General features: G+C 50.8%; 118 protein-coding genes, 3 tRNA genes, 1 pseudogene, 1 CRISPR repeat array and 1 riboswitch (2 of these 124 only partly in view). Of the genes and pseudogenes, 80 read left to right on the top strand and 42 right to left on the bottom strand.

The genetic code is table 11. From position 1 onward, the window contains the following. On the top strand, window positions 1-493 hold the end of the coding sequence (gene galE / locus PXC00_RS09000) for a UDP-glucose 4-epimerase GalE (RefSeq protein WP_275846507.1). It extends 518 nt beyond the left edge of the window; 493 of the gene's 1011 nt are visible here — the last part of the coding sequence; its start codon lies beyond the left edge, outside the window; it ends in the stop codon at window positions 491-493. Between the two features lie 281 nt (window positions 494-774). On the opposite strand, the gene PXC00_RS08995 is transcribed toward galE, so the two are convergent. The 6 genes from PXC00_RS08995 to PXC00_RS08975 form a co-directional block, all read right to left on the bottom strand. After that, window positions 775-1584, bottom strand: a complete 810-nt coding sequence (locus PXC00_RS08995) for a purine-nucleoside phosphorylase (RefSeq protein WP_275846511.1) — start codon at window positions 1582-1584, stop codon at window positions 775-777. A 356-nt stretch (window positions 1585-1940) separates the two neighbouring features. Beyond that, window positions 1941-2504 (bottom strand): tyrosine-type recombinase/integrase, encoded by a 564-nt coding sequence (locus PXC00_RS08990; protein WP_275846513.1) that lies wholly within the window; start codon window positions 2502-2504, stop codon window positions 1941-1943. Between the two features lie 241 nt (window positions 2505-2745). After that, window positions 2746-2964, bottom strand: a complete 219-nt coding sequence (locus tag PXC00_RS08985; protein WP_275846516.1) for a hypothetical protein — start codon at window positions 2962-2964, stop codon at window positions 2746-2748. Between the two features lie 14 nt (window positions 2965-2978). Continuing rightward, window positions 2979-3065: a type II toxin-antitoxin system RelE family toxin gene (locus tag PXC00_RS14090; protein WP_328517248.1), complete on the bottom strand. Its 87-nt coding sequence runs from the start codon at window positions 3063-3065 to the stop codon at window positions 2979-2981. A gap of 264 nt (window positions 3066-3329) precedes the next feature. Then, on the bottom strand, window positions 3330-3731 hold the full coding sequence (locus tag PXC00_RS08980; protein WP_275846518.1) for a type II toxin-antitoxin system HicB family antitoxin: 402 nt from the start codon (window positions 3729-3731) through the stop codon (window positions 3330-3332). Window positions 3732-3767: 36 nt separating this feature from the next. Next, entirely contained in the window at window positions 3768-3971 is a 204-nt protein-coding gene (locus PXC00_RS08975) for a type II toxin-antitoxin system HicA family toxin (protein WP_275846523.1), read from the bottom strand. Between the two features lie 270 nt (window positions 3972-4241). On the opposite strand from PXC00_RS08975, the gene PXC00_RS08970 reads away from it, so the two are divergent. Continuing rightward, window positions 4242-5207: an IS5 family transposase gene (locus PXC00_RS08970; RefSeq protein ID WP_316935212.1), complete on the top strand. Its 966-nt coding sequence runs from the start codon at window positions 4242-4244 to the stop codon at window positions 5205-5207. A 76-nt stretch (window positions 5208-5283) separates the two neighbouring features. Next, window positions 5284-6057, top strand: coding sequence for a hypothetical protein (locus tag PXC00_RS08965; protein ID WP_316934923.1), 774 nt, complete (start codon window positions 5284-5286; stop codon window positions 6055-6057). Here the strand turns inward: PXC00_RS08965 and PXC00_RS08960 are convergent. The 4 genes from PXC00_RS08960 to PXC00_RS08945 all read right to left on the bottom strand — a co-directional run bounded on the left by PXC00_RS08960 (window position 6035) and on the right by PXC00_RS08945 (window position 6809). Beyond that, window positions 6035-6358: a hypothetical protein gene (locus PXC00_RS08960; protein ID WP_316934922.1), complete on the bottom strand. Its 324-nt coding sequence runs from the start codon at window positions 6356-6358 to the stop codon at window positions 6035-6037. The genes PXC00_RS08965 and PXC00_RS08960 overlap by 23 nt on opposite strands. 216 nt (window positions 6359-6574) lie before the next feature. Further along, a tRNA-Thr gene (locus PXC00_RS08955) sits at window positions 6575-6650 on the bottom strand. 3 nt (window positions 6651-6653) lie between these two features. Continuing rightward, window positions 6654-6730 (bottom strand) — tRNA-Asp (locus PXC00_RS08950). 3 nt (window positions 6731-6733) lie between these two features. Continuing rightward, window positions 6734-6809: transfer RNA gene (locus PXC00_RS08945), tRNA-Trp, on the bottom strand. Window positions 6810-7033: 224 nt separating this feature from the next. Here PXC00_RS08945 and rpsU point away from each other — a divergent pair. From rpsU to PXC00_RS08885, 12 genes are all read left to right on the top strand, one after another. Beyond that, a complete protein-coding gene (rpsU, locus tag PXC00_RS08940; RefSeq protein ID WP_212508124.1) occupies window positions 7034-7210 on the top strand; it encodes a 30S ribosomal protein S21 in 177 nt (58 codons plus the stop codon). A gap of 80 nt (window positions 7211-7290) precedes the next feature. Further along, window positions 7291-7806: a YqeG family HAD IIIA-type phosphatase gene (locus tag PXC00_RS08935; protein WP_275843845.1), complete on the top strand. Its 516-nt coding sequence runs from the start codon at window positions 7291-7293 to the stop codon at window positions 7804-7806. A gap of 8 nt (window positions 7807-7814) precedes the next feature. Beyond that, window positions 7815-8255, top strand: a complete 441-nt coding sequence (gene aroQ, locus PXC00_RS08930; RefSeq protein WP_275843846.1) for a type II 3-dehydroquinate dehydratase — start codon at window positions 7815-7817, stop codon at window positions 8253-8255. Window positions 8256-8353: 98 nt separating this feature from the next. Further along, the gene (gene efp / locus PXC00_RS08925) at window positions 8354-8911 is read left to right on the top strand and encodes an elongation factor P (protein ID WP_275843847.1); all 558 of its coding nucleotides are present in this window, start codon (window positions 8354-8356) and stop codon (window positions 8909-8911) included. An 89-nt stretch (window positions 8912-9000) separates the two neighbouring features. Further along, a complete protein-coding gene (locus PXC00_RS08920) occupies window positions 9001-9465 on the top strand; it encodes a CD1247 N-terminal domain-containing protein (protein ID WP_275843848.1) in 465 nt (154 codons plus the stop codon). A gap of 157 nt (window positions 9466-9622) precedes the next feature. Then, a complete protein-coding gene (locus PXC00_RS08915) occupies window positions 9623-10315 on the top strand; it encodes a Crp/Fnr family transcriptional regulator (RefSeq protein ID WP_275843849.1) in 693 nt (230 codons plus the stop codon). A 47-nt stretch (window positions 10316-10362) separates the two neighbouring features. Then, window positions 10363-11415: an ABC transporter substrate-binding protein gene (locus tag PXC00_RS08910; RefSeq protein ID WP_275843850.1), complete on the top strand. Its 1053-nt coding sequence runs from the start codon at window positions 10363-10365 to the stop codon at window positions 11413-11415. Next, window positions 11390-12208, top strand: a complete 819-nt coding sequence (locus PXC00_RS08905; RefSeq protein ID WP_316934921.1) for an ABC transporter permease — start codon at window positions 11390-11392, stop codon at window positions 12206-12208. Before PXC00_RS08910 ends, PXC00_RS08905 begins: the two co-directional genes overlap by 26 nt. Beyond that, on the top strand, window positions 12192-12806 hold the full coding sequence (locus PXC00_RS08900) for an ABC transporter ATP-binding protein (protein ID WP_316934920.1): 615 nt from the start codon (window positions 12192-12194) through the stop codon (window positions 12804-12806). Before PXC00_RS08905 ends, PXC00_RS08900 begins: the two co-directional genes overlap by 17 nt. A 146-nt stretch (window positions 12807-12952) precedes the next feature. Continuing rightward, on the top strand, window positions 12953-14881 hold the full coding sequence (locus PXC00_RS08895) for a nucleoside-diphosphate sugar epimerase/dehydratase (RefSeq protein WP_275843853.1): 1929 nt from the start codon (window positions 12953-12955) through the stop codon (window positions 14879-14881). Between the two features lie 98 nt (window positions 14882-14979). After that, window positions 14980-15744, top strand: a complete 765-nt coding sequence (locus PXC00_RS08890) for a polysaccharide deacetylase family protein (RefSeq protein WP_275843854.1) — start codon at window positions 14980-14982, stop codon at window positions 15742-15744. 114 nt (window positions 15745-15858) lie between these two features. Further along, window positions 15859-16062: an alpha/beta-type small acid-soluble spore protein gene (locus PXC00_RS08885; RefSeq protein ID WP_275843855.1), complete on the top strand. Its 204-nt coding sequence runs from the start codon at window positions 15859-15861 to the stop codon at window positions 16060-16062. 75 nt (window positions 16063-16137) lie between these two features. Here PXC00_RS08885 and PXC00_RS08880 read toward each other — a convergent pair whose 3' ends face one another. Then, on the bottom strand, window positions 16138-16536 hold the full coding sequence (locus PXC00_RS08880) for a BofC C-terminal domain-containing protein (RefSeq protein WP_275843856.1): 399 nt from the start codon (window positions 16534-16536) through the stop codon (window positions 16138-16140). Between the two features lie 134 nt (window positions 16537-16670). Here PXC00_RS08880 and PXC00_RS08875 point away from each other — a divergent pair, with 134 nt between their 5' ends. The 19 genes from PXC00_RS08875 to PXC00_RS08785 all read left to right on the top strand — a co-directional run bounded on the left by PXC00_RS08875 (window position 16671) and on the right by PXC00_RS08785 (window position 40006). Then, the gene (locus PXC00_RS08875; RefSeq protein WP_275843857.1) at window positions 16671-19043 is read left to right on the top strand and encodes a transglycosylase domain-containing protein; all 2373 of its coding nucleotides are present in this window, start codon (window positions 16671-16673) and stop codon (window positions 19041-19043) included. Window positions 19044-19268: 225 nt separating this feature from the next. Beyond that, window positions 19269-20513: a homoserine dehydrogenase gene (locus PXC00_RS08870; RefSeq protein WP_275843858.1), complete on the top strand. Its 1245-nt coding sequence runs from the start codon at window positions 19269-19271 to the stop codon at window positions 20511-20513. A gap of 42 nt (window positions 20514-20555) precedes the next feature. Further along, entirely contained in the window at window positions 20556-21452 is an 897-nt protein-coding gene (gene thrB, locus PXC00_RS08865; protein WP_275843859.1) for a homoserine kinase, read from the top strand. Between the two features lie 46 nt (window positions 21453-21498). Beyond that, on the top strand, window positions 21499-22710 hold the full coding sequence (locus PXC00_RS08860; protein WP_275843860.1) for an aspartate kinase: 1212 nt from the start codon (window positions 21499-21501) through the stop codon (window positions 22708-22710). A 194-nt stretch (window positions 22711-22904) separates the two neighbouring features. Then, on the top strand, window positions 22905-24317 hold the full coding sequence (gene miaB / locus PXC00_RS08855; RefSeq protein WP_275843861.1) for a tRNA (N6-isopentenyl adenosine(37)-C2)-methylthiotransferase MiaB: 1413 nt from the start codon (window positions 22905-22907) through the stop codon (window positions 24315-24317). 61 nt (window positions 24318-24378) lie between these two features. Next, window positions 24379-24780, top strand: a complete 402-nt coding sequence (locus PXC00_RS08850) for a YlbF family regulator (RefSeq protein WP_275843862.1) — start codon at window positions 24379-24381, stop codon at window positions 24778-24780. A gap of 33 nt (window positions 24781-24813) precedes the next feature. After that, complete coding sequence (gene mutS, locus PXC00_RS08845; RefSeq protein WP_275843863.1) at window positions 24814-27426, top strand: DNA mismatch repair protein MutS; 2613 nt, start codon at window positions 24814-24816, stop codon at window positions 27424-27426. Window positions 27427-27517: 91 nt separating this feature from the next. Further along, on the top strand, window positions 27518-28135 hold the full coding sequence (locus PXC00_RS08840) for an HD domain-containing protein (RefSeq protein WP_275843864.1): 618 nt from the start codon (window positions 27518-27520) through the stop codon (window positions 28133-28135). Window positions 28136-28162: 27 nt separating this feature from the next. Continuing rightward, window positions 28163-30088 (top strand): DNA mismatch repair endonuclease MutL, encoded by a 1926-nt coding sequence (mutL, locus tag PXC00_RS08835; RefSeq protein ID WP_275843865.1) that lies wholly within the window; start codon window positions 28163-28165, stop codon window positions 30086-30088. A 148-nt stretch (window positions 30089-30236) separates the two neighbouring features. Beyond that, the gene (gene miaA / locus PXC00_RS08830; RefSeq protein ID WP_275843866.1) at window positions 30237-31184 is read left to right on the top strand and encodes a tRNA (adenosine(37)-N6)-dimethylallyltransferase MiaA; all 948 of its coding nucleotides are present in this window, start codon (window positions 30237-30239) and stop codon (window positions 31182-31184) included. Then, window positions 31181-32461: an HlyD family efflux transporter periplasmic adaptor subunit gene (locus PXC00_RS08825; protein ID WP_275843867.1), complete on the top strand. Its 1281-nt coding sequence runs from the start codon at window positions 31181-31183 to the stop codon at window positions 32459-32461. Before miaA ends, PXC00_RS08825 begins: the two co-directional genes overlap by 4 nt. Next, window positions 32442-33200, top strand: coding sequence for a YggS family pyridoxal phosphate-dependent enzyme (locus tag PXC00_RS08820; protein WP_275843868.1), 759 nt, complete (start codon window positions 32442-32444; stop codon window positions 33198-33200). The genes PXC00_RS08825 and PXC00_RS08820 overlap by 20 nt, the downstream gene beginning before the upstream one ends. Window positions 33201-33215: 15 nt before the next feature. Further along, on the top strand, window positions 33216-33743 hold the full coding sequence (locus tag PXC00_RS08815) for a cell division protein SepF (RefSeq protein ID WP_275843869.1): 528 nt from the start codon (window positions 33216-33218) through the stop codon (window positions 33741-33743). A gap of 5 nt (window positions 33744-33748) precedes the next feature. Next, the gene (locus PXC00_RS08810; protein ID WP_316934919.1) at window positions 33749-34498 is read left to right on the top strand and encodes a YlmH/Sll1252 family protein; all 750 of its coding nucleotides are present in this window, start codon (window positions 33749-33751) and stop codon (window positions 34496-34498) included. Window positions 34499-34516: 18 nt separating this feature from the next. Next, window positions 34517-35314, top strand: a complete 798-nt coding sequence (locus PXC00_RS08805) for a DivIVA domain-containing protein (protein ID WP_275843870.1) — start codon at window positions 34517-34519, stop codon at window positions 35312-35314. Window positions 35315-35366: 52 nt separating this feature from the next. Next, window positions 35367-38159: an isoleucine--tRNA ligase gene (gene ileS, locus PXC00_RS08800; protein WP_275843871.1), complete on the top strand. Its 2793-nt coding sequence runs from the start codon at window positions 35367-35369 to the stop codon at window positions 38157-38159. A 56-nt stretch (window positions 38160-38215) separates the two neighbouring features. Continuing rightward, a complete protein-coding gene (lspA, locus tag PXC00_RS08795; RefSeq protein WP_275843872.1) occupies window positions 38216-38725 on the top strand; it encodes a signal peptidase II in 510 nt (169 codons plus the stop codon). Continuing rightward, entirely contained in the window at window positions 38718-39635 is a 918-nt protein-coding gene (locus tag PXC00_RS08790) for an RluA family pseudouridine synthase (RefSeq protein WP_275843873.1), read from the top strand. Before lspA ends, PXC00_RS08790 begins: the two co-directional genes overlap by 8 nt. Window positions 39636-39652: 17 nt before the next feature. After that, on the top strand, window positions 39653-40006 hold the full coding sequence (locus PXC00_RS08785) for a ComEA family DNA-binding protein (RefSeq protein WP_275843874.1): 354 nt from the start codon (window positions 39653-39655) through the stop codon (window positions 40004-40006). 84 nt (window positions 40007-40090) lie between these two features. On the opposite strand, the gene PXC00_RS08780 is transcribed toward PXC00_RS08785, so the two are convergent. The 4 genes from PXC00_RS08780 to PXC00_RS08765 all read right to left on the bottom strand — a co-directional run bounded on the left by PXC00_RS08780 (window position 40091) and on the right by PXC00_RS08765 (window position 45280). Then, on the bottom strand, window positions 40091-40336 hold the full coding sequence (locus PXC00_RS08780; RefSeq protein ID WP_275843875.1) for a hypothetical protein: 246 nt from the start codon (window positions 40334-40336) through the stop codon (window positions 40091-40093). A 14-nt stretch (window positions 40337-40350) separates the two neighbouring features. Next, window positions 40351-41427 carry a 6-phosphofructokinase gene (locus tag PXC00_RS08775; RefSeq protein ID WP_275843876.1) on the bottom strand — a complete coding sequence of 359 codons (1077 nt, stop codon included), beginning with the start codon at window positions 41425-41427 and terminating at the stop codon, window positions 40351-40353. Window positions 41428-41562: 135 nt separating this feature from the next. Next, complete coding sequence (locus tag PXC00_RS08770; protein WP_275843877.1) at window positions 41563-43698, bottom strand: RNA degradosome polyphosphate kinase; 2136 nt, start codon at window positions 43696-43698, stop codon at window positions 41563-41565. 34 nt (window positions 43699-43732) lie between these two features. Next, window positions 43733-45280, bottom strand: coding sequence for a Ppx/GppA phosphatase family protein (locus tag PXC00_RS08765; protein ID WP_275843878.1), 1548 nt, complete (start codon window positions 45278-45280; stop codon window positions 43733-43735). A gap of 406 nt (window positions 45281-45686) precedes the next feature. Here PXC00_RS08765 and cas3 point away from each other — a divergent pair, with 406 nt between their 5' ends. The 7 genes from cas3 to cas2 are packed head-to-tail and all read left to right on the top strand — an operon-like array spanning window position 45687 to window position 53390. Then, window positions 45687-47918, top strand: a complete 2232-nt coding sequence (gene cas3, locus PXC00_RS08760; protein WP_275843879.1) for a CRISPR-associated helicase Cas3' — start codon at window positions 45687-45689, stop codon at window positions 47916-47918. A 27-nt stretch (window positions 47919-47945) separates the two neighbouring features. After that, window positions 47946-48632, top strand: a complete 687-nt coding sequence (cas5c, locus tag PXC00_RS08755; protein ID WP_275843880.1) for a type I-C CRISPR-associated protein Cas5c — start codon at window positions 47946-47948, stop codon at window positions 48630-48632. Further along, window positions 48622-50391, top strand: coding sequence for a type I-C CRISPR-associated protein Cas8c/Csd1 (cas8c, locus tag PXC00_RS08750; RefSeq protein WP_275843881.1), 1770 nt, complete (start codon window positions 48622-48624; stop codon window positions 50389-50391). The genes cas5c and cas8c overlap by 11 nt, the downstream gene beginning before the upstream one ends. A 22-nt stretch (window positions 50392-50413) precedes the next feature. After that, window positions 50414-51406, top strand: a complete 993-nt coding sequence (gene cas7c, locus PXC00_RS08745) for a type I-C CRISPR-associated protein Cas7/Csd2 (RefSeq protein WP_275843882.1) — start codon at window positions 50414-50416, stop codon at window positions 51404-51406. Then, a complete protein-coding gene (gene cas4 / locus PXC00_RS08740) occupies window positions 51367-52077 on the top strand; it encodes a CRISPR-associated protein Cas4 (protein WP_316934918.1) in 711 nt (236 codons plus the stop codon). Before cas7c ends, cas4 begins: the two co-directional genes overlap by 40 nt. After that, the gene (gene cas1c / locus PXC00_RS08735) at window positions 52065-53093 is read left to right on the top strand and encodes a type I-C CRISPR-associated endonuclease Cas1c (protein ID WP_275843884.1); all 1029 of its coding nucleotides are present in this window, start codon (window positions 52065-52067) and stop codon (window positions 53091-53093) included. The genes cas4 and cas1c overlap by 13 nt, the downstream gene beginning before the upstream one ends. A gap of 6 nt (window positions 53094-53099) precedes the next feature. Beyond that, complete coding sequence (cas2, locus tag PXC00_RS08730) at window positions 53100-53390, top strand: CRISPR-associated endonuclease Cas2 (RefSeq protein WP_275843885.1); 291 nt, start codon at window positions 53100-53102, stop codon at window positions 53388-53390. Window positions 53391-53563: 173 nt separating this feature from the next. Then, a CRISPR array of direct repeats spans window positions 53564-56513; the repeat unit is 32 nt; unit sequence GTTGCCCTCCGTGCGAGGGCATGAATTGAAAC. A 227-nt stretch (window positions 56514-56740) separates the two neighbouring features. Here the strand turns inward: cas2 and PXC00_RS08725 are convergent. From PXC00_RS08725 to PXC00_RS08705, 5 genes and pseudogenes are all read right to left on the bottom strand, one after another. Further along, window positions 56741-57331 (bottom strand): annotated as a pseudogene (locus PXC00_RS08725) (IS3 family transposase); the annotation flags it as partial. A gap of 269 nt (window positions 57332-57600) precedes the next feature. Next, the gene (locus PXC00_RS08720) at window positions 57601-57804 is read right to left on the bottom strand and encodes a transposase (protein ID WP_275843886.1); all 204 of its coding nucleotides are present in this window, start codon (window positions 57802-57804) and stop codon (window positions 57601-57603) included. Window positions 57805-58075: 271 nt separating this feature from the next. Beyond that, window positions 58076-59809, bottom strand: a complete 1734-nt coding sequence (locus PXC00_RS08715; protein WP_275843887.1) for an ABC transporter ATP-binding protein — start codon at window positions 59807-59809, stop codon at window positions 58076-58078. 448 nt (window positions 59810-60257) lie between these two features. Beyond that, the gene (locus tag PXC00_RS08710; RefSeq protein WP_275843888.1) at window positions 60258-60833 is read right to left on the bottom strand and encodes a folate family ECF transporter S component; all 576 of its coding nucleotides are present in this window, start codon (window positions 60831-60833) and stop codon (window positions 60258-60260) included. A gap of 83 nt (window positions 60834-60916) precedes the next feature. Then, window positions 60917-61029, bottom strand: a riboswitch (THF riboswitch). Between the two features lie 72 nt (window positions 61030-61101). Beyond that, complete coding sequence (locus PXC00_RS08705; RefSeq protein ID WP_275843889.1) at window positions 61102-61926, bottom strand: tRNA 2-thiocytidine biosynthesis TtcA family protein; 825 nt, start codon at window positions 61924-61926, stop codon at window positions 61102-61104. 130 nt (window positions 61927-62056) lie between these two features. On the opposite strand from PXC00_RS08705, the gene PXC00_RS08700 reads away from it, so the two are divergent. Further along, a complete protein-coding gene (locus PXC00_RS08700; RefSeq protein WP_275843890.1) occupies window positions 62057-62893 on the top strand; it encodes a deoxyribonuclease IV in 837 nt (278 codons plus the stop codon). Between the two features lie 93 nt (window positions 62894-62986). Then, the gene (locus PXC00_RS08695; RefSeq protein ID WP_275843891.1) at window positions 62987-64069 is read left to right on the top strand and encodes a M24 family metallopeptidase; all 1083 of its coding nucleotides are present in this window, start codon (window positions 62987-62989) and stop codon (window positions 64067-64069) included. A 44-nt stretch (window positions 64070-64113) separates the two neighbouring features. Here the strand turns inward: PXC00_RS08695 and PXC00_RS08690 are convergent, their stop codons facing one another. Then, window positions 64114-64638 carry a spore maturation protein gene (locus PXC00_RS08690; protein WP_275843892.1) on the bottom strand — a complete coding sequence of 175 codons (525 nt, stop codon included), beginning with the start codon at window positions 64636-64638 and terminating at the stop codon, window positions 64114-64116. Next, window positions 64631-65215, bottom strand: coding sequence for a nucleoside recognition domain-containing protein (locus PXC00_RS08685; protein WP_316934917.1), 585 nt, complete (start codon window positions 65213-65215; stop codon window positions 64631-64633). The genes PXC00_RS08690 and PXC00_RS08685 overlap by 8 nt, the downstream gene beginning before the upstream one ends. Before the next feature lie 165 nt (window positions 65216-65380). Between PXC00_RS08685 and PXC00_RS08680 the strand changes: the two genes are divergently transcribed. Further along, entirely contained in the window at window positions 65381-65650 is a 270-nt protein-coding gene (locus PXC00_RS08680; protein ID WP_275843894.1) for an AbrB/MazE/SpoVT family DNA-binding domain-containing protein, read from the top strand. Between the two features lie 119 nt (window positions 65651-65769). Here PXC00_RS08680 and PXC00_RS08675 read toward each other — a convergent pair whose 3' ends face one another. From PXC00_RS08675 to PXC00_RS08660, 4 genes are read right to left on the bottom strand one after another with little or no spacing between them, the layout of a single operon-like run. After that, complete coding sequence (locus PXC00_RS08675) at window positions 65770-66813, bottom strand: protein-glutamate methylesterase/protein-glutamine glutaminase (RefSeq protein ID WP_275843895.1); 1044 nt, start codon at window positions 66811-66813, stop codon at window positions 65770-65772. Between the two features lie 6 nt (window positions 66814-66819). Then, window positions 66820-67659, bottom strand: a complete 840-nt coding sequence (locus tag PXC00_RS08670) for a CheR family methyltransferase (RefSeq protein ID WP_407654267.1) — start codon at window positions 67657-67659, stop codon at window positions 66820-66822. Between the two features lie 27 nt (window positions 67660-67686). Next, a complete protein-coding gene (locus PXC00_RS08665; protein WP_275843896.1) occupies window positions 67687-68163 on the bottom strand; it encodes a chemotaxis protein CheW in 477 nt (158 codons plus the stop codon). A 10-nt stretch (window positions 68164-68173) separates the two neighbouring features. Next, window positions 68174-70273 carry a chemotaxis protein CheA gene (locus tag PXC00_RS08660; protein WP_275843897.1) on the bottom strand — a complete coding sequence of 700 codons (2100 nt, stop codon included), beginning with the start codon at window positions 70271-70273 and terminating at the stop codon, window positions 68174-68176. A 306-nt stretch (window positions 70274-70579) separates the two neighbouring features. On the opposite strand from PXC00_RS08660, the gene PXC00_RS08655 reads away from it, so the two are divergent. The 4 genes from PXC00_RS08655 to PXC00_RS08640 are packed head-to-tail and all read left to right on the top strand — an operon-like array spanning window position 70580 to window position 74469. Continuing rightward, on the top strand, window positions 70580-71992 hold the full coding sequence (locus tag PXC00_RS08655) for an antitoxin (protein WP_275843898.1): 1413 nt from the start codon (window positions 70580-70582) through the stop codon (window positions 71990-71992). Further along, the gene (locus PXC00_RS08650; RefSeq protein WP_275843899.1) at window positions 71979-72329 is read left to right on the top strand and encodes an EscU/YscU/HrcU family type III secretion system export apparatus switch protein; all 351 of its coding nucleotides are present in this window, start codon (window positions 71979-71981) and stop codon (window positions 72327-72329) included. The genes PXC00_RS08655 and PXC00_RS08650 overlap by 14 nt, the downstream gene beginning before the upstream one ends. After that, the gene (locus tag PXC00_RS08645; RefSeq protein WP_275843900.1) at window positions 72326-73132 is read left to right on the top strand and encodes a M15 family metallopeptidase; all 807 of its coding nucleotides are present in this window, start codon (window positions 72326-72328) and stop codon (window positions 73130-73132) included. Before PXC00_RS08650 ends, PXC00_RS08645 begins: the two co-directional genes overlap by 4 nt. 59 nt (window positions 73133-73191) lie before the next feature. Next, window positions 73192-74469 carry an EAL and HDOD domain-containing protein gene (locus PXC00_RS08640; RefSeq protein ID WP_275843901.1) on the top strand — a complete coding sequence of 426 codons (1278 nt, stop codon included), beginning with the start codon at window positions 73192-73194 and terminating at the stop codon, window positions 74467-74469. Between the two features lie 89 nt (window positions 74470-74558). On the opposite strand, the gene PXC00_RS08635 is transcribed toward PXC00_RS08640, so the two are convergent. The 6 genes from PXC00_RS08635 to PXC00_RS08610 all read right to left on the bottom strand — a co-directional run bounded on the left by PXC00_RS08635 (window position 74559) and on the right by PXC00_RS08610 (window position 79400). Beyond that, entirely contained in the window at window positions 74559-75047 is a 489-nt protein-coding gene (locus PXC00_RS08635; protein WP_275843902.1) for a hypothetical protein, read from the bottom strand. A gap of 104 nt (window positions 75048-75151) precedes the next feature. Next, window positions 75152-75601 carry a flagellar basal body rod protein FlgC gene (flgC, locus tag PXC00_RS08630; RefSeq protein ID WP_275843903.1) on the bottom strand — a complete coding sequence of 150 codons (450 nt, stop codon included), beginning with the start codon at window positions 75599-75601 and terminating at the stop codon, window positions 75152-75154. Window positions 75602-75613: 12 nt separating this feature from the next. Further along, on the bottom strand, window positions 75614-75982 hold the full coding sequence (gene flgB / locus PXC00_RS08625) for a flagellar basal body rod protein FlgB (RefSeq protein WP_275843904.1): 369 nt from the start codon (window positions 75980-75982) through the stop codon (window positions 75614-75616). 30 nt (window positions 75983-76012) lie between these two features. Next, window positions 76013-76414 carry a flagellar export chaperone FliS gene (gene fliS, locus PXC00_RS08620; RefSeq protein ID WP_275843905.1) on the bottom strand — a complete coding sequence of 134 codons (402 nt, stop codon included), beginning with the start codon at window positions 76412-76414 and terminating at the stop codon, window positions 76013-76015. Between the two features lie 31 nt (window positions 76415-76445). Next, the gene (fliD, locus tag PXC00_RS08615) at window positions 76446-78788 is read right to left on the bottom strand and encodes a flagellar filament capping protein FliD (RefSeq protein ID WP_275843906.1); all 2343 of its coding nucleotides are present in this window, start codon (window positions 78786-78788) and stop codon (window positions 76446-76448) included. Window positions 78789-78929: 141 nt separating this feature from the next. Continuing rightward, window positions 78930-79400, bottom strand: coding sequence for a hypothetical protein (locus PXC00_RS08610; protein WP_275843907.1), 471 nt, complete (start codon window positions 79398-79400; stop codon window positions 78930-78932). A gap of 168 nt (window positions 79401-79568) precedes the next feature. On the opposite strand from PXC00_RS08610, the gene PXC00_RS08605 reads away from it, so the two are divergent. Then, complete coding sequence (locus tag PXC00_RS08605; protein ID WP_275843908.1) at window positions 79569-80294, top strand: hypothetical protein; 726 nt, start codon at window positions 79569-79571, stop codon at window positions 80292-80294. Here PXC00_RS08605 and PXC00_RS08600 read toward each other — a convergent pair. The 8 genes from PXC00_RS08600 to PXC00_RS08565 form a co-directional block, all read right to left on the bottom strand. Then, complete coding sequence (locus PXC00_RS08600; protein WP_275843909.1) at window positions 80285-80527, bottom strand: carbon storage regulator; 243 nt, start codon at window positions 80525-80527, stop codon at window positions 80285-80287. The genes PXC00_RS08605 and PXC00_RS08600 overlap by 10 nt on opposite strands. Further along, complete coding sequence (fliW, locus tag PXC00_RS08595) at window positions 80521-80961, bottom strand: flagellar assembly protein FliW (RefSeq protein WP_275843910.1); 441 nt, start codon at window positions 80959-80961, stop codon at window positions 80521-80523. Before fliW ends, PXC00_RS08600 begins: the two co-directional genes overlap by 7 nt. A 94-nt stretch (window positions 80962-81055) precedes the next feature. Continuing rightward, window positions 81056-81256, bottom strand: coding sequence for a hypothetical protein (locus PXC00_RS08590; RefSeq protein ID WP_275843911.1), 201 nt, complete (start codon window positions 81254-81256; stop codon window positions 81056-81058). Between the two features lie 68 nt (window positions 81257-81324). Then, a complete protein-coding gene (locus PXC00_RS08585; protein ID WP_275843912.1) occupies window positions 81325-81930 on the bottom strand; it encodes a DUF6470 family protein in 606 nt (201 codons plus the stop codon). Between the two features lie 60 nt (window positions 81931-81990). Then, on the bottom strand, window positions 81991-83040 hold the full coding sequence (flgL, locus tag PXC00_RS08580) for a flagellar hook-associated protein FlgL (RefSeq protein ID WP_275843913.1): 1050 nt from the start codon (window positions 83038-83040) through the stop codon (window positions 81991-81993). Between the two features lie 39 nt (window positions 83041-83079). Next, complete coding sequence (gene flgK, locus PXC00_RS08575) at window positions 83080-84651, bottom strand: flagellar hook-associated protein FlgK (RefSeq protein WP_275843914.1); 1572 nt, start codon at window positions 84649-84651, stop codon at window positions 83080-83082. A 29-nt stretch (window positions 84652-84680) separates the two neighbouring features. Further along, window positions 84681-85160: a flagellar export chaperone FlgN gene (gene flgN, locus PXC00_RS08570; RefSeq protein WP_275843915.1), complete on the bottom strand. Its 480-nt coding sequence runs from the start codon at window positions 85158-85160 to the stop codon at window positions 84681-84683. Then, window positions 85157-85486 (bottom strand): flagellar biosynthesis anti-sigma factor FlgM, encoded by a 330-nt coding sequence (locus tag PXC00_RS08565; RefSeq protein WP_275843916.1) that lies wholly within the window; start codon window positions 85484-85486, stop codon window positions 85157-85159. Before PXC00_RS08565 ends, flgN begins: the two co-directional genes overlap by 4 nt. Before the next feature lie 693 nt (window positions 85487-86179). Here PXC00_RS08565 and PXC00_RS08560 point away from each other — a divergent pair. From PXC00_RS08560 to PXC00_RS08415, 30 genes are all read left to right on the top strand, one after another. After that, entirely contained in the window at window positions 86180-86938 is a 759-nt protein-coding gene (locus tag PXC00_RS08560; RefSeq protein ID WP_275843917.1) for a ParA family protein, read from the top strand. Then, window positions 86939-87352, top strand: a complete 414-nt coding sequence (locus PXC00_RS08555) for a late competence development ComFB family protein (protein ID WP_275843918.1) — start codon at window positions 86939-86941, stop codon at window positions 87350-87352. A 236-nt stretch (window positions 87353-87588) separates the two neighbouring features. Further along, on the top strand, window positions 87589-87900 hold the full coding sequence (gene fliE / locus PXC00_RS08550) for a flagellar hook-basal body complex protein FliE (protein WP_275843919.1): 312 nt from the start codon (window positions 87589-87591) through the stop codon (window positions 87898-87900). A gap of 66 nt (window positions 87901-87966) precedes the next feature. Then, window positions 87967-89778 carry a flagellar basal-body MS-ring/collar protein FliF gene (fliF, locus tag PXC00_RS08545; RefSeq protein WP_275843920.1) on the top strand — a complete coding sequence of 604 codons (1812 nt, stop codon included), beginning with the start codon at window positions 87967-87969 and terminating at the stop codon, window positions 89776-89778. Beyond that, entirely contained in the window at window positions 89778-90158 is a 381-nt protein-coding gene (locus tag PXC00_RS08540; protein WP_316934915.1) for a hypothetical protein, read from the top strand. Before fliF ends, PXC00_RS08540 begins: the two co-directional genes overlap by 1 nt. Continuing rightward, complete coding sequence (gene fliI, locus PXC00_RS08535; protein WP_316934914.1) at window positions 90145-91422, top strand: flagellar protein export ATPase FliI; 1278 nt, start codon at window positions 90145-90147, stop codon at window positions 91420-91422. Before PXC00_RS08540 ends, fliI begins: the two co-directional genes overlap by 14 nt. 12 nt (window positions 91423-91434) lie before the next feature. Beyond that, window positions 91435-91890, top strand: a complete 456-nt coding sequence (locus PXC00_RS08530; protein ID WP_275843924.1) for a flagellar export protein FliJ — start codon at window positions 91435-91437, stop codon at window positions 91888-91890. A gap of 26 nt (window positions 91891-91916) precedes the next feature. After that, complete coding sequence (locus PXC00_RS08525; RefSeq protein WP_275843925.1) at window positions 91917-93185, top strand: flagellar hook-length control protein FliK; 1269 nt, start codon at window positions 91917-91919, stop codon at window positions 93183-93185. An 18-nt stretch (window positions 93186-93203) separates the two neighbouring features. Then, the gene (locus PXC00_RS08520) at window positions 93204-94007 is read left to right on the top strand and encodes a flagellar hook capping FlgD N-terminal domain-containing protein (RefSeq protein WP_275843926.1); all 804 of its coding nucleotides are present in this window, start codon (window positions 93204-93206) and stop codon (window positions 94005-94007) included. A gap of 30 nt (window positions 94008-94037) precedes the next feature. After that, window positions 94038-94451, top strand: coding sequence for a TIGR02530 family flagellar biosynthesis protein (locus tag PXC00_RS08515; RefSeq protein ID WP_275843927.1), 414 nt, complete (start codon window positions 94038-94040; stop codon window positions 94449-94451). Window positions 94452-94532: 81 nt separating this feature from the next. After that, window positions 94533-96539, top strand: a complete 2007-nt coding sequence (locus tag PXC00_RS08510) for a flagellar hook-basal body complex protein (protein ID WP_275843928.1) — start codon at window positions 94533-94535, stop codon at window positions 96537-96539. Between the two features lie 130 nt (window positions 96540-96669). Further along, window positions 96670-96870 (top strand): flagellar FlbD family protein, encoded by a 201-nt coding sequence (locus PXC00_RS08505; protein ID WP_275844064.1) that lies wholly within the window; start codon window positions 96670-96672, stop codon window positions 96868-96870. Window positions 96871-96897: 27 nt separating this feature from the next. Next, window positions 96898-97746: a motility protein A gene (locus PXC00_RS08500; RefSeq protein WP_275843929.1), complete on the top strand. Its 849-nt coding sequence runs from the start codon at window positions 96898-96900 to the stop codon at window positions 97744-97746. A 39-nt stretch (window positions 97747-97785) separates the two neighbouring features. Continuing rightward, the gene (locus tag PXC00_RS08495) at window positions 97786-98688 is read left to right on the top strand and encodes an OmpA/MotB family protein (RefSeq protein ID WP_275843930.1); all 903 of its coding nucleotides are present in this window, start codon (window positions 97786-97788) and stop codon (window positions 98686-98688) included. Window positions 98689-98729: 41 nt separating this feature from the next. Next, complete coding sequence (fliM, locus tag PXC00_RS08490) at window positions 98730-99725, top strand: flagellar motor switch protein FliM (protein ID WP_275843931.1); 996 nt, start codon at window positions 98730-98732, stop codon at window positions 99723-99725. Between the two features lie 15 nt (window positions 99726-99740). Beyond that, the gene (fliN, locus tag PXC00_RS08485; protein WP_316934913.1) at window positions 99741-101195 is read left to right on the top strand and encodes a flagellar motor switch protein FliN; all 1455 of its coding nucleotides are present in this window, start codon (window positions 99741-99743) and stop codon (window positions 101193-101195) included. 49 nt (window positions 101196-101244) lie between these two features. Beyond that, window positions 101245-101607: a response regulator gene (locus tag PXC00_RS08480; RefSeq protein WP_275843933.1), complete on the top strand. Its 363-nt coding sequence runs from the start codon at window positions 101245-101247 to the stop codon at window positions 101605-101607. Window positions 101608-101634: 27 nt separating this feature from the next. Further along, window positions 101635-102033 (top strand): flagellar biosynthetic protein FliO, encoded by a 399-nt coding sequence (fliO, locus tag PXC00_RS08475; protein ID WP_275843934.1) that lies wholly within the window; start codon window positions 101635-101637, stop codon window positions 102031-102033. Continuing rightward, on the top strand, window positions 102030-102860 hold the full coding sequence (gene fliP, locus PXC00_RS08470) for a flagellar type III secretion system pore protein FliP (protein ID WP_275843935.1): 831 nt from the start codon (window positions 102030-102032) through the stop codon (window positions 102858-102860). The genes fliO and fliP overlap by 4 nt, the downstream gene beginning before the upstream one ends. Window positions 102861-102890: 30 nt before the next feature. After that, window positions 102891-103154 (top strand): flagellar biosynthetic protein FliQ, encoded by a 264-nt coding sequence (locus PXC00_RS08465; protein WP_275843936.1) that lies wholly within the window; start codon window positions 102891-102893, stop codon window positions 103152-103154. 10 nt (window positions 103155-103164) lie between these two features. Beyond that, the gene (gene fliR / locus PXC00_RS08460) at window positions 103165-103950 is read left to right on the top strand and encodes a flagellar biosynthetic protein FliR (protein WP_275843937.1); all 786 of its coding nucleotides are present in this window, start codon (window positions 103165-103167) and stop codon (window positions 103948-103950) included. Window positions 103951-103977: 27 nt separating this feature from the next. Continuing rightward, window positions 103978-105054, top strand: a complete 1077-nt coding sequence (flhB, locus tag PXC00_RS08455) for a flagellar biosynthesis protein FlhB (protein ID WP_275843938.1) — start codon at window positions 103978-103980, stop codon at window positions 105052-105054. Continuing rightward, window positions 105051-107120, top strand: coding sequence for a flagellar biosynthesis protein FlhA (gene flhA / locus PXC00_RS08450; protein WP_275843939.1), 2070 nt, complete (start codon window positions 105051-105053; stop codon window positions 107118-107120). Before flhB ends, flhA begins: the two co-directional genes overlap by 4 nt. 20 nt (window positions 107121-107140) lie before the next feature. Continuing rightward, window positions 107141-107947, top strand: a complete 807-nt coding sequence (locus tag PXC00_RS08445; protein ID WP_275843940.1) for a sigma-70 family RNA polymerase sigma factor — start codon at window positions 107141-107143, stop codon at window positions 107945-107947. Then, entirely contained in the window at window positions 107941-108696 is a 756-nt protein-coding gene (locus tag PXC00_RS08440) for a flagellar hook-basal body protein (protein WP_275843941.1), read from the top strand. The genes PXC00_RS08445 and PXC00_RS08440 overlap by 7 nt, the downstream gene beginning before the upstream one ends. Before the next feature lie 11 nt (window positions 108697-108707). Continuing rightward, window positions 108708-109433, top strand: a complete 726-nt coding sequence (locus tag PXC00_RS08435; protein ID WP_275843942.1) for a flagellar hook-basal body protein — start codon at window positions 108708-108710, stop codon at window positions 109431-109433. A 45-nt stretch (window positions 109434-109478) separates the two neighbouring features. Then, on the top strand, window positions 109479-110102 hold the full coding sequence (locus PXC00_RS08430) for a chemotaxis protein CheC (RefSeq protein WP_275843943.1): 624 nt from the start codon (window positions 109479-109481) through the stop codon (window positions 110100-110102). After that, window positions 110099-110587: a chemotaxis protein CheD gene (locus PXC00_RS08425; protein ID WP_275843944.1), complete on the top strand. Its 489-nt coding sequence runs from the start codon at window positions 110099-110101 to the stop codon at window positions 110585-110587. The genes PXC00_RS08430 and PXC00_RS08425 overlap by 4 nt, the downstream gene beginning before the upstream one ends. A 58-nt stretch (window positions 110588-110645) precedes the next feature. Then, entirely contained in the window at window positions 110646-111398 is a 753-nt protein-coding gene (locus tag PXC00_RS08420) for a lytic transglycosylase domain-containing protein (protein WP_275843945.1), read from the top strand. A gap of 182 nt (window positions 111399-111580) precedes the next feature. Then, entirely contained in the window at window positions 111581-113848 is a 2268-nt protein-coding gene (locus PXC00_RS08415) for a phosphodiester glycosidase family protein (protein ID WP_316934912.1), read from the top strand. Window positions 113849-113895: 47 nt separating this feature from the next. On the opposite strand, the gene PXC00_RS08410 is transcribed toward PXC00_RS08415, so the two are convergent. Both PXC00_RS08410 and PXC00_RS08405 read right to left on the bottom strand, forming a co-directional pair. Continuing rightward, window positions 113896-114087 carry a hypothetical protein gene (locus PXC00_RS08410; protein WP_275843947.1) on the bottom strand — a complete coding sequence of 64 codons (192 nt, stop codon included), beginning with the start codon at window positions 114085-114087 and terminating at the stop codon, window positions 113896-113898. A 105-nt stretch (window positions 114088-114192) separates the two neighbouring features. After that, entirely contained in the window at window positions 114193-114810 is a 618-nt protein-coding gene (locus tag PXC00_RS08405; protein ID WP_275843948.1) for an RICIN domain-containing protein, read from the bottom strand. A gap of 246 nt (window positions 114811-115056) precedes the next feature. Here PXC00_RS08405 and PXC00_RS08400 point away from each other — a divergent pair, with 246 nt between their 5' ends. After that, window positions 115057-115343, top strand: partial view of a class I SAM-dependent rRNA methyltransferase gene (locus tag PXC00_RS08400; RefSeq protein WP_275843949.1) — the 5' portion only. The gene runs 931 nt beyond the window's last position; only the first 287 of its 1218 coding nucleotides appear in the window; its start codon is at window positions 115057-115059; its stop codon lies beyond the right edge, outside the window.

Raw genomic sequence — 115343 nt, 5'->3', positions numbered from 1 at the left:
TGCGCTGCTGCGCTACTTTAATCCAATCGGTGCGCATCCGTCCGGCTTGATTGGCGAAAACCCGAACGGGATTCCCAACAATCTCATGCCGTACGTTGCCCGTGTCGCAGCGGGAATCCTGCCGTGCCTGTCCGTTTACGGCGACGACTATGACACGCCGGACGGTACCGGCGTGCGGGATTATATCCATGTGTGCGACCTTGCCAGCGGTCACATCAGCGCGCTGGAAAAGCTGGACACTGCAGAGGGCTGTGTGGTGTACAATCTGGGTACCGGCCGTGGCAGCAGTGTGCTGGAGGTTGTGCACGCCTTTGAAAAAGCTTCCGGCAAAAAGGTCAATTACAAGGTTGCACCCCGCCGTGACGGGGATATTGCCACCTGCTATGCGGACGTTTCCAAGGCGAAAAACGAACTGCACTGGCAGGCACAGTACAATTTGGACGATATGTGCCGCGACTCTTGGAACTTTATTCAGCACACCAAACAGAACTAGTTGGTGAATCCTACAAAAAACATATTTAAAAATTGGAATTGAAATTTGCCCGAATATCCGTTATAATAGTTACTTGTAACAGGACACAGCCGCAATCGTGGTCGAATCCTGCTGCACATACGTCAACAAAAGCAGATCGATGCCCAGTTCGGGCCGTCTGCGTTCCACATACCTGCTATGAGAGGAATCTTTGTTGAGATTAGGGGCTGCTGAAAGGCGGCCTCTTTTTTTCACAAGAAAAGGCAGCGGATTTGTCCCGCTGCCTTTTCTGATGTCTGTTTTTAAAGTTTGGCAAGGATGGTGGAAACCAGACGCTGCAGGTCATGCCCGCGCGCGTCTGCGGTTTGAATGACCTCCTCACTGCTGAGCGGTTTGTCCAGCACGCCAGCACCCATGTTCGTGATGAGGGAGAAGCCCAGCACCTGCAGGCCGCAGTGCGCCGCGGCGATGGCTTCCGGTACGGTGGACATTCCCACTGCGTCTGCCCCCAATGTACGAAACATACGGATTTCCGCCGGCGTTTCATAGCTGGGGCCGGTGGTTGCAAGGTACACACCCTGCTGCAAAGAAATCCCGCATTCCTGCGCTGCCTGTAAAGCCAAGCTGCGCAGCGATGGTGTGTAAACGTGCGTCATATCCGGAAAGCGCGGGCCGATTTCCTCATCATTCGGGCCAATCAGTGGATTGGTTCCCAAAAAATTGATGTGGTCGGTCAGCAGCATCAGGTCGCCCGGTCGAAAGTCTGTGTTGACGCCGCCAGCCGCATTGGTTAAAATGACAGTTTGCGCGCCGAGCGCTTTCATGACGCGTACCGGCAGTACAATGTCTTCCATACGGTGTCCTTCATAGTAGTGGAGCCGCCCCTGCATACAGACAACCGGTATGGAGCCGATGGTGCCCAGCAGCAGCTTTCCAGCGTGACCCGGCGCAGTTGAGGGTGCAAAGCCCGGAATCTCCTGATAGGGAATGACGCAGGGGTTCTGCACGCTGGCGGCAAGCCCACCCAGACCGGAGCCGAGGACGATTCCGACTTTTGGCATCAGTTCAGTTTTTTCGCGGATAGCAGTTACGGCATCCTGTATTTTTTTCATGTGACATTTCCTCCCGTTATAAAGGACGGCGCAGCCTCTGGCTTTCGGCCGCCGTCCTGTTGTGTCATTAGTATATCGAATTCGGCAGGGATGTGCAAGTGACTTTGCAGTTCCAAAAAAGTGCACAAAAGTGTTACAAAACATTCATAAGTCATTCAATCATCCGACACAACCGATTTGTATACTGAAATTGTTCCAAAGGGTACAAGCCGAACCGTGGATCTGCCGACCGCGGTGTGCCCCGCAAGGACTTTCAGTTTGTTTTCATTAAAGATTTCTCCTCTCTCTTAACAGAAAAAGCGCCACTTCTTCGGAAGCCGCGCTTTTTCTGCGTTTACTGGACTTTTTAAGCTTTTTCAGAAGCTGTATTTTTGCCCTTTACTAACAAGGGGGAAATGATCCAATAGCTGATGTTGTTGTTCGTCTGACAGTGCCATTTCTTTTTGCACAGCGGCTTTGCTATGTTTCGTGATTTTAATACCTTCTGTCGGATCATCAATAATCAAATGATTCTGCCGAGCAGTGCGGAACATCTGCCGCATAGTTAACAATACTTTGTCTTGCCATGATTCGGACTTAGCCGCAACGGACAGCATCACCTTTTTGATGTGCACTGGTTTGACGTCCCGCAGCTCCATAGCACCCAGCAACTCCATAATGTTATTATTGTACACGCGGCGGTACATCTCATAAGTGCCTTGACGGAGTCCGAATTTGTAAACCTTGAGCCATTGCTTTGCCCATTCGCCAACCAACGTGTGGTTGCCAACGTCAAGACCGGATTTATCTTCATTCTTAACAGCATCTTCTTTTGCCTGTAATTCAGCGAGTGTTTTTGCATAGACTACTTTGCGCTTACCAGTGGACAGCAAAACAGATTTTTGATACATCCCGTCTTTACGCTTTTTTAGTTTTGCCATTGTGTCCTCCTAAAAAAACTGCCCTGCCAAAATGCAGGGCAGCCGTGAATCGTATTTAACCAAAAGGCTAATCGGTCAACTTGCAAAAATTTTCCATCATCTTTGTGAGTTGGCTCGCCTGACTGACGCCGGCTTGCTTGCAGGCTGCCGCGAAATTATCCACGATTTCCTGTTGAAGTTTGTAGGATTTTGAAATCAGTCCGTGTGCCGCGTTCCAGCGATCCTGTGGGCGAATTTTTTCTCAGTCGGCATTACCATGTAACAACCTTTCCACTTCTTCATTCGATGCAAGCTCGTGGCAGTCAGGATCTTGCTCGACGGCATCCAACATCATTTTGTCAAAGTCGTCTGGCTCCACTTCCGGAGCAGAACTCAGTACCAGCTTGTTCCAGAGAGCCAAAGCTTGTTCTTCCGGCATGACTGTAATTGCACCGATTAGGCGCTCTTTAATGTTACTCATAGCAAATCAACTCCTTATTTATAAATCTGGCCGCGATTGTCTATACGAATGATGAGCACTATCTGACCATTTGAATCAAATATGACCCGGAAGTCGCCCACTCTTAACCGGTATCCGTCACGGCCTTGCAACTTTTTGATATTGCCGTTTGGGAGATTATTAATGCAGCAACCAAGCGTTTCCGTGTTGGCGCATCCTGCCGACTGATGAATTTTAAAGGCTGCTTCATAAATTTAATCTGCATTGTTTGTATCTCCCGTCCATGATAATATTATATAATACGGTGTACCGTAAGTCGATATATTATCTACTTTAGTATAAAAAATTTCAGGCCGGTTAAGGTCGGGAAAACTGTCGTAGAAAAGTTATTTTTCTGCCTGAAGCATATCTTTCAACGCGGTTTGCAGTGTCTGCGAAAAGTTAATGTTGTTCTTTTCGGCCAGCGCATTCAGCCAGGCGGGGATGGTGAGTGTTTTTTTAACACTGGTTGTCTGTACCTGATTGCGCACCAGCGGCATATAAACGGAGATAAGCGCGGGAACTTGGTTTTTTTTCAGTGTGATTTTGTTGATTGGAGAGGGGGCAGGAATTGTTTCGCCGTCCTGTTCCATGCCGAACAAATGCAGTCCTAACGCTTCCTGCGCGTTATGCAGCGCTTCATCGTGTGTCTGTGCACAGGGCAGGCAGCCAGGCAGGTCGGGAAATTCGATCGATATGCCATCTTCTGCAAAAGTGAAAACAGCGATAAATGAATATGTGTCTTTCATACAAAACGACTCCTTTCATGGGTGGCAGAAAAGGAATCACGGAAGTGTGATTCCTGCCTGCGCTGCTATACTTCTAGCGGTTTTTATCGGTATATCTTTTCTAGGATGCGTGATTGTTACCAGACCGGGTTTTGTGGGGTGCTTGAACTGGTGGTGGTCACCTACACAGCGGACTTCATACCATCCGTCTGCCGTAATCAGCTTTATCAGTTCCCGAGAAGAATCGCTTTTCGTTTTCATCATCCCCTTTTGATACCACTATTATAGCACGTGTTTAGATACGTGTCAACACCGATTTCGAAGAAGCCTTCGCAAATGCATATAAAAAATCCCGACCGGTTAGGGTCGGGGAACAAGGAATTAACGAATGCATACATTGCAGGGGTCTGACTTGCCTGCTGCTTTGGCTTCTGCAATCGTGCCTGAGCAGATTTTTTTAGGGCAACACCGCACAGAAAAAAAGCTGCGGTAAGAAGCGAGATATGATAAAATAGGTATATGGATAAGCAGATGAGTATGTCAGCTCTGTGCGATGAACTGGCACAGGTGCGTACGAAGAAAAAAGAATTTCTCGAGCAGATTGAGCGCATCGTTCCATGGGGGAAATGGGTGGCCATGATCAAGCCGTGCTACTACAAAGGAGAGCACGGAAACAAGCCCTATGATTTGGAACTGATGCTGCGGCTGTATCTGCTGCAAAACCTATATAATCTATCCGACGAAGCAACGGTGGCTGAAACGATCGACAGTCGTGCCTTTTCGGATTTCTGCGGCGTGGAATCAAGCAATCAGGTGCCGGACGGGGATACGCTGGGAAGATTTCGTAATATTCTCATACAAAACGGTTTGCAGGAGCAGTTGTTTGCGCAGGTGGCAAATTTGCTGCAACAAAAGGGACTGCTTCTGAAAAAGGGTACCATTGTGGATTCCACCATCATAGCCGCTCCGTCCTCCACGAAAAATCAGGAGAAGCAGCGAGACCCGGATGCACATCAGGTGAAGAAGGGCAATGCGTGGCACTTTGGCTACAAGGCACATGTTGGGGTGGATAAGGATAGCGGGCTTGTTCACACGGTTGAGGTAACGGCCGCCAATGTCCATGATGTCGCCATGACCTCCAAACTGCTGACCGGAGAGGAAAGCGTTGTATACGGAGACAGCGGATATTTGGGAGCGGAAAAGCGCGAGGATGCCATTATAAAGAACAATGCTGGCAAGCGTATCCGTTACAAGTTCAATCGTCGCCCATCGCAAATCAAAAAGGGTTCCAACAGGTCGCAAGCCCAACTCAAGCGCAGAGAGCACGAAAAGTCATCGGTTCGTGCCAAAGTAGAACATGTTTTTGCCGTTGTGAAAGGTCTGTTACGGTACCGAAAGACGCGATACCGAGGTCTGCAAAAGCAGACCGCCAAACTGAATATGATGTTTGCGTTGGCGAATCTGATTCTGGCTGACAGGCCCGGCCTGGCAGTCTGATTGCGTTTGCCTTCGCAGATATAATTGGGAGAGTTCCTCGCTGTTTGCCGCCTTTGGCAGATGGCGTGGATTTTTTATGCCATTGTGCGGTGTTGCCTTAACAATCTTTAACACCCCATCAGGCAGTTTCGAACTGGCTTGTGTTGAGTTAGCGCTGTTTGGTAAAGAAAAAGAGTCTATACTTTTGATGAAATCCTTTGATAGCGTCACTGAAACGGTTAAGAGTTTTTGCTCCGTAGAAACTGCCGGCGCAAGCGAACCGGATGACGCAGAATCCGCCTTGTTTGAACAACTAACTAAGGAAACAAGCGCAAATACTGATGTAATTAAAATAACGCCTATGACGTACAACGAATGGGCGGAACAGCAGGGCATTAACCACAAAAATAGTGTTGCTGATTCTGGAAATGATGATATAATAAAAGCAGTAAGCGGCGGAAGAATAACCAACCCTTATGGAAAAGCTGCAACTGCTCACGCTGAACGCTATTATGGGCTTGTAAGGAATATGAAAAACGATGTTTCACGTATCGCCAAAAACACAGGATTTCCAGAAGAGGATATACAGCGAATTAAGAATTTCATTTTTCTTGAAAAGCACGACTTAGGGCATGGGAAACCGGAATACTTCGCTCCAGATTTTGCAATGGCTCAGTCTTGGCAAAGGCTGATTGATGGAAAAGCAAAACTACACGATTTAACGTTGTTGCGCCACGAAACGCTGGAAAACAAACTTATGGACAGCGGGATGTCGCAGAGTGAGGCACACATTCAGGCAAGTAAAAAATATAATTATACCAAGGGAAGTGATGATTACTATGGTGCGCTTAAAAAACATAACAATAAATAACCGCACAGCAGAAGCGGACTTTCTGCCGGAAGACAGTGATCAGCACGGACACATTGTTGTAGACCTTTCCACCGAGGAAATATTGAGCTGTGAAGAAGTTGAGGGATACGGAATGTCCTATCCGGGTCATGCCGCTGCCAAACTTGTTGAACTTGCAAAAGCGCACAGTCAGGAACAAGAATGTACAGTGATGTGGTACTAAGCCGCCCGGCAGTAGCCTGGCGGTATTTTTACGCATAAAATCAGAAGCAGGCAGCCATTTGGCTGCTTTTTTCATACTTAAAATCAGGAGGTAACCCATGACAAATGTATCTGCTGCTGGAACGGATACTTGATGAAGTGAAGAAAGAATAAAAAATATGTGCATACGTTGAAAAATAATCAAGGGTGGAAAGAAAAAAATGACCCTTTTTTGACCCTCTGTGACCCTCTGAACACCCCCAAAATACACATTTTGCGGAATGCTTCCGAACAAACAAAAAAGCTAGGAAATCCGCAGATTTCCTAGCTTTTTGATTGGAGCTGCTAATGCGATTCGAACGCATGACCTCATCCTTACCAAGGATGTGCTCTGCCAACTGAGCCATAGCAGCAAATGGCGACTCGGAACGGGATCGAACCGTCGACCTCTAGCGTGACAGGCTAGCGTTCTAACCAGCTGAACTACCGAGCCGTATGGCAGGGGCAGAAGGACTTGAACCCTCGGCACGTGGTTTTGGAGACCACTGCTCTACCAACTGAGCTATACCCCTATGGTGTGGATTGCGTTGTGGTCATCCCCAAGCGCGAGATTAATTCTATCACAGTGTTTTGCAAATGTCAATACTTTTTTGACGGATTTTACGGAATCCTGAAAAAACGTTTTTCTGGAAATACAGGGCTTGACAGAAGTTTTTTGAATCGGTATAATATTTATTGTGTAACAGATATTGATTACAGATAACCCCTGCCTTTTGGCGGATGGGAGGGAAAATACATGGCTGAGGTCCGAGTAAAAGACAATGAATCTTTGGACAGTGCTCTGCGCCGCTTTAAAAAGCAGTGCGCACGTTCCGGTGTCATTGCGGAGGTTCGCAAGAGGGAGGCTTACGAAAAGCCTTCTGTGCGGCGGAAGAAAAAATCCGAAGCAGCCCGTAAGCGCAAGTTTAAGTAATTAAACTTCACTTTGGTTTCTTAGGTACATGGAAAGCGGGCTTTGGGCCCGCTTTTTTATCGTAAGGAGAGGAGATTCCCTTGACGCTGAAAATGCCTTTCTGTTCCGTCGACAAGGTTACACAGATTACCCCTTCGCTGCTGCACAGCATGGGTGTCCGCGCAGTCCTGCTGGATGTGGACAATACGCTTTCGCCGCCGCAAAGCCAGGTGCCCTTTCCGGGCACAGTGGCGTGGGCGGAAAAAATGCAGCGCGAGGGCTTTCGACTTTTAATCCTTTCAAATAACTTTCGAAGCCGTGTGGAGCCTTTTGCCGCGCAGTATGGTCTGCCGTTTGTCAGCTTTGCCCTCAAACCGCTGCCGGGCGGGTATCTGCGCGCTATGCGGCAGTTGCAGGCACACCGCTCGGAAACCGTTGTTGTGGGGGATCAGGTTTACACCGATGTGATTGGCGCTAATTTGGTCGGACTGCGCTCCATTTTGGTGACGCCATGCATACTGGAAGAGTCCGCTTCGTTTCTGCGCCGCCGGCGCGGAGAAGAGGAAGTACGGCGCGCTCTCAAGGCGTCTGGCCGTCATCTTACACCGAAGGAGTGAGTTTACCGGTGACACAGAAAAAAATTTTGCTGCTTTTGGGGCCGAACCTCAATATGGTTGGCGTTCGGGAGCAGGGTGTGTACGGTACCGAAACCGCAGAAAGCATCCAGCAGGAAGTGCAGGCACTTGCACAGAAGCTGGGCTTTTCTCTGGATGTTTTTCAGTCGAATCATGAGGGAGAGCTGATTGACCGGATTCATGCCATGCGTGGTGTTTACGATGGCTGCATCCTCAATGCCGGCGCACTGACACACTACAGCTACGCGCTGCGGGATGCCATCAGCTGCGTGCACGGAATCCCGTTTATCGAAACGCACATGAGCAATATTTATGCACGCGAGGAGTTCCGCCACACCAGCGTGCTGGCACCGGTTTGCGCCGGACAGATTTCCGGCTTTGGAAAGACAAGCTATTTTCTGGCGCTGTATGCGCTGCAGTCGTTGCTTTAAACCCGATTTTTGTAAAATTGCTTGAATTTCTGACGAAAATAAGATACACTATTTCTATTATACTGCTATTGTTATTTATTGAATTGGAGGATACACGAATGATCTCTGCAGGTGATTTTCGCAATGGCGTGACCTTTGAAATGGACGGTCAGGTCGTTTCGATCATTGAATTTCAGCACGTAAAGCCGGGCAAGGGCGCCGCTTTTGTCCGCACCAAGATCCGCAATGTCATTACCGGGGCTGTTACGGAGCGTACCTTTAACCCGAACGACAAGTATCCGGTTGCGTACATTGAGCGCAAGGATATGCAGTACCTTTATAATGACGGCGATCTTTATTACTTCATGGATTCTGAAACTTTTGAGCAGATTCCGATTAACAAGGACGTGCTGGGTGACAGCTTTAAGTTTGTGAAAGAAAACATGGACTGCAAGGTGCTGTCTTACAAAGGTAACGTCTTTGGCGTGGAGCCGCCGAACTTTGTCGAACTGCAGATTACGGAAACGGATCCGGGCTTTAAGGGTGACACAGCCACCAACGCAACCAAACCCGCAAAGCTGGAAACCGGTGCGGAGATTAAAGTGCCGCTGTTCATTAACGAAGGCGAAGTCATTCGGATTGATACACGCACCGGTGAATATATGGAGCGTGCCTGATTCATACTGGCTTTAGGCAGTTTGGGCGGCAAATGCCTGAACCCGCTTTTTGCATAAAAAACAGATGATCCGTAAAAGGGAGGTTTATCATGACAGTCACCGAAAAAGTTTCGTACATCCGCGGATTGGCCGAAGGGCTGGAACTGGATGAAAACAGTAAAGAAGTGAAAGTCATTAACGCAATCATTGATTTACTGGAGGATCTTGCACAGTCCGTAACTGATGTGGAAGACGTTGTTTCTGATGTGGAGGGCCAGCTGGACGAGGTCGATGAAGACTTGGGTTCTTTGGAGCGGTTCGTTTACGACATTCCTGAAGACGAGGATGACGAAGACGGCTGCAGCTGCGGCTGTGAGGACGACGAGGATGGCGAATACTATGAAGTGACGTGCCCGAACTGTCACGAAACCATTTGCCTTTCTCAGGATATCGTGGAAGATGGGCAGATGGAATGCCCCAACTGCGGCGAAGTGTTGGAGTTTGACTTGGTCGATGAGGACGAGGAAGACGAAGCTTGCGGCTGCGGATGTAACCAGGATACCGAAAAAGAATAACATTGATTTTGCAGAAAGCCTGCGGGGAAACGAAATTCCTTCGCAGGCTTTTTTCTGCTGTGCGGAAAAAAGCGGCGGCGGCTTGACAGAGTCTGCACTTGGCTGTATAATTTTTCACAGCTAAAGTGTCTAATATGATACAGTTTCGGAGGGAATTATGCGGGAGCTGCAAAAGGAAGAACAGTTTTTCGAAAAGCTGCGGGACATTCCGCTGCTAGCGGGTGTCTGTGAGCAGACACTGACACTGGCCTTTCGAGATGACGGCTGCCACTATACCGTTTTTTCCGCAGGGGAGACTTTTACACCGGGGCGCAGGGTTGGCGTGGTGTGTTCCGGTGAGGTGCGGGCGTTCCGCCGGATTGCCGGTGGCGGGGAAGTGCTGCTGAACACTTTCTTTGCAGGCGATGTGTTTGGCTTGGCAAGTGCGTTTTTGCCGGAGGATACGCCGCTTTCTCTATTGCGTACAAAACGCACGGCAGAGGTGCTGTTTTTCGAGCGGCCGCTTTTACAAAAACTGTTTGCGGCGGATGCGAAAACGGCGGAAAATTATATTGCCGACCTTTCCGAACGCGTCGCGTTTTTGACACAGCGCATTAGCGTGGCGTCCGGAGGCACAGCCGGGCAGCGTTTGGCGGCGTGGCTGCTGAGCCGGCGCACGGATGAAGCGGGATGCTTGACCCTGCCGTGCAGTGTGGCGAATCTTTCCGGGCTGCTCGGCATCAGCCGGGCCTCCCTGTATCGTGTGCTGGCTGCTTTGCAGCAGTCCGGCATTTTGCGGCAGCAGGGGCGCACCATGCAGATTTTGAACCGTGGCAGGCTGGCTGCCTTGCAGGAAGCAGAGAGCATATAATCCGCACACAGCGGTTTATATAGGATTTTATGGAGGGAAGGTTTTTTATGATACCATTCAAAAAACAAATTTTCGCGCTGGCGCTTGCGGCAGCCATTGCGCTGTCTGCGGCGGCGTGCGCGGGCACAGGAGCTTCTTCTGCCGTTTCATCCGTGGCAAAGGGTACTTCGTCTGCTTCCGTTTCGTCCTCTGCGGTGGCTGCGGAAAAGACAACTATGAAAGTGGATACGCTGAAAGGCCCCACCGGTTTGGGAATGCTGAAAATGATGCAGGACACCGATGCTAAAACAGCGGCAAACGATTATCGCTTTACATTGGATTCAGATCCGACCGCGGCGGTTGCCAAGCTGACATCCGGCGAGGTGGATATGGCAGGACTGCCAACCAATTTGGCGGCGGCTCTGTACAAAAAAACCGGTGGGAAAATGCAGCTGCTCGAGATTAACACACTTGGTGTGCTGCACGTTGTGACCAACGGTGAAGCCGTCAAGTCTGTGAAAGATTTAAAGGGGAAAACGGTGTATTCCTCCGGCCAGGGTTCGGTTCCCGAATATACATTTAACTATATCCTGAAACAAAACGGGTTGACACCGGGCAAAGATGTGAAAGTTGTCTATGCATCCGAGCACGCCGAGGTGGTTACCAAACTGCTGTCCGGTGAGGCGAAAGTCGCGGTTCTGCCGGAGCCGTTTGTAACGCAGGCACTTGCCAAGTGCAAAACCGCAAAGTTAGCGCTGAATTTGACTGACGAATGGAACAAAGTTGTCAAGGACGGCAGCGTGCTGACCATGGGCTGCATCGTGGTGCGCAAAGAATTTGCCGACACACACAAGGAAGCTATCACGAAGTTTCTGCAGGAATACAAGGAAAGTTCAGACTACACGAACCAAAACCCCGCGCAGGCGGGCAAACTGGCGGAAAAATATCTGAGTATGCCGGCGGCTGTGGCGACCAAGGCAATTCCTAACTGCGGTATTACCTTTTTGGACGGTGCGGAGATGAAAGCCAAGGTGCAGCCGTTTTTAAAAATTATGTATCAGGAAAATCCGAAATCTGTAGGAGGAGCACTGCCGGATGATGGCCTTTACTACCAGAATTAAATCCGGCGTGAAACCGGCTGGAAAGCACTCCCGCGTTCTGCGGTGGGTGCTTTCTGCCGCTTTCTGGCTGCTGGTGTGGCAGGCTGCTGCCATGGCTGTGCATGAGGAAATCTTGCTGGTAACACCTTTAGCTGTTGCACGTAGGCTGGCACAGCTGGCGCGGACGGAGACGTTCTGGCTGACCGTAATCGGCAGTATGCTGCGCATTCTGCTTGGTTTCCTGCTGGCTATGGCTTTGGGAACGCTGCTTGCCGCCGCCACCAGCCGCAGCAGTATCTGCTACACGCTGTTTTATCCGGTAATCAGTATCATAAAGGCTACGCCAGTTGCGTCGTTCATCATTTTGGCTTTGGTGTGGTTCAGCTCCGCAAAAATTCCGATTTTTACATCGTTTTTAATTGCTATGCCGCTTTTTTGGCAGAATGTGTCAAACGGAATTGCCTCGACAGACCGCAGTCTGCTGGAAATGGCGTCGGTGTACCGGTTTGGCAGGCTGCGGAAGCTGACGGCGGTTTATGTGCCGTCGGTGCTGCCGTATTTCTCCGCAGCGTGCAGTACGGGAATTGGTATGGCGTGGAAAGCGGGCGTTGCGGCAGAGGTGTTGGCAAATACGAAGCTGTCTGTCGGCGGAAATCTGTACGATGCGAAGATTTATCTGGAAACACCGGATTTGTTTGCCTGGACTGCAGCCATTGTAATTCTCAGCGTTGCACTGGAAAAAGGATTGGGACGCTTGCTGCAGCGGCGTTCGGCTGCCGGAATGGGGGAGGCGGAACATGACAGCGGGATTTGAAGACGTATCGTTTTCCTATGACGGCGGAAAGCCGGTGCTGCTGCATTTTACACTGCGCCTGCCGGCGCGCGGCACCGTGTGCCTGCTGGGGCCCTCCGGCTGCGGAAAAACCACCTTGCTGCGGTTGCTGGCAGGCCTTGAAACACCGCAGGCGGGCAGGGTGGAGCGCCCGGAAAGGGTTGCGGTTGTGTTTCAAGAGGATCGTCTGCTGCCTTGGATGACAGCGCGGCGGAACGTCGCGGCAGTTCTGCGCGGCAGCCGAGATGAAACGCTGGAAGAGGCGGGTACGTGGCTGCGGAAGCTGGGTCTTGCCGGCAACGAGGACGTATTGCCGGGGAAATTGTCCGGTGGTATGCGGCAGCGGGTTTCGCTGGCGCGTGCGCTTGCGTTCCGACCGGAACTGCTGCTTTTGGACGAGCCATTTCACGCGCTGGACAGCGACTCCAAAGTTCTATGTGCGGATGTGCTGCGCCGGGAGGGAACGCAGCAGCTGACGGTTCTGGTCACCCACGACCGCGAAGAAGCAGAAACGCTGGCGGACAGCAGGGTGCTTCTGCAGGGTGCGCCACTGCGGGTGATGTCGGGCTTGGAGAGCTGATTTTTTCGGATGAATTTCAAAGTTTTCGGTTCCGTCTGCGCAGAACTTTTGCGGCAGACGGAATTTTTATATTTGATTTGATTTGCAAATGTGCTATAATACATGGGTTAGATTGCGATGATACCGTTGTATGGGAGTTTTGAAAAATGAAAAAAACCAACCGGATTTTTCGGAATATATCACTCAAAAGCCTGATTCCGCAGCTGATTGTGGATGTACTGAGCGTGTACCTTGGCTATTGGCTTGCGTTTGTTCTGCGCTTTGATACGATTAATTTCGATTATTATCAGCGGGAAACGTTTAATTTTTGGATTCCATGGCTGATTCTGATCCATCTTGCCTGCTTCTTTGTGGCACGATTTTACAACACGCGGTGGGAGTTCTGCAGTATCGATGAGATTTTTCAGATTTTCCTCGGCAGCACTTCTGCCGCGGCCATCTGCTTCCTGCTGGTGCACAACACCAGTAATTTCTTTGACATCAGCCGCTTCTGGCGCGGCGTGTATGTGATTGCCTATGTGCTGATTTTCGGGTTTGTCTGCCTGACACGCATCAGCGTGCGCTTCGCGTACCGCCTGCGGCGCTCGCACATCGGGCGGATGTCTGATGAGTTTAAGCGCGTTATGATTGTTGGTGCCGGTGAGATGGGCTCCATGCTGATTAAAGATATGAAAAATGCGCCGGAAAGCAAGGGTGTGCCGGTAGTAGCGATTGACGACGACCCCAAAAAGCGCGGCACACGCATTAACGGCGTTAAAATTGTCGGCGGGCGTAATGTGATTCCTCGCATTGCGGCGCGGTATAATATTGATGAGATTTTACTCGCAATGTCGGCGGTTTCTATGCCGGACAAGCAGGAGATCATGCACATCTGTGCTTCCACCGGCTGTGAGTTGAAGACCATTCCGGCACTTTACGAAATTGTCGAGGGCACACCGGCCAGTATGCAGGTGCACGATGTGGATATTACCGACCTGCTCGGCCGCGATGAGATTCACCTGAACACAGAGGAAATCAGCGGCTATCTGCAGGGCAAAACCATTATGGTGACCGGCGGCGGCGGTTCCATTGGCAGCGAGCTTTGCCGGCAGATTGCACACTTCAAGCCGAAAAAAATCGTTGTGTTTGATATCTATGAAAACAATGCGTATGACCTGCAGAACGAAATGAAAATTAAGTACGGTGACAGCCTGGACTTGGAGGTCATCATCGGTTCTGTGCGCGACCGTGCGCGTGTGGAGCACGTGATGCGCGCCTATCGGCCAGATGTTCTGTTTCACGCGGCTGCACATAAGCACGTGCCGCTTATGGAGCTGAGTCCCGGTGAAGCCGTCAAAAACAACGTCTTCGGCACGCTGAACGTTGCGCAGACCTGTGACAAGTGTCATGTAAAGCGCATGGTGCTGATTTCCACGGATAAGGCGGTCAATCCAACCAATATTATGGGTGCGACCAAACGTATCTGTGAATTGATTATTCAGTACATGAGCCGCCACAGCCAGAACACCGAGTACGCTGCCGTTCGTTTCGGCAATGTGCTTGGCAGCAGCGGCAGTGTGATTCCGCTGTTTAAGCGTCAGATTGCTGCGGGCGGTCCGGTCACGGTTACACATCCCGACATCATCCGTTACTTCATGACCATTCCGGAGGCGGCGCGGTTGGTGATTCAGGCGGGCGGCATGGCGCACGGCGGCGAGATCTTTGTGCTCGATATGGGTCAGCCGGTCAAGATTGTTGACCTTGCGCGCAACCTGATCCGCCTGTCCGGCTATGAGCCGGATGTAGATATCAAGATTGCATTTACCGGCCTGCGTCCGGGTGAAAAGCTGTACGAGGAACTGTTGCTGGATTCTGAGGGCAAGTGTGAGAAAACCAAGCATGATTTGATTTACATCGGGTCACCAATTGCATTCAACGAGCCGAGTTTCCTTTCGGATTTGGAGGAACTTCGCGGAGTTGCAGGGGCAGACAACAAAAAAATGGTGGACATTGTGCACCGGCTTGTGCCCACCTATTCCGGCCATGCAGACCGAACCGATCTGCTGGCTGTCGAGGCGGACAAAGAAGGCGTATAACCCAAAGGCAGCTGTGTGATTTTTTGCGCAGTTGCCTTTTTTCTGCCGGTGCTAAAAAACTGCCAAGCGGAATACAGTGAAGCGGGAGGGGATTTGCCGTGCATTGTTTTTGGATCTTGCGCAGGCGGGCATTTTGGGTCTGCACGCTGTTGGTGTGTCTGGGCTTTGGATTTGCCGCGCATACGTTTGCCTATGCGCAAAGTCCCCTGCGTGAGCCGTTGCAGGCGATTGTGCCATCCCGCAAAGCGGCGGCAATCACTTTTGACGCGGACATGGATGCCGATGATGTTCCGGCGCTGCTGCAGGCACTGCATGAAAAAAATGTGCACGCTACTTTTTTTGTGACTGGTGTCTGGGCGGAAAAATATCCGCAGGCGCTGCGGCAGATTGCACAGGCAGGGCACGAAATCGGCTGTCACGGGGATTTGCACCGTGATTTGACGGCACTGACGGCGGAACAGCAGCGGCAGGACCTTGCCGCAAACTGCGAAAAAATCCGCGCGGCGTGCGGGGCCGAAGCGGCGTGGCTGCGCCCACCGTACCGCCGCTGGAACAGTACGCTGCTGCAGTCGGCGCACGCGCAGGGGCTGCGTGTGGCAGATTGCTCTGCCGTAACGGATGACTGGAAAAACGCGGCGCCGCAGATTGTCTGCGCGCAGGCGCTTGACCGGCTGAAGTCCGGCGGCATTCTGCTGCTGCACTGCAGCGGGCTGAACACCGCGACGGCACTGCCGCGGATTCTGGCGGCACTGCAAAGCCGCGGCTTTGCCCTTGGCACAGTGTCGCAGCTTGCAGAAACTGCTTGCGTCTCTGGCAGAAAGCGATTGGTTTCTTTCACATTTTTGTGCAGAAAATTCGGATAGAATTGCCTGCCTCACTCCTTAAATTGACAGCTATAAATACCGAGTGCGCGCGCAAACTAGGAAAGCAAACGCAAGATATATCATTTTTCAACAGGGAAAAGGAGTGTATTGAAGATGGCAAGCAATTCTACAAGCAACAAGCTGGTTGTTCCGGAGGCTCGCGAGGCACTGGACAAGTTCAAAATGGAAGCAGCGTCTGAAGTCGGTGTGAACCTCAAGCAGGGTTACAACGGCGACCTGACCAGCCGCGAAGCCGGCAGTGTCGGCGGCCAGATGGTCAAAAAAATGATTAAGTCCTACGAAGAAAGCATGAAGTAAGCTTCTGCCTCCTTCAGGGCGCCGTGCCGCGGGGCATGGCGCCCTTCTTTTACATACAATGCAGTGCGTTTTAGCTCAGCTGATATAGTCCTCTACAATCTGCTGCAGTTCTTCCGCCGACTGCACGGAAATGCCGCTGCTCAAAAGCTGCTGGTCTGCCGTTGGCAGCGAGGCGGTCTGTACGTTCAGAATCCGAAAGGGCGCTTCTTCTCCAACACGAAAAATGCCGATTTCTCCGTGATAGGTTTTTACCAGGTAGGCAGCAGTTTTTTCGCCGGCTTCGTCTGATTGCAGAGCAGAGGAGCCCACCGGGCTGCTTTCTTGACTTGAAACCGTATTTGCGCTAGAATAAACAAATGCGCTGGACGGTGTCTGCTTGGTTTCCTGTACTTCGCTTGTGACCGAAAGGGATACAACCAGCAGCGCGGTGACCGCAACTGCGCATACTAGCATGACGATATTCAGCTTTTTCACAAGGCATCACCTCGGCTGCAGTATGTGCATATTTTGGCAAAATATACATCCCGCCAAAATACGCTTCAGTCGGACAGACTGCCGGGTGCTTTTGCATCATTTGGCGGCAGACCACGATTGTGGAGGATAACAGAATGAAGAAAACGAACAGAGACACCAGCTTTTTAAACGGCCAGATGCACGACCGCACGGCGTCTGCAACCGGTGCTTCGGTTTTTAAAGTGATTGGCAAAGTCCTGCTGACGGTGTTGACCATTTTCATGATTACTATGGTGATTGTGGGCATTTCGCTGCTTTCTTTTGTTTACAGCATGAAGGACGAGTCTGTGAAAATTGACCTTAAAGAGTACAAGCAGACTTACACCAGTTACCTGTATGTCAATGGCTCCGGCGATAATTCAGACCAGCCGGTACAGAAGCTCTCCCTGCACAGCGGGGAGCAGCGCACTTGGGTGGATTACAGCAAGATTCCGCAGGCGATGAAAGACGCGATGGTTTCCATTGAGGACAAGCGCTTTTGGGAGCACAATGGTGTTGATTGGAAGCGAACTGCCGGCGCGATGCTGAACCTTTTTGGCGGGGAGGACAGCTACGGAGGCTCCACCATTACGCAGCAGCTGATTAAAAATCTCACACAGGAAGACGAAGTCAGCTTAACGCGTAAGGTCAAGGAAATTTTCCGCGCCTTGAATTTGGAAAAAAAGTACAGCAAAGAGCAGATTCTGGAGGCATACCTCAACTGTGTGCCATTCGGCTCCGGCACGCAGGGGGTGCAGGCCGCCGCCAACCTTTATTTTGGAAAGAATATTCAGGATTGCGACATTGCGCAGTGCGCCGCAATTGCCGGTATTACGCAGAATCCTTCCAAGTATACGCCACTGGTGCACAAGGACAACAACCGTCAGCGTCAGCAGACGGTTTTGACAGCCATGCACGACCAGAAACGCATTACCGATGCGCAGTACGCACAGGCCATGAAAGAAAGTGAAAACATGACCTTCGTCGGGAAAAAAGGCTCGGACAGCAGCGACCAAGTCTGGGACTGGTACACAGAGGCGGTCATCCGCGATGTGCAGAAAGCGCTGATGAATCTGTACAGCTGCTCCAGCAGCGCGGCGAGCAATATGATTTACAGTTCCGGCTTGAAGATTTATTCCGCAGAGAATCAAGACCTGCAGTCCGTCGCGGAGGATTATATTTTAAATAGTGGCGTTTTGGACGATGACAAGCAGGTGCAGACAGGCTTTTGTGCGGTTGGTTATGACGGTCGTGTGCTGGCAACCGTTGGCAGCAGAAATAAGAAAACCGCCAACTTAATTAACTCTTACGCAACCATGCTGAAGTTTCAGTCCGGTTCTTCTGTCAAGCCCATTTCTACGTATGCGCCCGCGCTGGACAAAGGGCAGATTACGTACTCCTCGCTGGTGAAGGATGAAAAGGTGGAGAATTACTTCCCGGACGGCAGCGCCGGGCCGAATAACTACAGTTCTGATACGTTGTCTTCCGTTTGCCATGGCGAAGTGCCGGCACAGGAAGCACTTGCACATTCCTACAACTGTGCGGCCGCGCAGGTGTGCAAGGCGTTCGGCATTACCAACAGCTATAATTTCATGGTGCAGAAGCTTGGCTTTGGCAACAGTCTGACCAAGCAGGACAGCCAGCTGCTGGGCAGCATGGCGCTCGGCGGGCAGGAACAGGGTGTCACAGTGCTGAACATGGCTTCTGCCTATGAAATTTTCGGGAATGGCGGCAAGTATTATCAGCCGTATACCTTTTATAAGGTGCTGGATCACAACGGCAATGTGATCATTGATAATACCAAAAAGGCACCGGTGCAGGCTATCAGTTCGGTTTCTGCGTCCATCATGAATCGGATGCTGCGCACAGTTGTGACTGAGGGCACCGGTACCGCGGCAAACATTGACGGTTGGGACATCATTGGCAAAACCGGTACAACGGATAATGATGTCAACAGCTGGTTTGTCGGCGCCAATCCTTATGCCACCGGCGCGGTCTGGACCGGCTACGGAAAGAATAAAACACTTTCCAGCACACGCTATTCTAAGGCAATCTGGAAAGGAATTTTCGAACGCTATCTTGCTAAGCAGGAAAAGAAGGACTTTACGTTTGACGGCAATATGGTGAAAAAGGAGTACTGCGTACAGTCGGGTCTGTTGGCGGCTGATGGCGAAACAGATGTGAAGGACGGCTATTATGACCGCAATAACCTGCCGGAGGTGTGCGACGGCAACCACGGTTCCACGGATTCGGAAGCGGATGAAAATACGACTTCGGAAGGAACCGACAGCAGCACATCGGCAGAAAACGGAGCAACGGATAGCACACCGGACACTGCGGGGCAGGATGACACCGACAGCAGCCGACCCACCTCGGACTCTCCGAAAGCCTCCAGTGAGCACACAGAGGATTCCAAACCGGCGCAGGACAGCAAGCCTGCGGCTTCTCAAAAACCTATTTCAGCAACACCGGAAAGCGGCACCCGATAACGTGCCTCTGCGGCTGCTACGGATGCGTTCTGCATACCGCGGCAGCCGCTTTTGCAATTTTTCTTGTCGAAGAAAGGGAAAATGCCCGCAAAAGCATGAAAAACGGTTGAAACTTGCACAAAAACATGTTAAACTGATAAAGCGTCCATACAAATCAATTCGTTCATGCGCCGGGCTTTCGGCTCGGCTTGTTTGATAAAATGCGGTCGTAAGGGAGTGCTGAAGATGGTCGAAATCGCAGTCATGGGTTACGGTGTGGTTGGTACCGGAGTCATTGAGGTGCTCGCGAAGCATGCTGAGGGGCTGACGCTTCGCGCACACGAGGCCATTCACGTCAAGTATGTTCTTGTGCGCAGGGACTTTCCAAATCCGCCGATGATGGGAACCTTCACAAAGTCTTTCGACCAGATTCTGGAGGACCCGGAAGTTAAAATTGTGGTGGAGGTCATGGGCGGGCTCAACCCTGCGTATGATTATGTGCGCCGTTGCCTGCTGGCAGGCAAAAGCGTGGTCACTTCCAACAAGGAACTGGTTGCGGCAAAGGGTGCCGATCTGTTGCAGGTGGCGCGGGACAAAAATGTGAATTTTTTGTTTGAAGCAAGTGTGGGCGGCGGAATCCCTATTATCCGCCCGATGAGCCAGTGCCTGGCGGCCAATGATGTGGTCGGCGTGGCGGGCATTTTGAACGGAACCACCAATTACATTCTGACGAAAATGTTTCGGGATGGCACGGATTTTCAGTCGGCGCTTAAACAGGCGCAAGAACTGGGCTACGCGGAGCGCGACCCTTCTGCGGATGTAGAGGGTGCGGATGCCTGCCGAAAAATCTGCATTCTGGCTTCTTTGGCTTACGGGCGCCATGTGTATCCGGAACAGGTGCATACAGAAGGAATTACGCGGATTACGCTTGCGGATGTGGAGTATGCGGAAACTTGGGGCGGCGTGGTAAAGCTGATTGGTGAGGTTAAGCGCACACCGGATAATCGGGTTTCGTGCATTGTCTGTCCGATGTTTATCGGGCGCGAGAGCCAGCTTGCCAATGTGGATGATGTATTTAACGGCATCATGGTGCGCGGCGATGTGACCGGTGACGTGGTGTTTTACGGAAAAGGCGCGGGCAAAATGCCGACTGCCAGCGCGGTGGTTGCGGATGTGATTGACTGCGTGAAGCACCTGAAGGCGCGCAAGTACCTTTATTGGTCTGACGGGGATCCGGACTATGTGGAAGATTACCGGGAGGCATCTCGCATATTCTTCGTTCGTGCGCACGCAGCGGATGCGGATGCAGCGTTTGAAAAAGCTGCCGCAGCATTTCCGGGCGCGTCACGGCTGCACCGCAAGCAGGCGGAGCCGGGCGAATTTGCGTTTGTGACAGATCACCTGCAGGAAAAAGTCTGTGACGAAAAGCTGGCGCAGCTGCAGAAAGAGGGTCTGACTGTAGACAGCCGGATTCGAATCGGCGAGATGTGACACATCGAAAAATATGACAAAATCATTCGGGAGTAGTGGATTATGATACGGATACAGGTACCGGCCACCAGTGCGAATCTGGGGTCTGGTTTTGATTCGCTTGGGATTGCGCTGAATCTGTACAATCAGGTCTGGATGGAAGAAGCGGACGCGGTGGACATTTCCTGCAAGGATGATGTCCAGGTGCCGCTGGATGAGCACAATCTGATTTTCTGGGCGGCAAAACAGCTGTATGAGCAGTGCGGCAGAAAGCTGCCGGGCATGAAAATTGTTCAGCTTAATAACATTCCCATGGCGCGCGGGCTTGGCAGCAGCTCCGCCTGCATTGTTGCGGGAATTTTGGGAGCCAACCGGCTGCTGGGCAGCCCGTTGGACACCAAGGAACTGGTGACGCTGGCAACAAAAATCGAGGGGCATCCGGACAACGTTGCGCCGGCGTTGGAGGGCGGTCTGGTTGCCTCCGCAATTGAAGGCGGCAAGGTTTACAGCGTCAGTGTGCCAGTATCCGAGAAAATCCGCTTTGTTGTTTTTATACCTCCTTTTGAACTGAAGACAGAAAAGGCACGTTCGGTACTGCCGGACAGCTACAGCCGCGCCGATGCGGTTTACAATCTTTCGCGTTCCGCCTTGATGACCGCCTCTCTCTTTTCGGGAAATTTAGAAAATTTGAGGGTGGCTGTGCAGGATAAAATCCATCAACCGTATCGCTCCGGCTTAATTGAAAATTATGAGGATGTCTGCCGAATGAGCTATGAGCTCGGTACGTTGGGCACCTGCATCAGCGGCGCGGGGCCGACCATTATTTCTATGGTGCGCGCGGAAGAGTCGGAAAGCTTTGCAGAAACCGCAAAGTCTCACCTTGCGGAAAAAGGCATGGGGGAGTGGCAGGTGAAGTTGCTGACAACGGAATCCTGCGGTGCAAAGATTTTTATTGAGTAGTTTGGCACCGCTTGATTGATTTATAAGAAGATGGAGGATGGACTGTATGAGTCTTATTGTGCAGAAGTTCGGCGGCAGTTCTGTGGCGAATGCAGAGCGGGTCTTTCATGTTGCGGAAACGGTCACTAACACCTACAAGCAGGGAAACGATGTGGTCGTGGTCGTTTCCGCGCAGGGCGACACAACGGATGATTTGATTGCCAAAGCCAATGAAATCAATCCACGCGCCAGCAAGCGGGAAATGGATATGCTGCTCACTGCGGGCGAGCAGATTAGCGCGTCCCTGCTTGCTATGGCGATTGAAAAGCTTGGCTTTCCGGTTGTTTCTCTCTTGGGCTGGCAGGCGGGCTTTGTAACCAGCACCGCTTATGGCAGTGCGCGGATTCACCGTGTGGAGCCGGACCGTATCCGCAAGGAACTGGACAAAAAGCATATTGTTGTGGTGACCGGCTTTCAGGGCGTTAACCGGTATGACGATATGACTACGCTGGGGCGCGGCGGCAGCGACACCAGTGCGGTGGCCATTGCGGCGGTCATGCACGCGGATCTGTGCCAGATTTACACGGATGTGGAGGGCGTCTTCACAGCGGATCCGCGCAAGGTGAAAAATGCAAAGAAACTTGCCAGCATTTCTTATGATGAAATGCTGGAGCTTGCCACACTGGGCGCGCAGGTGCTTAATAACCGCTCGGTAGAAATGGCAAAAAAGTACGGCATTGAGCTGGAGGTGCTCTCCAGTATGACCAACAAACCTGGCACAATCGTGAGGGAGGCAAATAAAGTGGAAGAAATGCTCATCAGCGGTGTTGCGAAGGACAACGACGTGGCCCGCATTTCCATCATCGGTGTTCCGGATCGGCCGGGACTTGCATTTAAAATCTTCACAAAGCTTGCGGCAAAGAATATTAACGTCGATATTATTCTGCAGTCTGTCGGGCGCAACGGCACTAAGGACATTAGCTTCACAGTGAATCGCAGCAATTTGCAGGATACCATGGATCTGCTTGGGCCTTTTGTGGAAATGATCGGTGCCACAAGCGTGGTGTATGACGAACATGTGGCGAAGATTAGCATTGTCGGCGCAGGCATGGAGTCCCATCCGGGCGTGGCATCCACCATGTTTGAGTCGCTGTTTGATGCGAACATCAACATTCAGATGATTTCCACCAGTGAGATTAAGATTTCTGTGCTGATTGACGAGGATGATGCTGACAAGGCGGTTTCCGTTATCCACAGAAAGTTCTATGGAGAAAATTAAGCGGAAAATTCCGCTTTTCAAGGCTGCGGCGGGGGTTGTTTCCCGCGGCAGCTTTTTGCTGTTTTGAGGCAGGGTTTCTTCCTTGCCCTTTTCGACGGAATATGCTATACTTAATAGCTAACCGGGCAAGCGGCCGTTTTGCAGCAGAAATCCGGTTGGCTTTTGAATGACACAGGAAACGGAGAGATTGACTTTTGGCGGAACAGCTTGACACCTTTACAGCAGCCGAGCGGCAGCCGATTGCACAGCTGCGGGAGATTATGCAGGTGCGCAAACGTGGGGAAGAGCCGCTTGCGTTCGTGCATACGTACGGCTGTCAGCAGAATGTGGCGGACAGCGAAAAAATCAAAGGGATGTTGGCACAGATGGGCTTTTCCTTTACGGAAACGCCGGAAGATGCGGACTTCATCCTGTTTAACACCTGCGCAGTGCGGGAGCACGCGGAAGACCGCGTATTCGGCAATGTCGGTGCGCTGAAAAACATCAAGCGTCATCATCCAAGCGTCATCATCGCGCTGTGCGGCTGCATGATGGAGCAGGAACACGTTGCGCAGCGGATTCACGACAGCTATCCGTTTGTCAATCTGCTGTTCGGAACGCATCAAATCCGCAATTTCCCGCAGTTGCTGTTTACCTGCATCACAGACAGCCGCCGTGTTTTCGCGCGCGGAGGGGAGGAGCAGGACCGCAAAATCAGCGAGGATCTGCCCACCCGCCGCGACGGCAAGTTCAAGGCTTGGCTGACCGTGATGTACGGCTGCGACAATTTCTGCTCGTACTGCATTGTGCCGTATGTGCGCGGCCGCGAGCGCTCCCGCGCACCAGAGGCGGTTCTTGCGGAGTTTGAGGAACTGGTACAGCAGGGTTATAAGGATATCACCCTGCTGGGGCAGAATGTGAATTCCTACGGAAAGAAGCCGGATCGCGGTACGAATTTTGCACAGTTGCTGCGGCGCTTGGACGAGGTGCCGGGGGATTATCGGATTCGCTTTATGACCAGCCACCCGAAAGACTGCACCCATGAGCTTTTGGATGTGATGGCGGGCGGTAAGCATATTGCCCACCACCTGCACCTGCCGTTTCAGTCCGGCAATGACCGGATCCTGAAAGAGATGAACCGCCACTATGACCGTGCGGCGTATCTGGAACTCATTCACTACGCAAAGCATGTGATGCCAGATTTGAGCCTGACAAGCGACGTGATTGTCGGTTTTCCCGGTGAAACGTACGAGGAATTCCGTGACACCGTGTCGCTGATTGAAGAAGTCGGTTTCACAAGTCTTTTTACATTTATCTATTCTCCGCGGGAGGGCACCCGCGCCGCAAAGATGCCCGATCCGGTTCCGGCAGAGGAAAAATCCCGCTGGTTTCAGGAGCTGTGCGCGGCGCAGGAGCAGATTGCCGCGAAGCGGTGCGCCTGTGCGGTGGGCACGGTGCAGCGGGTACTGGTGGAAGAGCAAAATCCAAAAACCGGTCTGCTGACCGGCCGAACCGGCGGCAATATTATTGTTGACTTTTCGGGGGATGCGTCGCTTTGCGGGACCTTTCAGATGGTACAAATCACAGCTGCCAGGAATTGGATTTTGACTGGCGAGTTGTGCGGATAAATTTTTTTGTGTTCCATACTAGTTATTTATATAAAATTCCAATAGTTTAAGGAGAATTCACATGGACGTTATTGAAGCAACCAGAGAACTTGGCAAGACCCTGCAGGCAGACCCCCGTTTCAGCAGAATGCAGGAGATTGCTGCCCAGTGCGACAAGGACAAAGAGCTGCAGGACAAAATCGGCAACTTCAATTTACAGCGCATGAATCTGAACAATGAAATGCAGAAGACACCTCGCGACGAGGAAAAGGTAAACCAGCTCAATGAAACACTGCAGACGGTTTACAAGGATGTCATGGCAAACCCGAACATGGTTCTGTATACAGCGGCACAGCAGGAAATGGACGCTCTGCTCAAGCGCGTGTATGGCATTATTTCCAAGTGCGCAGACGGCGAGGACCCCACAACGGCGGATTATGACGCCTGCACCCACGACTGCACCACCTGCGGCGGCTGCCACTAAGCAAAAACGACTGCATGAGGAGGAATCCGGCACATGGCAAACCTTTCGCCCATGATGAAACAATACTTTGACATCAAAAAACAGTATCCCGACACCATTCTGTTTTTTCGTCTCGGTGATTTTTATGAGATGTTTTATGATGATGCAAAGCTTGCGTCCCGTGAGCTGGATCTGACTCTGACCGGCCGCGACTGCGGGCAGGAAGAGCGTGCGCCGATGTGCGGTGTTCCGTTTCACAGCTATGAAACGTACCTTGCCAAACTGGTGGCGAAAGGCTACAAAGTCGCCATCTGCGAGCAGATGGAAGACCCGGCTTTGGCAAAGGGGCTGGTCAAGCGCGATATCATTCGCGTAGTGACGCCCGGCACGGTTCTGGAAAGCAGTATGTTGGATGAATCCCGAAACAACTATATCTGTTCGGTCTGCGTCCGCGGGAACACCGCGGGCGTCTGTTTTGCGGACATCTCTACCGGCGAGCTGCACGCAACCGTGCTGCAAGACGACCTTTCCGAACAACTGAAAAATGAACTGTCGCGTTTTGCGCCCAGTGAAATTCTGGTGAACAGCGCTGTGCTGGACTTTCAGCAGCTGCCGGCGTTTATCCGCAACCGCCTTTCTGCCAGTCTGGAGCTGCTGGGCGACGAGGAATATGAGGAGTCAAAAACCGCCGCAGAGGTGTTGGAGCAGTTCGGCAAGCCCTCTCTGGAGGATTTGAACCTGGCGGACAAGCCGGCGCTGACCGCCGCGCTGGGCGCTTTGTTTGCTTATCTGCACCGGACACAGCGCACTGGCATTGAGCGCATCGCGGCAATCGAGCTTTACAGCGGTGCGCAGTACATGAAACTGGATTTGAATGCCCGACGCAATCTGGAACTGCTGGAAACGATGCGCAGCAAGGAAAAACGCGGCTCTCTGCTCTGGGTGCTGGACAAAACCCGCACCCCAATGGGCAAGCGGCTGATTCGCAGTTGGATGGAACAACCGCTGCTCAGTCCTGCCGCCATCAGCCGCCGCTTAAACGCGGTGGAGGAGTTGACAACCGACGCGGTTTTGCGGGATGCCATCGGGCAGGAATTGTCCGGTATTCACGATTTGGAGCGTGTAATGTCCCGCGTGGTGTACGGCAGCGCCAACGGGCGCGAACTGCGTGCGCTGGAAAGTACCGCACGTTGCCTGCCGCCTCTGCGCACAGCACTCAGTGGGGTGCATTCGCAGCTGCTGGGTTCCATTATAGAGCGTATCGATCCTTTGGAGGATCTGGCGGATTTGATTGACCGCGCGATTGTGGAGGAGCCGCCGTTTTCCCTGCGCGAGGGCGGTATCATCAAGGCTGGTTTCAGCGAAGAGCTGGATTTGCTCAAGGGGGATATGAGCAGCGGACGCGGCATTTTAGCGGAGATTGAAACCAAGGAACGCGAGAAAACCGGCATTCCCAAGCTGAAAGTCGGCTACAACCGTGTTTTCGGGTACTACATAGAGGTTTCCAATTCCTATAAAAATCAAGTGCCGCCGGCGTATATCCGCAAACAAACGCTGACCAACTGCGAGCGTTTTATCACACCGGAACTGAAGGATTTGGAGGGGCGTATTCTCGGTGCGCACGACAAAAGCGTGCAGTTGGAGCATTCGCTTTTTGAGCAGGTGCGCAAGCAGGTCGCCGGGCAGATGGAGCGTGTGCAGCGCACGGCAGTGGCGGTGGCACAGCTGGACGTGCTGCTTTCCTTTGCCAATGTAAGCGTGGATAACCAGTACACCCGGCCGATTGTGGATATGAGCGGCAAGCTGGAACTGCGTGAAAGCCGCCATCCGGTGGTGGAGGCGCTTTTAGACGCGCCGTTTGTGCCGAATGACGTGACACTGGATAAGGTGGAAAACCGCGTTGCTATTATTACCGGCCCGAACATGGCGGGTAAATCCACCTATATGCGGCAGGTCGCGCTGATTACCATCATGGCGCAGATCGGCTGTTTTGTACCGGCGGCTTACGCACATATTGGGATTACAGACGCGATTTTTACCCGCGTGGGCGCGTCAGATGACCTTGCCGCGGGGCAGTCCACCTTCATGGTGGAAATGGCAGAGGTAGCGGATATTTTGAAAAATGCCACTTCTGATAGTCTGGTGATTCTGGATGAAATCGGCCGCGGCACTTCCACCTATGACGGCATGAGCATTGCGCGTGCGGTGGTGGAGTTTGTGGCAAATCAAAAAACACTGGGTGCGAAAACGCTGTTTGCAACGCACTATCATGAACTGACCGTGCTGGAGGATTTGCTGGATGGCGTGAAAAATTATAACATCGCCTGCAAAAAGCACGGGGATGATATTACCTTTTTACGGCGGATTGTGCGCGGCGGCGCGGATGAAAGCTACGGCATTGAGGTGGCAAAGCTTGCCGGGGTACCGAACAAAGTAGTAAAGCGCGCGAAGCAGATTCTGGCGGAGCTTTCCCAGACTGTACCGGCTGTGTCGGCGGGCAAAGCGAAGCAGTCTTCGGTGGAGGAAGTGCCCCTGCAGATGGCCCTGACGCCCCCTGGCGAAGCGGAGGCACTGGAATGCCTGCGGCAGATGGATGTCAACACCCTGACACCGATTGAGTGCATGAATGAACTGTTCCGGCTTTCTAAAATGGTCAAAGGGGAATGAGCAGCATCCAAACGGAAATTCGTCCGATGACAACAGCAGATTACAAGGCAGCACTGCGGTGAAACTGCCGGAGGGATTGACGGAGGATTAGATGCAACTTGAGAAAGGAAACCTGCAGAAAATTTTAGAGCAGGAACTGGAAGGCAAGCCGGACAGCGCCGGACGCGGGGTTTGGACGGTGGATCACTGCAAGCGTACGGCAAACCTGGCGTTGCAGCTGCGCCAGGCAGTCGGTGCGCCGGAGGAACTGGATGACTTACTCTATCTTGCAGGGCTGTTCCACGACGTTTCGCACGACAGCGTTTCTCGTGACCTGCATGAAGAAGCCGGTGCTAAGCGGGTTTGTCAGCTGCTTGCCGGAAAAGTGGAAACGGCGCTTTTAAAGCAGGCATCCGCGATTATCCGCGTGCACGATGACCGCCGGCAGAACGATGGCCGCAGCACGGCGCTTCATCTGGTGCAGGATGCGGATATGCTGGATCACTTCGGAACCTTAGAAATTTGGGCCAATTTCGGGTATGCGGCTCTGCACGGCGAAAGTTTACAGAATTCTCTGGACTTTTATCAGAAAGCGTCCGAAAAAAGAGAGCATTATATGCAGTTGCTCCACTTTGACGCAGCCCGGCAGGAGCTTGCCCGCAAATTGGCGTTTGAAATGCAGTTTTATGCGTACGCCGCACGGGAAAGTGCTGGCGGGCTGACTGATTAAGCAGAAAAAGAAAGCGTGGTGGAAACAATGCCGAAAATCAATGTACTGGATAAACACGTTGCGGAACTGATTGCCGCAGGAGAGGTGGTGGAACGCCCTGCGTCCGTCATTAAAGAGCTGACAGAGAACACCATTGACGCCGGTGCAACGGCTGTAACGGTGGAAATCAAGCATGGCGGCATCACCTTTATGCGCGTGACGGACAATGGCTGCGGCATTGCGCGGGAGGATGTACCGCTGGCTTTTTTGCGCCACGCGACCAGCAAGGTGCGCAGCCAGGCGGATTTGGCACACATCGGCACGTTGGGCTTTCGCGGTGAGGCGCTGGCCTCAATTGCGGCAGTGTCGCACATAGAACTGCTGACCCGCACGGAAAAGGAACTGGCGGGCACGCGCTACCTCATTTCCGGTGGGGAGGAGGAAACCTGCGAGGATGCCGGCTGTGCGCAGGGCACGACCCTTGTCATGCGGGATTTATTTTACAACACGCCTGCGCGCATGAAGTTTTTGAAGAAAGACGTGACAGAGGGCAACGCCATTGCGGCGGTTGTGGATCATGCCGCCTTGTCGCATCCGGAGGTTTCTTTCCGCTTCCTGCGCGATGGGAAAGAAGTGCTGCACACCCCCGGCGACGGAAAACTGAAGAACGCGGTGTTTGCGGTTTTCGGCCGCGAATTTACGCAGGGGCTGATTCCGGTATCCTACGAACTAAATGGTGTCAAGGTTTGGGGCTTTATCAGCAAGCCAGTTGCTTCCCGCCCGAACCGTAGTATGCAGAATTTCTTTTTGAACGGGCGCTATGTGAAATCCAAAACCGCCATGGTGTCGATGGAGCAGGCGTTTAAGGGCAGTCTGATGGTGGGGCGCTTTCCGGCGTGTGTGCTGCACTTGCAGGTGGATTTTTCCGCAGTGGATGTGAATGTGCATCCCAGTAAAATGGAAATCCGCTTCATGAATGAAAAGCCGGTGTTTGAGGCGGTTTACCATGGTGTGAAGACCGCTCTGCAGCAGGAAGATGCGCCTAGCGCGCTGCATCTTGCGGCACCGGCCGCAAAGCCCGCGGTTCTGCGCACGCCGGCTGCAGCAGTGGAGCAGTTGCCCCTGCGCACAGCACCCTGTGTGCACGACAGTGCGGCTTTTTCTCATGCATCGTCGGTGCAGCAGGCAATGCCTGACGTAAGGGATATTCCTTTACACGCAAAAGATGCAGAAGAGAATGCACCGCCGAATTTCGCAAAAAATGGCTTAGGAAAAGAAAATTCCTTTACAGGAAAAACAACAGGGAAAACGGAAGAAATCGTGCCGCCGGCCATACCGGACACCCCGTTGCCGGTTGCGTCGGACGTGTCCGCGCCGCCGGAACCCTATGTGCAGCAAAATGCAGAGGATGTGCCGGTGAAGCTGGTCGGCGAGGCGTTTCATACGTATATTTTTGTGCAACAGGGGCAGGATGAGCTGCGCATTATTGATAAGCACGCCGCGCATGAGCGGATGTTATATGAAAAACTGAAAGCGCAGGCCGGAGAGCCGGAGCAGCAGATGCTGCTTGCGCCGGTGACGGTGACGCTTTCAAAAGAGGAATACACCGCCGTGCTACAGAATCTGGAGTTGCTTGCCAAGGCGGGCTTTGCGATGGAGGATTTCGGCGCGGGTACGGTTTTGGTGCGTAGTGTGCCGGTCATGCTGCAGGAGGATCTTTCTTCTGCGGTTGCGGAAATTGCGGGGCATCTGGCAGAAAACCGCACGGATGTCGGGACGGAAAAATTGGACTGGCTGTACCACAACATTGCCTGCCGCGCAGCAGTGAAGGCAGGGGATGAAAGTTCCCCACAGGAGCTGATACACCTGGTGGAGTGCTTGGAGCGGGAGGATGTGCGGTACTGCCCGCACGGCCGGCCGGTTTCCATTGTGCTGAAGCGAAAGGATTTAGAGCATCAATTTGGCAGACTATAATATATATTTGATAATTTTACCAATTTTATTTTCCAATGTTTGTGCGGGTTTTCATTGATTTTTGCCTTCTAATCGTTTAGAATAAGGTAGGGTTTACATAACTAAATGAACCACTGGCTGCGGAATGCAAAGGAGGTGTATCTGCCGCATGAAGAAAATTCCCGTTGTTGTGGTGGCGGGGCCGACCGCGTCCGGAAAAACACACTTGGCGGTTTCCTTGTGCAGGGCACTGGCAGGCGAGGTGATTTCCGCGGATTCCATGCAGATTTATCGGGGGATGCCGATTGCAACCGCGCAGCCCACACCTACGGAAATGCAGGGGGTGCCGCATCACCTGCTGAATTTTCAGCCGCTGGACAGGCCATTTAGCGTTGCGGACTATGTGCCGCTTGCGGCGCAGGCGATTGCGCAGATTCACGCACGCGGAAAGCTGCCGGTTCTGGCGGGCGGCACAGGGCTGTATATCCGCAGCCTGCTGCAGGGAATTGCCTTTGCCCCGCAAAATGCGAACCCGCAGGTTCGGGCGGAGTTAGAGGAAACGCTTCGCCGCGAAGGGGTGCAGCCGCTTTACAGGGAACTTCTGCGCGTTGATCCGCAGGCAGCGGCCGTTATTCATCCCCACAATGAGAAACGGGTGGTGCGTGCTTTGGAAATCTGCCGGACAACCGGGCAGACCATGGCGGAAAACGCGGCGGCTTCCCGGCAGGGGGAAAGCCCCTACAGCGCTTGTTTCCTCTGCCTTTCCTTCCGCGACCGGCAGAAGCTTTACGACCGCATCAACCGGCGTGTGGAGCGGATGCTGGCGGACGGATTGGATGCGGAGGCGCGGCAGGTGCTCGCGGAATGCGGCCCCACTGCCATGCAGGCAATCGGCTGCAAGGAACTGCTGCCGTACTTTCGCGGTGCGTGTTCGCTGCCACAGGCGGTGGAGTCCATCAAGCGCGAAACACGGCGCTATGCCAAGCGGCAGCTGACCTGGTTTCGCCGCGAAAGCGATGCGCGCTGGCTTTGGGTGGAGGATTACCCGGACACGGCGGCACTGGAAGGCGAAGCCCTGCAAATTGTCACTGCTTTTTTGAAAGGAACCTGTCTATGAACAGTCTGCGGCTGAAAAGGCTTGCTTCGGGAACAGCGGCCGCGCTGATTCTCGTGTTTGTCGGATACCAAATCTATCACGCACACTTTGTACGTCAGAAAACCGAAATTGCGCTGTACAAAACAGCGGAACAGTCCATCACGGCGACCGGCTATGCGATTCGCCAGGAAAGCTTGGTGACGAACCACAACGGCGGTGTACTGCAGTATGACGTTGCGGATGGCGGCAAGGTGGACAAGGGAGGCACCGTGGCGCACGCTTATAAAAGCGTGGAGGATGCAGGCATTCTGCAGAAAAAAGAACGCCTGACCGAAGAATTGACCGCTCTGCAGGAACTTGCGAGTCAGGGCTCCTACGTTGATGCCAATGCGGACAATCTGGATTCCCTGCTGGACGACCAGTTGCTGGACACGCTCAAGGATGCGCAGGACGGCGACGCGGACATTTCCACTTCCCGTTTAAAGCTGCTTTCCCTGCTGAATCAGAAACAGTTGGCTGCCGGTCAGGTTAAAAATTTTTCTGCGCGCATCAGCACGCTGCAAAAGCAAATTTCCGCGCTTTCCTCCAGTGGAAACGGGGAGGAACTCGGCGAGGTTCAGGCGGGCGCTTCCGGCTACTTTTCCAGCCATACGGACGGTTACGAATCCACCTTTTCCTATACCAATGTCAAAGAGCTTTTTCCGGCTGACCTGACAAAAACGATGAAACCCGCGGCAGTTTCACAAAATACAGTCGGCAGAATCTGCTCCCAGTTCAACTGGTACTTTGCCTGTGTGGTGGACGCGGGGGATGCCGCTAAGCTGGAGCCGGAAACGAGTGTAGAGCTGACGTTTCCCTCCGCAAGCTCTGCTTCGGTAACGGCAACGGTGGTGCGCATCAATCAGAAGACGAAAACTTCCAGCGCAGCGGTCATTTTCGAGTGCAATACCATGAACGGGGCGCTGATCAATCTGCGCCACGAGACAGCAAAGATCACCATTCATTCTTACCGCGGCATTCAAATCAGCCAGCAGGCGGTGCATTTTCGGCAGGTAAAGCAGAAGGTGAAGCAGAACGGTCAGGAAGTGGAACAAACCAAAACAGTAGAGGGCGTTTATGTTATGTACGGCATTGAGATGAAGTTTAAGCAGATTGTGCCGCTGTACAGTGACGGTACGTACATTTACTGTGACCCCGATCCGGATCCGAGCCTGCTTGTGACCAGCGAAAGCGTACAGCTTTATGATGAAGTCATTGTAGAAGGGAAGGGACTTTCTGATGGAAAAATCATTGAGTGAGCAAGCACTGCAGAGCCGCTTCCACGATTTAGAGGAAAACCTGAAAATTGTGGAAGAGCAGATTTCTGCTGCGGCAGAGCGCGCCGGCCGAAGGCGAGCGGACATCACGCTGCTTGCCGCAACCAAAACGGTTCCTGTGGAGGTGGTGAACCATGGCATTGAGGCGGGGATTCGCTGCATCGGGGAAAACCGCGTGCAGGAGCTGACGGAAAAATACGACCGCTATCGGAAAGATCTTGCCGATGTGCAGTTTATCGGGCATCTGCAGACGAACAAAGTCAAGTACCTGATTGGCAAGGTCAGTATGATTCAAAGTGTGGACAGTGAAAAACTGGCGCAGGAAATTTCTCGTTTGTCTGTACGCGCCGGGGTGGTAACCAATGTTCTACTGGAAGTGAACATCGGACGTGAAGCGAATAAATCTGGTGTTTTTCCGGAGCAATTGGAGGCGCTACTTGGCGCGGTTTCTCAAATGCCGAACGTCTGTGTGCAGGGACTCATGGCCATTCCGCCAGCGCAGGCGCAGCCCAAAGAAACTTTTGCGTATTTCAACAAAATGTATCATTATTTTGTTGACATAAGCACGAAAAAAATAGATAATGTTAATATGCAACTTCTTTCCATGGGAATGTCAGAAGACTATCCGCTGGCGATTGAAGCTGGGGCGAATATGGTTCGCATTGGCTCCGCTTTGTTTGGGGCCAGAGATTATACAAAAACAAAAAGCACAAGATTTTAGGAGGGCTTATTAAATATGGCAGGACTGATGCAGAAATTCAAGGATCTATGGAATCCTCCTGAGGAAGAGTACGGCGACTACGACTATGAGGAGGAACAGCGGCCGGAAGAACAGCCTGCACGTCCGTATGAGGAAGAACGCCGGCAGCCGTCTTCTTACCGGCATTCTGAGCCATCGGCATCCGCGCAGCGCGCAGGGGCACCTGCGGGTGGAAAAGTGGTCAAGCTGAATCCGGCCGCATCGCAATTGCAAGTGGTGATTTTCAAGGCAAAGTGTTTCAATAACAAGGAAATCTGCACCATTGCAGATGAACTGCTGCGCAGTAACACCGTGGTATTGAATCTGGAAGAGGCGCCGATTAAGGATTCACGCCGCATCATTGACTTCCTCAGCGGCATTGCGTATGCCAATGGCGGAAAAATCAAAGGTGTTGCCATGAAAACTTTTATTATTACGCCGTATAATGTTGACCTCATGGGGGATGACCCCGGAAAAGATAACACCGGCGAAACGGAATGTGAAGAGGAAGACGACGGAGCGTGATGCCGATGGACACAGAAGACACAGTGCTGCAGGCAAAAATCCGGGATGCGGTTCGGCTGGCGCAAAACGGCGGCGGTGCGCATTTTGTGGGGTTCCTGGATGAGCGCGGGGCAGCGCTGGCAAAAGCTGCTGCGGCAGCGGAGCGTTTTTCCGATTACCTGCTTTGGGGCGGCTTTGCAGAAGCGGAACGGGTGTGCTTCGGTGCTTTTCCAACTTGGATGCCACCGTCTGCAGAGGCATTTCCAATTCAAACGGTCACAGCTGATTACCGCAGCTGTGACAAACTGACACACCGTGACTTCCTTGGTACATTACTGGCAGCCGGCGTTTCCCGTGAGGTGGTGGGGGATATTCTGCCGGAAGCCGGTCGCTGCGTCTTCTTCCTGCGTCGAGAAACGGCGGACTTCCTTTTGACACAAATTGAAAAGGTTGGTCGGGTCGGGGTAAAGTTCTCTATGGGCGCGCGGCTGCCCCTTCCGCCTGCGCACACATATGCCCCTTTTTCTGCCACGGTGGCTTCTGCACGTCTGGACTGCGTTGCGGCCGCATGTCTGGGGCTCAGCAGGGGCAAGACACTGGAACTGCTGCGCAGCGGTGCGGTGCAGGTGGATCATGTTTCGACTGTAGATGCGGACTTTCCGGTGCACGACGGCGCGCTGCTCTCTGTGCGCGGCAAGGGCAGGTTTCGGATTGATGCTGTGAGCCAGCCGACTGCAAAAGGGCGGCTGCGGCTGAAGGGAAGAAAGTTTATTTAATTTTGGAGGTCAAAGCAGATGCTGTCACTGAATGATATTAAGCATAAGAGATTTCAGAAAGCAAGCCTGCGCGGCGGATATATGCGTGAAGAAGTGGACGATTTCCTCGATGAAGTCGAGGCGTCCTATGATGCGCTGATTCAAAAAACGGCGGACCAGCACGACGAATTGGAGCGCAAAGAGGCGCAGAACCGTCAGTTGAAAGAAAAAATCAAAGACCTGGAAGGCCAGATTGACAAATTCCGCAAGGAAGAGGACGAAATCAAGGAGGCCCTCGTCAGCGCGCAGAAAATGCGCGATGCCGCCGTACGGGAGGCACGCCATCAGGCAGAGGCCATTCTGAATGATGCCAATCTGAAAGCAAAAGGAATTGTTTCCGGTGCAGAAAAGGAAATCACCGGTGAGCAGCAGAAACTGCAGCAGATGAAGCAGGCGGTTTCCGATTTCCGTGCCCATCTGCTGGATCTGTACAAAGAGCAGATTGCTCTGATTAACAATCTCCCACAGCAGCCGATCAAGCAACCGGAAGCGGAGGAGGAACCTGCCGCAGAGGAACGCCCAGAACCGAGCGAGCAGGCGGAAACGGAAGACCAGCCTCCGGTGAAAACCGGCGCTGTCAAAGAGCGTCCTGATGAGGAAGAGGAAATTCTGGAGCCGGTGACGTTTGCTTCTCCGGATGGGGAGGCAGAGTACCTGACGGCAAAGCCTTTTGCGCCGGTGCGTCCTGAAAAAGAATCGAAAGCTTCTGTGATTTTTGGGGAAGAGTACGATTTGGATGACGATGACGCTTCTCAGATTTTCAACAGAAAGCATTGATAAAAAATTTTAGCTTGTGTGCAGCGCGCATATCGAAGGAGAGAAGAACCCAATGGATTACAAAAGCACTTTAAATTTGCCGAAAACCGATTTTCCCATGCAGGCACATTTGCCGAAGCGTGAGCCAGAAACCCTGTCCGCTTGGGAAAAAGAAGACCTTTACGGTCAGGTGATGAAGAAGAATGAGGGAAAGCCGGTTTATGTTCTGCATGACGGCCCTCCCTATGCCAATGGCGATATCCATTTGGGAACCGCTTTAAATAAAGTCCTCAAGGACATCATTGTGCGCTCCAAAAATATGTCCGGTTTTCAGGCGCCGTATGTGCCCGGATGGGATACGCACGGTTTGCCGACTGAACTGAAAGCGCGGAAAAAAGCAGGCATTACCAACAGCGAAGCGATCTCTGATGTGGAGTTGCGCAAAATCTGCCGCGAGTTTGCGCTGACTTACATCGACGGGCAGCGCAACGAGTTTAAGCGCCTGGGCGGTCTGGGCGACTGGTCACATCCCTACATTACCCTGACGCATGACTTTGAAGCAAAGCAGATTGAAATTTTCTCCAATATGTGCGAAAAAGGTCTGATTTACAAAGGACTCAAGCCGGTTTACTGGTGCGCGGATTGCAAAACCGCTTTGGCAGAATCGGAAATCGAGTATGCGGAGGATCCCTGCGACTCCATTTTCGTCAAGTTTCGCGTGACAGATGACAAAGGCTTTTTCACAGCCAAGGGCGCGGATCTGGCACACACTTACTTTGTCATTTGGACCACCACAACGTGGACCATCCCTGCAAATGAAGCCATTTGCTTGGGCCCGGACTTTGCGTATTCCCTGATTGCTTGTGATGGGGAGTACTACATCATGGCGTCTGAACTTTACCGTTCGGTCATGGAGGAAGCGGGGAAAACCGGCTACTCCGTTTTGGCAACGTTCAAGGGCAGCGAGTGCGAGTATATGAAGGCAAAGCATCCGTTCCTTGACCGCGAGTCTTTGGTTATTGTGGGGGATCATGTCACCCTGGACAGCGGCACCGGCTGTGTGCACACAGCACCCGGTCACGGCGTGGATGACTACAATGTCTGCCATGATAAGTACCCGGAACTGCCGATTTTGGTTCCGGTGGATGCGGACGGCCGTATGACCGCGGAAGCCGGTGAGCGCTTTGCCGGACTGACTACCGCGCAGGCAAACAAGGCCATCGCTGATTATCTGGTTGAAATCGGCGCCATGTTCGCACAGAAAAAGATTATCCATCAGTACCCGCACTGCTGGCGCTGCAAGAAGCCGATTCTTTTCCGCGCGACCGAGCAGTGGTTCTGCTCGGTTGATGCCATTAAGGAAAAGGCTGTTGAGGAAATCAACAAAGTGCAGTGGATTCCGGCGTGGGGCAAAGACCGCATTACCTCCATGGTGCGCGAGCGCAACGACTGGTGCATTTCCCGTCAGCGCCGCTGGGGTGTGCCGATTCCGATTTTCTACTGCAAGGATTGCGGCGAACCCCTGATGAGCAAGGAAGCCATGGCAAACGTTTCAAAGCTCTTTGGCGAGCAGGGCAGTGATGCATGGTTTACGACGGATGCGAAAGAGATTGTGCCGCAGGGCACGAAGTGCCCCAAGTGCGGCTGCACCGAGTTTACCAAGGAACACGACATCATGGATGTCTGGTTCGATTCCGGTGTTTCCCATGCGGCGGTTGCCGACCAGCGGCCGGAACTGCACTGGCCTGCCGACCTCTATCTGGAGGGTGCTGACCAGTATCGCGGCTGGTTCCAGTCCAGCCTGCTGACCAGTGTTGCATGGCGCGGCAAGGCACCGTACAAAGCAGTCTGCACGCACGGTTGGGTGGTGGACGGCGAGGGCCGCAAGATGAGCAAATCCCTCGGCAACGGCATTGACCCGCAGGAAATCGTGGATCAGTACGGCGCAGACATTCTGCGCCTGTGGGTGGCGTCTTCAGATTATCATGCTGACATTCATGTGTCCAAGGAAATCCTCAAGCAGCTTTCCGATGCTTATCGCAAAATCCGCAATACGGCGCGCTTTATGCTGGGCAATTTGCACGACTTTAATCCGGACAGCGATGCAGTGGGGGATGCGGAGTTGCAGGAGATTGACCGGTGGGCGCTGCACCAGTTTGACGAGCTGATTGACAAAGTCCGCGAGGGCTACGATACGTTTGAGTTCCACAATGCTTACCATGCCATTCATAATTTCTGCGTGGTGGACATGAGCAACTTCTATCTGGACGTTGCAAAAGACCGTCTGTATACAGAGAAAACTGACAGCGCCACACGTCGGGCGGCACAGACGGTTATGTATACCATCCTCAGCGGCATGACACGCCTTTTGGCGCCAATTCTGGCTTACACCAGCGAGGAAATCTGGCAGGCCATGCGGCACGCCAAGGCGGAAGACGCCTCTTCCGTGGTGCTCAATGAGTTCCCGCAAGCAAGCGGCGTGCAGGCAGACCAAGCGTTTCTGGCACGTTGGGACCGTATCCACGCGGTACGCGACAATGTGAAAAAAGCGCTGGAGCAGGCACGTAAGCAGAAGGTGATCGGCTCCTCGTTGGATGCGAAGGTGCAGCTGTTCTGCACAGGCGAGCTGTATGACTTTGTCAAGAGCGTTGAGAAGGAACTGCTGCCGGTGCTCATTGTTTCCGCTGTCGAGGTTGTCAACGGCGGCACGGGCGCATACACGGACGTTGCGCTGGAGGGCTTCTCTGTTACGGTGACACACGCAGAAGGTGATAAATGCGCGCGCTGCTGGATGTACAGCGATACCGTTGGCACAGATGCCGCACACCCGGATGTTTGCGAGCGCTGCGCACATGTGCTGGCATAAATCGAATAAACGGGGCGGGCAACCGCTCCGCTTTTTGTATATTTGGAGGTGTGCTTATGAAAAAAAATCGTATAGCGCTGGCGGCAGTGGGACTGGCGGTTGTGCTTGCCGTGGCGGATCAGCTGACCAAGCTGCTGGTCATTCAGTTCCTGTATCCGAACGGCAGGCAGCCGCTGATTCCGGGCTTTCTTTCTTTGGACTATCTGGAAAACCGCGGTGCCGCATTCGGTATTTTTCAAAATCGACAGTGGCTGATTGCCGCGATTACCGCTGTAATCTGTGTATTCGTTGCGGTGGCGCTCTTTCGCTGGCAGCGCCACAATGCCATGTCGCGTGCCGCCTGCATTCTGATTTTGGGCGGCGGCGTCGGCAATATTCTGGATCGGGTTTTGCGTGGATATGTGGTGGACTTCATTCACTTTCACTTTTTTCCGTATATCTTCAATGTGGCGGACATTTGCGTGGTGGTCGGCGTGGCGCTTCTGGTTTTGTACCTCTTTTTAAACGACCGCGAGGAGCAGCAGGATAAAAAGCCGGCAGAAAAGGCGGAAGAGAAACATGCCTGAACGTTATGAATTTACGGTTTGTGAAACACAGAGCGGCGAACGTTTGGACAAGTATTTGAGCGAACAGGACATCGGTCTGACGCGCTCGCTGGCAGAAAAGTATATTCGGGAAGGTGCCGTCTGCAGGGACGGCCGCCCCCTGCAGAAAAGTTACCATGTGGCGCCGGGCGATGTGCTGACGGCGGTGATTCCGGAGCCGCAGAAGCTGCAGGTGCTGCCGGAAGCCATTCCGCTGGACATCGTGTATGAGGACAGCGACCTGCTGGTGGTCAACAAACCGAAAGGGATGGTGGTGCACCCCGCGCCGGGGAACTACACCGGCACCCTGGTCAATGCACTGTTGGCCTACTGCGGAGATACACTTTCGGGGATTAACGGCGTGATTCGCCCCGGTATCGTGCACCGGATTGACAAAGACACCAGTGGTCTGCTGATTGTTGCGAAAAACGACTTTGCCCACAAAAAGCTTGCGGAGCAGATTCAGGTGCACAGCTTCACGCGCGTTTACGAAGCTGTTGTACACGGGAATCTTCGGGAAGATGACGGTACAGTGGATGCGCCGATTGGGCGGCATCCCACAGACCGAAAAAAAATGGCGGTTACGGAGAAAAACAGCCGCCGCGCGGTGACACACTACCATGTTTTGGCGCGATACGCAGGGTTCACGCATGTGCGGCTGCAACTGGAAACTGGCCGGACTCATCAGATTCGCGTGCACATGGCATACTTGGGGCATCCCGTGGCAGGCGACCCCGTTTACGGGCCGAAAAAACCGGTGTCGGGGCTTGTGGGGCAGTGCCTGCACGCGCGCCTGATTGGCTTTGTACATCCGCGCACCGGCGCATATCTGGAGTTTTCCAGTGACCTGCCGGCATATTTCACACAGTTTTTGAAGCGGCTGCAGTACTGAGCGTTCGGGGGAGCAGTATGGATGAGGAACGTGTGCACATTCGCATTTTAATTGGCCTTGCAGCGGTGTTGGCGGCGCTGTGCATCGGCTATTCGCTGTTTTTTGTACCGCCTGTCTGTGACCCTGCGGCAGTTGTGACCACGGACGGTCCCTCTGCGGCGCTGAGCGAAGTTTACAACGGCAAGGTCCATCTAAACAGTGCGTCACTTTCCCAGTTGGAAAGTCTCAAAGGGGTCGGCAGTGCGCTGGCAAAGCGGATTGTTGCTTACCGCACGGCGCACGGCGGCTTTCAGTCCGTTGAGGAACTGCAGAATGTTAAGGGAATCGGAGAGAAGTTGTTTTCGCAGATTCGTGACCAGATTGATTTATAGCGTGGTGCGGGCTTGAGAAAGAAAAAACGCGGGACAGCGGCTTTAAAACCGCTTGTCCCGCGTTCGTTTTTTTGTAAAGGAATTTTAGGGCAGGATTTCATCGTCTGCCGGAGAAACGTCCTGCTGCTCGTGCAGGTACTTTTCCGCAGCTTTCCCCAGAACCGGCAGGGAAGTGTCCAGCTCATGCATACACCGGGATGCACGAATCCAGAAGCAGACGCCGGCAGCCAGGGAAGCGACCGCAGTGACGGCAGAAACAATGCCGATTGTTTTCCAAGCGCTGTGCAGGTGCGCCTGTCTTGCGTAAAAGGAATTTGGATTGTATAACATATGCAGAACCTCCTTTAATCACCGAAGCTTACGCCGATGTCCCGCGCGGTTTGAATCAACTGACAGTCGAGCGGGACGGTTTTTAGTTTTCCGGCCACTTCGTTCAGCGGTACCGGAACAATGATATGGTTGCGCATGGCAACCATATTGCCGTACTTTTTTTGTTTAATGAGCTGTGCCGCCGCTGCGCCGAAGCGTGTGGAAAGAACGCGGTCGTAGGGACAGGGCGCGCCGCCGCGCTGGATGTGTCCGGGCACCGTAACACGGATTTCGTGGCCGGTGGCATCCTCCAGTTCTTTAGCAAGGCGGTAGGAAATTGACGGAAAGTTTTCAGCGGCACGCTTGGCTTTCAGTTCTTTTTTGCTCATTTTAGACTCTTCTTTGGAAACAGCGCCTTCCGCCACGGCGAGAATGGAGAAACGCTTACCCTCTTTGCTGCGCTGCTCAATCACCTTGGCGATACTTTCTACCGTATAGGGAATTTCCGGTAGCAGGATTGCGTCCGCACTGCCGGCAATGCCTGCATGCAGCGTCAGCCAGCCGACTTTGTGCCCCATGACTTCCACAATGAAAATCCGGCCGTGTGAGGTGGCGGTGGTGTGAATACAGTCCAAAACGTTTGCAGCAACGTCTACCGCACTCTGAAAGCCAAATGTGACGTCGGTGCCCCAAACGTCGTTGTCAATGGTTTTGGGCAGCGTTACTACGTTCAGTCCCTCTTCGCTGAGCAGGTTGGCGGTTTTGTGCGTGCCATTTCCACCCAAAATGACCAGACAGTCTAAGTCCATCTTCTTGTAGTTGTCTTTCATATTCTGGACTTTGTCGCCGCTGTTTTCGTCGATGACGCGCATCAGCTTAAACGGCTGGCGGCTGGTGCCCAAAATCGTGCCGCCCAGATTGATAATACCCGAAAAGTCGTGCGGCTTCATTTTGTGGTAGTTGCCCTCGATTAAGCCGCGGTAGCCGTCTTCAATTCCATAAATCTCAACGTTTTTGCCAAATTCACACAGCAGCGCTTTTCCAAGACCGCGAATAGCAGCATTTAAGCCCTGGCAGTCGCCGCCGCTGGTCAATATTCCGATTTTTCGCATGATTCCACGCCCTTTTCAGAAAAATGATGGAAGCTGATGATGCAGGAAGCTTTGCCGGTTTGCACAGACAAATCGGCGGCTTTTTTTATTATAACACAAACCCGGTGTGCAGAAGCGGAGATTCCACAAAATTCTTTACTCAGAGGTGTGTGGGCTGTACAGCGGACTCAGCGGTTTTTCCTCCTCCTGCGCGGTCAGCGCTTTGACAGCGGTGTGCGCCAGCTTGCTGAATGCGGTCTGGCAGTTGCAGGGCGTTTTTCCGCGTCGGTCAATGTGCACGTATTCCTTACTGCTCTGCATGATGCGGGCATTGATGTTGTCGCTGAGCATCAAGTCCAAAATTTCAAAAGCGCGCTGTTTCAGGTCTGGCTCCTCAATGGGGAAGACCAACTCCACGCGGCGGTCCAGATTGCGTGGCATCCAGTCCGCACTGCCCATGTAGATTTTGGGGTCACCTGCGTTTTCAAAGCGGAAAATCCGGCTGTGCTCCAGAAGCTGGCCGACAATGCTGATGACCTCGATATTTTCACTGACACCGGCAAGCCCCGGAATCAGGCAGCAGATACCGCGCACAATCAGGCGAATCGGCACACCGGCGCGGCTGGCTTCATACAAAAGCGCGATAATTGCCGGATCCACCAGAGAATTCACTTTCACCGTAATGCCACTGGGCAGCCCCTGCTTTGCATTTTGAATTTCGCGGCGGATACGGTATTCAAAAAATTTGCGCATACCGTGCGGTGCGACAATCATTTTATTGTATTCTGGCGGACGGCTGTAACCGGTTAAAACATTGAAAAGGCTGCTGGCGTCCACACCGAACGGTTCCTTGCAGGTAAAAAGCCCGATATCGGTGTAAACCTTTGCGGTGGAGTCATTGTAGTTACCGGTGCCCATGTGCAGGTAGCGGCGGATGCCATCTTCCTCACGGCGGACAACCAGCGCGATTTTGCAATGGGTTTTGAGGCCTGCCAGACCGTAAATCACATGACAGCCGGCATTTTCCAGCTTCTTTGCCCACAGAATGTTATTTTCTTCGTCAAAGCGTGCTTTCAGCTCAACCAGCACCGTGACCTGCTTGCCGTTTTCCGCGGCGCGGATTAGTGCGGCGACAATCGGCGAGTGCCCGCTGACACGGTACAGCGTCTGCTTAATGGCGAGCACATTTTCATCCTCTGCGGCGGAGCGGATGAAGTCCACAACCACTTCAAAGCTTTCATAGGGGTGGTGTACCATGCGGTCTTTGTCACGGATGGCTTCAAAAATGTCATCATAACCCCAGAAATCCGCGGGCGGGTAAACCGGCTGAATCGGTTTGAAACACAAATCCTCACAGCCAGGCAAACCTGCGAATTTGGAGAAGAACGTCAGATCCAGCGGCCCTGCCAACTCGTAAACGCTGTTTTCGTTCACATCCAGCATCTCCAGTAAAAAGTCCTTGGTGGCGGGGTCGCACTTCTGCAAAATTTCCAGACGGACAGGCGCACCTCGCTTGCGCTTTTTGATGGATTTTTGAATCTCGATTAGCAGGTCTTCCGATTCTTCGTCAATGGCAAGGTCGCCGTTGCGGGTAATGCGGAACGGGCAAACTGAGCGGATGTGCCGCTCTTCAAAGAGTTCCTCCATGCAGTACATGATGACATTTTCCAGCAGCACAAAGCAGCGCCCGCTTTTGCCGGGCAGTTCCAGATAGCGCGAGAGAATGGACGGCACCTGCACAACCGCAAAGCAGTCTTCGTCGCTTTCTTTGCCATCCAACCGCACTGCAATGTTCAGACTTTTGTTGGCAAGGAAGGGGAAAGGCCGGCTGCGGTCCACAGCCAGCGGCGTAAGCACCGGAAATAGAATGCGGTTAAAGTATTCGGAAATGTACTGGCGCTGCTCTGCGTTCATTTCTTCTGGTGTAAGAAAGACAATGCCGCACCGCTTGAGTGCGGGAAGAATCGAGCGGTGCAGGCAGGAATATTGCTTTTCAGCAAAGTCATGGATTTTTTTCGAGAGGACACGGTACAGCTCCTCTGGAAAAAGTCCGCTGGGGTCCTGCTTGCGGTACTTGCTGCGCACCTGCTCCATGACGCCGGCCACCCGCACCATGAAAAATTCGTCCAGATTGCTGGCGGTGATGGCCAGAAAGCGCACGCGCTCCATGACCGGGTTTTCTTTTTCAAAGCATTCCTCCAGCACACGCATATTAAAATCCATCCAGCTGAGTTCGCGGTTGTAGTAGGGAATGGGATGGTTGGATGGTTTTTCAGTCATTTGCTCGCTCATGCATCGTTCCTCCGTTTGCGTTCAAAATAGCCGGTCAAATCAGGGTTTGCTTCACTTTCAGGATGGGGTACAGCCCAAAGACATCTTTAAAAAAGGTTGAGCACTGCTCAAATGCCCATTTTTCCAGAAACAGGTTGTCGTTTGATTGCGCAGAAACCACCATTTGGTCGTCCAGCAGCTTGACCTTGATGTTTTTCAGCTTCTGCTTCTGGGATTTATCCAGCGCGTTTGCCAGGCGAAAAATTGCCGCCAGCTTGGCAATAACGGTACGGCTCTGTTCCGGCATCGTAATGTATTCCATATCCCGAAAGTCCGGCACGGTGTATTCATTGTAGCGAGCCACATAGGCGGCACGCAGGATATCTCGGCTGGTAATGCCGTAAATGTCTGTGTGGCGGATGATGTCAAAGCTGGCGCCGAGGTGGTCTTTCGCGGAAACGTAATGACCACTTTCGTGCAGGATTGCCGCCAGTTCCAGAACCAGCCGCTGGTCTGCACCCAAACCATGCAGCGGCTTTAAGCGGTCAAACATGGTGCAGGCTGCTTGCCGTACCAGTTCGGTGTGACCACGATTGCAGTGGTAGTTTTCGGCAATATGGTTGGCACAGGAAATGGCGTTGGTATGAACGTATTCCGTATATTCGCTTTTCTGCCGTGGAATCAGCATTTGCCGCATCAGTGCATCCCACAAATCCACCCGTGGGGAGAGAACGGTTTTGGCAGAGGTCTTTTTAATCAGCTGCATATAAATGGAAAGTGCAGAGTACAGCAGCTCGGCGGATGGCTCGGAAATGTTGTACCGCTGCGCGATTTTATCCGGCCGCAACGACCGGATGCGGCGATACAGTTTGGTGATTTCCTTGACCGGAATCGCATGAATGCTTTTTTGCGAGTCGGTGCCGCACAGTTGGGCAATCAGCTCCATTTCGTTTCCAGTCAAAATAATGTTCTGAATGTCATAGCGCAGCAGGCTTTCGCATTCCAGTGTGTTTTCCAGATATTCCTCAACCACAGTACCGAAGTCATCAGTTTGCTCCTGCATACTGCCCAGCATATCGTGCAGCTTTAAGGCGCCGGTGGGGATGTTCTGCGAGTAAATCATGGCACTGCCATCGTAAACTGCTGCGCCGATGGTACCCGAACCGATGAAGGACAGCAGGGTGCCGCCCGGTTCCAGAATCCCCGCACTTTTTAAGGAAGTCAGGATTTCCGAATAAATCAGCGTCTTTTCCTCATCATCCTCCAAAACTTCCACATTCAGGTTGTTTTGAACTTTCAATTGATCCAGTACGAACGCACGGTTTTCCGCTTCACGGAATGCTGTGGTGGCAACCGCGCGGTACTGCGTAATGCCGTACTCTTTCATTAGCGCGGTAAAGCCGGAGAGTGCACGGCTCATTTCCCGGATGCACTCAAAGCTGATCTTTCTTTCTGTAAATACTTCATGTCCCAAAGGCAGCGGGTACACCAGCTGATCAAGGTCACAGATTTCCCCCTTGCGAAGCTGTGCGATGCGCAGTTTCAGTTCGCTGGAGCCAATGTCGATTACGGCTGCGGCCTTCGGATATTTTCGTCTGTTCATTTTCGGCACCGCCTGTTTCAGAGTTTCAAAGCCGCTCACGCGGAAAGTTGAAGAGCAGACTGTTTGCGCGGCGTTCTGCTGAGGAAGCGGCACAAATGGTCTTGGTTTAAGTATACCAACTTTTGTGCGTTTGAGCAAGAATGAGCTTGTTAAATGAAACGGAAATGTAAAGCACGGTCGGAAGTACGGAATTTGTCAGTTTGACTGCCGGAAATCCGCGGCGGAAGATTTTACGGAACCTTATAAGCCGGAGAAATTGGCACGGCAAAGGCCCTTTTACAGTAATACTTATATATAATATACAAAATGCGTCCAAAATAATTATTGGATTTTTTAGTCATATTGCTTGATTCACATGGCACAGAAGGATATAATTAGTCATATAATTTGCCAGGGAGGTGAATCCTTGAAAGTCTATTATGCCCATACCCATACGGACAAGCGAAAGTGGGAAACAGTTCAGGAACACTTGAAAAAGGTGGGTGCACTGTGCGAAATGTATGCGCAGGAGCTGCAGTGCGGTGACTTCGGCAGAGTCGCAGGCCTGCTGCACGATGCGGGGAAGTACAGTGAACTTTTTCAGGCGGTACTGCATCAAAGGCAGAAGCATATTGATCACGCGGTTCCAGGCGCGGTGTTGGCGCACGCTTTTGGTAGCGATTCCGACCCCACTGTTCACGCGCTGGAGGTGATTATTCGCGCCCACCACAGTTCTTTACAAAATGAGGTATTGTCGGTTTTAAAACAAGCGCTCGTTGGCGAAAACAGAATTGTACCGCCGGACGGGAAGACCGTTTCCATTTGTGGAAAAATTGAATTCCAGGAATTGGTGAAGCAAATTCAACAGGAACTCGAACCAGAGCTCCTGCATCATCCACTTCCGTCGCTTCCGCCGCTAGAGGGCAGTACAGATGTGCTGCTTGCCAGAATGCTCCAGACCAGAATGCTGTACTCCTGCCTGGTGGATGCGGATTACACTGCCACGGCGGAGCACTTTGACGGTGAAAAACAGGAAGAGAGATTTTTGAATGCAAAACGTGCATTTGACTCTCTGCAGACGTACCGAGATTCTATTCGGAAAAATTCGACTTCAGACGGACAGCTCAATCAAATGCGGGACGCTTTGTATGACAGCTGCCGGCGGGCGGGCTGGCAAAATCAGCCGGGATTGTTTACTCTGACTGCCCCGACTGGGCTGGGTAAAACACTGGCACTGTTGGCATTTGCACTCCGTCACGCGGAAAGATGGAATAAAAAAAGAATTTTTGTGGTTTTGCCGTACCTATCGATTATTGAACAAAATGCAAAGGAATACCGGAAGGTTTTGCCTGATACGCTGGAAAGCCACAGTCAGGCGGCAGCGCAGGATGAAACCCGACAGTTCGCGGAGCGTTGGAATGCACCTTTGGTGGTTACCACAACCGTTGGCTTTTTGGAAGGCCTTTTTGCAAGCAGCGCGCCGGGCTGCCGTCGCTTACATCAGGCAGCAAACAGCGTCATCGTCTTTGACGAAGCGCAGAGTTTGCCGCCAAAGCTGTTGGATGCTACCCTAAATACACTGCGGGAGCTGTACCTGCACTACAATTGTACGGTGGTGATGTCCACTGCAACACAGCCTTCCTTCCATTATAAGAATCATGCGCAATGGGCACCAAAAGAAATCGTTGAGAATCCGCAGAATTTATTTTTTAACACACGGCGGGTGCGGGTTGAATGGAGAACAAAAGCGGCGACTTCCCTGAAACAGATTGCGCAGGAGATGCAGCAGCAGAAAAGCAGCTGCGCAATTTTGAATCTTCGCCGCCATGCACGTAAGCTCTTTGAACTGCTCCGAACAAGCTGTGCGGAGAAGGAATTGTTTTTTTTATCCAGTGATTTGTGCCCGGCACACCGCCAAATGACAATTGAAACCATTCAAGTACGCTTAAAGGCCGGCTTACCGTGCCGAGTGGTTGCAACGCAGTGTATCGAGGCAGGCGTTGACCTTTCCTTCCAAGCAATGTACCGTGCATTAGCACCGTTGGAGTCCGTAATTCAGGCGGCGGGCCGCTGCAACCGAAACGGAGAATCGAAGAATCTCGGTAAATTGGTGGTGTTTCTACCGGACGAGCCTGGCAGACTGTACCCTGACGAGTGGTATGAGAATGCCGCCAATCAACTCCGTTTGATGTTGGAAAACCGCGAAGTGGATCTTTGCAACTTGCAAGACGTTGATGAGTATTACCGGCGGATTTATATCAATGCTCCAGCGGATACAGAAAAGCTGCGTACCGCAGTCAGTCAAATGGATTATCAGAGTGCTGAGCAAAATTACAAAATTATTCCGTCCGGTGGATACCGGATTCTCGTTCCTTATGCCGGTAAAGAAGAATTGAGCGTACTGTTTGAAAAAGTGAAGAAGGAGGCGACGGAACATGGCGTAACACCCGCACTCCTCAAAGACGCCAGCCCACTTTTAGTGAACAGCTTTGACAAATCCGGCATTGCTGCTTACTGTGAGGCATTGATTCCACGGGACTACCGGGGGCGTCACTTCGCGGGAAACGCAGTCTGTTATTTACTGGATCAGAAAGATTGTTATGATGAAAAAACAGGGCTGTATATGGCGGATGACAAACCATTTCAGAACTGTTACTAATTTTACATCAAATAAAGGAGGAATACCATGCAAGATTCAAACGACCAGACGATTGAAGTATGGGGGGATTTCGCCTGCTTTTCCCGACCGGAGAGTAAAGTGGAGCGCCTGACCTACCCGGTACCAACTCCCTCTGCCACGCGAGGAATTTTCAGTGCAATTTACTCAAAGCCAGTAGAGTTTTATTGGCAGGTAAAGCGAATTGAAATTTTGAAGCCCTTAATGTATGTGAATTTTAGACGAAATGAAGTCAAGTGCCGTATGGGAAAACTGCCATTTCTAGTAGAAGAGGAACGCACCCAACGGCAAACCACAGCCCTAAAAGATGTGCGGTACCGCATCACTGCGGAGATGGTTCCACGCTCTGCCTTTGAAAACGGCGACCATGAAAAAGCGATGAAGCGATTGAAGCCGCAGTTTGAAAAGCGGGTGAAACGCGGACAGTGCTTTTTTCAGCCCTCATTTGGGCTACGCGAATTTCCAGCGTATTTTTCCTGGGGCAGCAGCGGTCAACCACCGCTTGCCGACCTCAACCTGGATTTAGGGTATATGCTGTATGACGTTTTTAATCTGCACGATTATGAGGTATCCAAAAAGTGCAAGCCGAGTGTTTCTTTATTTCATGCGCAGGTGCAAGGGGGCGTTTTGAACGTGCCGCCTTACGATGACGCAAGGGTGCTGAAACCGAAAGAGGGTGTGAAATGTGCTGACTGAACTGTATACATACGCACAGAAACGCCAGCTGACGGCGCGCCCGGGGTTTAAGGAGAAGAGCATTAAAGGATATCTTTCCTTGACCGCACAGGGTGAATTTTTAGATATCGTTTCTCCGTTGGAACCGACAACACTGGCACCGGACATTGGAACGGTCGCAAACGGTACGTCCAAATGCAACTTGCTGGTAGACAAAGCGGTTTATATTTTGCAGACGGATAACAAGCCCAATACGCTTGTGAAACACACCTTTTTTATAGACGGATTGAAAGCCGGTGCAGGGGCGGAGCCCCTTTTTGCAGTTTGTGCCAAAGCACTGGAGACCCCTGAAACACTGGAAACCATGCGTGGCGCGCTGGCTGAAAAGAAACTAAAACCCAATGACCCTATTGGGCTGCAAGTGGACGGGCTCCCGATTGAAAAAAGTGAACGGTACTATGATTGGTGGGAAAGCTATCGACATGAGATTGGCGAAGAAAAAAAAGAAGCCACACAGCGCTGCCTGGTGACCGGGCAGATTACGGCACCGGTACGTACTGTACCCAAGGTAAGCGGGCTGATTGCGGTGGGTGGTCATACGGCGGGGGATGCTTTGCTATGTTTTGATAAAGCGGCTTTCACATCTTACGGATTCAGCCAGACCGAAAACGCAGTCGTTTCAGAAAGTGCCATTACCAGCGTCAATGCCGCTTTGCAGGAATTGATTGCACAGGCACCGATTCAGGCAGGCGTGAAAATGGTGCATTGGTACAAGGAACCGGTCAAACAGGAAGAAGATGTTTTTGCCAATTTCTTTGGCGCATATGCGGCAGACAATAAAGAGGATGCTGACGGAACGGACTTTGCCAGAAAGATGGATACTGCCATGGCTGCCGCGAACGCCCTGATTCAAAGTGTTAAAAAAGGGGAAAATCCGCAGCAGTTAGAAAACAAGTATTATCTGATGCCACTGTCCGGAGCAAACGGGCGCATGATGGTTCGGGGCTGGGATGAAGGCAGCTATGAGGACCTTTATCAGAATATCAAGTTGTGGTACGATGACTTGCGAATTGTACTAGACGATGGAAGCGGAACCTGTAAATCCGAACGGTTGTCACGTTTGGAATACCGTCTACTAAAACCAACCCAAAGCGCGAGTAAGAATCTCGGGAAACAGATGGCAGAGGAATTGTCCGGTATCCAAGTTAGAATCTTATACAGTATCTTGCACGGGAAGCCGCTACCGGATGCGGTTGGGAAGCAGGCGCTTCGCTATATTCGTTCCCATATGCTCGTTACAGAAGACAACAAAGGAGGGGAACGCAACCCGGATTTGTGTGCCTGTCAATTGCTGAAAGCATGGATTATAAGAAAGCAACGTTCTTCAGAGAAAGGAGAAATTTTTATGAAAGAAGCAGTCAATCATGATTATCCAAGTGACGCGTACCAATGCGGCCGGCTCATGGCGGTTTACGCGGAAATTCAGAAAAGTGCATATAAAAATCGTCTGAATGCCGGCGTGATTGAACGCTATTACACCGGAGCCAGTACAACTCCTGCGTTGGTGTTAGGCCGGCTGTCCAGTCTTTCCCAGTACCATCTTGGAAAAATTGAAAGTGAGGGAACCCGCGTCTTTTATCAAAAGATGCTGGACGAAATTTACACGAAGCTAAACCCTCCGCTGCCGACAGCCTTATCACCGCTGCAACAGGGAGAGTTTGCGGTTGGGTATCACCAGCAGCATGCTGAAATTTACAAAAGCAAAAAAGGAACAGATTGAAACAGGAAAGGAAGTTTTAAAAATGGCCATTCAAAATCGATACGAGTTTTTGTTCTTTGTGGAGTGCGTAAACGGAAATCCGAACGGAGATCCAGACATGGGCAATGCGCCGCGTATGGATCCGCAGGATATGCACGGTTATATTACGGACGTTGCACTCAAGCGCCGCATTCGCAATTATGTTCAGTGCGCCTATGCCGAAAAGCCCGGAATGAATATTTTTGTCCAGAATGCAACCAACCTGAACAGACACATTGCAGAAGCCAGAGAAGAGGTCGGGCTAGAATACGGAGCGAAATCCAAGGCGGATATTTATAAGGCAAGACAGCAGGCGTGTGCCAAGTTTTTTGACGTGCGTACTTTTGGTGCGGTCATGTCCACCGGACCAAATGCGGGGCAGGTGCGAGGGCCTGTTCAACTGGCCTTTGCACGTTCCACAGACCCCATTTTGCCGTTGGATGTTACAATTACCCGTATGGCGACCGCGGATGACGGAAATGGCGCAAAGACAGCGGCAGATTACCTTGCGGTTGAAGAAAAAACACCGGAAGACAAATTGCGTACGATGGGCCGCAAGCAGTTTATCCCATATGGGCTGTATGAAGCTCACGGATTTATCAGTGCCAACCTTGCAAGGGAGACAGGTTTTTCTGAGCAGGACCTGAAAATCCTGTTTGAGTCCATTCTGAATATATATGAGCATGACCGTTCTGCCAGTAAGGGACAGATGTCCGTGATCAGCCCGCTTGTGATTTTTAAACATATCGGTACCGATACAGATTTGTCACAGCGGGCACAGCAGGCGGTACTCGGTTGTGCCCCCGCGCATGAATTATTTGAACTTGTCAGCGTAAAGAAAAAAGAAAATGTGAAAAGTCCACGCAGCTGGAAGGACTACCAAGTTTCCATCTCATTGGATCAGCGCCCTGCCGGAATCGATATTGGCTTCCTGTGCTCACCTTATGAGGAAATCCAGTGGAATGCCGTTCCGGAACGCGCCTGCTTTTTTCACTGATGGAAACAGATGAAACGCTGCCGCTGTCCTACCTGTCACAGTATGGATACTGCCCGCGCCGCGCTGGACTGCTGATGCTCGACCGGGCGTGGGCGGAAAGCGCTGATACCATGATGGGCGCTGCGGAGCATGAACGGGTGCATACACAAAGAAAGGAACGTCGTGGAAATCTTATTCAATTCTATGAGTTTCCTGTTTTTTCAGTAGAACTAGGCTTAAGTGGATTTTGCGATTGCGTGGAGGCAACTGCATCTGGAAATGGTGCTAAACTTCCTGAAATTTCTGGGAAGTGGGCGCTATATCCTGTAGAGTATAAACATGGTGTGATGCGTACGGAACGGGAATATGAACTGCAACTTTGCGGACAGGCTATGTGCTTGGAAGAAAAATATAAGGTTGAAATACTTGAAGGTAGTTTGTTTTATATTGATTCGCATCGGAGACAGCCCGTTGCATTGGATACTAAACTGCGGGAAGAAACCCGATACACAGCAAGGATGCTGGCAGAAATGATGCAGTCCGGCAAGGTTCCGGATCCTACCTTAAGTGCCAGGTGTAAAAAATGCTCTCTGAAAGAAATCTGCCATCCGGAATGGTCGAGAAGTGCGGCGGATTATTGTAAAAATCTGCGCAAGCAATTGCTAGAGGAGGAAACATTGTGCGAAAATTAGGAATGACTCTTTATATTTTGACGCAAGATTCCTATCTGCATTGCCAAAACCATGCCGTTGAGATCATCGTTGGAGGGGAAGAAAAGGGACGTATACCGGCACACAACGTAGATTCTATTATATGTTTCGGCAATACAACCGTGTCGACACCTTTTTTTGCGTTTTGCGCACAGAACGGTATTACCCTGACTTTTCTTTCGGATACTGGGCGGTTTTACGGCAGACTGCAGGGACCGCAGAGCGGTAATATCTTGTTGCGACAGCAGCAGTTTGCAGATGTAAGTGATCCCTTTTTTTCTGTTAGTCTGGTTAAAAATATTCTGTGCGGGAAAGTAGGAAACGAGAAATTATTGTTGCAGCACTGCGCACGGGATTTGCAGGACAAAGAGAAGAAGTCTCGCATTGCCGCTGCCGCCACGGCACTTACGACGGCCATTCGAGAGTTGCCGATTTGTATGACAGTCGATGAACTTCGTGGGAAAGAGGGTGCAGCTGCTGCAGTGTATTTTTCCGTATTTGATGATCTTCTAAAGCGAGATGGACCGATGATGACATTTCAGAAGCGTAGCCGCCGACCGCCGGAAAATCGTGTCAATGCACTGCTATCGTTTCTGTATACGTTGTTAAAGAGTGATGTGCAGTCGGCAGTGGAGAGTGTCGGACTTGACCCTGCGGCCGGATTCCTGCACACATTACGGCCAGGTCGTCCTGCTCTGGCGCTAGACTTGATGGAAGAATTGCGAGCACCTCTATGTGACCGCTTGGCACTTTCCTTAATAAACCGTGGGCAGATTCAAGGTACGGATTTTGAAGCAGATACACCTTGCTATTATTTAACAGATAAAGCGCGCAAAACTGTGTTGAACGCATGGCGCGACCGAAAGAAACAGACCGTGCTGCATCCATTCTTAAAAGAAAAAATTGAAATTGGGTTGATCCCTTTTGCACAAGCACAATTGTTGGCTCGTGTCATTCGTGGTGATTTGGATGAATATCCGCCATTCGTTTGGAGGTGAGATACCTTGCTTTTGGTAATTTCATATGATGTGAATACAACAGAACCCGCAGGAGAAAAACGTTTGAGAAAAGTTGCTAGGTTTTGTGAAAAGTACGGTGTTCGTGTGCAGAATTCGGTTTTTGAGTTGGAAGTTGATCCGGCGATGGAGGCAGCGGTTCATTGTGGATTGGAAAAATTGATTGATAAAAGAAAAGATTCTGTACGATTTTACCGCTTAGGAAGCAATTGGAATAATAAAGTGGAGTCAATTGGGAGAAAACAAATGATTTCATTTGGAAAAGATTTGATTCTCTAATTTTTCGCGAATGTCCATCTTACATTTTTTTCGGGCCGGTTCGCGCATGATTTTTGTGCGGTTGATTCGGATCTTCCCTCTTGAATTCATTAAAAGAAAGGAGATATGCAAAACCAAGAATAAAATCACAGCAAATTAGCTAATTATTATATGAAATTATATGCAAATTTGCCGTTGCCCTCCGTGCGAGGGCATGAATTGAAACATTACCACCTTTTGAAATATCGTGATACTTTTCAAGTTGCCCTCCGTGCGAGGGCATGAATTGAAACCAATATGACATATACTTATTAGACAAAAAAAATAGTTGCCCTCCGTGCGAGGGCATGAATTGAAACATACACATCACCGCCTTTTTGTAGGTTGAACACGTTGCCCTCCGTGCGAGGGCATGAATTGAAACATACCATTGCTAGTATTAATAATATCAGAAAGTGGGTTGCCCTCCGTGCGAGGGCATGAATTGAAACTCATATGCTTTGTTTGCTTTCAGTTCTTTAATATGTTGCCCTCCGTGCGAGGGCATGAATTGAAACTACTAGGGTTTCCTTCACAGCTTCCATTCCGTCAGTTGCCCTCCGTGCGAGGGCATGAATTGAAACAATTTACAGCGCAAGGCAGGCGAGTGCTACACGGTTGCCCTCCGTGCGAGGGCATGAATTGAAACCTGCTGCATGAAGTGCAAAAAGCACACAATTGAGTTGCCCTCCGTGCGAGGGCATGAATTGAAACTTTAGGTGCTGCGGTTGCTCTGAAATGGAACAGCAGTTGCCCTCCGTGCGAGGGCATGAATTGAAACTGTACACATACAGCAACAGCGAACGCGACTTAGGAGTTGCCCTCCGTGCGAGGGCATGAATTGAAACTGTAGAGCTAACGGGGCTATTGAAACCTAAGACGTTGCCCTCCGTGCGAGGGCATGAATTGAAACCAAAGATATAGTTCCAATAGTCTTTTCCGACCGAAGTTGCCCTCCGTGCGAGGGCATGAATTGAAACCCGGATGACAAAGTGCCAACACTGGGGGCGGTGAGTTGCCCTCCGTGCGAGGGCATGAATTGAAACAAGTTGAAAACCGTAGGAGACAGCCTGTTGGGCAGTTGCCCTCCGTGCGAGGGCATGAATTGAAACTTTTAGTGCGCGACCAGCAGTTACTTTATATACTGGTTGCCCTCCGTGCGAGGGCATGAATTGAAACAAGGGAAAGTTATATGGATTCTCGAATTTCCCTGTTGCCCTCCGTGCGAGGGCATGAATTGAAACACTGCATCGTTTATCCATTCGGACGGCAGCCATTTGTTGCCCTCCGTGCGAGGGCATGAATTGAAACATCATAAACTTGCCGGGCACCCAGCGCTGCCCCGTTGCCCTCCGTGCGAGGGCATGAATTGAAACTTTCCAGATGCGTTCGCTGAAATCACTGCCATCCGTTGCCCTCCGTGCGAGGGCATGAATTGAAACTTGTAATTCTCGGCGTTCAGTTCCACGTTCAGCGGTTGCCCTCCGTGCGAGGGCATGAATTGAAACTACTAGGGTTTCCTTCACAGCTTCCATTCCGTCAGTTGCCCTCCGTGCGAGGGCATGAATTGAAACTTTATCGTAGAAGAACGGAAGCCCAATCAAATCGGGGGGTTGCCCTCCGTGCGAGGGCATGAATTGAAACAATTTACAGCGCAAGGCAGGCGAGTGCTACACGGTTGCCCTCCGTGCGAGGGCATGAATTGAAACATGCACAATTACATTGCAGGCACAGCTTGGAGATTGTTGCCCTCCGTGCGAGGGCATGAATTGAAACATTTTTTTAGAATCCCCCTTCCGTTCCTTACTTAGTTGCCCTCCGTGCGAGGGCATGAATTGAAACTTTGTAGTACCCGTCATCAATCAGCAACGCACCGGTTGCCCTCCGTGCGAGGGCATGAATTGAAACGTGTTACAAAGCTAATTACATTTTGCAAAAATTGTGTTGCCCTCCGTGCGAGGGCATGAATTGAAACCTTGTATTCTGGAATATTATACGCTCTAACAATGGTTGCCCTCCGTGCGAGGGCATGAATTGAAACTAGATTCAACCGGCACAACTGACACGGAGGGGCATGTTGCCCTCCGTGCGAGGGCATGAATTGAAACTGAAGCACTTCTGTGCGGCAGCAATGACTTTGAAGTTGCCCTCCGTGCGAGGGCATGAATTGAAACATGGCTTTTTCGAGGTCTGCATACGTGCTTTTTCGTTGCCCTCCGTGCGAGGGCATGAATTGAAACTACAAGTGACGCTCAGTTATCTATACCAAAAGGTGTTGCCCTCCGTGCGAGGGCATGAATTGAAACTGCTGATACTGTTCGGTTGCTGCTTGCGTAAATTCGTTGCCCTCCGTGCGAGGGCATGAATTGAAACAAGTTTTCCAGTTACGGCAGAATAATCCACCGGTTGCCCTCCGTGCGAGGGCATGAATTGAAACTCTATCAGTGATAATCCAATCATGAACTTTGTGAAAGTTGCCCTCCGTGCGAGGGCGTGGATTGAAACTACCATGCACAGATTGCAAGAAGACCCAGTACAGAGTTGCCCTCCGTGCGAGGGCATGAATTGAAACGAAAATGAACCCTGTGAATGAACTCTGTAGTCTGGTTGCCCTCCGTGCGAGGGCATGAATTGAAACATATCTACATTGAGTATCCCAGCAAAGAGATTCAAAAGTTGCCCTCCGTGCGAGGGCATGAATTGAAACCATTTTTTTTGATATTGTGACCCATTGAGAGGCTGTTGCCCTCCGTGCGAGGGCATGAATTGAAACACAACGGTTGACGGCGTGGAAACAAGCCGGAAAGGTTGCCCTCCGTGCGAGGGCATGAATTGAAACATTCTTATTTTGAGGGCACGCAGGCAAGTAAGTCGTTGCCCTCCGTGCTAGGGCATGAATTGAAACGCTTCTGTAGGCTGTTTATCGGATACTGTAACCCGTTGCCCTCCGTGCGAGGGCATGAATTGAAACATAGCTAAATTGCCCTACGCTGCCGGGCTTTAAATGTTGCCCTCCGTGCGAGGGCATGAATTGAAACCCAATTCCGCGACCGATATGGTAAGAGTCCCGCCAGTTGCCCTCCGTGCGAGGGCATGAATTGATCCTGTCAATATCTCTTTACACTTTTTTCTCAAGGATGTTTGAACTATGCAGCATCCTGCGATGAGATGTAGTACTGATGTCTCTTAACCATAGGAGGTAACCCTCTGCTGGCAGAGCATATTTTTCTGTTATTCCAATAGCTGATAAAGTATCTCCAGACGAGGGTTCTCACTGGTTCGATTTTCATTTTTGAGGCATCATATCGATGATAGAGAAGTTCCTCTTTCAGTCATGCCCACATGCTTTCACAGCGTGCATTATCATGGCATCTGCCACCTGCATTGTTCATACTTTGGATAATGCCATATTTACTGATTGCTTTACGATAGAGTTCACTGGTGTACTGTGTTCCCCTATCACTATGTAAGATACATCCATGAATTCCGGGATGTGATTTATAGGTATTCTTCAGTGTTTTTTCACATAGAGTTGCTTTCATGTTTGTGTCCATTGCTAATCCCAATACTGCAGAATCAAAGCAATCAAACGCTGCAGATACATAGAGTTTGCCATCCAGGCATTTTACTTCGGTCATATCTGTTACGCATTTTTCCAGGGGTTTATCAGATTTGAAGTTGCGTTTTATCAGATCATCGGATTTTCTGGCTTCTTTATCCGCTTTCGTGATTCCATTTGGTTTTCTTTTTGGTCTATGGATGATACCAATTTCTTTCATAACACGGTAAACAGTTCTTTCACTTGGAACATGAATGCCATCCGGCTGCTTTCGTTCCAATGCCTGATGCATTCGCACTCGCCCATAAGTGTCATTGCATTCATCTTCTGCACAGATATCTAACATAGCCTCTGCAAGAGACCGGTATTTCCAGGGCTTATCCTTATATTTTAAATAATGATGAAATTCCTACCTTGTGACACCAAAATTTTTGCAATAAAAAGAGATTTTTCCTTTAAGAGTGCCGTCTTCTGTTTTCATAGCAATGAACATTAATCTCTGTTTTTGCTGACTTCCGACGGCTGGCTGCGAAAAAAGCGCTTGCTTCCTCAAGAAATTCGTTTTCTTCTTTCAGGCGTCTGATTTCTTTATCCTGTTCTTTCACATGTTTGCTAAGCTCAGTAAGTTCTTCATTAAGGGATAAGGCCATTACTTGGTGCGTGAACTGCTGTCTTAGCCTCTAAGCGGCCTTCCTTGAATGCTTTGACCCATGCATAAATGGGTCCAGAAGGGACTCCTAGCTCTTCTGCAGCTTTGTGTCCTCCGATTTCCTGTGCCAATTTTACAGCCTGGAATTTGAATTCTTGATCATAAGTTTTTGTAATACGCTTTGCCATTTCGATTCCTCCTATCCTCTGTAATTATATATCATAATCCTTGAGAATTGGGTGGCAATTTTTATTGTACAACATCGAAATCGACGCCTTTGAAATTTACGTCCTGAGCAAGATGCTAAAAGGCTCCTTTGTCATGCAAATTTTTAACAAGGAGGTAGTTTTTAATGGCAGAAGAAACAGCAAAAGGCGCCAAAACAGACCTGCCACCGAAGCGACAGGTCTGTTTTGGATTATAATAATGTGGAACTGCAGCTGGGGTTACGCAGCTCTGTTAATTGTTTCGAAACTGCATCTGGTAGTACTTGGCGTACAAACCGTCTTTGGCAAGTAAATCATCGTGCGTACCGCGCTCCCGGATACCATCGTTGTCAATGACAATAATCTCATCGGCGTTGCGGATAGTGGAAAGCCGGTGTGCAATGGTGATGGTCGTGCGGCCGTGTGCCAGCTTGTCCAGACTGTTCTGGATGTACTGCTCGCTTTCATTGTCCAGTGCGCTGGTTGCTTCATCCAAAATCAGCATCGGCGGATTTTTCAGGAACACCCGCGCAATGGAAATGCGCTGCTTCTGTCCGCCGGAGAGGCGAGCGCCTCGCTCACCGACGTAGGTGTCGTAGCCGTCCGGCAGGGACAAAATAAAGTCGTGGATATTTGCTTCCTTGGCAGCTTCTATAATTTCCTCCATGGAAGCGCCCGGCTTGCCGTAGGCGATGTTTTCCTGAATGGAGCCGCCAAACAAATACACATCCTGTTGCACAATGCCGATTGCACTGCGCAGGCTTTCCTGGGTCAGCGTTCGGACATCCTGCCCGTCAATGCAAACGGAGCCGCCGGTCACATCATAGAAGCGGGGCAGCAAGGAGCACAGTGTGGTCTTGCCGCCGCCAGAGGGTCCTACCAGCGCCACAGAACGGCCCGCGTCCACGTGGACATTGATGTGTTCCAAAACAGATTCCTCGTCATTGTAGCGGAAAGAAACGTCTTTGTAGTCAATGGTTCCTTTCACGTTGGTCAGTTCTTTGGCGTCCGGTGCGTCCTGAATTTCCGGTACGGTTTCCATCACTTCGGTAAAGCGGCGGAATCCGGAAATACCTTTCTGCAGCAGTTCGGTAAACTCAATCAGAACCTCAATGGGGTTGATGAAAATATTGATGTACAGGGCATAGACTGCCAGATCCGTAGCAGATAGGGTTCCCCTTGCGATGAAGTAGCCGCCGGCCACCAACACGGTCAAAAACAGCATTCCCTCAAAGAAATTGTTGCCGGAGTGGAAAATGCCCATGCGCAGATAGTTGCTTTCTTTGGAAACCAGAAACTGCTGGTTGCTCGTTTCAAACTTGCGGCGTTCGATTTCTTCATTTGCAAAGGATTTGACAACACGGATACCCGCAAGGCTGTCCTGCAGGCTGGCGTTGACTGCGGCGATTTTTCGGCGATTGTCCATAAAGGTTTCCTGCATTTTTCTGTTCTGATACAGGCTGAACACCACCATGACCACAACCACTGCGGAAAGAATCAGGGTCAGCGGCACGTTGACCATCAGCAGCAGGACGAAAGAACCGATGATTTTTACCGCGGAAATAAAGATATTTTCCGGGCCGTGGTGTGCAAGCTCAGAAATGTCAAACAGGTCGGAGACCAGCTTGCTCATCATTTCACCGGTATTGCTGCGGTCATAATAGGAAAAAGAAAAGCGCTCGTACTGGTCAAACAGATCCTGACGCATATCGCTTTCCATCTTAGCGCCCATTACGTGTCCCTGATAGGTGATGTAAAACCGACAAAGGGTGCGGATAACGTACATGAGAAACAGTGCCACGCCGAGTTTCAGCAGGCCGCTGATGATTACATCCGGCTGTTCGGTAAAGAAAGTCTTGGTTAAAATACTGAGAATCTGTGGGAACGCCAGATCTACCAGACTAACGGCCAGAGCGCAAACCAGATCCAGAAAGAATACGGCACGGTAGGGTTTGTAATAACGAATAAATTTTTTCAGTAACTGCATGGTTACCTCCTGATTTTAAAGTAGGGAAAGACGGGAAAATCAGGAAAATGGAAAGCCAAATTCCTGACCATCAGTTTTGTACCATTGTGTCACACCATCCAATCCAAAGCTTTTGACAGTGCATTGTTCCTTTTTAGCCGACGCAGGGACTGACTCCTGTTTAACTTTGCCGACCGGTACGGAAAATGCCGACCGAAAGGTGGAAACACAGGGAACGTGTGCGGAATGTGCTTTTCATATTTCATCGCCTCCAGAATAAAAAAGTCCGCGAAACCAACTTTCGCAGACATCGCCGGCAGAACCGGCGGACATAAGAAACTGTGAACGGGCTTGCGGCTGTTTTGCAGCTGCAATACGATTATCATACCACAACGCGCAGATTGTGACAACAAAAAACCGCGGAAAGCGTCTGCCTTCCGCGGAAAAGGTTTGTAAGAGGAACCCGGCGTCAGTTCTGCTGGGGATGAAAATTCCGGGTAGTGGCGCTGTAAATTTTTTTGGCGGTTTTGGCGAAAAAAAACAGCATGGCAATTTCCACCGGCAGCAGGGCAATGTTCTTTACAAAGCGCAGCGGAAACAGCGCCAGAAACGACTTTCCGTAAAGTAAGGAACTCCAGAGCGTGTTAAGCAGAATATTGGAAAGAAATGTGACAGAAGCCTTTGCGGCTATCACACGCCCCAGTTTAATCGGGCGATGGTACAAAAAGCTGCCGTACAGAAAGCCGCTCAGCATAGCGGTCAGGGTGTAGGGCGGAAAGTACGGCCCGGTGGGGTGCAGAAAATACCCCAGAATGTCGCCCAGACCACTCGTCAGCATGGCAACAGCAGGGCCAAACAGCAGGGCGTTTACCGCGTTTGCCAGAAAGGCAAAGGTAATGCGCAGCGTTGGGGTGACGTACACACCGAGCCCGGAAAGAACTAACCCGAGTGCAAGCAGCAAGGCGGCGGTGACCAGACTCGGCAGGCGTTTCAGTTCTGCGGACGAGTCACGCAGCAGAGAAGGAAGGTCGGTTTTGTAATGCATAAAAAATACCTCCAGTGATGCAGCACACGCAGAAAGGCGCACAGACTGCGCCCATCAAGTGCTGCATATCATCAGAGGTATGCAGCAGCGGGATGCGAAAACCACACCGCAAGCAAAAAAACCGAAGGCTTTGCTTTTCGTCCTGCCGACAACTCCCCGTTCGGCGGGCACTTTACGCGTGATTTTCTACTCTGCTGGCTACGTTTTATTTTGATGGCATCATCTTAGCAGAAAACGAGGGAAAATGCAAGAACTCTGCAAAAATCCGTCATTTATCATAGTTTTCTAAAAAGCAGTGCGTTTCCTTTTGTCTGCGCCAGCTCAGGATGGTTTCCAGATTGACTTCCTGCGCGCTGCGGAAGATATTGCGGTCCACCTGCGGGTTTTTTGCGCGCAGGGCGGCAATCAGCGCTTTAACTTCGGCACGCTTGCCTGCGCTGCCGGGGTTGTGTGCGCCCTGCTCGGTAAAGCGGCAGGCACACTGCAGGAACTGCAGACCGTTGTAGCGCTTCCACGCTAAGATGTCTTGCTCGTGCACCAGATACAGCGGGCGGATGAGCTGCATACCGGGAAAGTTTTTGCTGTGCAGTTTGGGCATCATGGTGCGCATTTCCGCGCCGTAAAGCATACTCATCAGAATGGTTTCAATCACGTCGTCAAAGTGGTGCCCCAGGGCGATTTTGTTGCAGCCCAGTTCTTGTGCATGGCGGTACAGGTAGCCGCGCCGCATTCTGGCGCACAGGTAGCACGGGGACTTTTCTTCCTTGACCACAATGTTGAAAATGTCTGTTTCAAACAGGTGCACGGGAATGTGCAGCAGACTGCAGTTGGAAAGCAGCAGGGCGCGGTTTTCGGGGTTGTAGCCGGGGTCCATGGCGAGAAACTCCAGAGAAAACGGAATTTCCGTGTACTTCTGCAGGTGCTGCAGGCAGCAGGCAAGCAAAATGCTGTCTTTGCCGCCGGAAATGCAGACGGCGATTTTGTCACCGGGCTGAATCAGCTCGTAATCCTTAATGCCGCCGATGAGGCGGTTCCAAATGGGCTTGCGGTATTTTTTGATAAGGCTGCGCTCTACTTCCAGATATTTTTCCATTGCAATTTTCCTTATTTGTTTTATAATCAGAATGATTCTCAATTTTGCTTGCTGAGAACTACTTCTATTGTAATCTTTTCGAAACTATACCGCAATCCTTAGAATTCAATTTTTGAAAGAAGGACGGAATATGCATATCGGTTCCCATCTTTCCGCATCCGGTGGTTTCCTGCATATGGGACAGGAGGCGCTGCGCATGGGTGCAGATACGTTCCAGTTTTTTACGCGCAATCCGCGCGGCGGCCGTGCAAAGGAGATGAATCCGCAGGACGCGCAGGCGCTGCGGCGTTTGATGGCAGAGCATACCTTTGCACCGATTGTCGCGCACGCGCCCTACACGCTCAATGCCTGCGCCGCCAAACCGGAGGTGCAGGCATTTGCCCTGCAGACCCTGCAGGACGACCTTGCCCGTATGGAGTATTTACCGGGCAATTTCTACAACTTTCATCCGGGCAGCCATGTGGGGCAGGGGGCGCAGGCGGGCATTGAGAAAATTGCCGCAGTGCTCAACAAGGTTCTAACACCGGAGCAGCACACCACCGTGCTGCTGGAAACCATGGCGGGCAAAGGCACCGAGGTCGGCCGCAGTTTTGAGGAACTGCGCGCGGTTTTAGACCGGGTGCAGCTTTCCGAAAAGATGGGGGTTTGTTTGGACACCTGTCATGTGTTTGACGCGGGGTACGACATTGTGCACGATTTGGACGGGGTACTGGAAGCATTTGACCGTATCATTGGCCTGGAGCGCCTGAGAGCCGTTCATTTAAACGACAGTAAAAACACCTGTGGAAGCCATAAAGACCGCCACGCGGCGATTGGAGAAGGCTTTATCGGTATGGCAGCCTTGACTCGTGTTTTGACACACCCTGCACTGCAAGATTTGCCGTTCCTTTTGGAAACACCACAGGACACCGCGGGGCACGCACGGGAGATTGCTGCCCTGCGGGCAGCTGTGGGGGAGGAGAACTGAAAAAGACAAAACGGTTTTGTCTTTACAAAGCGCCGTACAGCGCTATACTGATAAGCAGAACTCGGTTTGGTCTGAGGGAAAGAAGGACATTCAATGATTCAAATTCAGCAGGAACGTTTAAAAACAGTTACGGAGAACATGAAGAGGCAGAGGCTGCCGCAGATTCTGGTCACGTCAACCGCATCGGTTTATTATCTGACCGGCCTGTGGATTGAGCCGATGGAGCGGCTGTTGGTGCTTTATATCCGTGATGACGGCACATGCGCATTGTTTGGCAACGAACTTTTCAGCTTGACGCCCGGCGGAAGTGTGCCGCTGTACCTGCACACAGACGCAGACGATCCGCTGCGCGACTTGGTCAAGGTGGTGCGCCCCGGTGTACTGGGAATAGATAAAAGCTGGCCCAGTTGTCACCTGCTCAGCCTGATGTGTCAGCGTTCAGATATTACACCGAAAGTGGGCAGCGCACCGGTTGACGCAGCGCGTATGCGGAAAGACGCGCAGGAAATAGCGGCGCTGCGCAGTGCTTCCCGCATCAATGACGAAGTGATGCAGGCATCGCTGGCGGCAGTCCGCGCGGGTGCCACTGAAAAGGAACTGGCGGCTTATGTGGAGCATCAGTTTGCCCTGCATGGGGCTGACCGTTCCACAGAGGGCATGATTGTGTCTTTTGGCGCAAACGGCGCAAACCCACACCACAGCCCCGACAATACGCTTGTCCGGCGCGGGAATTCCATGGTGTTTGATATTTATATTCCGATTAACCGCTATTGGTGCGATATGACCCGTACCGCGTTCTTTCAGGAAGCGGATGAGGAGAGCCGGAAGGTGTACGAAACCGTACGGCAGGCAAACCTTGCGGCAGAAGCGATGATTCGTCCCGGAATTAAAATGTCCGATATTGATAAAACCGCGCGCCGTTTGATTACCGAGGCGGGCTACGGACCGTATTTCACGCATCGGTTGGGTCATGGCTTGGGCATCGACTGCCATGAGCCGCCGGACAACAGCGCAGTCAATGAAACGGTGACGCAGCCGGGCATGGTCTTTTCTGTGGAGCCGGGGATTTACCTGCCCGGCCGCTTGGGCGTGCGCATTGAGGATTTGGTGCTGGTCACGGAAAGCGGCTGTGAAGTGCTGAATCATTACACAAAGGATTTGCAGATTCTTCCGTAATCAAAAATCTGACCGGCAGTTGAAAAATCGCCGGTCAGCTTTTTTTATCGGTAAAACAAAAAATGGATGGCAAGCGGCGCCACTATGCAGGCAGTTAAGTCGCCGAAGAGTGCTGCCGGCAGCGTATGCCGCGTTTTGCGCACCTGTACGCTGCCGTAGTACACGGCAATGCAGTAAAACACGGTTTCCGTACTGCCAGCCAAAACAGCGGCGACACGGCCGGCAAAGCTGTCTGCGCCGCATTGCTGCAAAATCTGTGTCAGCACAGCGGTGGAGCCGCTGCCGGACACCGGCTTCATCAGCACAAGCGGCGCGACAGTCGGTGGCAGACCGACGGCACGCATCAGCGGAGCCAGAGCGTTTGCCATCAGGTCCAGTGCACCGGAAGCCTGCAGCATGGTGACGCCGGTGATTAGGCCGACCAGGGTGGGAAGAATGGAGATGGTGGTTTTAAGCCCCTGCCGTGCCCCTTCGGTAAAGGCATCAAAGACCGGAACTTTCCGTGCCAGACAGAACAGCAGAATGCACACCACGGAAACAGGCACTGCGTAAACACCGACTTTATCCACTGAATCGCCTTTCCAGCAGTTTTGCCATTGTGACGGCTGCCAGCAGGGCGCAGACGGAGGTCACCCACACCGCCGGCAGAATGTCAAAAGGCTGCGCTGCGCCGTACTTCGCGCGCAGCGTGGCCATAAAAGTGGGAATTAACTGAATGGAAGAGGTGTTCAGTACGACAAACAGAACCATGGCGTTGTCTGCGGTTCCCTGCGCGGTATCCGATTCTTTTTTCAGTTCCTGCATGGCAGCCAGCCCCAGCGGCGTTGCGGCGTTGCCCAGCCCCAGCAGGTTAGCGGTCAGGTTCATGCAGATGGCACCCAGTGCGGGACTGTCCCTCCGCAAATTTGGGAAAAGTCTTTTTAATGTGGGCGATAATCCTTTCGCAAGCAGTTTTGTAAGCCCACCCTGTTCGGCTGCGTGCATGAGTCCTGTCCAAAAGCACATCATGCCGAGTGTGGTAAGGCATAAATCGACGGCGCTGCCTGCTCCGGTGAGAATGGCAGCCGAAAGCTGCTCCATTTTATTTGTGCAAAGTGCACAAATAAAACTGATTATTACCATTCCAGTCCAAATAAAGTTCAGCATTTTCACCACCCCAGGGATATGTATATTGTAATAACTATGAAAATATGCAGAAAAGAAATTTTTTTATTTGAAAATATTGACTTTTTTTGGGGAATCATCTACTATTATGGAACGAGGGTATTACGTTAATATTGAAACTTTTAATCACAGGAAGGATGCTAAAACATGAAATCAACAGGAATTATGCGTAAGGTCGACGAATTAGGTCGTATTGTATTGCCGAAGGAGCTGCGTAAAGCACTCGATATTAAGGAGAAAGATCCGCTGGAGATCTTCGTAGGGGAGAGCGGAGAAATTATTCTGCGCAAGTATCAGCCTGCCTGTATCTTCTGCAACAGCATGGACGGTATCATTACATACAAGGGACACAATGTGTGCCGTCACTGCATGGAGAAGCTGGCGCATCGTTTGAGCGCTGAGGAAGAGGACGACTAAATCTTCCTTTGCTCTGCCCACCATGAAGCAGCAGCCAGGGCTAGGCGACTGCTTCGTGTAAAAAACGGCAATACCCTGTAGAAAAAGGCGACCGCGTAAAAGCGGCCGCCTTTTCTTTGTCATTTACTGCAGGGACAGTGTTTGTTGAGCTGGTACAAAATTTCATCCGGAATCTGATCCAGCGGAAGCTGCTTGCACACACCGCCGCGCTTGTATGCTTCCATGGGCATTCCATAAACCACGCTGGAAGCTTGATCCTGACCAATGGTGTACGCACCGGCTTTGCGCATCCGAACCAGTCCGTTGGCGCCGTCGGCACCCATACCGGTTAGAATGACGCCAATCACGTGGCACTTCGCAACATCAGCGACGGAATTGAACATCACATCCACAGACGGGCAGTGACCGTTTACGCGGTCGCCAGTCTGACTGCGGATATAGTATCCGCGTGCGTCTTTCTGCAGGCGCAGGTGATGCTCTCCGGCAGCAATCAAAATACGCCCCTGCTCAACGCGGTCATTGTCTGCAGCTTCTTTTACGGACATTTTGCAAATCTTATCCAGTCGCTGTGCATACATATTCGTAAACACCGGCGGCATATGCTGCACCACGATGATGCCCGGCGTGGTGGCAGGCAGGTTTTTTACAACGGCGAGAATCGCCTCGGTGCCACCGGTAGAGGCACCGATGGCAATCAGACAGTTCTGATCCAGCGGTCGCGAAGCGGACATCCGCTGAATCAGGCTGGGTGCTGCAGCCTGCGGCCTTGTTTTACGCACTTTTGCAGTGGAAGCTACCCGGATTTTGTGTGCGAGGTCATGGATGAACTTTTGCATATCCGCCGGCGATTTGACCACCGGTTTCTTAACGAAGTCCACTGCGCCAGCGCTCAGGGCATCCAGCGCATTTGTCGGGGTAGAGGTGACCACCACCACCGGAACCGGATAATGCGGAATCAGCTGTTTCAGAAAATCAATGCCGTTCATGTGTGGCATTTCCACATCCAGCGTAACAACATCCGGATGCAGGGAAATGATTTTCTGCCGGGCGTCCATAGGGTCAATCGCGGTTGCAATGACTTCAATCTGCGAGTCATGTGAAAGGCTCATCTGCAGCTGTTTTCGAAAAACCAAAGAATCATCTACCACAAGAACACGAACCATTGCTGTTTACACCCCCCTCTGATAAATCGCGGGCTGCACATAATGGTACTTGGTAACCTCTTTGTTAATGACTTCGGAATGTCCGATAAACAGGTACCCGCCGGGTGCGGTAACATTGTAAAACTTTTCGATTAGCCGGTCTGTCGTTGGTGCGTCAAAGTAAATCATGACATTGCGGCAGAAAATAATATCAAAGGGTTTGATAAAGTGAAAAGGTTCCATCAGGTTCAGCGGCTTAAATACCACCTCTTTCCGTATTTTGTCGCATACCTGATAGTTCCCGTCGCCCAGCGGTTTAAAGTATTTCTGCTTCCAAATGGCCGGCACATTCGTCAAATTATTTTCTGGGTAGATTGCCGTTTTCGCCCGGTTCAAAACATTCATGGAGATATCGGTAGCCAAAATGGTGGTGTCCCACAAATGCTTTTTGGGGCCGAAATACTGGTCAATCGTCATAGCCATGTTGTAAGCTTCTTGGCCAGCGGAGCAGCCCGCGCTCCAGATGCGCAGATCACGATTGTTTCGGGTGCGCTCCATGTAGGGCAGTACGGTGTTGGCTAAGTAATTGAAGTGCTCATTCTCTCTTGCAAAATAAGAATGATTGGTGGTGATGCGGTTCAAAAAGGCGGTAATCTCTGCGCCGGTTCGGTCTGCCTTCAGCAGGTCGATGTACTGGCGAAAGGAGGTAAAGCCCTTTTGGCGCAACGTCTGGGAAAGACGCCCCTCAATCAAAACGCGTTTTTTGCTCAGGTTGATTCCATATTTGGAGTGGACAAATTCCACAAGTGTGTGAAACTCCTGGTCGGTCAGGTGAACCAGGCCGGTTTGCGCACCCTGTTCCAGCATGATGAAAAACCTCTTTTCGGAAAGTAATTAATACGGTCGCAGGTCATCTGCCAAAAACTTTTCCAGATCGATGTTTAAGACAGTGTGCCCCTCCCGCTCAACAACAGAACTGAGAAACTGATTTTCCTGCACATAGGTTTTGGGCGGAACCGCAGCTTTGTTGAGGTCAACGGAAATGACTTCGGAAACGCTGTCAACAATCAGACCGATGTGCATATCCTGAATGTCAATTACAATAATGCAGGTCAGGTCGTCATATTCGCGTTCCGGCTTGCCCATTTTCAGGCGTGTGTCAATGACCGGCACCACTTTTCCGCGCAGATTGATAAGCCCTTTGACGTGCGAAGGAATGTTCGGAACAGAAGTGATGGACTGAATCCCGATGATTTCCAGCACGTTGACCAAGCTGATGCCGTAAATGGTATCGCCAATTGCAAATGTGAGGAAGCGGTTGCTCAGGTCGTCGGTGGCCAGCACAGTGGCCAAAGCGGTATTTTCACTCATTGTAATCACCTTACCTTTCAGAACTCAAAAGATTGCGGATGTCCAGAATCAGGCTGATGCTGCCGTTGCCAAGGATTGTGCAGCCGGACAGCCCGCTGCTCTTCAGGTTGTATTTGTTGAAGAACGGCGGGAACGGTTTGACAACCACCTGCTGCTCGCCGAGCAGCTCATCCGCAAAAATGCAGGCGATGTCGCTGCCGCTTTCCACCTGGATGACAATGCCGTCTTTCAGGTCGGTGACTTGTGTGGGAATGTTAAAGTATTCGTACAGATGTATGATGGGGTAGCATTCGCCGCGCAGCATAATCATATCGGTACCGTCTGCGTTGTGCATCAGCTTGCTGTCATCCGTGAGTTTAAAGGACTGCTTAATGGAAGTAATCGGTACGCTGAAAGTGGTGTCTCCGAGTGAAATATCCATCACATCCATGATAGCCAATGTCAGCGGAATTTTCAAGGTGAAAGTGGTACCTTTGTTGATTTCGCTGTGAATGGAAATGGTACCGCCGACGTTTTCAACATTTTTCCGCACCACGTCCATACCGACACCACGTCCGGAGTATTCCGTGACGTTTTCATTGGTGGAAAAGCCGGGCAGCATAATCAGATGAAAGATTTCCTTGTTGCTGTATTCCTCCGCGGGCTTGGTGAGGATGCCGTTGCGCTTTGCTTTTTCAAGGATGGTTTTAGTGTCCAGGCCGCGGCCGTCGTCAGCAATATCAATGAGAATTTCTCCGCCAACGTTACGTGCGGAAAGCGTGATTTTACCGGTTTCCGGCTTGCCCAGTGCCTTGCGTTCTTCTGGCGTTTCAATGGCGTGGTCCATGGAGTTGCGGATCATGTGCATGAGCGGGTCGGTCAGGGCATCGTTAATGGTTTTGTCCACTTCCGTGTCGCCGCCAATGGTGACCAGTTCCACTTTTTTGTCGAGCTTTTTACTCATATCGCGCACGATGCGGTTCATCTTCTGGAAGTTGCCGGTCAGCGGCACCATGCGGATGGACATGACAACATCCTGCAATTCGTCGGTCAGTTTGCGCAGTTCGCGAAAAGATTTGGTAAAGTTGTCCAGCTTCAAGCCAACCAAGTCCTGGTTGCTGGAAACCATGGATTCAGCGGTCACCAGTTCGCCGACCAGATCCATCAGATGATCCAGCTTGGACTGGTTGACGCTAATTAAGCTCTGCTTGACGCCTTTGCCGCCGGCAGGCGCATTGTTTTTGCCGGCGGGTGTCTTTACTGCGGTACTCTGCTTCGCGGCGACAGCGGGCGCTTCGCCGTCTGCGGCTTTGACCTGCGGCGGCGTATCGGCCTTTTCGCTGTCGGCGTCCAGCACTTCGTAGGATTTGATGCTGCTGGTGGATTCAATCACCTTGATGACATCATCCAGCGAAACGGAGGGCTTCAGAATCACAACAAACCCATTTTTGACAATGGAGTCGCACAGGGAAGCGTCGGTTTCTGGGCGTGGCGGGTCAGACTCCAGAAAGTCGCAGTGATCTTTCAGATTGGTCAGCAGCATAAAGGCGCGGATGTTTTCCATCTGTGAGTCATCTGCGAAAAACACGCGAATTTGTGTCACATCATCGGGTGTATCCGAAGCTCCAGCGGCGGCAGGTGCGGTTTCTTTTGCAGAGGCATCGGTTTCTGCCGGAGCAGCTGCCGACTTGTCTTCCGCTTTCTTTTCGTCCCCTTTCATGATGGCAGCCTGCTCTTCCAGGCGGTTGATGAGGTCTGTGGGGTCGGCGGGGGCGTAGTCACTGCCGTTGTTCTGAATCGCTTCAATTTCCTGACGAAGGAAGTCGGAAGACTGGAAGATCAGGTCAAAGAGGTTGTCAAACACCAAGTCCAGGCGGTTGGGATCTTCCCGAATTAAAAAGAAGACATCCTCCACGGAATGTGCCAGATTGGAAATTTCATTGAATCCCATCATAGCCGCGGAGCCTTTTGTGGTGTGCATGATGCGGAAAATCTCATTGATACTGTCTTCGCTCAGGCTTTTCTGCTTTTCAGAGTCCAGCATGATTTCGTCCAACTGGTCCAGCAGCGAGGTGGTTTCATAAATAAAAGCTTCTAGTAAAGAATCCATGCTTGAATCTTCTGTGCTCATTTTTACCTGCTCCTTTTTTTAAAGAAATTGGGTGGATGGTTTTGTTCCGAAAATGGCATAAAAGAAATCTCAAAAAACTATTAACCATTTGCACAAACAAAATCCAACAAGTACCTTTTGTGAAAATTAAAAAAGATTATATCCATCATTAAAACCCACTCAATTCAGATTATTGCATTTTTTTTCGAAAATTCAATAGCCAATGTTGAGAAAAGCCGAAAAATATATGATAATTATATATAGAGTGTGTAACGCTCTGCAAAAATCCCTTTTGCATATGATTGGTCACAAAAATGAGGTGATTCGTTGGCTGATATTCTTAAGATTACCAGCCCCGTGGTAGATAAAAATCAACAGACGCAGGTTCGGCCCGGTTCCGCCGCAGAAGCGGCCGCACCGTTTCAGATGCAGGACGTCGCCAAAATTGCACAGACCACTGCGCAGACCGGCATTCTCAAGCAAAACACCGGTCTTGTAAAAGAAGGCAGCCCCAACATCCTGGAAAATCTGCTCAAAGACCCTTCCGTTACAGAAACGTACCTGAAAAACATTTTTATGCTGGAGGAAATTTATAAACTGCTTCCGGCAAACAACAGGACGGTCACGGATGAAATTGAGCGCCTTTTCGAGCTGATGCTGCTCAAACCGGGGCAAGTTGCGCAGGAGATGAAAGCACAGGAGCAGGTTTCCACCTCGTTTCGGGGGGAACTGTTCACGCTGTTGCGCCAGGTCAGCAATTCTTACGGATCCAATTCTGAAATTCAGCCAGCCATTGCCAATCTGCTGCGGGCGCTCAATCATCATATCGGAAATCAGGATATTCGGGATGCGGTGGCAAACAGCTTTACCTATCTTGCCGACAGACTTTCTTCCAGCAAAAACCTTGCGCCGCGTCTGCAGGAGCTTGCCCAGCGCTTTCGCGCACCGGATGCCGAGCAGAACTTTCAGCAGTTGAAGCAAGAGGCACTTTCGCTGCTGCAGAATGTGCGCAACAGCGTGCTTTTTTCGCAGGATTTGGAAAAGGTCGTTTCCATTACAGTATACAACCTTTCCCGACACAATAGCAACAAGCAGTTCCTGCAGGAGAGCGCGGTGGAGGTTTGGCGTCTGTTGGATTTTCAGTCGCGCGGGGAGTTTAAAGCGCTGTTGGCAGAGTACCTGCAGGCAGCGGACGAAGGGAAGGAGAAGGCGGACGAGGGTTCGACTTCTAAGGTGATGGACACGCTGGTAAAGCTGCTTTCCGGCGAGGTTCAGGGAAAAATCAGCCCGGCGGAGCAGGAACGGATGGAAAAAATCATCCGCAGCCTGCTGTCTTCCCCAAGCAACTTCACGCCGCTGCTGCATTTTGTGCTACCTTTGGCTTATCAGGATTTACATTCCTTTGCGGAAGTCTGGATTGATCCGCAGAGTCAGGACAGAGGAGAACGTCAGGATGAGGAGAAAGGAATCCACGTCTTACTGGTAATTGATGTGGAGGCGTTTGGCCGCTTTGAGGCAGAAGTTTATGAAAGAAACCGCGAGGTGGACTTTACCTTGTATTGTCCGCCCGCACTGGTGGAAGCTTATCAGGATTTTGGGCGGACGGTTGCCCAGATTCTGCGGCCGACTTCGTATTATGCCGGCAATATTCAAATAAAGGAATTAAAAAGTTCCCGTTCCCTGATGCAGGTGTTCAAGACTTTACCGTACAGGAGGACTGGTGTGGATGTCAAGATCTGAGGAAGAAAAAGCGGTTGCTTTAAAATATAATCCGGAAGATGACAAGGCGCCGGTGGTGATTGCCGCCGGTTACGGAGAGATCGCGGAAAGAATTATCAATATCGCAGAGGAGCGCGGAATACCGGTTTTTCGTGACGACAGTGCGGCCTCTATGATGTGTATGCTGCAGGTCGGCACCACCATTCCGCCGGAACTTTATGAGGCGATTGCAAAAATTTATGTAGAAATTCTAAAGCTGGCTGATACTGTAAAGAATCCAGACGGCCTGCACCAGCCGGAAACGGACACAAGCGTCGCGGCAGCAGACCAAGCCGGAGAGGAGACGCCTGTCGTATGATGCGTTTTCAAGACCGCAGAAGGAAGCGGGAAACAGAAGAAGAGGAACGAACCAGAAAATATCGAAAAAAAACCTCCCGCATGAGTTGGGGTGTTTGTCTGATGGGGCTTGCGCTGCTTTTTTTCTACCAGAGCAACGCACCGTCCACTGCTGCCAAAAAGACCATTTCCACTGTCTCGTCGGCGGTTTCCAGCACATCTGCAGGATCTTCCTCCTCTGTTGCAAAATCGGAAAAAGCAGATGCCGCGGCGCTGCTTAAAGCGAAGCTGGCTGCGGATTGGCGCCTGATTTTGGTGAGTCAGCAGTCACCGCTTCCAAAAGATTTTACGGTGGTACTCACGAAACGAAGCGACGGTTTTCGGGTGGACGCCCGAATCGAGCCGGAACTGCAGCAGATGATTTCCGCTGCCGCTAAAGATGGAGTGACATTAAAAATTTGTTCAGCGTACCGCAGCGTATCGCAGCAGGAGGGGCTTTACCATCCGGAGCGGTACGCTTCCGGTTCGCCGGTTTCTGTGCAGCCGGCCGGTGACAGCGAGCACCACACTGGTCTTGCGCTGGACTTTATCACGTCTAACTATCATACACTGGACAGTGGCTTTGCAAAGACAGCAGCCTATACATGGCTGCTGAAAAATTCTTGGAAATACGGCTTTGTGCTGCGCTATCCGCAAAATAAAGAACAGACCACCGGCGTGATTTTTGAGCCATGGCATTACCGGTATGTCGGAAAAACCTATGCAAAAGAAATGACTGAAAAACACTTGTGCCTGGAGGAGTATCGCCAGGCGCTGGGCATATGATGCGGGCTTTTCCGGCACCATGCGCCTGCAAGAAGAATTTAAAGGAGGAGTCCATTGTAATGGAAACTTGTATTGTCCGTCAGCCAATCATGAACCGCGAGAAAAAAGTGGTTGCTTATGAAGTCATGTATCAGGAGGATGAATCCTCTCTCTATAATCAGCAGGATACCCGTGCTGCCAATGCGATTCAAGATTTTTTCATGGGTCTGGACCAGAATAATTTTTTGGGGGATAAAGATGCATTTGTTACTTTTACACCCAACCTGCTCATGAAAAACATTCCCCGCATTTTTTCGGAAAAGCGCTTGGTGATTCAAATTGAAGACAATGTGATTATTCATCCGCTGGCACAGCGGATTATTTGCCGCTACAAAAAGCAGGGTTACCGGCTGGCACTGATGAACTTTGAATTCACGCCGCGCTGCTTTGGCATTTTGGACAATATCAGTATTATCAAAGTGGACTTTTCAAATCCGGAAGATCCGAATATCGCCCAGCTGGTTAGTGTGGCTCGCAGTTTTGGCAAGCAGGTGGCAGCCTACAATGTCAACACCGCGGAAGCCAGAGAGAAAGCAAACGAACTGCAGGTGGATTTCTATCAGGGGAAAAATGTTGCGAGCCTGTTGAGCACCAGTGTACGTCGGATGGATCATCTGCAGTCAAACTTCTTCCAGTTGATGATTGCGGTTACAAAAGAAGAGCCGAATCTGGATGATATTGACCGCATTATCAGCCAGGACGTTACGCTGACGTATTCATTGCTGAAAATGATTAATTCCAGTTACTTTGCGTTGCGCACACAGGTGAAGTCTGTGATGCAGGCGCTGATGATTCTGGGCGTTGGGCAGTTGAAGCAGTGGGTCTACCTGATGAGTTTTAGCGGGGAAGATGACAGCGCCAGTAACGAACTGATTCGCACGGCGTTCTTGCGGGGCAATATGTGTCAGGCATTGGTGGACTTTTTGCCGGACTTCCCGCTTTCCCGCTCGGAAGCATATCTGCTGGGGATGTTCTCTACTTTGGATACCCTGATGCAGGTGCCGCTTGAAGACGCCATGAAGGAACTGCCTGTGGCAGAGGAGCTGAAAGAGGGGCTGATGACCGGTGAGGGCAAAAGCGGTGCGCTGCTGCGTTTGGTGCTTCGGTATGAGGATGCCGACTGGCACGCTGTGGCGGCTGCGGCGGCGGAGTTGGACCTCAGCATGACCTTTGTAGCGCAGAAGTATTTGGAATGTGTCGAGTATGTCAATGATATCTGGGACGACTTAATGCATCCGTTCGCCAATCAAAAAACAGGCGACAAAGATGCGGACGAAGCGGAAACACAGGATTCCTGAACTTATTAAACAAGCTGCAAAAGAGAAAAGGCTCGTTCAAGCGGATGCGGTACCGTTTGAACGAGCCTTTTCTGTATAGTAAACTTTTTTTAGGAACCAACTTCATCTGTGTCGCCTTCTTGGCTATGGCGACGTAAAAGAGACATACGGCGGTAGTTTTGAAAGGCTTGGCGGGCTTCATTTTCAAAATCGATGCCGAAAAAAGAGGGCACTAAGAAGGTGAAAATATAATCGATATCTTCTTTCTCCAACAACGAGGCTAAAACCTCTGTGATAATTACCGCACTTAAAAACTGCGGGCCACTCATCAGATTGGAGCAAATAATACTGTTGTAAAGTACTGTTCGCAGATGGTCCACTGACTTTGCGTCCATATACAGCTGTATCGCGTTTTCCAGGAAAGGTCCCATTTTGTGCACTTGTTTGCTGACTAAAAAGTTATCGACAGCCTGGTTGCCCCCTCCGTGTGTGACAAAGGCGAATTCAGCCATAATATAAACGGTCTGCAGGCATTCCTGCTTGTCGTTACGGGAGCACTGAATGCGCTGCGAAAAATATTCTGTATCCATGTACTGCAAACAGCAGACCTCCTTTGTTTGATCAGGAACGAAACCGCATAACGGCACAAGAAAACAGGCAGACCAGGTGGTCCGCCTGCTCTCGTTCAGTCAATGGTTTCTAATCAGGAATTTCCGCCAATCGACAGCGCTTTCATCGCCATTGCTTTTACAACATTAAGTGCAGTCAGGTTGGTTGAGTAGGCGTTAGAGGCAGCCAGCAAATCAACACGTTCCTCTGTGGTGTCTACATTCGGGTACAGCACATACCCTTCGTCATTCGCGTTCGGATTGTCCGGGTCGTAAACAGACTTAAAGTCGCGGTCGCTTTCCACAATCTTATCAACCTGAACGCCGCCACTTTTTCCGGTATCCAGTGTGTTTTGGGCATCCTGCAGCGATTCCTGAAATGACAGGGGGCGCTCCTGAAGTACCAACTGCTTGCGGCGGTAGGGTTCCTTGCCCTTTTCAGCCGGAATATTCGCGTTGGAAATATTCTGCATAATGGTGTTCATGCGGTACCGCTCGGCGGTCAGTGCACTGCCAGCAATATCCATCGAGCCGAGAAAAGCCATCTTAGCACCTCCTTACTTAAATGCGTTGGTAACCACATATTTGAAGTTGCTGAATTGTGAATTCATCTTACTGGTCAGGTAGGAGTACTGCACATAACTTTTATACAGCTCCATGCTTTGCTCGTCGCTGTCCACGTTGTTTTCATCCAGACGGTTGTTGGTGTTGTCTTCGGTGTTGACGCTAGTCTGAAATGCATAGTCACCGGACGTTGCGGATGAGCCCTGCATATTTTTGTTCAGCAGGTCTTGAAACTGAACGCTTTTGGTTTTGTAATTGGGCGTTTCCAAGTTGGAAAGGTTCTGCGAAACAACCTGCTGCTGCAGCCAGGAAGCATTCAGCCCGCCTTCCAGTGCATGGAACGTTTTTGTGTCAAAAAGCAATGAAATCCCTCACTTTCGCAGACAGAAGCGTTAAGCTTCTCTGCTGTTGGTTACATTGCGGGAAAGCTTGTCTGCTTTTTCGTAAGTTTCCTGCAAACCTGCAATCATTGGAATAATTTCTTCCAGCGGCGCAACGTCTTTGTGAACGTACGCCTGCATGATTTGACGTATGAAATAATCATACATCAAATCCAGATTTTTTGCAACGTCATATCGAAAGTCCAGCGTTGTTTTTAAGTAATTTAACACCGTCTGCGCTTTTTGCAGGGAGGTGTCTATGGCACCGTAAAGGTGCACGTCCTGTTTTTCAATGTTGAGTTTGGCAGCGGAAAGCTCTTTAATCACCTTGTCGTAAAGCTTAGAAAGCATTTCGCCCGGCGTCATGGTCATGACACTTTTCTGCTGATACGCCTCATAAGGATTGATTGGCAAAGCAGTCACCTCTTTTTAACGTTTTCTGTCATCAAGAACTGAATTGGGAAGTCAGCCAGCTGGATTGGCTGCTGTAAGTGGAAAGTGCCGTTTCCATGTTGTTGAACTCGTCCCAGTACCGTGTCTTTTCGTCGTCATATTTTTCTTTCAAATCGGTGATTTTATCGTCTATATCTTTGATTTGATTGTAAATATCATTATTTTTTGCCGACCAGGACTTGATGGAAACACCGGCAATCTGTACCAGTGAACCAGGGCTGGTCAGGCTGACTTTAGCGGTGCTGTCGCAAATTTTGCTTAGTTGATATGCAATGCCGGACTGGCTGTCGGTAAACAAGTTGGTCACAGACTGTGGGTCATCTGCCAGTGCTTTGCGGAAGGCGGTTTCATCAAAGGTCAGCGTGCCGATAGAACTGTCTCCGGAACTGTAAGACTCCGTTTCAATGCCGATGTCGTACAGCGCAAAGTTGGAGTTCGCCGGCTTTGTGTACAGCGCGGAACGCATACTGTTCAGAAAACTCGTAATGCTTTCATCATTGCGCAGCAGACCGGTTTTTGCTTTCTCTGTCCACGCGGTGATTTCGCTGTCCTTCATGTCTTCTTTTTGCTCGTCGGTCAGCGGGGCGTAGTCTTTGTAGGTGGCATCTTCGTCGGTTTTGTCGCGCAGCGCCGTAATCAGAGTATTGTAATCCTCCACAAACTGCTTGACTGTTTTTACAATACTGTCCGTATCGCGTGAAGTAGAAATGGTGGCGGCTGTATCGGAAACTTTTGTCAGTTCCATGCTGACACCGTCAACGGTGATACTGTTGCTGCTACGGACAATGTCGGTGCTGACACCATTGGAAACCACCGTGGCCTTAGCGTCTTGACCTTGAACAACAGAATTTCCACCTAACAGGGTTGCAAGCAAATCATTTTTTCCGCTATTTTGGCTGGAATCTTCGTTGGTAGTAAGCGAGTATCCGGAGCCGGTGGAATTTGACTCCAGCTTGAAGGTGTCGGAGAGGGAAGAGTAACTCATGGTTGCGCCGCAGTTGCTGTTGTTGACGGCGTTCATGACGGTATAGAGTGAAACATCGCCCTTAAAACTGAAGTCATGCCCATTGATTGTGAAAGCATAGGTGTTTGTTGAAGTGTAGCCTGTTGAAGTTGTGGTACCATCTTTATGATTGGTGATGGCGTCTAACGTAGCATCGGTGCTGAGCCGGTTGCTTGTGCCGGGGGTGATTCCCAGCTTACTGGAAGAGGCCCCGGTGATAGTAAACTGCGATGCCATCTTGTTCCCATTTGTAGTCGAGGAGGCAAGGTCAGAAGCCGTTAACGTGAATGTGCTGTCTGCATTCATTGTTAAATTCAAATAACCGCCGGTAACGTTATAGTCGGTATCCACTGTACCGCCATAGGCTTTTGCAATGCTCTGTGCCAAAGCTTTTTTAACTGCGTCGGCAGTGATTGTTTGCGTACCGTTCCCATCCGTGGTTGGGTCCACATCAATCTGTTTGGTGACGCCGTTCATGGTGATGCTGAAGCTCATTTTTGCCGCAGTGTTCGGGGAAGTAGCAGCGGTTAAAACCTGCGTTGTTGTCGAACTTGTAGTCGTTGTTCCGTTACTCGTGGTAGAGGAGGTCTCTGTAACATCCTTTGATGTTGTTTCACTGGAAAGACCGAGTGTCGAGAGACCGTAGTCGGTTCCGCTAATATCAATTTTTTCATTATTAGCAGAAGTAAAAGAGAGTGTACCGGTGTTTGTCAGCTTTGCTGTAACATTTTTAGCACTTAGGCTGTCGTTTAGTTTGTTTACCAAGTCGGTAGTGTTGGCAATCCCAGCCAAATCAATTGTAGTCCCTGTAGTATCATCGCCAACTTTAATGTTAACTGTACGCGCTTCAAAGTTTTTAAGTAGATCGCTGTCTGTTAACGCAATGGTGCTTGTAACATCGGAACTGCTCGTCAAGCCGCTGTTCGTGATTGATGCAGCTTTGGCAAGTTGCGTGACTTGCACGCTCATGTCGCCGGTCAGCGCATCAGAAGAAGCACCGGTGATTTTCACAGCGCCCGAACTGCTGGTGGAAGCCATGGTGTTAAAGAAATCAGAACTTGCCAGATTGGTTTTTAAGGTGGAGTCAAACGATGTGTCAAAATAGGTGCTCTGAAATTTATTGATGGAAGTGATGATGTCGCGGTACATATTCTGCTTCCATTCCAGCACCTGCTTGGCCTGTCCCTGCTTATCAATTTTGGTCTGCGTGCCAGAAAGCAGCTTTTTCACCATCGAGTCCGTGTCCATGCCGGAAACCAGACTGGAAAGTCCGTTATTGCTGTAGCTTTTCGTGCCGACGCTGTATGTACTGGATGTGGTAATATCGCTCATCGCAATCAATCTCCTTTACTGAAAAGTCATATGAAGTATACAAAGTGCGCTCCAAAAGGAACCCTCATTCTTTATTATCGCAGGCAGGAGGAAAGATTGAAACGACAAACGGAAAAGAAAAAGTGCTTTTTCCGTGCGAATTTATGCTTTTCCAAACGAGGAGCCGTGCGGCGAAAACAGCGGCTGCATATGAGCCGACTGGTAGTAGCGGCTGGCGGCGGCGGCGGGGGATTTCTGCGTTTGCTCGATTTTTTCCAGCAGCCGGTCGCGCTCCTGCTGCAAGCGCAGTTTGACGTGTGGCTCCAAAGACTGAATGATGGTAAGAATCCCATGCAGCTGAAATGCGGCATCATAAACCGCCGCGTATTCGGCATCCAGACCGCCGTAGTTGCACTGCATAGCGGCAGCCGCGCCAGCCTGCGGGTCTTTCTGCAGCAGCGGCGAAAGCGTTCGGTCAACAGCCTCAATTTGCTTTTGCAGTGCTAGACGCTTTTCCATGTTGGACGCAAGCAGTTCGGGAGAACCGCTGCACATTTCTTCGGTGATCTGCAGAAATGCGGTAAACAGCTCGGTCTTTTTCTGCAAAAGAAGAATCATTTGATTGGTGGACATAAAATACCCCTTTCTGTTTGGAAAAGTTGTTCGCACATTGCAGAGCAGCCGCTCCCAGAGGGAAAACTTCTGCCCGGTACTGTTCAAATGGTACAAATTGTATTATAATAGAGATAGCAAAGAAGCCTGCTGCGGCATGCGGAAATGCAAGAGGAGGACTTAAAGCAAATGCACGAAACAAAAGGCAGAAGAGGATTTCCGGCGGTGCTCAAGGATATGAGCGAAAAAGTTTTGGCAGAGGGAGAAGCGACCGTTTTTGCGGAAAGCCGGTCAATTGACTTCTCCAGCGACTTTGTGCCGATGTATCGCATGGGTACAAACCTGCAGGTTGCCAGAATTTTTGAAGGAAAAGAAATTCATCTTTTTACAGGCGAAGTCTTTATTTCTGATAAAAATCTGATTCGGCTGGTGTCAATCACTGACCGATTGCTGCCGGGTTCTGAATATGTCTATTTTTCTGAAACGAAGATTCCGGCAGTCTTAACGTTGGTACAGCGTCGGCGAGAGCCGCAGCCGCCGAAAAAGCGCTTTTCCTTTCGGAGGAAAAAGAAGCAGGAACCGGTGCAGGAGCCGGAAAGCGTTTACGCCATTACGGTCAGTGCCCTCTCTGGCCGGCAGCTTGAGTTTACTTCCAATCAAATTTTTGAGATTGGCGACCGTTTCCGGGCAACGTTTCAGCTGCCGGAAGAGATTCGGGACCTCCCGCTGTTTATCAGCCAGGCATTTGCTTTTGGCAAAGGCTGTATGTATCGCTGCTCCTTTGAGGAAATGGAGCCGGATCGTCGTTTGGCGCTGGATCAGTTTGTTCGCAACATGAACCAGCAGGAAAACAGCTTTTTTCCCAAGGAAGAAGCACATGGAAAAGAAACGGAAGAGCCTGCCTCTCATTCCTGATTTTTTAAGTTGCTGATGGCGCTGCGCAGGTCGGTACGGGGCGGTTTTGCGGCGGCCATACGGTTATGCTGCATGGTCTGCGCCAGTTCTTTTCTTAAAATTTTGCAGGTCTGAGGCGCTTGAATACCCAACCGTACCTGCCCGGGAGTGATTTCTGTGACAACCAGTTCAATGACGCCGTCAGAACTTTCAATTAACAGGGATTCGTTTTGCCTGCGGGATAAAATCAGCATTTACCAGTCCCCTCCTTTGCTTGCTTTTTAATGGGGCAGCGCACCGGATAATCTGCATCCAGAAGCACTTGCGCAGCCTTGTGACTGGTTTGTCCGATGAGAATTGGACTTTTTAAATTGACCGTAGCATCTGAAAAATTCTCCGGAATCACTGTCACATTCCAGCATTCACAGACACTTTCGCCGGTATGTTCACACGCACTCTCCGGAATTTTCCCTTTATAAGTCGGGTCCACAATGTTGGGGTCAGTCAGAATAAAGCACAGTTCCGGCGCTTCTAATGACTGCAGCCACGCAAATTGGGGCCCGATTTTTTCATCATAAAGCAGAATAAACTTTCGGTACTCGTTGAATCCAAAAATCGGCTCCAAGAACTCAATCACATCTTTTTGCTGATAGTTCACAACACCAAAATCTCTCGTCAAAGCTTCCATAAAATTCAAACACTCCTGATTGCGCGAATTTTCTGTTCCACGAAATTTCAAATTTCGTTTCTAATCTACAGTATACTGCATTTTCAGCGGAAATTCAAACTGGATTTGTGAAACTTGCAAATAAATCCGGGCTTTTTTGTGCCGATAATTTTTGAGATGCACTTGAAAGAAAATTGTTTTTGAACGCAAAAAGCCGCGCGGCTTCACAGTAGCTTAACTTCTCCTTACGCATCGTTTCCACTACCATAACCTTGAATTCCGGCGTATAGCGTTTGTTTGGTATTCCTTTTGGCATATAAAAACACCCCTTTAGTTATTTCAGTATATCATACTGTCTAACTAAAAGGGTGCAGTTCATTTTCTTTATTCCGCTGTTATTTCTTCCTCGTAGTCTGGATTCGCCGAAGGGGGAACATAGCTGAATCCACCCAGATATTCAATCTCCACGCGCGGCCACTGCGTGATTTTCATGGAAAACGAACCGGGAATATAGGTATATTCCGGTCGGTTGGTTTCCCAGTCATACGACGTGGAGCCGGCATCGTATTGGTTCTCTGCCTGTGCAGGTGTCCAGGAAATTTTGGTGCCGCCGTTTGGCAGAAAAACAGTTACATATGTAGGCTGCTGAAGCGCCTTTTGTTTCACAATGTCACTGATGGTAACGCCCTTTTCAATATGGGAAAGTTGCTTGCCGACATCCACATTGTTTTGCGTAACGTCCTGAATATTCTGCACGCCGTCATCCGCACGGCTTTTGGCAAAATCCGTATTATTCAAAAGTCCAAAGGCCTTTCGCATTTCATAGCCGTCCATCTGAATTTGGGACTGTGCAAGATGCTGTGTCAGTTTTGGACTTTGTGTTTTTGCAGATGCAACCGGCTGCGCCGAAGCGTCTTTCATTTCAAGACGGGCAGGCTCACAGTGGATTTCATAGCGAAGCGGAATGGTATGAATGGATAATAGCTGCATAACAAGGCCTTTTCCTTTCTTTGAAATTTTCAGAAAATTTCAAAACAACACAGCATCAAATTACTTCAAAAAGTCCATCAAAGAGGTGGGAATAACAGAACTGCCCATCCGGTAAAGCGCGTTTACAACGGCGGTGTTGGTCGCCTGATCAATTGCGGCCTGAGAGCTGTCTGTTCCGACCAAGCTGCTCATTTTTTTGTCCAGTGTATCTGCGGTGTCTTCCAAACGATCCGAAATGGTGGTTAAAAATTTAGACTTTGCGCCGATATCCGTAATTTGCGTCAGAAAACTGTCACTCATGGTTTTCAGCTGCTTGCCGAGATCCGTCAGCTGCGCCGTATCGGAAGTCGTCGTACTGTCGCTTGCGTTATTAAGCACCTTCGTAATCTGATTAATGACGTTAAACAGATTGTTTTGCTGGCCGCTGGATGTGGTGCCAAAGCCCAGAATGTCGGGACCGGAGTAGGAAACGTCAAAAGCGGTCTGCGGGTCAACGCTGGAACCGGTCATACGGATGCCAAGCCCGATGTCCATATAAACTTTATCATTCATAGGAACATCAGTCGGCTGATTGTTGTTGTTTTGATCCAGATAATAATAGCTGCCGTCAGAGCGCTGCTGAATATCCGCCACGGGAATCCCGTTGTAAACCAGATTCCCGTCTGTGTCGGTGGTAAACGGCGCGCTGGAGTTGTTGCTGCCGCCGTACAGATACTTGCCGTTGTTCTGCGTATTCAGCAGCTGCAGCAGTTCCGTTTTGACACTTTCAAACTGCTGACCGTAAACTTTACGTGAGGTTGTAGAGGTGCTTTCTGTGGAGGCTTTAGTCAGGTTGGTGTCAAGCTGCGTAAACAGGTCATGCATTTCGGTCATGGTGCTTTCAACTGTGCTCAGACTGTCGTTGATGCTGTCAACATTTGATTTGTAAACGTTGGTTTTATAGAGTTGCGCCTTGGTGTTCATATTTTGCACGCCGGAGGCAACATCGTCTGAAATGCTTTTTACGCGGTAGCCGGAGTCGATCTGATCCATCGTTTCCTGCTGCTTGTTCAGTGCGTTATTGATGTATTTTAAATAATTGCGGGTTGTGGAACGGTTCGTTACACGCATGAAAAACAATCCTTTCTGTAAGAGAAGTAAAGCGACCGATTAACGGCCAACCTCGCCGGTGCCGTTAATCAGCTTGTCCAGCATATCGTCCAAGACGGTCATCAGCCGCGCTGCAGCATTGTAGGACTTTTGATAGGTCATCATATTGGTCGTTTCCTCGTCCATCTGCACGGCGGAAACGCTGTCACGGCGATCCAACAGTTCATTGGAAACCGAAGAGGAAACAGTCTGCAAGTTATTGTAATAAGAGGTATCTGTGCCAACTTTGCCGGTATAATCAATCAGATACTCTTCAAAAGTGCCGTTAAAAGTTTCCCCATAAGAATTGAATGTGGTGTCACTGCCCGTTAATGCGGTGCTCAGCTGCTCGGCATAGGAGGCGTTGTTCAGACTGCCGGGATCGCTGAACAGATAGTCAGCTTCACCACTGGTCCACTCGTCGCTGACAGAAATATTTGCCGCTGTTATGATGGAGTTTGCGTCGGTTGTGCCGTCTGCCTGCTTTGCAGCAATCAGGGTTTTGTAAACTTTATTGCCGTTGGCATCGATTTTTTGCGTCATTTGTCCCGATGTGCCTTCCATTTCCGGCACGATATTGTTGACTACATTAGCGAAAGTCTGCGCCATTGTGTTTAGCCGGTCTTTGTAGTAAAGAATGCCCTGCACCGAGGTTTCACCGGGATTTTGCACATTGGCACCGCGACCGTTCAGTACATCGGTGTATGCTTTCAGTGCACCGGAAGAGAACTGTGTCAGATCGCCGGAAGAGCGCCAGCTGAGCGTTACCGCACCGCTTTGAGAGTCTGTGTTCATTTGCACTTTGTCGTAATCTGTGCCGCTGACAACCGGATGTCCACCCATTTCCACAGTGATTGCGCCGTCGCTTTCAGTCGTTACAGAGATATTACCGTAACTTGCAAGGTCATCCAGCAGCAGATTGCGCTGGTCGAGCAGCTCGTTCGGCTGGTCATTGCTGCTGCCGGAAGTATGCAGCGCCGTTGCGGCGTCACCGCTAATCTGCTCGTTCAGCTGCGCAATTTTCTGCAGGGTGGTGTTCACTTTGTCAACTGAAACCTGCAGGTCGTAGCTCTGCTGGTTTGCTACATTGTCCAGGTCGCTGTTTACTTTCTGCAGCACCTGTGTCATGTTAGTAAAGGAACTGAGCACCAGATTGGCAATCGGGGTGGAGGTTGGCTGGTCGGCGTAATTGTTTAAAGCTGTATACATCTGCTGAATGGCTGAGGCAATCACGTTGCCGCCTTCCGTAATGTCACTGGCATCGCCGAGGGCAGACTGAATGTCGGAAAGCATACTGGAAGTTTGAATATAATAACTGGAGTCTGCATATTCATCGCGGAAACGCTTGTCCAAAAACGCATCGCGTGTTTGGGAAACGCCGGTCATTTCCACACCCTGTCCGGCCAGGTCTGTTGTGGCAGACGCCACACGGGTGCTGTAAGTCGAGGGAGCAACGGCAGCGCTGTTTACTCGCTGCCGTGTGTAACCGGCTGTATTGATGTTTGCAAGGTTCTGACCAACAATGTCCAGCTGCTTCTGGTTCAGGTTCAGTGCCGACCTTGCCGTTTCAAATCCTAAAAATGTTGGGCGCAAGTCGAATTCCTCCTTCTTGACGGAAAAAATTAAATTTGAATTTTCAGGGATGAGCCTTCGTTCCAACCGGAAGCCTGCTGTTTGTAGGTACCGTATGTGGTTCGGGAAGCCGCACGGTCACGACCGGCGCCGATGCCTTCCCAGAATTGCAGGCTGGCCTTTGCCAATTCAGTTGCTTTCTGATTATATAATCTCAGTTGGTCAGCAGATTGACGCAGCGCAGACAAGCAGGCAGAAAATTTTTCACGCTGCTCACCGGAAACCTGCTCCAGAATTTCCGTAGCGGTCATTCCTGCAAAGCCGGATGCGCCTTGCAGGCGAGCACGCTCTTTATCTAGGTTTTCCAGTTCCATGATGGCGGCTTGCTGCTCACACATCATTTTTTCCATGCGGGGCACATCGTCAGAAATCAGCGCCTGCCGCTTTTCCTGTTCCATGGGGAGCATGGCACGAATCTGCTTGGTGCAGGCTTCGGTTGCCGCGAGAAATTCGTCAAATGTAGGATTCATGCTTCTGCAACCTCCTCTTTGGAAAAGCTGCGGCTCAACATACTAGCGGCAATATCGGCGGAAGAAACGTGGTAAGCGCCGGTTCTGATCTGTTCCCGCAGAGCGCTCAGACGCTGCGGAGAAGCGCTCGGAATTTCACCGGCTGCCGCGCAGGCTTTTGCAGCAGTCTGCTGCAGAGAGCCTTCCCGACTGATGCAGATGCGGTCAGCTACAGCCGTGCCGGCGGAAGCAGAAACTGCTGTCGAACGGGACGTTTTGGCGATATATTGACTTTTGCTATACGCTGTGTGGTACAAGCTTTCCAGTGAAGCAGGACCAATCATCATTCAGCAACTCCTTTTAATCAAATGAAATGCGGCGCGTCGGTGGCAGCGGCCGCTTTGCTCCTTATTGCTCATGCTACTTTTATTATCGCGGCGAATCAGGAAAACTCAACGTTTGTAACGCAAAAAACTTTACAAATTCTCTGTGCTGTCAGCCCACTGGATTTCCGTTTCGCACAGAATGCAAAGGAACAGGGAGTGGGAAAGTATTAGCCAAACCTGCCTGCAAGGTGAGAATATTCAGACGCAAGGGCTGAATATCCATAATTTTTAATTTTAAATAAACATATGTAATAAATAGAATCAAAATACTTTTCAAGAAGTATTGCACGCTGCAGAAATGAAAAATAGATATATCACTAGGAAATAAAAAAATTACATCAAATTATACGGATGACTTTCCAAACATGTATAAAAATCTAATACAAATTTGGAATAATATTGATGACGGTTCAAAGATGTACGACACTTTCGCCTTAAATTCCACTTTTTATAACAGATATACTTGATTTATCCTGCCGGAGGCTCTATAATTGATACTAAAAGTTGTGTCTATTCATTCTATTATTTAGTGATATATAGCATTATCAAACTAACGATTATTAACTTATCTATTTCTGATGTGGACATATGACTGCAGGATAGACGGCTGGGCATCGGAGTGCTTCGATGCAATTCTGATGAAGAGGTGTAGCAATGGCCAAGGTTATTTGCTTCGCAAATCAAAAGGGCGGCGTGGGAAAAACCACCTCCACAAACGCTTTGGCAATGGGACTTAAGCATAAGGGTTATCGGGTGCTGTGCATTGATTTTGATCCGCAGGGAAATCTGAGCTTCAGCATGGATGCCGATACAGAGCCGCCCACCATTTACGATGTGGTGAAGCGAAAAGTAAAATGCAGGTTTGCCATCCGGCATACCGAAATGATTGACATCATTCCGTCTAACCTGCTGCTCAGCAGTGTGGAGGTGGAATTCACGGGAAATGGCCGTGAGTTTCTGCTCAAAGACTGCATCAAGCAGGTTTCACCGATGTATGATTACATTTTAATTGATTCTCCGCCGGAACTTGGTGTCCTGACTGTCAACGCGTTTACAGCTGCAGATGTAGTGTTGGTGCCGGTCCTGACGGATGTTTACAGCTTGCAGGGCATTACACGCCTGTATGACACGCTGCAGCACATTAAGCGTACGTTGAATCCCACTCTGAAATTCGGGGGGATGCTGCTGGTGCGGTACAGCGCACGGGAGGAGTTGAGCCGAACCGTGCTGGCCACAGCAGAGATGGTCAGCAAGAGTCTGCAGATTCCACTTCTGAAAACGCATATCCGCTCCAGCGTGATGATTGCCAAAGCACAGGCCATGCAAAAAGATATGATGAAAATTGCACCCCAAAACCATGCTGTAATGGACTATATGCAGCTGACGGAAGAGTTGCTGAGAGGAGGTCTTTAAATGTCGCAGAGTTCTCTGGATAAGGACTTGATGTTTCAGAAAATTATGCCCTCCAGCAGGAGCGAGGAAAACGCGGTGCAGGAAGAAAAGCCGGTCGCTGCCGGGGATCTGCGTTCCCGGATTTTCGGGCAGACGGCGCAAGGCAGCGCTCCCATGGGCGGCATTCATGTGGTGAATTTAATGGAAGAGGTCGTCATACAGCATCTGGATGCGACTATTGAAAAATTCAACTGCTGCCGGTGCGACCGGTGCAGAAGCGATATTGTGGCTTTGACTTTAAATGAGCTGACGCCGAAATATGTGGTGTGCGCTCCGGAAAATGTTCAGGAGCTTGTAGAGCAGGTGCCGCTTAAGGATGTGTTGGCGTCCTTGGTACACGCCGTTATAACAGTTAGGTCGCACCCAAGGCACTAACGGATGAAACCCAATTTGTAAAAATATGCATAAATCGGACACAATCCCGCATGGCCGAGCATATAAAAGTTATAAAAATGATAAAAGTCAGCAAATTATTCGTAAATTTTGTGCAAATCCAGTCCGATTGTGGTATAATTAGTCGACGAAAAAAAGATTATCCTTTATAATATAACTGGAAGCCGCTCATGTAATGCGAATATTGGATGAATTTTTGTGAAGGGACGTGTTCTTTGATGACATTTGATACGATTGCTCCGATTCAGTCCATGAATTTTGGTACGGAGAAAACAGGCACGGCGACCGATAGTTCTTCTTCCGTGGGAAATGTGCCTTTTGCGGATGTTCTGAAAGATGCTGTAAATAACCTGCAGCAGACACAGCAAGCCTCTGCGGAGGATTCATACAATTTGGCAACCGGCAACACAGACAATCTGGCGCAGATTATGGTGAATGCCAGTAAGGAAACCGCCGCGGTGCAGTTTACAACGGAACTCTGCACGCGCGCGGTGAGCGCTTATAAAGAAGTTATGCAGATGCAGGTGTAAGGCAGTCGGCACAGGACCTGTTAAAGACCTGAAGCCAGTAAGGCCACGAAAGGAAGAACAATGCCGATGAGCGCGAACGATAAGAATACGGATACGCAGGAAATTCCGGCTCAGAAAAAGAACGGGCAGGAGCCGGAAAAAGCCGCTGCGGCCGGCAGCAAGTCTGGCGGCGAAACCGATGTCAAGAAGGAAAAAAAGAAGAAAGAAAAAGCCGCTAAAAAAGGCAGGGGCTTATTTGGCAATAAAAAGGATTCCGGGGAGAAAAGCAGCACAGGCGCCGAAAATCTGAAGGGAGCTGTGGTTCAACTCAAAGGAACCTGGGACGAGCAGCCCAAGAAGCGGAAAATTTTGATTCTCGCGGTGATTGGGGCGATTTTAGCAGTGGCGATTATTGCCACCGTCGCGCTGAACGCACAGAAAGACCAGTACGTGGTGCTGTATCCGAGTTTGGACACTTCTGAAGTCAATGACGTGTATACGGCAGTGAAGGACAAGGGAGTTAACCCGAAAATCGAGAACGGCAATGTCATGGTGCCGAGCGACCAGTACAACAGCCTGCTGCTGGAACTGGCGGCGGAGGGCTATCCCAAAAGCACATTGACTTATGACATTTCCGCGCAGAACAGCGGCTTAACCACAACCGAGTCCGATAAAAAGACCAATAATCTGCATCAGCTGCAGGACCGGATTCAGGCAACGCTAAAGAGCATTTCGGGGGTTAGCAATGCCATTGTGACGCTGACACCGACAGACGACAGCGATTATGTTTGGCAGCAGGCAAACAGCTCCGATAAAGCTTCGGCAAGCGTCCTGATAACGATGGCGGCGAACCACACGCTTAACGAAGCGCAGGTGTCAGCAATTAAGAACTTGGTTTCGCACAGCCTTTCCAATCTTTCTGCGGATGATGTAGCAGTGATTGATGCCAAAACCGGTCAGGAACTTACAGGCAGCGACAGCAGCTCTTCCGCAAGCTCTTCGCTGACCAACGTAACGGCACTGGAGTGCGAGCAGCTTTATCAGAAGCGGCTGGAGCAGAATGTTAAAAAGCTGCTGCAGTCCCGGTATGGCAGTACCGGCGTGGCAGCCTCTGCCAAGGTCACCTTGGATTTTGATAAAATGATGCAGGAAAAGAAAGATTTGACGCGCGCCAATGATGGAAAGGACGCCGTGACCCATAAGGAAAATACATATACCGTAAATGGGGAGCAGGCGGCCGCAGCCTCCGGTGTTGCCGGCGAAGAAAGCAACACCGATGTGCCAACCTATAAAAACAGTACCAGTCCCACTTCAAGCGGCGGTACCACACAGTATACCGAAAAGCAGGACATCGATTACGGGTATATCAAAACGCAGGTGGAAAAAGGGCAGCCGGATGTGAAGGCGGCTTCCATTTCCGTCATGGTCAATGACACCAACTTGGCCGCCAACAAAGCAGACTTGATAAATGCGGTTGCCAAAAGTACAGGAATTACGGCAGACAATATCAGTGTGATGGCAATTAACCCGAGCGCGAAGACAAGTAGTGAGGCGCAGACCTCCAGCGGACCGCTGACCACTCAGCAGTTGTTACTCTTGCTGGCAGTGGTTGCGGCAATCTTTATTATCATTGTGCTGGTCATTGTATTCCGTTCCAAGCACCGAACCAAAGAAGTGGCTGCTGAAATGGTTGCCGAGGCGACGGATAAGGCGGCGGATGATGCCAACCAGATGCGCAATGAATTGGAAACATACAAACGGCAGTTGGAAGAAAGTGCGCGTTCCAAAGTCAATGAAAAAGATCAGGTTGCGGCGGACGAGGTTCGCAGCTTTGCCAAAGAGAATCCGCAGATCACAGCTGACCTGCTGCGGTCGTGGCTGAAGGAGGGAGAGCAGTAATGGCGTCAACAAAGTCGTCAAAACAGCTTACTCCGGCCGCAAAGGCGGCCGCGGTGATTATTTCGCTGGGTGCGGATGAGGCTGCAGAGGTTTACAAATATCTGGGCGAAGATGAAATTGAAACCCTGAGCTATGAAGTGGCCAAGCTAGACCGTATTCCAGATGAGAATATGCAGTCTATCATGGAGGATTTCTACGGCTTGTGCGTGACGCGAAAAGTGGTCGCGGACGGCGGCGTTGTTTACGCCAAAAGCATTCTGGAAAAAGCTTTTGGTCCGGAAAAGGCGGAGGACTACATGAACCGCGTTTCCCAGTCTTTGCAGACACGCGCATTTGAATTTATCCGCAAGGCGAATTATAAAAGTCTTGCGTCTGTCTGAGCCCTACACCCATTACGGGAAAATCGTGCAGATTTCCGGCTTGACCATCGAAGCAACTGGTTTAGTCTGCAAAATCGGAGATGTTTGCCGCATTGGTGTGGATGATACCGGGCATGACATTCTGGCGGAGGCTGTGGGCATTTCGGGACATAAAGTTTTCCTGATGCCCTATCAGGATACAGATGGCATTGGATTTGGCAGCCTTGTGGTCAATACCGGCCGCAAACTGATGATTGGTGTCAGTGAGCAGATGGTTGGTCGTTCGGTGGATGCGTTGGGCAATCCGATAGACGGCGGCCCGGAGATTTCAATTGACGCCTATTATCCGATTAACGGCGTTCCGTGCAACCCGATGGAACGTCCGCCAATTTCTGAAAGCATGGAAATGGGTGTTAAGTGCATCGATGCGCTGATGACCATTGGTAAAGGACAGAGAATGGGCATCTTTGCGGGCAGTGGCGTCGGAAAAAGCACCTTGATGGGCATGATCGCCCGCAATGTCAAAGCAGATATTAATGTGATTGCATTGGTCGGAGAACGTGGCCGCGAGGTTGTGGAATTTATCAACCGTGACTTAGGGGAAGAAGGCATCCGCCGTTCCGTTCTGGTGGTTGCCACTTCCGACCAGCCGGCAATGATGCGTCACAAATGCGCTTTGACGGCAACGACTATCGCGGAGTATTTCCGAGATCAAGGTAAGCACGTTCTGCTGATGATGGACTCCCTGACACGTTTTGCCATGGCGCAGCGGGAAATCGGTCTTAGCATCGGAGAGGCACCGGTGGCTCGTGGATATACCCCTTCTATTTATACGGCGCTGCCAAAGCTGCTGGAACGTTCCGGAAATTTTGAAAAAGGCTCCATCACAGGGATTTACACCGTGCTCGTGGAAGGCGATGATACCAATGAACCGGTTGCGGATACCGTGCGAAGCATTATTGACGGGCATATCATGCTGTCGCGTAAGATTGCAGCGCAGAACCACTACCCGGCAATCGACGTTTTGAACAGCGTCAGCCGTCTGATGAGTGAAATTGCCAGTCCGGAGCAGAAAGAGTTCGCCGGACGGCTGCGCAATATGATGGCGGTTTATCGCGACCACGAGGATTTGATTTCAATCGGTGCCTACAAAAGCGGTACGAACCCGACTTTGGATGAGGCAATTCGGCACATCAAAAAAATCAACCGGTTTCTGTGTCAGGCGGTCAATGAGAAGTTTGACTTTGCGGATACGGTGGAACTGCTGAAAAAGGCAGTATGCTGACGGGAGGCTGCGATGAAGAAGTTTCAGTTTACGCTAGCGAGGATGCTGGAATTTAAGACACAAATTCTGGATAAAGAGAAAGATCTGCTGGGAAGCATTCGGCAGAAAAAGAATGAAATCGACCGTAAAATCGAGCGGTTTGAAACTGCGGTCAAGGAACTTTCCGACACGCTGCTGCAGGAGCAGAAGGAGGGGATTACAGTGGACCGCCTTCGGTTTTACAATATGCAGATTGACAATGCCCGGCGTTGCCTGGTGCAGCTGCATATCGAACAGCAGGCAATGGAACGCGAATTGCAGCGTCAGCAGGCGGTTGTGGTCAAAGCTTCGCAGGATGTCAGCAGCCTTGAAAAGCTGCGGGATAAACAATTAGAAACATTTCGGTATGAAGAGAAGCGCGCCAGCGAAGAGGAAATGCTCGAATTCGTAACCGGCAAGTTGGTGCGTAAAAGCAGGCATACAGCCTGAAAATTGCAGCGAAAGGAGGTGAGAAAATGCAAACAACCACACAGGTACAGCGTGACGCAGTTCCCGTTTCGAAGCTCCGAAACACCGGAAAAAGCGGAAAGCAGGGAACATCGGTCAGCACAGCGGTACAGAACGGGGATGCGTTCGCAGCCATCTTTGAAATGATGGCGCAGACCTTACAGCAGGGCAACACCCAACTGCTGTCTGCGGCAGGCAGTGAGAAAGGCTCGACCGGCGAGGTGCAGCAGACCGGCGGTTCGCAGAAAGCGGACTCTAACAGCCTGATGCAGCAGCTGGCGGGCGCGATGCTTGCCCAGTACCCGCAGCTGGCCGCTTTTTTACAGGCGGATGATACGCAGGCGCAGCAGATGCTTACGGCACTGCAGCTTCCGGCAAATGCACAGCAGGCGCTGCTTTCCCTGCGGCAAACGCTTCTGTCTTCTTTGCAGCAGCAAACCACGGCGGCGTCGACAACGACGGATGCCGGCACCGTGCTAACCCAGCAAGTGGCTGCGCAGTCCGCTCAGCAGACGGCAGAAAGCAGTCAGGCGGAAACCGCACAGCAGAGCACAAAGACCAATTCGGGCACCAATACGGCACAGGAAATTGTGTCCGGCAAGGAAACACAGGCGGGGGAGCAGAGTGGAACTACCCTCTTGCGTGCTGACCAGTTCGTGCAGAATGTGCGGGAAGCAAAAAAGCTGATGAATAATTCCCAGCAGAAGTCTGGCCGGACAGCAAGTACAGACAGTGTAGATGTAGATGCGCTGCAGACCCATGCGCAGAGTGCGCGTCCGCTTATGGATGCGGCATCGCTCAAGGCGGCAAACCAGACGCTGCCCCAGGCAACAGACCTTTCCGCACAGATCAAGAAGGGCGTTGCGGAAAACCTTCTGAATGGGAAGCAAGAGTTTGTGATTAAATTGAAGCCGGAAGGCCTTGGGGAAATCACGGTGAAGCTGACAGAAAAAGCCGGCGAGGCAACGACTCTGCATCTGCTGACAGACAATGCAGATACCGCGCGCCTGATTAACAGCGACTTGGGAACACTCAAAGAAGCCATGCGCCCGCTGCAGGTCGTTGTTGAGTCCGCGCAGTCGCAGCAAACCGGCAGCGGTACACAGCAGCAGGCGGCACAGCAGCAAACCGCGCAGCAGCAGTTCAATGCGTCCTCCCGACATTCCGGCAGCCACCATTCTTATTACGGCTTTAACGGTTCGGCAGAGGAAACAGAAGCGGATGCTTCCGCAGCAGAAATCCTGCAGGATGACAGCCTGCTCAATTCCTATATTTAAAGTAAAGGGGGCGCAAATATGTCGCAGGTAAATGCTTATGACTCGCAAAACTACAGCACTTCCAACCGCGTGACCGGAACAAGCGGCAGTACATCGGTTACAACAACGAGCAAAAAGAACAACAGCAATCTGGATTCTAGCGATTTTCTGCAGCTGATGGTTGCGGAGATGAAGAACCAGGATTTTATGAATCCGACGGATAACACCGAATATATTTCACAAATGTCACAGTTTACCGCCACACAGGCCGTTCAGGAACTGACGGAAAACTCAAAGACCAGCTATGCGGCGTCTTTGGTCGGCAAAGAAGTAACCGCTTCCAGCAGCACATCCAGCGGAACCACGGATACAACCACCGGCATTGTGCGCAAGGTTTCCCTCATTAACAATGAGTATGTCGTTTACGTTGGCGACAATGGAAAGACCTATTCACTGGATCAGATTAACAGTGTGCAGCAGGCGCTTTCCAAGGGCGAATGCGAAGTGGCTACCACCAGCCTGCAGCCGCTTTGCCAGAATGTGAAGACTACCAGCGCAAATGTCAGGTGGGCACTTTCTACGTTTGATACTTCTATTCAGAAGAATCTCAGCTACGATGTGTATTACTCCAAGGATGGCCCGCTTGACACCAAGGATAAGGTCAAGGCGGCCACCAAGGTTACTGGCGGCTCCCTCAAAGGTATTACTGATGAGTCCAAGCTGAATGTCGATTTGACCGGTTTGGATCCGAACACAACGTACTATGTCAATGTTTTGGTTACAGACGAAAACGGCAACCAGAACATTTACAAGTCGCAGTCGTTCACCACCAAACGAGCATAATGCAGGCAGAAATGCAGGGAGGCGATTCTGTTGAGTGAATTGAATCTTTACCGGAATGCGCCGATTGTCACCGGCAGTCCCGCACTTCGGCAGACCGCAGAAACCGCAAAAAGCCAGTCGACTTCGGCGGTATCATCCGGTACGTTCCAGTCGGTGTTCAGCCAGGCGCTTCAAAAAAGCGAAGACACCGGCGGTGTTGCTTTTTCCAAACACGCCGCTGCACGGATGCAGCAGCGCAGCATTTGCCTGAATGCAGACGGTTTGGAACGGCTGAACCGCGGCGTGGAGCTTGCCCGCCAAAAAGGACTGGATGATACGCTGATTCTAATGGACAAAGAGGCTTTTGTGGTCAGCGCGCAGAACAAAACCGTGATTACCGCGGTGGACGGAAATGAATTGACAGGAAACGTATTTACCAATATTGACGGAACCGTAGTGATTTAAGCCGGACCCCGCGAGGGAAGCTTACCGTGCCCCGAATGACGGAAGGGTGCGGCGGTTCCGTGACAGGAGGAATGATTTCCAATGAGCAGAGCAATGTACTCCGGTGTCGCCGGCATGAAGGCGCACCAGGAAAAGATGGACGTTATCGGCAACAATATTGCGAACGTAAATACATACGGATATAAATCGCAGCGCGCGGTTTTCAGCGATGTGTACTACCAGACGCTGACCGCGGCAACCAAGGGCACCGCCAATAAGGGCGGCACCAACCCCTCCACTGTCGGTGTCGGTTCCACCCTGCTGGGTGTGCAGACCATGCAGACGCAGTCTGCCATGCAGAACACCGGCTACAGCATGGATGTTGCCATCTCCGGCGAAGGCTATTTTCAGGTGATGGATGGTTCCGGCAACATCTTCTACACCAAGGCAGGTATGCTGGGCTATGACGCGAACACCGGCTACCTGACCGACATCAACGGCAACTTCGTATTGGGGTACCAGGGCACGTCAAAGGACGGAAGCGGTCTGCAGAAAATCAAGCTGGATCAGGTTGGCGCGGTGCAGCCGAAAAATGCTACATATTCGCAGGAAATCAACGGGAACAACTTCACCCTGACGGCAGCCAATGCAACCAAAGAGGGCAATCTTTCCGTGAATATTTCTTCCAGCGATTCTCTGCCGATTGGGCAGGCGGTGGAAGCGACTATTGCAAACGGAACCATTACCGTGACGCTTAATTCCCGCAGTAAGTTTACCTCGCTGGATGATTTAAACACCAAAATCAACTCTGCCATCACGGTTGCCAACGGCGGCAAGGCAATTGACGCCGGTGACCTGACGCTTTCCGTGGACAACGCAGACGCATTTCCGGCAGGGGGCTTGACCGGCGACCAGATTGCCAAAGTTAACGACGGCTATGATTACGGTACCATTTCCGGAATTTCAGCAAGCGGTATTTTCGGCGGCTTTAAGCTGGACAGTGTCGGAGCAAAATTCCAAAAAGGGAATCCTGCGGATCAAGCAAAATTTTCTATTGTTCGTACTCCGGCTGCTGGTACTAGCGAAGAATATTTTACAATGACCTGCAAAATCGGAAGTAAAACGTATACCGGTAAAGTGGCCAAGAGCCAAATGCAAAGTCCCGGAAAGCTGGTTCTTTCTAACGGTACTAGCACAACAGATACTATTACCATGGACTATCCGAACTACTCTTCGGTTATAAACAGTGGTAAAGCCGATTTATCCCAATTGAAGTCGCTTGCGGTTACAGATTATAAAGATCCTGATTTTGCAACAGAATTTAAGGATGGTAAAGTTCTTGGCGGTATTAAAGTGAATGGCCTTGCGGATGGTTCCAGTGTTACAAGCGCAGTGCTGGTTAGCAATGGAAAAATGGAGATAAAAGCAAAAGACAAAGATGGAACCGAAACAACGTATACCAGCGATGCTGTAATTGACCTTGACCACGATTTCACAAATGGATCCATTACAGTGAAGAACGGCTCTAACTCCTTAACGGTCAGCTTGCCATCAAAAGCCGACTTCCTTTCTTCGTTGGTGGACGCTACCACCGGAACTCCCGGAATTTCCTATTTTGACGGAACAGACCCTACCACCCCTGACACGCAGCGCGCTTACAATGTCACCGACACCACAAAGTCCAAAAATCTGGGTTTGTCCTCTGCTCCGTTTGTGTTGGCAGACGGCACCGAGGGCGGCACAGTCACGCTGAATGAAATTTCCGATATCGCCATCGGTTCTGACGGCGTGGTGACCGTTCACAATTCCGATAAAGGCACCGTGCAGGTTGGTCAGCTCTGCCTTGCAACGTTTGCAAACCCTGCAGGTCTGCAGGCGGCAGGCAGCAACTACTACACGGCATCGCTGAACTCCGGTGACCCGCACGTGACGACACCGGGTTCTGACAGCTCCGGCGAGTTGAAAACCAGCGAACTGGAAATGTCAAACGTTGACCTTGCCACGGAATTTGCGGATATGATTACCACGGAGCGAGGCTTCCAGGCAAACTCCCGTATCATCACCGTTTCTGATTCCATGATGGAAGAACTGATTAACCTGAAGCGCTGAGCAAGCAGCCGCTTCTGCCGCAGGCGGCAGCGCACCTTTGCACTGCCGCCATGGGCAAGCAGAAAGGGGAAACGGACTTTTCTGTTTGCCCATGACGATGAAAATCAACAAATACATGGAGGACAAGTTTATGATTATGCTCACCAAGCTAAATGGCATGGAGTTTGCGCTCAATGATGAACTGATTGAGACAATTTCTGAAATGCCCGACACAACCATTACCATGACAAACAAGAACCTGTATATCGTGCAGGAGAGTACGCATGAAGTGATTGATAAGATTATTGATTTTCGCCGGGAGGTCTTCCGCGGCTTGACCAATGTAAAATGAAGCGCGCGGAAGAAGGAGTGAACGGAAATGGACCTTAACTCGATTATAGGCTTGGTAATGGGCATTGTCCTGATTGTCTTTGGCATCATGACCGGTACGAATCCAGAAAGTCACCAGATGTACATGAATTCACCAACTGTGTTGATGAACTTTTTGGACATTCCCAGTGTGCTGATTGTAATCGGCGGCACCGTAGCCTGTTTGATGATTGCCTTTCCAATCAGTCAGTTTAAAAAGATTGGAAAGCACCTTAAAATTATCATTTCTCCCAATAAATATGATCCGGGCGAGTACATTGCAAAGATTGTGGAGTTTGCCAAAAAAGCGCGCGTCAGTGGCTTGCTCGCTTTGGAGGAGGACATGGAAAATGTTGAAGACCCGTTTCTTAAGAGCAGCCTGATGATGGTTGTGGATTCTGTGGATCCGGAAAAAGTCAAGCTGCAGATGGAAACGGAGCTGGACTATTTAGAGGACCGCCACAGCCGGGATCGTGCTTTGTATGACAAGGGTGCCGCGTTCGCACCGGGCTTTGGTATGATTGGTACCTTGATTGGTCTGATTAACTTGATGAAGGATATTTCGGATTCGGATTCTATCGGGCCGAATATGGCTGTTGCTTTGATTACCACGTTTTATGGTTCTCTACTGTCCAACATGATTTTTATTCCGATTTCCAATAAGCTTCGAGTTCGGCATGAAGAGGAAATGCTTTGCAAGATGATTATCTATGAAGGTGTGCAGGGGATTCAGGCGGGCGAAAATCCCAAGTTTATTGAGTCACGTTTGTCAGAGCTTTTGTCCCGCGGCACCTATGTCTCCACCGAAGGCGGAGAAGGGGAAGAAGCTCCGAAAGCAAAGGGAAAGAAGAAAAAGTGATAAAAAAATTGCAGGGAACAGCAGAAGGGAGGCGGCAGCATGAGCAGAAGAAGCAGAGGCGGCGGCGAAGAGGATTCCGCCGGCTCTTGGCTGAATACCTATTCCGATATGGTGACACTGCTGCTGACGTTTTTCATTGTCATGTACAGCCTTTCCAGTGTCAATGAGGAAAAATTTCAGGAAGTGGCACGCGCCATTCGCGGCGACAGCCCAGACTCGCCGCAGATTGTTGTGATGGATTCTTCGAATGCTTCCAGTACCAATTCCAACACGGGATACTTAAAATCCAGCACTTCGGCAAATGACCTTCCGGACAGCATGGATGCGCTTTACGACTACATAAACAATTATGTAAAAACGAATAAACGGCAGGCGGACATCTCCGTTTCCAAAACCGGCGTGGGAATTGTTTATATTAAGTTCAGCAACGCCATGATGTTCCGTCCGGATGATGCGACTCTGACACGGGAAGCGCAGCAGACGCTTGGCTTTTTGGGAAAAGGTCTGAAAAACATGGAGCAGAAGATTCAACGGATTCAGGTGGAAGGCTACACGGCAGATACCGGTGACCCGAATTATCCGATCAACGACTGGAAACTTTCTGGTGAGCGCGCCGCAAGTGTGGTCACTTATCTGAATGACGGCAAGGGAATTAAAGACTCCTTGTTTGTGTCAATCGGCTACGGCAATACCCGGCCGGTGGCCACCAACAGCACAGAAGCTGGCAGAATTAAAAACCGGCGTGTAGAAATGAAGATTTATGGCACAGAAGCAAACTTGAAAGCGGCCGATGCGGTTTTAGCGGGCACCTATGACGCAAAAAAGTACCCCACTACAGAGGGTGGTTCCACTACCACTTCTTCGGCGGAAAAAAAGACCACTTCTAAGGCAGCTTCTTCCGCAACGTCTGCACAGTCGGCAACTTCTCCCTATAAGGACTGAATCTATTTGCTGCTTGGCGGCATAAAGGAGTGATCGAATATATGCCAGAAAATCTGTCACAAAATCAGATTGATGAATTGATGAAGCGGATGCATTCCGGCTCTGTGGACACGGAAGTGGAAAAGAAACCGAAGCTGAAAGAATACGACTTCAGTAGTCCGAAAAAATTCACCAAAGAGCAGCTAAAATCCCTCAATGGTCTGCATGATAACTTTGCGCGTGTGCTGTCTTCGTACTTTACCAGCATGCTGCGCGACGTGTGCGAAGTGGAGGTACTGCAGATTGAAGAGGAGCGCTATTTTGAGTTCAACAACGCGCTGCCGGACAGTTCTCTGACCGGAATATTAGACTTTAAGCCCGAAGACCAGAACTATGAAGAAACTTCCATTCTTCTTGACATGTCGACAAGCTTAGGGTATCTTTTTATTGAGCGGATGCTCGGTGGGGCAAGCCACAGCGGCGCGGTTTATGTGCCCGACCGGGATTTTACGGAAATCGAGCTGACCCTGCTTAACAGCATTTTTCAGCAGGTCACTAAGTATTTGCAGGAGTCGTGGTGTTCGTATGTTCCGGTGGCCACTACGCTGACCAGCTTGGAAACCAACGCCCGCCTGCTGCAGGCGTTTTCGCCGCAGGATGTTGTTGTGATTGTTGCGCTTAATGTCAAGATGGACAACTACACAGGCACCATTACTATCTGCCTGCCTGCAGAAAGTCTGGAAGAAGTGGTTGACAGCTTTAAAAACCGCTATTCGCGCTCTGTGAAACAGCAGGATCCCGAAAAAGAGCAGGAAAAGCGCGAGATGATTATGAATTCCATCAAGCGTTCTGACATTGAGATCAAAGCGGTTCTGGACACTTTTCAAATGTCTTTGGGCGATATTTTGCAGCTGCAGGTGCAGGATGTCATTGCTTTAAACAAAAATATTAACAGTGATATTTGCGTTATGGTTGACGGTGAGCCGTGGTACAACGCGAAACTTGGCGTAACCAAGCTGAAAAAGTCTGTCAAGCTGATTGACGTAGTGGCTGTGTAAAGTGAGGGATAAATTGTGAGCAATAACCAAGATTCCAATCATCCGAACGAGGAAGTACAGTTTACCACGGATGAGTTGGATGCGATCGGCGAGGTTATGAATATCAGTATGGGGTCGGCGGCAACTTCCCTGTCCTCCATGCTGGATCGCCAGGTCGTGATTACAACACCAAAAATGAATGTGAAGCCAATTCACGATGAAGATTATGCGGATTTGGAACCAGCGATGGTGGTGCGCATTAAATTTGTTGAGGGTGTTTTCGGAACCAATATCATGGTGTTTCGCCGCCGGGATATGCAGATTATTTTAAATTTGCTAATGGGCAATGATGAAGTGCCAGACGAAAACGCTGACTTTGAATTTGATGAATTGAGTATGAGCGCTGCCTGCGAGGTTTCCAACCAGATGATGGGTGCGGCGGCGACGGCACTGTCAGAAGTCTTTAATCGCTCTGTAAATATTTCAACGCCGGATGCATTTGTTTCCGAAGCGGGGCAAAGCATCAATGAGGTGGTTTTTGGCAGCGATACCGTTGAGGATACGGTCGGAATTTCTTTTAATTTGACCATCAATGGCGTGATGAACAGCAGCTTTATGAGTGTTCTGCCGTCCAGCTTTGCGAAGGAGATTATCGATATTTTGATGGCTCCATCTAAAGAGGAGCCGAAGGAAGAACCGGCACCCATTGAAGCAGAGCCTAAAGCAGCACCGCAGCCTGCAGCACCACAGCCTGCAGCACCACAGCCTGCAGCACCGCAGCCTGCAGCACCGCAGCCTGCAGCACCGCAGCCTGCAGCACCGCAGTCGCCGATGATGCAGCCGCCCGCACCACAGCCTGCAGCACCGCAGCCGCCGATGATGCAGCCGACCGCACCGCAGCCTGCAGCACCGCAGTCGCCGATGATGCAGCCGCCCGCACCGCAGCCTGCAGCACCGCAGTCGCCGATGATGCAGCCGCCCGCACAGCAACAGATGCCGATGATGCCCCAGCAAATGCAGCAGCCCATGATGCCGCAGCAGATGGGGATGCCGATGATGCCCCAGCAGGGCTATTATTATCCGCAGCAGCCGATGATGATGCCGCAGCAGAATCCCGCGTTTGCGGGGCCGGCCGGCGGTGCGGTGCAGAACCCGTCCGTGAATGTTAAGAAAGCAAAATTCCCGGACTTTTCCCAGCAGGAAAACAATGTCACTTCCCTTAACAGTGTCAATATGGGAATGTTGATGAATGTGCCGCTGGAGGTTTCCGTGGAAATCGGAAAGACCAGACGACCCATTAAAGAAATCGCTGATTTTGGCCAGGGCACCGTCATTGAGCTGGAAAAGCAGGCCGGCGCGCCCGTGGATATCATTGTAAACGGGCAGCTGCTTGCCCACGGCGATGTGGTCGTAATCGGCGACAACTTCGGCGTGCGGATTACAGAAATTGTCGGTACCAAGGATCTGATGGATTCCTTAAGTAATTTATAATTCAGACTATTCAGAGAAATTTCATTGAAATGGAAAAAGGAGAATCACCATGTATAAGATTATGCTTGTAGATGACGCGGGTTTCATGCGGATGATGATCAAAAATTACCTCAAAAAAGCCGGTTACACCGATTTTGTCGAGGGAGAAGACGGTCAGCGCGCGGTGGAACTGTATCAGCAGGAAAAGCCAGATCTGGTTATCATGGATATCACCATGCCGAATATGAACGGCATTGACGCACTGCGGGAAATCAAGAAGAATGATGCAAATGCAAAGGTGATTATGTGCTCTGCCATGGGGCAGGAATCCATGGTCATGGATGCTATTACGCTGGGGGCTATTGACTTCATTGTCAAGCCGTTTAAAGAAGACCGCATTGTGCAGACTGTGAACAAAGTTCTGCCGCTTTGATGAGGGTATGCAGGGGGGTAGGTACGGTTGCCTGATACAGTGAATAACGTCTTTTCCGCTTTGGGCACGATTGCGCTGGTCATTTTAATTTTTATCGGGGCGGGCTGGTGTGCCAAACTGATGGGAAAGCATTATGGCGGAAGGTTTGGCGGAGCCTCCCCCAGCATGAAGGTTTTGGAGCGACTTCCGCTTGGTGCTGACAGCGCACTACTGATTGTCAAAGTGAACGGGCAGGTCTTTCTTCTGGGTGCGGCGCAGCAGCAAATCACCTTGCTTCGGGAACTGGATGCTGGACTTTATCCGGATGACAGCCCACATGAGCCGGACGGGAAGGCGGGACAATTTTCCGATGTACTTAAAAAATCCCTGCAGACCTGGGGAGTTTCTTTTCCCGGTAAGACAGGGAAAAAGGGGGACGGACAATGACCAGACTTCCGTCTCCGGCGCAGGCAGCCGCTCCGGCACAATCCAAGAAGGAGTTGAAGCGCAGTCTGATTCGGTTCTTCTGCGCGTTGGGTATATTTGTGCTTTTGGTGTGTTTCTTGTTTTCTGCCGGTGCGTATGCGGCAAAATTCAACATCAGTATGGACAGCGGAACGGATCAGGGAAATTCGATGGGACCTTTGCAGGTGCTGATTCTGTTTGCGGCGATTGCACTGGCTCCGACCATGCTTTTGATGATGACCAGCTTTACGCGTATCATCATTGTACTTTCTCTGCTGCGCAATGCATTGGGTCTGCAGACAACACCGCCGAATCAGGTTTTGATCGGCATTGCGCTTGCGCTGACGCTGTTTGTCATGGCACCGACGCTTTCCGAGGTCAATACCAAAGCAGTGGAGCCTTACACGGCGGGAAAAATCACGCAGTCTCAGGCGCTGGAAAATGCCAAAAAGCCGCTTAAGGTTTTCATGCTGAAGCAAACGGGCGTCAAGGAACTCAATATGTTTCTGGATTTGTCCGGACAGAAGCGGGAAATCAAAAAAGTGGAGCCGAACGAACTGCTGGGTCTGGGCTTTCGCGTGATTATGCCAGCATTTGTCACAAGCGAACTGAAGCGTGCGTTTACCATCGGCTTCCTGCTTTTCATTCCGTTTATGATTATCGACATGGTGGTGTCCAGCGTACTGATGTCGATGGGCATGGTCATGCTGCCGCCGTCTATGATATCCCTGCCCTTCAAATTGATGCTGTTTGTCGTTGTGGACGGCTGGGGACTGATCTTCGATTCGCTGATCAAAAGTTTCCGTTAGCCGGATGAACTGAGGAGGGAGGACAAGCCGATGACGACCGATCAGGTTCTGACCATTTTTCGAGAAGCCATTATGACCATGCTCAAACTGTCGGTTCCCTTTCTGGTTGTGAGCATTGCGCTGGGGCTGATTGTTGCTATTTTTCAGGCTGCTACGCAGATTCACGAGCAAACCATCACCTTCGTTCCGAAAATCATTGTGACGGCGTTCATGATGCTGATGCTTGGTTCCTGGATGATTGCGGTCATGAATGACTTGTTCCAAAGTATCTGTCAGATGATTATACAGTTGTAGGTGGGCGCATATGACAATCCAAATGCAGACGGTGCTTGCTTATCTGCTGGTTTTCTGCCGGATGTGCGGAATGGTGGTGTTTAACCCCTTGCTGATGAGCAAAAGCGTGCCGTCGCGGCTGCGCGTGGGGTTTGCGCTTCTGCTGACAGCCATCGTTGCGCCGACGGTGATGAAAACCGCACCGACAAGCATAACAGATTTCGGCCTGGTGCTTGCCATTGGCAAGGAAATGACGGCGGGCGTTCTGTGTGGCTTTATTTTTCAGATTTTTTACTACCTGCTGATGTTTGTCGGCGATGTGATGGATTTAACGTTCGGGCTTGCCATGGCAAAAATCTTTGACCCGGGCACCAATATCCAAATGTCTTTGTCTGGGAAAGTGCTTGACGTGCTGTTTGTCCTGTATTTTTTTGCAACAAATAGCCACTTGGTCATGATCCGCATTTTTACTTCATCGTATGAAATTATTCCGATTGGTCAGATGGCGCATTTTCAGAATGCGGGTTCTTTCCTGCTCAGCCTGTTTGTCAATACCTTTTCCCTTGCCATGCAGCTTGCTATGCCGTTTATGGCGGCAGACCTTTTGCTGGAAGTGGCAATGGGCATTTTGATGAAGCTGATACCGCAAATCAATGTTTTTGTAGTCAGTATGCAGCTCAAAGTGCTGCTTGGTCTGGCACTGCTGTTTCTGTTTGCCAGCCCAATTGGTGGATTTATCTCCAACTATTCGGACATGATGCTGAAGGCGATGGAACAGGCTCTGTACACGTTGCGGGTGTCAACCGGCACCGGCTGAACATTTGGCAGCGAAGGAAGTGGTGATGTGGCACAAAACAGCAGCGGTGAAAAAACCGAACAGGCAACTCCAAAACGAAAGACAGACGAACGAAAAAAGGGCAATGTCTTTCTGAGTCAGGAGCTGGTCACCGTTGCGACAATGTTGGTTTCCTTTGTGGTACTGCGTGCATTGGGTTCCACCATTTTCGGGCAGATACAGTATTCTGTACGGGACTTTATCCAACTGACCGCGACGATGGAAAGCGTTTCGCCGGAAGATGTATCAAAGTTGTTTATCAAAGGCTGCATCACCTTTGCAATCGGCGTTTTACCGGTTGCGCTGGGCTGCTCTTTGGCGGCAGTGGTGCTGACACTTGCGCAGACCAAGTTTCTGTTTTCCTCCAAAAGCTTTGCCTTTAAGGCAAATCGTATGAGTCCGCTTAACGGCATTCGCAATTTGTTTTCCATGCGCGGTATTATGGAACTGGTCAAATCCATTCTGAAGATTCTTCTGCTGAGCGTGGTTGCGTGGAATGTGCTGAGCGGTTGGGCAGGTCAGCTGCCGCGCATGATTGATATGCAGGTCGGGGCGGCCTTCGCCGACATTTGCGACACTTCTTTCAGCATGGCCATGCAGATTTCCGTTTTGTTTGTGGCACTTGCAGCGTTTGATTATCTTTTTCAGTGGTGGGATTACAACAAGAAGCTGCGCATGACCAAGCAGGAAGTCAAAGAGGAGTACAAGGAAACTGAAGGCGACCCACAAGTAAAGGGCGCCATCAAAGACCGGCAGCAAGCCATGTCACGCAAGCGCATGATGCAAAACGTGCCGAATGCCGATGTGGTTATCCGTAACCCGACCCACGTTGCCGTGGCAATTCGGTATGACCCGAAGAAAGCGAGCGCGCCGGTTGTTGTGGCGAAAGGTCTGGATTCCCTGGCGCTCCGCATTGTCAAGGTCGCCGAGGAAAACGGCGTTTATATTACCGAAAATGTGCCGCTTGCCCGCGGCCTGTACGCAGCAGTGGATCTTGACCAAGAGATCCCGGAAAAGTATTACAAAACAGTGGCAGAGGTTTTGGCCTTCGTCTACAAACTCAAGAAAAAGGACTTAAATAGATGAAGAAGATCTTTCACAACGTTGTAGCTATCTTTGTAATATTGATTGTGTTTCTCCTGATTGTTCCGCTGCCACCGCAGATGCTGGACTTTCTGTTTATTACAAACCTTGCGCTTTCCCTTGTTATCTTGCTGACAACCATGTATATTAAGGAACCGCTGGAGTTTTCCGTGTTTCCTTCTTTATTGCTGATTACGACGCTGTTCCGTTTGGGACTGAATGTTTCCTCCACCCGCTCCATCCTGTCAAATTCAGGTTATGCCGGCGAGGTGGTTAAAACCTTTGGCTCTTTCGTTATTCGCGGAAATCTGGCAGTTGGCCTGGTTGTTTTCTTCATTATTGTTCTGGTGCAGTTTATGGTTATTACGAAAGGTTCGGAGCGTGTTGCTGAAGTTTCCGCACGTTTCACACTGGACGCAATGCCTGGCAAGCAGATGGCCATCGACGCGGATTTGAGTTCCGGCTTGATTGATGAAAAGCAGGCGCGTACGCGCCGCGAAAAAATTCAACGCGAAGCGAATTTCTTCGGTTCCATGGATGGTGCCTCCAAGTTTGTTAAGGGCGACGCCACCATGTCCATTGTCATTACGATCATTAATCTGGTCGGCGGCGTTATTATTGGGATGTCGAGCGGCGGCGACTTGCAGTCTGTTATGACCACTTACTCGCAGTCAACAGTTGGCGATGGTCTAATGTCGCAGATTCCGGCGCTGCTGATTTCCGTTGCCACTGGCATGGTTGTTACACGCACCGCGTCGGACTCCAACCTGAATGAAGATATGGTCAAGCAGTTTACGCGGCAGCCATTGTCATTGGTCATTGCCGGTATTGCCATGCTGTTCCTTATCTTAATCGGGTTCCCGGTGGTGCAGGTTCTGCTTTTAGCTGCATTGCTGATTGTGAGCGGTTACACCATCAACAAGAAGATGAAAGCCCAGCAGGCAATGCCACAGCTTGCGGTGGAAGGCCCACCCGTGCAGCAGGAAGTTACCAGCGATGTCGATTTTTACAGGAACCTCGACAATGTGTACAACCTGCTGAACGTGGATCCAATTGGCATGGAGTTCGGTTACAGCTTGCTGCCGTTGGTGGATGAAAAGAGCGGCGGAAACTTTGTGGACCGTGTGGTCATGTTCCGAAAGCAGTTTGCGGATGAGATGGGCGTGGTGATTCCGTTTGTCCGCCTGCAGGACAGCGGTCAGCTGAACCCAAACCAGTACGAGATTCGGATTAAGGGCGAGAGTGTTGCACAGGGTGAAGTGTTGATTGACCATTACCTTGCTTTGGTTCCGGCAGACCGCCCGGAAGACGATATCGATGGCATTGACACAGTGGAACCGGCGTTCGGTATGCCTGCCAAGTGGGTCAGCAGTGACCAGAAGATTAAGGCGGAGATGGCCGGTTACATTCTGATTGATCCGACTTCGGTCATTATCACGCACTTGTCTGAAGTGATTCGCTCTCATGCAGATGAACTGCTGAACCGTCAGGAAGTCAAGAATATGATCGAAAACCTGAAAAAGGTCAATCCCACCATTGTGGACGACACGATTCCCGCAGTTGTATCGGTTGGCGATTTGGAAAAAATCCTCAAGAATCTGTTGCGCGAGGGTGTGCCGGTGCGCGATTTGGAAACTGTTTTGGAAACCATGTCCGATTACGCGGCAACCATCAAAGATACCGATATTCTTACCGAGTATGTTCGTCAGTCGCTGCGCCGCGTGATTACACATCGTTTTGCAGAGGCAGGTCAGCTCAAGGTGATCAGTCTGGACGCAGGTGTGGAAAACATGATTATGGGTTCAGTCAAAAAGATGGACGGCGGCTCTTATCTGGCATTGGAGCCGGACGTGATTCAGCAGATTGCATCTTCCACAACGGAAAAGGTCAACGAAATCCGAAAAGTGGTGCAGACGCCGATTGTGCTGACTTCGCCGGTGGTTCGGATTTACTTCAAGAAGCTGGTTGACCAGTTCTGCCCGAATATCACGGTGCTGTCGTTTAATGAAATTGACCCGTCCGTACAGATTCAGGCGCTGGGAACCATTGAAATTCCCAAACAGGAATAACACAAAAGGAGGGGGCAGACATGAACAATTTGGCAGAGGCAAACCTTTATGCAGATGCGGCAGATCCTGTGGAACTGATGCGGCGGTACAAGCAGACCGGTGATTTGGAAATTCGCAATCAGCTGGTTATGCATTATCTGGGTTCTGTGAAAAAAACCGTGATGAGTATGCGGTCTATTCTGCCCCCCAATATGCAGTATGAGGACTTCATCAATCAAGGTGTTTTGGCGCTGATTGACTGCATCGATAAGTTTGACCCTTCACGCGGAGCCAGTTTCGATACTTACATTTTTAAACGCTTGCGTGGTTCGGTACTGAGCTATATGCGCAAGCAGAGTTGGCTGCCGTATCGGGTGCGTGCCGCACGCCGCACTATTCTGCATGAGCAGGAAGTGCTGACAGCGGAATTGGGGCGTGAACCGACACAGGCGGAGCTTTGTGGGAAGCTGGATATGCGTCCCGAGGATTATGACCGCTACGTTGCTGAAATTGCCAATGCGGAAATGTATTCTTTTGAGGATTTGCTGGAAAACGCTTCGCAGCTAATCAATCGCAGCAGCGCGGAAGAAAGCGAAGGCACCTCGCCGGAAGCGCAGGTCATGCATGACGAACTTTGCCGTGTGTTGCAGCAAGCCATTGACGAGCTGCCAAAGCGTGAAAGAGAGGTCATCACCCTTTGCTATTATGAAAATCTGAATCTGCGGGAAATCGGCGAGGTGCTGGGTGTCAGCCAGCAGCGCGCTTCCTGTGCAAGGACTTCGGGACTTGCAAAGCTCAGCCGAAAACTTTCTGATTATTTGAACGAAAGGGAGTCGAAGTCATGTTAACCGGATTTTATACCATTGCTTCCGGCCTGATGGCGCAGCAGAAGAAGCTGGAGACAGAGGGCAACAATATTGTCAATGCACAAACACCGGGGTACCGCACGCAGCGCGTTACGGCGGTTCCTTTTGACCAGGAACTGTATTCACGTTTGGAAAACGGCACATCGTCTGAAATTGGTTATGCAAGTCCGGCTACGATTGTCAAAAACCAAACCACGCGCTTTAATGTGGACAACATTAAGCAGACTGACCGAAACATGGACGTGGCCATTGACGGAAACGGCTACTTTACCATTGCGGGAAGCGACGGAAAAAAGTACATCACACGCAATGGCGGCTTTGATGTGGACAGCAGCGGATATCTGGAACTGCCGGATTACGGCCATGTTCTGGGAACAGATGGTCAGCCGATTCATGTGGGAGACACCAACTTCACGGTGCTGTCCGGCGGCACAGTTCTCAACAGCTCCGGACAGCAGGTCGGAACCATCATGCTGACCACGCCGGCAGATGACGCGGAACTGACGCAGTATTCCAATGGGATGTTTGCCGCACCGGCAAATGCGCAGACCGGTGCGGCAGGCGCCGGTGTGTCGCTTCGCCAGAAGTCCCTGGAGTCTTCCAATGTCGATTTAAACCGGGAAGTTTCCATGATGATGGAGGCTCAGACGTCCCTGCAGTCCTGCAGTTCCGCTCTGCAGATTTACGATGCCGTCAATCAGAAATCCGCCTCGCAGATTGCAAGCTTATAGGAGGCTGAAGCATGAATATCGGATTCTATGAAGGCGCCTCCGGTCTGGTCGCCTTTCAAAATGAAATGAATGTTGTCGGCAACAACATCGCTAACAGCGGCACCACCGGTTATAAGCCGACAACGACTTCTTTTGAGGATTTGCTGCATTACCGAATGTATGTTAACAGCACTGAGGAGCCTTTGCAGGGCACTGGCACCCGTAATGTCAGTACCGGCATGGATATGACGCAGCAGTCTTTGCTCTCTACCGAAGGGGATTTGGACTACGCGATTACAGGAGATGGTTTCTTTGCAGTTGACAACAACGGCACAACTGCTTACACCCGCTGCGGCTCCTTTCAGGCAGCGGACGACGGTACCGGAAAATTCTATCTGGCAGATGGGGAAGGTCATTTTGTACTGAATGCGCAGGGGGGGCGAATCCCGCTGACGCGAAACGTGCAGATGGGCCGCTTTGAGGATGTTTCCAAGCAGATTGGCGTTTTTCAGTTTCAGAATCCGGGTTCGCTCACGCAACTGTCCGACAATCTGTACGCTGCCAACACCAATTCCGGTCAGGCGGTTGCCGCTACTGCTGACGTGCAGGTGAAAAACGGTTATCTGGAGCAATCCGGTACCTCACTGGAAGACGAGATGACCAATATGATTATGGCGCAGCGCGGCTTTCAGATGAGTGCGCGTGTGCTGCAGGCCAACAATGAAGTAGAGGATACGATCAATAATCTGCGGTCATAGCTCCCGCTGGGGTGAAGACAGGCATTCAGAAAGAGGGATTTTATCATGGCATTTCGTGACTTGGACGATCTAAATGATATGCATTTGGATGTACTGAAGGAAATTGGAAACATAGGCTCAGGCAACGCAGCGTCGGCTCTTTCGGCGATGCTTGCAAAACCCATTAACATTGCGGTTCCGAAAATCAGCATTTTGGACTACAACACCGTTGTAGACAGTCTTGGGGGGCCGGAAAACCTCTTGGTCAGTCTGCTTTTCACCATGACGGATGACGTGCAAGGCATGATGATTTTTCTGCTGCAGAAGGATTTTGCCCATATGCTGCTAAACACCCTTTTAGGGTGCGAACTGAACAGCTTTAGTGATATGGGTGAAATGGAGCTTTCTGCTTTGAAAGAGGTCGGCAATATCATGGCGGCTTCCTATGTGAATGCGATTTCTACCCTCGCGGATCTTCGCATGAATATTTCTGTGCCGGATATCTGTATCGACATGGCCGGCTCCATCCTCAGCGTGCCGGCTATCCACTATGCCAATATCAGCGATAAAATTATCTTTATCAACGATGAATTTAACGCGGAAGGTCAGAATGCGTCCAGTCAGGTTCTCATGATCCCGGATATGGAGTCGCTCGAAAAGATCATGAAGAATTTGGGGCTGGATCAATGAGTCAGGTAGTGACCGTCGGAATTTCCGATTTAAATGTAACAAAAGCGCCGGATGTTCTGGTTACCTATGCACTGGGTTCCTGCGTGGGGATTTGCCTTTATGATCCGTCGCTGAAAATTGCCGGCCTTTCTCATATCATGCTGCCATCGAGTGTGCAGATGTCTGCCAATGCAAGCCAGGCGATGAAGTTTGCGGATACTGCCATTGAGCTGCTGGTGCACCGCATGGAAAAAATGGGCGCGCATGTATTCCGCATGAAGGCAAAAATTGCAGGCGGCGCGCAGATGTTTTCCGGTGTCAACAACTCCTCACTTGCCAACATCGGGCAGCGGAACGTGGTTGCGGTCAAGCAGGAACTGCTGCGGTTGCGCATCCCGATTCTTGCGGAGGATACGGGAAAAAATTACGGCCGGACGCTGTATTTTTCAGCTGCAGATGGTTCTATGCGGATTAAGTCTGTAAACCGCGGCGAATGGGTTTGGTAGGGATTCTTTCGCATTTTTAAAACAGAAACGAACAAACTGTCAAAGGAGGAGTCTCGGGATGGAGATTTATTTTGATCCGAGAACGCTGCTGGCTTCGCAAACTTCATCTGCGAATAGTGATTCGTCTGTTCAGCAGACGTTTCAAAGTGCGCTGAACCAGTCGCTTTCCGACTCATCGGTTTCCGCGCCCAATTCGTTGGAGTCGCTGTTTCAAAAGGCCGCGCAAAAATATGGAGTTTCGGAAAATCTTTTAAAAGCCGTTGCCAAGACAGAGTCAGACTTTCAGACAGACTGTGTCTCTTCAGCTGGTGCTTCCGGCATTATGCAGCTGATGCCGGAAACTGCAAAAGAATATGGCATTACGGACATTTTTGATCCGGAGCAGAACATCATGGGCGGTGCGCGGGAGCTGGCTTCCGATTTGAAGCGCTACAACGGCGATGTGAAGCTTGCGCTGGCGGGGTATAATGCCGGTTGCGGCAATGTGGAAAAGTATGGCGGCATTCCGCCGTTCGCAGAAACACAGAATTACGTCAAAAAAGTTTTAGGCTACATGGGGCAGAATTTGACGGTACCAGAGACATCCTCTGCTTCTCAAACAGCGTCCGCTTCGTCTGCCTCTGCCACCACTGGCTTGGACACCTCCGGGCTGGCCGGGCTTTTAAGCAGCGCTTCCTCCTCGGCTGCAGACAGCACAAACGATTTTACTTATCAGGACTATCAGATGTTTGTAGGACTGCTGATTAACGCGCTGAAAAATGGGTGGAGCTCCAGCGACTCCAGTAGTTCGGAAAACAGCCGTTGGTATTGATACAGGTTAGAAATTTCGAAAAGTTCCTTGTTCCTTTTCCAAAAGGGGCAGGGATTTTTTAAGAGATAAATGAGAAATGGAACTTCTGTTGTCATTTCGTGGAAAGTATGATACACTGATACGGATAGAAAGAAAATGACTGCTGACCACAGCATATAGAAGCTGTGAGAGAGGATGAGAAGATGCGTTTTCAACAGAGAATGAAAAAAATCCTGCTGCCAATTTTGTTGGTTACGGCGGTGTTCGTTCAGCCGCTTGCAGGGGTTCCGGTTTATGCCGCCGGCGGTTCGGTAAATGGTTATACGCTTTCTCTTGCGTCAAAGGTCGAGAGCGTGACAAATCGTGAGGTCACTGCGGGTCTTACCGAAACCAAGTTTTCATATGTTGGTACAGACAAGCACCGGAATACGTGCTATATGCTCAGTTTTAAAGCAGGTGATCCGCGTGTATCTCTGGTGGCAGGCACGCCACAGGACAGCGAAAAAATTGGGCTGTCAACGGTGCGCAATCAGGCCAAAGCCGTTTCAGAGGAAGGCAAGCAGGTTGTCGCCGCGATTAACAGCGATATGTATAATATGAAAAATGGAGATCCCTGGGGCGTTGTTGTAAAAAACGGCAAGGAAATTCATCCGTACGCACCGATTCGCACCTGGTGGAAGTTCTTTGGCATGAAACGGGATGGTACGCCGATTTACGGCGACCGGACCGTGTACGAAAACAACAAAGCCGATATTTGGCAGGCAATGGGCATTCACAGCGTTTTGGTGAACAACAGCACGGTTGTTAACACAGACCACAGCACCATCCTGGCGCCGCGTGTGGCAGTCGGTGTTCGGTCGGACAATACGGTCTTTTTCCTGACGGTTGACGGGCGGCAGGCTCCGTATTCCAGCGGCCTTTCTCTGGACGGCATTGCCGTGGCAATGCGCGACCTTGGCGCGGTTTGGGCTGGCAATATGGATGGCGGCGGTTCCGCAACCTGCCTGACAAAGACTTCTGATAGTTCCACGCTGCAGATACAGAACCGCCCTTCTGACGGTACAGAACGTGCCGTAGCAAATTCCTGGCTGTTTATCGTTGGTGCGCCACAGGGCGGTGAGATGGCTTCTGCTGACTTAAAAACGGCATATGAAGCGTATGCGCCGGGCAGTTTGATTCAGTTTTCCGCAACCGGACGCAGTGCGGACGGCCGTCCTTCTGACCTGGCTTCTTCCGGACTCAGTTGGTCTGTTACAACTGAGTCCGATGGAATCATCAATTCCCGCGGCACCGTCACCGCAGGTGCTGCCGAGGGAACCGTAGAAGCACATCTCAACTGGAACGGACAGTCTGTTGGTTCTAAAACCGTCCGAGTGGTACAGCCGGACAGCTTAAAGCAGAAAGTGACCAGTGTCCGCCTGCAGCCGGGCGCGACTGCGGATTTCGGCATCACGGCTTACAGCGGCGGCAGTCCGGTCGGAATCAATCTGGCAAACCTCACGTATTCGGTACCCGCAGGCCTTGGCAGTGTGGATGCAAACGGGGTCTTCCATGCGGCAATGGCGCCTGCCGAAGGTGACGTGACCGTTCGCCTGAATGGCACCAGCCAAAGTGTGCGCGTGCACGTTTCGGTCGGTCAGCCGGAAGTCATGGAAAGCTGCGAATGGCTGACCAGTGACCGTACCGTTGCGGAGAAATGGGCGGTTGCCGGCAATTATAAAGATCTGGCTGTCAACAACGGCACCATGACCTCGCCGGTACACAGCGGAAAATACGCCATGCGTGTCAGCTTTGATTTCCGCAAGGCGAAGGAAAGCGGCAATCTTGCTGTGAATTTTGGTCCCCGCTGCGCCCGCAGCAGTACCGGCAATGCGACTGCTTTGGGAATGTGGGTGTATGGCAACGCCTGCAAGGGGGATTCTTTGTGGGGTTGCGTGTACAACAGCCGAGGACAGAAAGTGTACATTTCCATGCCGGGCGTCGTGAACTGGAATGGCTGGAAGTACATCGAAATGCCGATTCCGCAGAGCGCTAAAGGACCGTTTTCCCTGCGCAGCGGCTCCATCAGCCTGGTGGCGTCCAGTGCTTCTGCCTGCCGCAAGGGCTATTTGGTGGTAGATGACGTTCAATTTACGTATAACCGGAAGACCGCGGATGTTTCTGTGCCACTGGTTGATTCCATCAGTGCAGATGGGCAGACGTATACCGGGTATCAGGCGGAGATTGAAATTCACTGCCACGATGTCGGCAGTTCCGGCATAAACTGGAGCAGTGCAAAAGTGCTCATTGATGGTGTCAGTTATACGCAGTCGTCCGGTTACAGCTGGGATGAAAACGGAACGGTTTACGTCAGTGGAAAGGGATTTGCAACTGGCCGTCACCGCCTGGATTTCAGCATTCAGGACAAAGCAGGAAACTGGTGCACAAAAACCGCATACTTCACCATGCAACAGTCTGCTTCAAATAAATAACAGCAGCCGGTGTGCGAAATTTTCACGCACCGGCTGCTTTGTTGGGTTCAGTCCTGTTCTTCCCGCCGGACGAAGGCGTCCGCACAGGCACGCATATGGTCGAGAGAGTTTACACGAAATGCATGGGAGCGCATTTCTTCTTGTGTTTCTGGTGGCAGCTGGGCATAAAAATTTTTAGCTTCTGGTTCCTCGCGCATTAACGTGAACAAATCCCGATAACTTTGCTGGGGTATTTCCATGTACCTTCACCTCAGAAAGTATTCTTTCCGTTTGGCAGAAAGTTATGGAAGGTAAATCCTGCAATCCAGAAAACGGCTCCTGCATCGCAGAAGCCGTTTTACCTGTTATTCTGTTTTTTCTGGTTTGAGCGTTGCGGTGGATTCTGCGGCAGGCTGTTTCAGAGCACGGTTTGCTTTTGCGGGTGCGGTGGTTTGCCTCGTGTTTCTGCGCGTGGAGCTACGTCGGCGTTTCGGAGCAGTTGCTTTCGGCGCTTCTGCGCCGTCAGTGATTGCAACCAGCTTCCATTCTTGATTTTCGCCGTCAAGACTGTCCCAGATTTGCAGATGGGCGCCCTCTTCACTGGAAATATCCACGATATCCATGCATTTGCCGCTTGCTTTTGAAAGGAAGCGATAGCACCCGCGGGAAGAAGCCGGCTCTAGCTTCCAGAGCTGCGAGTCCGCATCGCAGGGGGGCCACTGGTGCAGCCAGGCACCGTTCCCGGTGCCGCCGTTGATGACATCGACTGCTTTGCCGGAGGCTGTGTTGAAAATCCGGCAGAAGCCGTCTTCGGCGGTTTCCAATTTCCAGCTTTGTGACAGCGCGCTTGGGTCAGGCGTGCACATGATCAGCAAAGTACCGTCTTCGTCCACACCAATCGCTTTTCCGCTTTGGCGGGAAAGAATTTGATAGCATTTTCCGTTGGAAGCAAATTTTTGGGTGGCATTTTTTCTTCCGGTCATAGCAGCGAACACTCCTCTCATGAAATGAAAATCGATAGAATCACCTAAATTCATTTCTTGCAAAATCTTATTTTTATTTAATTATAGCATTGCCAAAAGGATTGTCAATGCATGAACGAAAACATGGTAACTATATGGAAAATGTTGGTAACCGATGACCGCTTTTTGTTGCATTTTTGCGGAAAATTCGTTATGATAAGAACGAAAAAATATTGGCGGCTGCAGCAAAGCGCAGCGGAGGAAAAGATGAAAGACAGGGGTTACAGGCAGGTCACAGTCACAAAGAAAGCGGAAACATCAATTGTCAGCGGTCATCCGTGGGTGTTTGACGCAGAGGTACAGCCGCTTGGAGAAGCGCCGGAGGACGGCGCGCTGACGGATGTGCTTTCTGTCAAAGGACGGTATTTGGGCACCGGATTTTACAACAGCCACAGCAAAATCCGTGTGCGGCTGCTTTCCAGAAACACGAATGACCGCTTTGACGAAGCATTTTTTGAGCGCCGCATTCGCTATGCGTGGGAGTATCGCAAAAC

The organism is Caproicibacterium argilliputei, from assembly GCF_029211325.2.
In the GTDB taxonomy this organism is placed as follows: Bacteria; Bacillota; Clostridia; order Oscillospirales; family Acutalibacteraceae; genus Caproicibacterium; species Caproicibacterium argilliputei.
Note: the sequence above shows the minus strand (reverse complement) of the source record. Positions and strands in the feature narration are given on the sequence as shown.

Coding starts and splice junctions, on each gene's coding strand:
- PXC00_RS08995 (WP_275846511.1), bottom strand. CDS start 1,584: ATGAAAAAAATACAGGATGCCGTAACTGCTATCCGCGAAAAAACTGAA.
- PXC00_RS08990 (WP_275846513.1), bottom strand. CDS start 2,504: ATGGCAAAACTAAAAAAGCGTAAAGACGGGATGTATCAAAAATCTGTT.
- PXC00_RS08985 (WP_275846516.1), bottom strand. CDS start 2,964: ATGAGTAACATTAAAGAGCGCCTAATCGGTGCAATTACAGTCATGCCG.
- PXC00_RS08980 (WP_275846518.1), bottom strand. CDS start 3,731: ATGAAAGACACATATTCATTTATCGCTGTTTTCACTTTTGCAGAAGAT.
- PXC00_RS08975 (WP_275846523.1), bottom strand. CDS start 3,971: ATGAAAACGAAAAGCGATTCTTCTCGGGAACTGATAAAGCTGATTACG.
- PXC00_RS08970 (WP_316935212.1), top strand. CDS start 4,242: ATGAGTATGTCAGCTCTGTGCGATGAACTGGCACAGGTGCGTACGAAG.
- PXC00_RS08965 (WP_316934923.1), top strand. CDS start 5,284: ATGCCATTGTGCGGTGTTGCCTTAACAATCTTTAACACCCCATCAGGC.
- PXC00_RS08960 (WP_316934922.1), bottom strand. CDS start 6,358: ATGGGTTACCTCCTGATTTTAAGTATGAAAAAAGCAGCCAAATGGCTG.
- rpsU (WP_212508124.1), top strand. CDS start 7,034: ATGGCTGAGGTCCGAGTAAAAGACAATGAATCTTTGGACAGTGCTCTG.
- efp (WP_275843847.1), top strand. CDS start 8,354: ATGATCTCTGCAGGTGATTTTCGCAATGGCGTGACCTTTGAAATGGAC.
- PXC00_RS08920 (WP_275843848.1), top strand. CDS start 9,001: ATGACAGTCACCGAAAAAGTTTCGTACATCCGCGGATTGGCCGAAGGG.
- PXC00_RS08915 (WP_275843849.1), top strand. CDS start 9,623: ATGCGGGAGCTGCAAAAGGAAGAACAGTTTTTCGAAAAGCTGCGGGAC.
- PXC00_RS08910 (WP_275843850.1), top strand. CDS start 10,363: ATGATACCATTCAAAAAACAAATTTTCGCGCTGGCGCTTGCGGCAGCC.
- PXC00_RS08905 (WP_316934921.1), top strand. CDS start 11,390: ATGATGGCCTTTACTACCAGAATTAAATCCGGCGTGAAACCGGCTGGA.
- PXC00_RS08900 (WP_316934920.1), top strand. CDS start 12,192: ATGACAGCGGGATTTGAAGACGTATCGTTTTCCTATGACGGCGGAAAG.
- PXC00_RS08895 (WP_275843853.1), top strand. CDS start 12,953: ATGAAAAAAACCAACCGGATTTTTCGGAATATATCACTCAAAAGCCTG.
- PXC00_RS08885 (WP_275843855.1), top strand. CDS start 15,859: ATGGCAAGCAATTCTACAAGCAACAAGCTGGTTGTTCCGGAGGCTCGC.
- PXC00_RS08875 (WP_275843857.1), top strand. CDS start 16,671: ATGAAGAAAACGAACAGAGACACCAGCTTTTTAAACGGCCAGATGCAC.
- PXC00_RS08870 (WP_275843858.1), top strand. CDS start 19,269: ATGGTCGAAATCGCAGTCATGGGTTACGGTGTGGTTGGTACCGGAGTC.
- thrB (WP_275843859.1), top strand. CDS start 20,556: ATGATACGGATACAGGTACCGGCCACCAGTGCGAATCTGGGGTCTGGT.
- PXC00_RS08860 (WP_275843860.1), top strand. CDS start 21,499: ATGAGTCTTATTGTGCAGAAGTTCGGCGGCAGTTCTGTGGCGAATGCA.
- PXC00_RS08850 (WP_275843862.1), top strand. CDS start 24,379: ATGGACGTTATTGAAGCAACCAGAGAACTTGGCAAGACCCTGCAGGCA.
- mutS (WP_275843863.1), top strand. CDS start 24,814: ATGGCAAACCTTTCGCCCATGATGAAACAATACTTTGACATCAAAAAA.
- PXC00_RS08840 (WP_275843864.1), top strand. CDS start 27,518: ATGCAACTTGAGAAAGGAAACCTGCAGAAAATTTTAGAGCAGGAACTG.
- mutL (WP_275843865.1), top strand. CDS start 28,163: ATGCCGAAAATCAATGTACTGGATAAACACGTTGCGGAACTGATTGCC.
- miaA (WP_275843866.1), top strand. CDS start 30,237: ATGAAGAAAATTCCCGTTGTTGTGGTGGCGGGGCCGACCGCGTCCGGA.
- PXC00_RS08825 (WP_275843867.1), top strand. CDS start 31,181: ATGAACAGTCTGCGGCTGAAAAGGCTTGCTTCGGGAACAGCGGCCGCG.
- PXC00_RS08820 (WP_275843868.1), top strand. CDS start 32,442: ATGGAAAAATCATTGAGTGAGCAAGCACTGCAGAGCCGCTTCCACGAT.
- PXC00_RS08815 (WP_275843869.1), top strand. CDS start 33,216: ATGGCAGGACTGATGCAGAAATTCAAGGATCTATGGAATCCTCCTGAG.
- PXC00_RS08810 (WP_316934919.1), top strand. CDS start 33,749: ATGGACACAGAAGACACAGTGCTGCAGGCAAAAATCCGGGATGCGGTT.
- PXC00_RS08805 (WP_275843870.1), top strand. CDS start 34,517: ATGCTGTCACTGAATGATATTAAGCATAAGAGATTTCAGAAAGCAAGC.
- ileS (WP_275843871.1), top strand. CDS start 35,367: ATGGATTACAAAAGCACTTTAAATTTGCCGAAAACCGATTTTCCCATG.
- lspA (WP_275843872.1), top strand. CDS start 38,216: ATGAAAAAAAATCGTATAGCGCTGGCGGCAGTGGGACTGGCGGTTGTG.
- PXC00_RS08790 (WP_275843873.1), top strand. CDS start 38,718: ATGCCTGAACGTTATGAATTTACGGTTTGTGAAACACAGAGCGGCGAA.
- PXC00_RS08785 (WP_275843874.1), top strand. CDS start 39,653: ATGGATGAGGAACGTGTGCACATTCGCATTTTAATTGGCCTTGCAGCG.
- PXC00_RS08780 (WP_275843875.1), bottom strand. CDS start 40,336: ATGTTATACAATCCAAATTCCTTTTACGCAAGACAGGCGCACCTGCAC.
- PXC00_RS08775 (WP_275843876.1), bottom strand. CDS start 41,427: ATGCGAAAAATCGGAATATTGACCAGCGGCGGCGACTGCCAGGGCTTA.
- PXC00_RS08770 (WP_275843877.1), bottom strand. CDS start 43,698: ATGAGCGAGCAAATGACTGAAAAACCATCCAACCATCCCATTCCCTAC.
- PXC00_RS08765 (WP_275843878.1), bottom strand. CDS start 45,280: ATGAACAGACGAAAATATCCGAAGGCCGCAGCCGTAATCGACATTGGC.
- cas5c (WP_275843880.1), top strand. CDS start 47,946: ATGCAAGATTCAAACGACCAGACGATTGAAGTATGGGGGGATTTCGCC.
- cas7c (WP_275843882.1), top strand. CDS start 50,414: ATGGCCATTCAAAATCGATACGAGTTTTTGTTCTTTGTGGAGTGCGTA.
- PXC00_RS08720 (WP_275843886.1), bottom strand. CDS start 57,804: ATGGCAAAGCGTATTACAAAAACTTATGATCAAGAATTCAAATTCCAG.
- PXC00_RS08715 (WP_275843887.1), bottom strand. CDS start 59,809: ATGCAGTTACTGAAAAAATTTATTCGTTATTACAAACCCTACCGTGCC.
- PXC00_RS08710 (WP_275843888.1), bottom strand. CDS start 60,833: ATGCATTACAAAACCGACCTTCCTTCTCTGCTGCGTGACTCGTCCGCA.
- PXC00_RS08705 (WP_275843889.1), bottom strand. CDS start 61,926: ATGGAAAAATATCTGGAAGTAGAGCGCAGCCTTATCAAAAAATACCGC.
- PXC00_RS08700 (WP_275843890.1), top strand. CDS start 62,057: ATGCATATCGGTTCCCATCTTTCCGCATCCGGTGGTTTCCTGCATATG.
- PXC00_RS08695 (WP_275843891.1), top strand. CDS start 62,987: ATGATTCAAATTCAGCAGGAACGTTTAAAAACAGTTACGGAGAACATG.
- PXC00_RS08685 (WP_316934917.1), bottom strand. CDS start 65,215: ATGCTGAACTTTATTTGGACTGGAATGGTAATAATCAGTTTTATTTGT.
- PXC00_RS08680 (WP_275843894.1), top strand. CDS start 65,381: ATGAAATCAACAGGAATTATGCGTAAGGTCGACGAATTAGGTCGTATT.
- PXC00_RS08675 (WP_275843895.1), bottom strand. CDS start 66,813: ATGGTTCGTGTTCTTGTGGTAGATGATTCTTTGGTTTTTCGAAAACAG.
- PXC00_RS08670 (WP_407654267.1), bottom strand. CDS start 67,659: ATGCTGGAACAGGGTGCGCAAACCGGCCTGGTTCACCTGACCGACCAG.
- PXC00_RS08665 (WP_275843896.1), bottom strand. CDS start 68,163: ATGAGTGAAAATACCGCTTTGGCCACTGTGCTGGCCACCGACGACCTG.
- PXC00_RS08660 (WP_275843897.1), bottom strand. CDS start 70,273: ATGAGCACAGAAGATTCAAGCATGGATTCTTTACTAGAAGCTTTTATT.
- PXC00_RS08650 (WP_275843899.1), top strand. CDS start 71,979: ATGTCAAGATCTGAGGAAGAAAAAGCGGTTGCTTTAAAATATAATCCG.
- PXC00_RS08645 (WP_275843900.1), top strand. CDS start 72,326: ATGATGCGTTTTCAAGACCGCAGAAGGAAGCGGGAAACAGAAGAAGAG.
- PXC00_RS08640 (WP_275843901.1), top strand. CDS start 73,192: ATGGAAACTTGTATTGTCCGTCAGCCAATCATGAACCGCGAGAAAAAA.
- flgC (WP_275843903.1), bottom strand. CDS start 75,601: ATGGCTTTTCTCGGCTCGATGGATATTGCTGGCAGTGCACTGACCGCC.
- fliD (WP_275843906.1), bottom strand. CDS start 78,788: ATGAGCGATATTACCACATCCAGTACATACAGCGTCGGCACGAAAAGC.
- PXC00_RS08610 (WP_275843907.1), bottom strand. CDS start 79,400: ATGTCCACCAATCAAATGATTCTTCTTTTGCAGAAAAAGACCGAGCTG.
- PXC00_RS08605 (WP_275843908.1), top strand. CDS start 79,569: ATGCACGAAACAAAAGGCAGAAGAGGATTTCCGGCGGTGCTCAAGGAT.
- PXC00_RS08600 (WP_275843909.1), bottom strand. CDS start 80,527: ATGCTGATTTTATCCCGCAGGCAAAACGAATCCCTGTTAATTGAAAGT.
- fliW (WP_275843910.1), bottom strand. CDS start 80,961: ATGGAAGCTTTGACGAGAGATTTTGGTGTTGTGAACTATCAGCAAAAA.
- PXC00_RS08590 (WP_275843911.1), bottom strand. CDS start 81,256: ATGCCAAAAGGAATACCAAACAAACGCTATACGCCGGAATTCAAGGTT.
- PXC00_RS08585 (WP_275843912.1), bottom strand. CDS start 81,930: ATGCAGCTATTATCCATTCATACCATTCCGCTTCGCTATGAAATCCAC.
- flgL (WP_275843913.1), bottom strand. CDS start 83,040: ATGCGTGTAACGAACCGTTCCACAACCCGCAATTATTTAAAATACATC.
- flgN (WP_275843915.1), bottom strand. CDS start 85,160: ATGAATCCTACATTTGACGAATTTCTCGCGGCAACCGAAGCCTGCACC.
- PXC00_RS08565 (WP_275843916.1), bottom strand. CDS start 85,486: ATGATGATTGGTCCTGCTTCACTGGAAAGCTTGTACCACACAGCGTAT.
- PXC00_RS08560 (WP_275843917.1), top strand. CDS start 86,180: ATGGCCAAGGTTATTTGCTTCGCAAATCAAAAGGGCGGCGTGGGAAAA.
- PXC00_RS08555 (WP_275843918.1), top strand. CDS start 86,939: ATGTCGCAGAGTTCTCTGGATAAGGACTTGATGTTTCAGAAAATTATG.
- fliE (WP_275843919.1), top strand. CDS start 87,589: ATGACATTTGATACGATTGCTCCGATTCAGTCCATGAATTTTGGTACG.
- fliF (WP_275843920.1), top strand. CDS start 87,967: ATGAGCGCGAACGATAAGAATACGGATACGCAGGAAATTCCGGCTCAG.
- PXC00_RS08540 (WP_316934915.1), top strand. CDS start 89,778: ATGGCGTCAACAAAGTCGTCAAAACAGCTTACTCCGGCCGCAAAGGCG.
- PXC00_RS08530 (WP_275843924.1), top strand. CDS start 91,435: ATGAAGAAGTTTCAGTTTACGCTAGCGAGGATGCTGGAATTTAAGACA.
- PXC00_RS08525 (WP_275843925.1), top strand. CDS start 91,917: ATGCAAACAACCACACAGGTACAGCGTGACGCAGTTCCCGTTTCGAAG.
- PXC00_RS08520 (WP_275843926.1), top strand. CDS start 93,204: ATGTCGCAGGTAAATGCTTATGACTCGCAAAACTACAGCACTTCCAAC.
- PXC00_RS08510 (WP_275843928.1), top strand. CDS start 94,533: ATGAGCAGAGCAATGTACTCCGGTGTCGCCGGCATGAAGGCGCACCAG.
- PXC00_RS08505 (WP_275844064.1), top strand. CDS start 96,670: ATGATTATGCTCACCAAGCTAAATGGCATGGAGTTTGCGCTCAATGAT.
- PXC00_RS08500 (WP_275843929.1), top strand. CDS start 96,898: ATGGACCTTAACTCGATTATAGGCTTGGTAATGGGCATTGTCCTGATT.
- PXC00_RS08495 (WP_275843930.1), top strand. CDS start 97,786: ATGAGCAGAAGAAGCAGAGGCGGCGGCGAAGAGGATTCCGCCGGCTCT.
- fliM (WP_275843931.1), top strand. CDS start 98,730: ATGCCAGAAAATCTGTCACAAAATCAGATTGATGAATTGATGAAGCGG.
- PXC00_RS08480 (WP_275843933.1), top strand. CDS start 101,245: ATGTATAAGATTATGCTTGTAGATGACGCGGGTTTCATGCGGATGATG.
- fliP (WP_275843935.1), top strand. CDS start 102,030: ATGACCAGACTTCCGTCTCCGGCGCAGGCAGCCGCTCCGGCACAATCC.
- PXC00_RS08465 (WP_275843936.1), top strand. CDS start 102,891: ATGACGACCGATCAGGTTCTGACCATTTTTCGAGAAGCCATTATGACC.
- fliR (WP_275843937.1), top strand. CDS start 103,165: ATGACAATCCAAATGCAGACGGTGCTTGCTTATCTGCTGGTTTTCTGC.
- flhA (WP_275843939.1), top strand. CDS start 105,051: ATGAAGAAGATCTTTCACAACGTTGTAGCTATCTTTGTAATATTGATT.
- PXC00_RS08445 (WP_275843940.1), top strand. CDS start 107,141: ATGAACAATTTGGCAGAGGCAAACCTTTATGCAGATGCGGCAGATCCT.
- PXC00_RS08440 (WP_275843941.1), top strand. CDS start 107,941: ATGTTAACCGGATTTTATACCATTGCTTCCGGCCTGATGGCGCAGCAG.
- PXC00_RS08435 (WP_275843942.1), top strand. CDS start 108,708: ATGAATATCGGATTCTATGAAGGCGCCTCCGGTCTGGTCGCCTTTCAA.
- PXC00_RS08430 (WP_275843943.1), top strand. CDS start 109,479: ATGGCATTTCGTGACTTGGACGATCTAAATGATATGCATTTGGATGTA.
- PXC00_RS08425 (WP_275843944.1), top strand. CDS start 110,099: ATGAGTCAGGTAGTGACCGTCGGAATTTCCGATTTAAATGTAACAAAA.
- PXC00_RS08420 (WP_275843945.1), top strand. CDS start 110,646: ATGGAGATTTATTTTGATCCGAGAACGCTGCTGGCTTCGCAAACTTCA.
- PXC00_RS08415 (WP_316934912.1), top strand. CDS start 111,581: ATGCGTTTTCAACAGAGAATGAAAAAAATCCTGCTGCCAATTTTGTTG.
- PXC00_RS08410 (WP_275843947.1), bottom strand. CDS start 114,087: ATGGAAATACCCCAGCAAAGTTATCGGGATTTGTTCACGTTAATGCGC.
- PXC00_RS08405 (WP_275843948.1), bottom strand. CDS start 114,810: ATGACCGGAAGAAAAAATGCCACCCAAAAATTTGCTTCCAACGGAAAA.